The sequence below is a fragment of the Tissierella sp. P1 genome (assembly GCF_002266425.1).
Taxonomy (GTDB): Bacteria; Bacillota; Clostridia; order Tissierellales; family Tissierellaceae; genus Tissierella; species Tissierella carlieri.
In genome coordinates, this window is the sequence record NZ_NPMN01000003.1 from 57,672 (window position 1) to 173,014 (window position 115,343).

Below are 115,343 nucleotides of genomic sequence, written 5' to 3' on the forward strand. Positions count from 1 at the left end.
TAAGGAAAATCAAAACATGAAACTAGAGGAAATAAGTAATCAATTAGATAGAATTGAAACTCAATTAGAAGAATTCGTAAAAGTAAAATAAAATATGAAGTTAAATTCATAAAGACATAAGATAATGTCTTTTTTATTTTTTCATTGCGTATAGCAGAGAATTTAAATATAATTGAGGTGAGATGATGGAAAGAAAACTTAGCGAGATATTAAGCCCTTATGACGATTGGTCGAATACTAAAGGTGAGCAAAAAAATATAGAAGCTAAAGAAGCTCTATATCTTTTTTACAATGAATTTTCAAAACTCAAGCCTTCCAATAAATATAAAAAGAGAGATATTTGGCATATGTTATATATTACGCATTTATATAGAATTAAAAAGGCATTTGATGAAGAAAAATATATGAGAGTATGCAATGAAATAAGAAGTTTAATACATTATGAATCTTTCCTTCAAGGGAGAATTTATTATAATTTAATTCACTTATTGGAAGAATTCCTTAATGTTAAAGCGAGGTAATAATATGTTTAAAAGAGCTTTTAGAAATTATTTTAAATCAAATAAATGTCAAAAAGAAGATTTAGAAAAATATAGGAAACCATGCCCATCATTTGAGTTTAGAAATGCTATGGATTTTGCAAGGCAAACTCTAGAATATGAAGAAACTAATTATGATAAGATCCTTATTTTAGATTATATGATTAATGTAATTAAACTTGATCTTCAGTATGATTTGTTGACTACTATTTTATATAGTGAGGAATATTTTTCGAAACAAGTAGGGCTTGCCTTTCCAATATATTATTATGATGAACAAGGGAATCAATTTGAAACATATCCTGATGATGGGGAAAGGAGAAAAGTTGATTTGTCAAAAGATTGTGTATTAGTACTATCATGGAATAGAAATAGATTAAGAAATAGTATTAAGAATATTTATAAAAACAAATTTGAATACCATAGTTCAAATCATTTAGCATATTATTTTACTCGAATTGATGTGTGTTATGCATATAATGGTACACATTCGATATCTTCAGGTGTTGGTCATAAAAAGGGATTTATTGAAGCAGTTGAATGTGATGTAAGTAAGCTCTTTGATCATGTATATTCAGATGGAATAAGCTGGTATAACATCCATAATAATAGTGAATTAACAATTATATCTGACTTTAGAATAGCAATTCTATATGAATTAGCAAAAATTAAATATAATCTTGAAAATAGCAACTAAGTTGCTTTTTTTATTGCTTATTTTAGCCATATATTAGGTGTCATATGGCTTATATCGTTGCTTAAATCTCACTATAGAAGGTCATTTTAAGGGGGTGATTGAATAATAAAGTTGATTTATTCGGAAATGAGGGGAGGTGACAGAAAATGGAGAAATCAACTAAAGGTAAAATATTAATTGCTAGTTTTGAAGTAATTATAGGTACAATAATTAATATTTACTTCTCAACATATTTACACAATCTATTATCAAATACCAAGGTTCCATCAATACCTAAGTTTTCTCAATCAATAGTAAGTATTGTATCTATTAAGCAAAACTTACTATTATTTTTATGCTTTGAAATATTTGTTCTGTTAATTGCTGCCTATATAATTACTACAAAAGATAAGGCTTATCAATCTGATTTAATGAAAATTACTCCAAATATTTTTACACCAGTAGCAGCAGGACAAAAACAATTTGGATCAGCAAGATGGATGAAAAAGGAAGAGAAAGACAAGGCATTTCCAATATGTAAATTAGATAAATCTGATAAGTCAATTGAATATTTAATAAAGGTTGGTGATTCCGATATGAATCAGGAAGAAGGAGTTGATTAATATATTTGCTAAAGATTTTGCTATAGAAGAAACAATTAGTAAGCCATACTTTAAGGAAGGTGGAATAGTAGTAGGGTTAGAGAAAAGTAATAAAATTGAAAAGCTATATACAATTACTGATGATGTTCATGCACTCTGTATAGGATCTACTCGTTCAGGAAAAAGTAGAACAGTGGTATTACAGTCAATCTGCACATTGGGACTAGCAGGTGAGAATATGGTTCTTTCTGATCCTAAAGGAGAACTATATCAATATACTTATCCTTTCTTAGAAAGACTAGGATATGAGGTCATAGCAGTAGATTTTAGAAATCCTTTAAAGTCAAATCAATATAACTTTCTTCAGCAAGTAATAAATGCAGTTGATAACAATGATATACCTGGTGCAATAGAAGCTACATGGGACATAACTTCTTCATTAGTAGGAGAGGCAAAGGGAGAAAGAATTTGGACTGATGGTGAAGCTAGTACAATAGCAGCAGCCATCATGTCTGTAGTATTTGATAATAGAGATGAATATAACAGGCAATACCAAAACATGACTAACGTTTATTTCTTTATATCTCAAATGTGTAAAACTGTAGGTAAATCAATGCCTATTGTAGAATACATGAAAGCACTTGATGATAATCATCCTGCAAAGGGACTTATAGCGATTTCAGAGATAGCTCCATCTAAAACAAGAGGGAGCTTTTTTACTGCCGCTTTAACCACATTACGGTTATTTACTAATCCTTTAATTAATGCAATGACGTCTAAATCAGATTTCAATCTTACAGACTTAGGAAGTAAGAAAATGGCAGTATTTATTATTCTTCCAGATGAGAAAACAACTTACTATTCTTTAGCATCATTATTGACATCACAAATATATGAACAGCTTGTAAAATCGGCAGATGCTAGGGGCGGTAGATTGCAGAGAAGAGTAAACTACTTGTTGGATGAGTTTGGGAACTTCACGAAGATACCAGACTTTGCAAATAAGTTGACAGTAGGAGGCGGAAGGGGAATACGATTTAACTTATTTTTACAGTCATTTGCTCAACTTGAAGATAAATACGGAAAGGAGGTATCTAGAACCATAAGAGGTAATTGTCAAACTTGGATATATCTTCAAGCTGAAGACCAAGAAACTCTTGAAGAAATATCTAAAAAATTAGGAAATTACACAGTGTCAACATATTCCCTATCAGCTAATTCTAATCCAACGAGTACATCATCATCGCAAAGTGTTAATTTAACAGGAAGATCATTATTAACACCTGATGAAGTTAGAATGATTTGTAGACCTTACAGTTTAATTATTTCAAGAGATAACCCAGCTATAATGTATTGTCCTGATATATCAGAGATGAGTTTTAATAAGATGCTGGGCCTTGGTGATAAAGAACACAATAGAATTTTAAGAGAGAGAAGAGAGGCTAGAAGAAAGGTTAGGAAGATAGATATAAACGGAGATATGAATTTATGGGGAATATGGGAGTATTATCAAGAAGATTAATTGAGGAGGAGCTTTAAATGAAAAAATCTAATATTTTAAAAACAGTCTTAGTTGGGATAGTTTGCTTTACAGTTTTATTTATAACACAAAATTCTATAGCTTTTGCAGGAGCAGGAGGAATCCCTGCTGGCGGTGGTGATTTAGCAAACAGTTCATTAGCAGTAGGTTTCAAAAAGTTATTAGAAGATGCAGGTAAATACTTGATAATAATAGCAATACCAGCAGGTACAGCCGTGGTGGCATATTGTTTTATTAGAAAGGGAGCAGCAGATGAAATGGATCATAAAAAATGGTCTAATAGAATTACTATAGCAATAATTTCAACTATAGGAGCGGTTGTAGCAGGAGTTATTATAACTGTATTTGGATCTTACTTTGGTGCTTAGTAATGGGGCTAGATTATTAATTTAGCCTCATTATATTTTAGGAGGTTTTTAGATGGGAAAAATAATAATGCTCTTAATACAGGAGTTTCTAGAAGGATTATTTGATAATATAAGTAACACTTTGCTAACAAACTTAGCTGAAATATCTTTTTATCCTGAAAATACTCTCTCTAGTGTAGGATTTTCTGGCTTTAATTCTTTGTTTGATGTATTCTTAAGTGCTGGAATATCTCTAATTATAATAAAGTTTTTGAAAAAAGGATTTGAGATATATGTACTTTGGACTGATGGAGATGCAGATGCTGACCCCTTGTTACTACTTACAAATTTTGCTAGGGCTATAGTGGTAGCTTTAACATTTCCAATTATGTATGGATGGTTAGTAGAGGTAATAACTGATCTTATGAATAAAGCTATAGGGGCATTAGGGTTAGATGCAAATCCTAATGTTTCTTCTATCTTGACAAATTTAGCATCTGGGGGAATTTTTATAGGAATAGCACTCCTGGTATTCTTTATTATATATCTCTTATTGCTGATCCAATTTTATAAGAGAGGGTTTGAAATACTGATATTAAGAATAGGTATGCCAATGGCATGTGTAGGTTTAATGGATGCAGATAAAGGAGTTTTTAAGTCCTATATTCAAAAGTTCTTTCAATCTTCAATTACAGTTTTGGTTCAAGTTGTATTGGCAAAGTTAGGACTAGTTTTGATGATTGGAGGACATTATATCTGGGGATTTGCAGCATCCTATTTCGCTATAAAGACACCTAAGTTTCTACAAGAATTCCTGATAATGTCTAGTAGTGGAGGAAGCATGATGAATACAGTTTATTCTGGTGCTAGATTAGTAGAAATGGGCAGAAGATTTGCAAAGTAGGTGAATAAATGAATATATTAGAGCTTTTACCTAAGGTATTTATAGGAATAATTAGAGCTGGTGCTTTAACGAGAATTATATATTGTTTTGTAAAAGCAATATATGATCAGGATGAAATAGAAGTGTATAAAAAAAGAGGTAAAAATGCATTGATTTTCTATATCCTAGCTGAGGGTATATGGCAAATAAAAGATATATTATTCTTTTATTTTAGAAGCAGAGGAGGCGGAGGAAGAGATTTTTAAAGAAAGGGGATTATAGACATGGAAGAAAATGAAATGCTTTATATACCTATTGGATTAAAAGAAAACAACGAAATCTGGGATGGATTTGGAAAAAAAGAGTTAATAAAATCCTTAATTACTTTAACAATACTATTAACAATAAATTTGCTAATATTTCTAATTAAAAGGAGTGTTGTATTTGCTTCTGTATTTACTCTAGTATCCATTGGGGGTACGGGGTTAATTTTCACAAAAGATACTACAAATCTTTCTGTAGTAGATCAAGTTATAAATATGATTAGATTTGCAAAATCTCAGAAGAAATATAAATATGCTTATCTTGATGAATTTGATTAAAGTTTGAGGAGGGTTTGATAAATGAATAAAATCATTTTATTAGGAAGATTAACTAAAGATGTAGAATTAAAATATAGCACTACTGAAGAACCAGTAGCTAGAGCGAGGTATACTTTGGCAGTAAACAGACCGTACAAGAGGGAAGGAGAACAGGAAGCAGATTTTATAAATATTGTTGCGTTTGGAAAACTAGCTGAGTTTGCTAACAAATACTTTAAGAAAGGTCAGCAAGTTTGTATAGTTGGAAGATTACAGATCAGTCAATTTGATGATGATAATAACAAAAGACAATATTACACAGAAGTCATAGCTGAAGAACAACATTTTGCAGATAGTAAAAAAGAAATAGATTAAATTATATAAGAGCAGTTATAGATTAGGAAATTAACTTATTCTATAACTGCTTTTTTTAAAAAATAAAGTAAAAAAAGTAGATTTCAGTGAGGTGTTTTAATGAAGATTCTAAATAAAAACAAAATAAAAAAACCTAAGAAAATAAAATTAAGCAAAAGAGAAGAAACAGCACAAAGAATAGTGAATGTTAAGGATATAAGGGATAAGTTTTTATATACGATGGATGGAAAAATAATATCCTATATTCAAATATCACCAATTGATACAAACCTATTTAGTAAAAGAGAAAAAATATCTATAACTAGGATTTTGACATCAGAATTAACTAGTGAAAGAAAAATTCTCAAATTAATTGCAGTACCTAGACCGATTGATATTTCTTCTTTGTTGCTTGAATATCAGACAATACTCTCTGAAACGTCTAATCAGAAGCAAAAAGAATTATTAAGGCAAGAGATGCTATCTATTAGTAGCTTTGCATTGTCTGGAGAAGTCGTTGAAAGACAAATATATATTATGCTTTGGGAGGATTATGAAGACGGAATAGAAAGGGATTTAATTAAAAGAACTATGGACATGGTAGGTAAGTTTGAGGCATCTGGTATTAGGGCAACTGTAATGAATGAAAGTAAGATTGTAAGGCTTTGTAATTTAATTAATAATCCTGCTTATGCGAATGTAGAAAGTACATCATATGAATCAACGATACCATTTCTTATTCAATAGTTAATCTAAATTTATCGAAAGGAGCAAGAAATGAAAAAGGGAAGAAAAGAGAAAATACAATCAGAATTAAATAATACATTGTTAAATATCATAACCCCTGTAGGACTAGAGTTTTCTAGAAATCATTTAATATTAGGGGAGAATATAGGAAAAATTTATGGTATTACTAAATATCCTCAAGATATTGAATATGGCTGGTTATCAAAGATAACAAATATTTCAAATACAATATGTTCCATTACCTTTGAACCCATAGACAGTGGTCTTTTTATAGAAAATATTTCAAGGAGCATATCTAGAAATAGAGGGATAGCAAATTCTGCTAAAGATCCATTGACAAGATCAAGGGCAGAAAAGGCAGCTGAAAATGGTGAAAAAATAATGAAAAAGATAGATCAGCAAGGTGAAGCAATTGGCAAAATGGGAGTAACTTTAATGCCTATTTCTAAAGATGAGGAAATATATAAAAAGACCTGTAGGAAAATAGAATCCAGGGTAACATCATTAAGTTGTAAAGTAAGAGGTTTATCAAATCTTCAGGAGCAAGGTTTCAAACATATGTCACCATTTTACTCTACAGAAGAGGAAGTAGAAAATATGATTAGTAAAATAGTACCTTTATCATCGTTTATTGGAGGTTTTCCATTTGCATCAAGTGGATATAACGATGGTAAAGGTTATTATTTTGCAAAAGATAGCTCAGGAGGACTTGTAGTTATTGATCCTTGGAAAAGGGAAGAAGATAGAACAAATACTAACTTTGTAATAATGGGAGTACCTGGTGTCGGAAAGTCAACGGCTGTAAAACATATTGTTCTAAGTGAATATATGAGAGGAACTAAGCTTATATTTATAGACCACATAGGGAGTATTGGGAACTATGTAAAAATCTAGATGGAGATTGGATAAATGCTGGTGGAGGAAGTAAAGGAAGAATTAATCCACTTCAAATAAGAACAGCTCCGAAAGACGATGATAACGATACAGAGAAACTTTATCAGGATGAAGGAAATGGTATGGGAGACATGGCACTTTATATAAAAAATCTTGAGATATTTTTCTCCTTATATATTCCAAGTCTTTCAGATAGACAGAAGGCTATACTTAAATCAGAAATAATTGAGTTATACAATAGATTTGATATATTTTGGGATACAGATATATCTAAACTGTCAAATACAGATTTCCCTATCATTAGTGATTTATATAATCAGATAGCAGAAAAAGCTAAGGATAAAAAAGGTTCATATTATAAAGATTATGATGACTTAAGTCTATTTTTAAAAGATATTGCAATAGGATCGGATTCGTTTTTATGGAATGGACATACATCAATAAAAGCTAATTCAAGATGTATATGTCTTGATACAAAAGACCTTCAGAATTCTCCAGATAATATAATTTCAACTCAGTATTTTAATATGCTTCAATGGGCATGGGAAGAAATAGTGAAAAATCCAAATGAAAGAGTCCTTCTAATCTGTGATGAGGCTTATTTAATGATAGATCCAAAAGTACCGCAATCACTAGTATTTTTAAGGAATGCTGCTAAAGGAGTAAGAAAATATGAGGGTGGAATAGCTATAATATCTCACTCAGTAGTAGACTTCCTTGATCCAGCAATTAAAATGTATGGACAACCATTGTTAGATTTAGCTACATTTAAAATAATCATGGGTACAGACGGACAAAACCTTGCAGAAACTAAAAAACTTTATAACCTAACAGATGCAGAGGAAGATTTAATTCTGTCAAAGAGAAGGGGACAGGCATTAATGATGATAGGCTCTAAGAGATTACAAGTACAGTTCGAAATACCTGATTATAAGTTTAAGTATATGGGAAGTGCAGGAGGAAGATAAAGGGCTAAATTAGCCCTTTATCTTTTAACTTTGCTAGTCAGTATGTAAAGAGAGGAGAGAATAGTTTGGGAGCTGCATTAGTTGCGTTTTTAAAAAGATTAGCTTTACAAGCTGTTATAGATGAAGAAACAAGAGAGAATTTAGTAATGATAGTTATTGCAATATTAGTGTCAGTAGTTATAATAGTTGTAACATTAGGTAGTCTTCCCTCAATATTAATTAATACTTTTGTCCAGAATATGTCTCAAGACATTAATGTTTTAGAGGATAAGGCAAAGGTAGCTGTATATCAGGATACTATTTTTATCGTTGATGAGCTTAATAAAGAATGGATTGAAGCAATGAGATCCGAGTATGATTATTGTGACGAGTTTGAAATTATATATAACTATAGTCTCACCTGGCAGGATTTAATAGCAATAGATTCAGTGCTACTTAAACAAGATTTTAGTAATATGAATCAAAGGAAAATAATAAACGTAGCATTAAAATTTTTAGTTAGAACAGTAACAGTGGAAGAATTTGAGGTTGAAGAAGATGTAGGTCATAACAGATATTGTGATGATGATTGTGACGAAGAACATATAAGACTTGTAACAAAGAAGATAGCTATTATTAGAATCGACACTAGAAATTTTGAAGATGTATTACCAGAAGTAGGTATAGTTGATGAAGAAGATACTTTGTTAGCATTAAATATATATAGTATGATTTCAAATATAGATATAGAAGGTAATTTAAATATTTATGATGATATAGATTTAACTGATTTACAAGAGTACCCTGAAGGCCATGCAAATCTACCTTATTATAATCAAACTGATGCAAGGTGGGGAAACAATTCCTATGGAAATACTACAATTCTTGATGGCGGATGTGGGCCAACTTCCTTAGCAATGGTTGTATCTGGACTAACTGGACAAAGAATTACTCCCGATATAGTGGCAGATTGGAGTTATAGAAACGGACATAGAGCAGAAGGTTCAGGTAGCTATTGGTCTTTAATGACTAAAGGAGGTAAAAACTATGGACTTAATGTTGAAGCCGTTAGTAGAAAAGATCCAAATTCTATAATTAAAGCACTTAGCGAAGGATATCCAGTTGTAGTTAGTATGGGTAAAGGACATTTTACAAGTGGTGGGCATTTTATTGTTTTAAGAGGAATTACCGCTGATGGAAAGATTCTAGTACATGATTCTGCGAGTGTAGAAAGAAGTAATAAGGAGTGGGATTTAAGTATTATTATGAATGAAAGTAGTACAAATGGTGGAACAAGTGGCAGTCCATTTTGGATATTTAGACCTTGATAGCATATAAGTTTTAATAAGTTTGTAATTCATGGTATGAGAAACGTAGATTATTACTCTTAGTAAATATATTGTGAAGCATGGATAGGAAGGAGGCATTTTTAGTGAAGCTTGTATACATTACTTTTCCATTAGGTACTAGAAATATAGATGAAGTTAAAGTTGATAAATATTGTAAATATGCTGTTGATAGAGGATTTTTACCTATTACATTAACTTTAGTAATTAAACAACTTGAAAAAGTCTGTGGTAATAGAAATGAATATTTAAATAAGCGGTTAGAATTGGTAAAAAGATGTGATGAAGTATGGATTTTTCAAGATGAAATTCTATACAATATGGTAGATGAAATAAGGATAGCTAAGCTTTTTAATATCCCCATTAGATATATAGAGTTAAAAAGGAAGATAAACAAAGAAGAGAAACTATTTAAATACAAAAAAAGTTTAAAAAAGTAAATGATATTCTTTATTCAGGAGATATATATAGACTTAGAAATGATTTTATTAATAATCTAGAATTTGAAATTGAAGTAGAAGAAGATTTATCAGAGATACAGAAGGAATATTTAATAGGAAAATTAAATTCATATCCTTTGACTTTTGGATATTTAGATAATGGATATAGGTATATCTGGAATTTAAATAATAATTTAAGGAATTATAGTTTGTATATAAGAACAATGTATTATATTAAAAGTCTAGAAATGGGAAATAGAAAAATGTTTCTAATGGAAAAGATGTTTAAATCTATAAAGCATGACAAACTTATTATTGAACATAGAAAACAAGATATTATTGAAAAGCTCTATAGAGATTTAGAATTTAAAAATAATATAACTGCAATATAAAGAACAGCAAAAGTTTTGCTTAACACTTAGTATAATTGAGAGGAGGCTTAAATAATAAATGTTATTATATTTATCTAGTAATGAGAATATAGAATTATTTGATTTTCTTATAGAGGAAAATGGGATGCTAGTAGAAAAATTATCTGGAGAGTTCTTATTAAAGAAATTTGTTGTGCATGATATGAGAAATCTTAGCCATTTTTCATATATAGCTATAGACTTAGAAGCTATAAAAGATTCGATAGAAGATATTATTGAAGGCATAAAGGCTTTTAAAACTATGTATGATGCAAGAATTATATTATTTACGGAGAAAACTGATGTTGAATATTTAAATAAAATAATAGACGAAGCTAATATATATAATATTGTTTCAGGAAAAACAATAGATAAAATCCAAAAGGAAATTAGAATATGTCTTGGGGAGCAAGGAATGTCGAAACACTATGCAAAGATGGCTGTGAATTTAGGTTATGATGAAAATCAAGGCATAGATAATAACTCAAATTTGCCATTGGCTCGAGAAAAGCCGATAAAGCAATTTGATACTAAAAATATTAAGATAATTGTATCAGGAGTAATGAATAGAATAGGAACAACCACTACAGCTATGAATTTAGCTGTTTTTTTATCTGAGCTGGGGGCAAGAGCTTCTTATACTGAAGGCAATGGAAGTAATCATTTAAGTACCATACATTCACATTTCTTTTTCAATAACCCTATAACCAATGCTTATTTTACAGGCGGAAAAGTTGATTACTATTTCCAAGGTAATATTCCAATAGATAATTATAACTTTAATATTATTGATATTGGAGTTTTAACGTCTAAGAATTTAAAGGTAACAGAAATAGGAGACATAAATATCCTTTGTGCAGGATCTAAACCTTATGAATTATCATACATGAACGAGGCATTAAAAATGATAAAAGAAATAGACAAATTCAATATAATATTACCATTAGAATCAAAAGAATATATAGATAAAATAGATGGGCTTAAAGATTTAAATATTCATTTTGCTAGGTATTCACCATTATTATTTGACAAAATTATAAATGCTGAAGTTTGGGAGAGTATTTTATTTGATTATTCATAAAGGAATGGTAGAAAGTATGATACTTTGTATTATTAATTATTATTTTATAAATGTAATTTAGTTATTGAAAAAATAATAAGAGAAATGAATATTAGAAATTGAATAATAAGTATGTAAGCGAATGGAAAAAAACGGAAGAATGATATATAATATTTAAAAGATTTATAATAATACATTAAATTTGGATAAAGGTAATTTATAGTATTAGGATAATGTGGAATTTAGCCTATTTGTATTTTGCCTATAAAATTGAAAGAGGATTTATTATGGAAGAATTAAAAGTCATTTTAGAAAAATTTGTAGAATCTGGCTGGGATTTAATATCTATTACCTCAAAGGGATATCTTGACGGAAATGGAACAAAAGAAGATTTAATCAAAGCAATAGAACAAGCAGATAAAGAATGTGGAAATTGTGGTTGTGAATTCGATTCTTTGCATAAGAAATTTATTCAATTAAAATAGTTATTATAATATAGGAATTATGAGGATAACCTAGATTTACAATATTATTATGAAAAGGATTGTTAGAAAAAGTAAGCATTAGCGACATACGACGTGAAATGATTAATATTAGAATAATTAAGACAGTCGGAAATACAACCAATAAGTAAGATTAGGCGACGTATGTCGTGAAAGTAATAGTTAGGCATAATTCTGCATATTACAGGGGGGGACTATGGTTAAGAATGAAGATAAAAGCTTAAAAGAAAGAAGAATACTAAATTTAATTTATAAAGAATCAGATTATCAAGTAGTCGAAGAATCAGAAGATCCTGATTTTAAAATCAAATATAAATATGAGGATAGAAAGTTTGGAGTAGAAATAACCGAATTTTACTTAAATGGTTCAAATGCTCGAATACGTAATATACCTATCTACTTTGAAGAAATTATGAATAATAGAAGGTATAGACATAAGGAGGACAAAAAAGTTTTAGAAGTAAAAGAATTAGAACTAATATCTTCTGATGGAAGTGTGGAACCTATAGAAGGAATAATGCAGGAGCTGCCAAGTTATGAAGAGTATAGCGATTTATTGGCTGATATGATAAACAATAAAAGCAATAAATATATAAATTATGATAAACAGTTATCACATATTAATTTGATAATTTATGATACAGAAAGAAGACTTAATTATATTATTAAGGAAGAGTTTTGTTTGTATGTTATGAAGAATAAACTTATTAAGGAACTAATTAGAACAGAATTTAGAGAAATCTTTTTAATAACAGCAATAGATTCTAAAGAATATTATTTTCCATTGAAACTTATATTTGTTTTGACAGAGTTATATAAGCTAAATGCATATATTAACAGTAATCCTCAATTAGTAAAAAGTGAAGAACATGAACTTCTAGTATTTGCATCATACTTGCACTCTATTGGTATGAAAAACATTGCATATATTGACAAAGAGTCAATTGAAATAATATCTAGTGGGTATGGAATCATTGTAGATGAAAATAATAAACTCACTATTCGCAACTATAATGATTATTCTATACCGAAAAATAGTGTAATATTTAACCCTGAAATAGAAAGTAGTAGTAAGTTTTCAAGTGAAGTACTTAATCATATTAATGAATTTTCTAGTGATAGTTATTTAGGTACTAATATAGGTTTTGAGGTGCTAAATGACTAATGAACTACGCCTAAACCAGCTAATGGTTGTCAAGGTTTTTTAAAAAAGCAGAATATAGTAAAAATAGGTATAGCAAATAAACCTATAATAAAATAGGTTTAAAAGATGCTACTGCAAGGTAATAGTCTATACTAACTAGTAATTTAAATCGAAAAATTTACCACTTTTTAAGATGCTATAGATAATTCTTAATAGTTTATTTGAGGTAGTAATAGCTACTTTGGAAGGCTTTCCTTCAGCAATTTTTTATCATATCTAGCATAGGTTTGAACAGCTTATACGACGGGGGCTGGGCCCCAACAATATATATGTTCTTTACCTAGTTTATATCTAGATTATATACAAAAAGCTTATACCAAGATTAAACTGGTATAAGCTAATAATACGAACAATGTATTTGTGTAAAGGTGCACGGGGGTATAAGCTTAGGGCATTGTGTACCACATCCCTTCACCTAGAGTAAAAATCCGCCAAGAAGAAGGTCTTCGAGTGTCCAGTTTAGAGACATCGCAAACACGAACCGTTAGGTGACATATCGTAATAGCTTATTAGGAGGAGAGAAGTTTGAAAGATGGATACAAAGAATTTTTTGATTACTTTAATATAAAAGAAGATGAAATAATAAATTATGGTCTAAATTCAGTAATAACTATAGATGAAACTATTGCTAAGGAAAATTGGGAGTTATTAAAAGGAAATATATTAAGTAATAAGCAATCTTTTATTAGAGGATATGGAAGAGATGCTACAGGAACAAAATTATTTACTGATTTATATATAAGCTTATTTAACAATTATAATATTGTAAAGGATCCAACTAATAATGCTAATCCTCAGAAACTAATTTATGAATTGACGGGTTTTAAAAGAAATAGGGATATTTTTAACTATCAGGTATCTCACATATTTGGCAGAACTAAAAATCCATTTGCGTTTTGTGCACCATGGAACATTATCTATATACCTAAAATTTTAGATCCTTTTACGGGCCATGAAAGTAAGGGGAAATTAACTGAAAAATTTACAAATGCTCTTAAGAATGTGGTTTATAATAAGTTCTCAAATATGATAGTGGAGTTTAATGAGATAGTAACTGACAAAGAAATGTTACAACTTAAAGACAATCATATTATGAGACTAAAAAAAGATAGAATAATAGAATTTAAAAGAATAGAACAATTTGAAAAAGATGTTGAGAATGAATTTGCACCAATTCTGATATAGACTTTAGTGTCAAGTACTTTGGAGAGGAAAAAAGCTTTACAAAAAGTTATAGAAGAAAAATCGTAAAAGTTCATGATCGATACTTTCCTACGTTGATTATTGAGGTAGATAATTATAGACTTTTACATTCTTTTGAAGCTATTGGAAGAGGACTTTATTTTCATAATTATAATAAACAGTTTACAGGTATATGTAATATAGTTCCTGTTTTTATAAGAGACAAAGAAAAGAATACAGAGTGGAATAATTTCTGCGATCTGTGCGTGAAATTAACGGAATCTGAGCGTAAGAATTGGACAATAAAAGGAGATAATCCTGACATTTTTAAATATCAATTTGGTAAAGAAGATGAAGTAGGCTGTCAAATGTTAATTATGACATTCTATAACAATTTAGAAGTGTATATTTCTTTTGCAAACTCCAAAGCTATCGATATTCTCAGATTTTAAAAATAGTATTAGTATGGTTTTGAGGGCCACATCCTTTTATTATTATATATTATAATTACTAAAATCAAATATTTCATTGATATACCGTATTATTCACAAAAGGATTTTACGGTATTTTTATGTCTGATTTCAAATATTTTGTATACAGCTGACATTATTTCTATAGATCAAGGAGGTGATACTATTTTAAATCCAATAGACTTATTACAAACAGACAATAGAGGTATAGATGTATTTCATTGTTTTAGAGTTGCTGAATTAGCTTTTAAGTTATGTAGTCAATTGGAAATAAGTAATGAAGAAAAAGAGGAAATAGTTTTATCAGCTGCTATGCATGATATAGGGAAAAGTAAAATAGATATATCCATATTAAATAAACCAGGAAAGTTGAATAACAAAGAATGGAATGAGATAAAACTACATCCTAAATATGGTGCAGCTATTGCTTTAATGATGGGATATAGTGTAAACATATCACAAAATATCTTGTATCATCATGAGAATAGTGATGGAACAGGATATTCTAAAGGATTAAGGGATGAAAACATACCATTAGGAGCCGCTATAATAAGAATCTGCGACAGTTACGATGCTATGAGAAATAAGACCATATAATCGTATAATGACGCATACTGAGGCTCTAGAGGAGTTGATAAAAGATAAAAAAATATATAGAAATAATATATTAGATGAATTTACAAAATTAGATCTAAATATGTTTCAAAAATATTATAAGTAGCTCATAAAGGACATTAAAAAAATGTCTTTTTTATTTTGCAAAACTAAAGGAGATATATAGTTTCATTGTTTTTGTAAATATTAGTCATAATAAATCTTATCATATATGATAGAGTGAAAGGCACTCGTGTGAGTGTCTTTTTTATACATGAATTTAGATAAATAAAACCAGAGGGGGAAATACGGATGAGTAATAATACAGGTTTTTCTATTAAAGAAGGTAGAATTAGTAAACAATATATAAATACAAACTTTGATTTTATAGATGCTTTAAATCAATATGCTGATTGTGAAACCCTAGGATTTTACATTTCATTTAAAAGATACATAAATAGAAAAAATAATACGAAAGAAAATCAGATAACCTACTCTCAAGCATATTTAGAAAAACAGCTTAATGTAGGTAGGACAAAATATTATAGGCATTTAAAGACTCTTTTTAATGTAGGGTTATGTGATGTAGAAAAAATAGTGGAAGTAAAATTTTTTATAAATTACAACTTGGAAGGAAAGGAAAATCCATCAGTTCAAAAATCAATAGTTTATTTTAGTACTCTAGAAAATATAGATATTTCACTCAAGAATAATTTAGAAAATCTTATAAATGAATACTATCCAGAGATTCCCAAAGAATTAATAAAAATTATTGATGTTGTAAATAAGACGTTTTATATATTTCACGACTGTCCTCCAGTAGATGTATTAGAAGAAAACAATTATAAATTTGTAGCTTATAGGAATTGGGATATTGTTATGAATAGATTTTCTAGCAGTAAAAATGTTCAGAATGATAGTACTACCCCATCTTCACAAAATGAGAAGGTGGATAATTGTAAAGATGAAATAGACCCACCTTCACAAAATAAGAAGGAGGGTGCTTCTCAAAACAAGAAGGACCCACCTTCTCAAAACAGGAAGGTTAATAATATAATAGAATTAAATAATAATATAATTGAATCATCTAATAGTATAATTAATCAATCAATCATGGATATGGATGAAAAAAAAGAAATAGATAAGAACAATGAATTTGATAAAAAAGATGTATTGATTGATTTAGATAAGCAAATAAAAAAGAAAGGATTTATTCCTTTTGAAGATTTAGTCAATGATCTTGGACTTAATAACAAACAATGCTATAGTTACCCTTATGATGATTGGGTAGAGGTTGTTAAAAAAGCTATTTATGAAATGTACTATTTTGATGACACTAGAATTAGAGGTAGAAATGTAAGTAGATTTGATGCTATTAGCAAATTACAGAATCTTAATTATGACATGATTATTTCTACAATTGATAATGTTATAGAAAGTAGTAAAGAACAAGAAATCAGTTATCCATCCGCTTTTATCAAAAGCACTCTATACAATGAAATTAGTGAATATTCTGCGAAAATCCAAGCTATGGTTAATTATGATTTATCCCAAGAAAGAAGGACAAGGTTTCATAATTTTCAGCAAAGGTCAGATAAATATGCTGATGAAGAGCTGGAAGATATAGCAAGAGGGAAAAGAGAGACTTATCATGAAAGATTAGAAGGAAAAGCATAAGCAATAATATAAATTTTGATATTATAATTGAAGATGACATAGCATATTGTGCTTTAAACGAAAGTTGCATTTATAAGTCAAAAACTAAGATTAATAATAAGTATCCTTGTAATTATGCTGATACTGATATAGCTGCATATTATTTGTATCATACAGGAGAAGAACCTGTACCCATGTGTTTAATAAATGAGGGAGATGACAATTCTACAATATATTAGATAGAGATCTTTAATTTATTTTACCTGAAGGAGTAACTAGGTGTTTTATTTTTTCTATAAACAATATATATTCCACATCTATACTGTTACTCAAAATTAATATTTTATAATATTAATGGGTTGTGAAATAAGGTTGGAAGGTGGGGTATTATGAGATGGCGTTAAAATGAATTAATCTATACTTTAGGCTTATTAAAAGAGCATAAAACAAATAGCTCATATCTAACGATGCACTTATAAGATGTCATTTAACTGTTTTTTCACATAAAAATTCTTTGCTTTTAGCATAAATAATAACTTTTGATAATCTCCATCCTCCACCCAATTCACTAATATTGCCATATTGATTGAAAGGTAATACGTATGAACCTCTATAATTAATTTTTAAGTCTGATATATATGTTTATAGCTTGTATTGTTCAAAGGCAGAGAAACTCAAAATTCTTATATCTAATAGTATTTAATTATAGGCTATTCTTCTGTGGTTTTGCGGTTGGCTCTAATTCTTATAAATATAAAAAATCTCCAAGATAATATTCTTTCCTGAAGATTTTTTTATAAGAATCTAATAAACGAAGAGAATATTAAAAATCAATTAGATATCAGTCTTAATATATTACTTCTAGATAAATTATTAAGCTTTAAAACGATCTTATGTTGTAGCTCAAAATAGTATATTTAATAAGAAGATAAGCTAAACTTGATAAAGATCCATTTATAAATGTAACTTAACTTTTAAGATTGTCATTTAAAAACAAATAAATTGCTAATGCCACTAAAGCATATATAAATATATTTGTCGGTAACAAAGGTATTTCGAAACCTAAATTCTTACTATCTCTATAGATTTTTAAAAATCGTTCAGCAGTATAGATTATACTCGCTAACAAAAATGCAATAATTCCATATTTTTTATTATTCATTTTCTATTACCATCTTATATTTATCATTTATCTATTTACACCAACTGGATATTCAACTTTCTTAGGTCGATGTGCCAAAACATCAACATTTTTATCAAATACTTCTTCGGTTTGGAAACCCCAATTTCCTACTTTTACTTGATATACGTCGATTTTCTTTAGGACAACCTTGTATTTATCAAATCCTACTGCAAGATAGTAATCACAAACATTAAATCCCTTATTTAACAAAGAATCATGGAATGCATAAGTTTCAGATTGTTGGACAGTAACAGTTAATGAGCCTTGTGCATTTAATCCAAATGATTTATTTACAGCTTCTTTTTGGTTACTGTCAACTGAACCTTCAAAACTGATTGATCCAGAAGTTTGGACTGTTTTTGTTGTTGTAAAAGTTTTTCCTAAAGGAACAGAACAAATAAATTTATCGTTTATTTTTGATTTAGAGTTATGTTGTATTATTTGGCTATAATCATATCTATAAAGTGAATATAAATAAGTTCTATCGCCACTCATTACACTTTTTGAATTTAGTTTTTCTTCATCAAAAAATTTAACTTCTGCCGTTGTGTCAATTGGCGTTAAATATTCAATCATTGTATTTCCTTCCGCATCAACTGACTCTATACGCGTTGTTCGTTGGTTAGATGTTGGCGGGGCAGCAAATGCAGAAAGAGATGAAGAAAATAGTATTGCAATAATCATAGTTATAACCGAAAATTTTTTCATAAATAAATACCTCCATTTTAATTTTATAATATTAGGAACATAACTACTTACTTGATTCTAAACTCCACCTCCTTTATCTAGATATTAACCTAAAAATTTTCATAAATATGTCTCTCTAAGTTGTAAATAATTTTATTTAAACCTAATATAACATAAATGAAATGAAAATTTAGGATAAAGACATGTATCATTATTTGGCTTTAGAAGCTTACAAGTACTATAGCATAAATGAAATGTCGAAGTTCGCTGAATTGTGAAATGAATATGTTAAAGTTCTGAAATATATTTAAAAACGAAAATTGCTAGTGCCACTTCAAATAAATTCTAAACATCTTCCACTTTTAAGGATGGAGATTATATATTATACTATTTTTTTATTAGGAGCCTTTACTAGTAGAGAAAGAGAAATAAAAATACAGTGGCATATCTAAAGGCTTGCATATATAATTCTATTCATGAAATGAGCTTAGATATTGATAGTGAACTAAGGTATAAGGGATTAATATGATAAATTAAGGGGGATTGAAAATAAGTTAGTTTTATGCATATAATGGAGTGAGCTCTATTAAAATGGAAAAAAATTAGTATTAAGTATAGGATGGTGTCAAAATGAAAAAGTATTCAGAATTATTAAAAAAACTACAATCTAAAATAGATGAAGAAAATAACTTCAAATTAGCTGTTATAACACATTATTTACAAAATAGTAATAATAATGCTTCTTTCTACTATAGAGATAAGGCATTACAAATTTTAAAGGAAATGAATTTTAAGATAGATTTAGAAAACTTTAATTGGGATGTTCCTTTTCCACCTGTTGAAAATAGTAAATTTACTTTTATAGATTTATTTGCTGGGATAGGTGGCATGAGAATAGCTTTTCAAAACTTGGGAGGGAGATGTGTATTCTCAAGTGAATGGGAAAAACATGCAAAGATTACATATCAAATAAACTTCGGAGAAGTTCCATTTGGAGATATAACGAAAATAGAAGAAAAAAACATTCCTGATCATGATGTGTTGGTTGCAGGGTTCCCATGCCAAGCATTTTCAATAGCTGGTAAAAGAGGCGGGTTTGAAGATACAAGAGGTACACTCTTTTTTGATGTTGCAAGGATAATAAAAGAAAAAAAACCTAGAGCATTTTTATTAGAGAATGTAAAGGGGTTAATTAACCATAATGGTGGAAAAACATTAAATACGATTTTAAATACATTAAGAGAAGATTTAAATTATTATGTCCCTGAACCAAAGGTAATAAATGCAAAAAACTTTGGAGTTCCGCAAAATAGAGAAAGAATATTTATAGTCGGATTTAGAAAGGATATTGATGCTAATAATTTTGTATATCCCTCGCCTATTAATAAGAAAACAACTATTGCAGATATAAAAGAGGAATCTGTTGTTTCAGCGAAATATTATTTATCTACACAATATTTAAAAACATTAATTGAACATAAGAAAAGACATGAATCAAAGGGAAATGGTTTTGGTTATGAAATATTATCAGACGATGGAATTGCAAATGCTATTGTAGTAGGCGGTATGGGTAGAGAGCGGAACTTAATCATAGATAATAGATTAACTGATTTTACACCAGTAACACACATTAAAGGTGAAGTAAATAGGGAAGGTATAAGAAAAATGACACCAAGGGAATGGGCAAGATTACAAGGATTCCCAGACATATTTAAGATTGAAGTTGCGGATACTCATGCCTATAAGCAATTTGGTAATAGTGTAGCTATTCCGGCTGTACAAGCAACTGCGAAAGAAATATTAAAAATTTTAGAGGTGGAGAAATGCTAACAGGAAATAAAGGGGAATGGTCAGAGGTATATACATTTTTTAAGTTAATGGCAGAAGGTAGACTTTATGCCGCTGATGCAGATCTAAACAAGATTGAGAGTATTTATTATCCTATAATAAAAATATTAAGAAATCAATTAGATAACAATTTAGAGTATATTAGAAATGGTGTAATTAGATTGGTAAATGGGACAACAGGAGAGGAAGTTTTAAATATCGAAGTAGCAGAATTTGCTGAAAATGCAAATGTTTTGTTAAACAGAATTCGAAATTCAACTGGTGCTTTTTCTGTACCAGATATACAAGATTTTCTCGATAAAATAAACTGTGATAAACTTAAAGCATCTTCGTCAGATAAGAGTGATATAACTATTGTGGTACACGATTTTAATACTGGAATGAATCCAGAACTTAGATTTAGCATTAAATCAAGACTTGGAAATCCTTCTACACTACTTAATGCCTCTTCTGCAACAAATTTCATTTATAAAATAAAAGGAACGTTAACTGATGAAGAAATAAGTATGATAAACTCATTATCTTCTCATTCAAAGATTAGGGACAGGCTATTAAAAATTGAAGAAAAAGGGTGTACTTTTGAGTTTCTGAAGGTGGAGAAGGAAATCTTTAACTTAAATATGCAATTGATAGATAGCAATTTGCCTATTATCATTTCACATATATTACTTTATTACTATAAAGGAGTTGCTAATAAGCTTTCAGAATTAATAGATATAGTTCAAGCTGCTAATCCTTGTAACTATCAGCTTGAATATAATCACAGCTTCTATCATTATAAGTTCAAAGCATTTATTACGGATATTGCATTAGGTATGACACCAGCATCAGTATGGAATGGTGTATACGATGCTAACGGTGGATACATTGTAGTAAAAGAAAATGGTGATGTACTTTGTTATCATATTTATAATAGAAATGAATTTCAAGATTATCTTATTAAAAATACAAAACTAGAGACACCGAGTAGTACAAGACATAAATTTGGTGAAATTTATAAAGTAAATGATGAGCTTTATTTTAAGTTAAATCTTCAGATTAGATTTATAAATTAAAAACTATTCTTAGATATGATTACAACAGATGGTAGGCTTAAGAAAGATGTAAAGATATTGATAGGGAGAGAGAAATAAGAAAGAATTTAATATATCTAAATACTTATATGTTATTTTCTTAATAAGAAATAAGATTAATTAGATAAGTTTGTTTTTAAGATTTTAAAATTAAATTATTTATTCTTATTCATAGGCAAAAAAACAAATATTTATGATTATAAGTAGTGTATCATAATAAAATTACAAAATGCTAGAACAGAATATTAATAAGAAGTTGATACTTTGATACTTAATTATAAATTGTTGTAATAATTATGAATTCTAGAGGGGGATGCTTATGACAAAAAAGTATTATAAAAGTAATCCAGCAGTTAGATTTGCACTATGGAAAGTATATGATTGTAGAGAATACTATTATGGTGAACCGTTAGATTTTGCAGATTTAGAGGTTGATCATATAATTCCTGAATCCTTAGCAGAAAATCCGACTAAGTATAAAGAATATCTAAATTTAATTGGCTTAAATGAAGATTTTGAATTGAACAGTATTTTAAATTATGTGCCAACAAGAAAATATATAAATATTAGGAAAAGTAATAAATTGCTACCTCCGCATGCAGCTGCAATAGCATTAGGAGATGCAATGAAAAAGGCTGATAAAGTCGAGAAGATTATAAATCTTTTTAATAAGAATATTGAAATGAATGAGATTATAACACATATAAAAATTTCATTTAATAGTGAACAAGATATAGAATCCATTTATGATAAATTGACAGATGATATGGCAGAATTCGAAAATAGGAAATATGTAAATAAAGATGATATATTTAGACCTTATGAATATAGTGTAAAAAGAATTAGCTTAAGTGGATTTTTGCCATCCTTTAGGGATAGAGATGCAAGCTGTATGTTTTTATTTAGAACTATTTCAATTAGAGGATGTATGATAACTTTAGATAATATTCAAATAGTAGAACAGTTATTTAAAGGAATAAAAACTAATCCTCAATATAGTTTAAGAGGATTTATATGTCATCCTTCTAATAAAGGAGAGTATTATATTCAATTAGGTAACAGTAGATTTATTCTTAATAAAGAAGAAACGTATGAGTTATGTTCAATTGTAGATGATTTTACGGAAGAATATATAGATTCATTGGTCGAAGTTGAAGAAAAGTTAGAAACGAACTAATTTTAAAAAAACTAAAAAAGGAGGATATAAATTAATTAAGATCAGTATAGAATTATGGAGGAACATAGTTTATTTTATTTCAAATAATGATGAATGTAGTACTAAAGGGGAGTGGAGTATTTTTGAACCTAATGAATATATGATAAAAGTATACACTAAAAACCACCAAAGATATGAAAATGGTTATCATACTATATTGCATCTAGAGAGAGAAGATTATAGACTGTTTGACAATTACAGAACTCCAGATAATGAAGTATGGATAGTGTGGAAACCGCACTTTACCATACATAGTAATAATGATATTGATAATATAAGCGAAAATAAAAATTGGACTCCACGAGTAGCTTTTAAATGGTTAACAAAGGAACTTATACCAAAAGTTATCTATGAAAATACAGTACCATCTAATTTTTTAGGAAAACCAAGAATAACTTATTCAGAGTTTTTAAAGAATTTTGATATAAATCATTATATATATACAGATTTTGCTTATATAATCAATATTCAAGATATCTTAAATAAATCTGATCTTTTAGAATCTATAGAACATATGCAAAGCTTTTTCTCAGTATACGAAGATATATTTTTGAAAAAAGAAGATATTAATAATATTTATATCGCATTACTTAAAATTTTAAAAAACTGTGAAAATGTTAATTTAGGATATATAACTGGTAATCTAGGATTTACTAGAGCAAATAGTTATGATAAATTAATTGAAGATATTAAGAAATATGTTAATGAAATAAAAGATAGTGTAGTAGGAAGTTTTACTGTTGATACTACTTTAAGGTGCATTGTTGTGAGTTTAAGAGATTTTAAATGCTCTCTTTCAACTAATCAAATACAGGATATTTGTTATTTGCTTGAACCATTAATTGAAGTATATAATAGGGAGACTTTGCTTAAAAAAAATACTAGTTATTAAACTTAAATCAATAATATGTGAAAGAAGTATTTATATGCTTTACAATCAATACAAGGCTTACTAATTGTAGGTCTTATTTTTATATATAAAATTAGTTTTATTAATATATTTTATATTTAAGTTAGAGAGAAAAGTTTAAAGAGATTTATAAAAATCAACGTAAACACTAAGTAGTAACAAGGAGGACTTATATTAATTAAATCAAAAATATTGACAATACTAACAAAAAATGTTAACCTGGACAATGAGAGGTGATTTTGATATGAAAGCAATAGATTTATTTGCAGGTGCAGGTGGTTTATCAGAAGGATTTAGACGAGCAGGATTTGACATTGTTGCTCATGTCGAAAAAGATTTTACGGCATCTCTTACTTTAAAGACTAGGGAAGCTTATTATTATCTAAAGGATAATAGTAAAATGGATATATATATAAAATATTTGTCAGGCAAAATTAGTAGACAAGAACTATATGAAAATATTCCTGAGGAAGTTTTGAATAAAGTAATAAATCAAGAAATATCAGATGAAACTAACGATGAAATATTTAATAAAATCGATAAACTATTGAATGGAGAGCCTGTGCGGATAATTTTAGGTGGCCCTCCATGTCAAGCATATTCACTTGTTGGAAGAAGCAGAGATCCTAATAGAATGAAAAATGATCCTAGAAATTATCTTTACAAACAATATTTAAAATATATAAGTAGGTATAGACCAGAAGTCTTTGTTTTTGAAAATGTATCAGGATTATTATCTGCAAATAATGGAGTAATATTTGATAGTATTCAAAATGACATGAGAACCTTAGGTTATAATATAGATTATAGATTGTTAAATTCAAGAGACTTTGGGGTGCTTCAATCTAGAAGAAGAATTATTTTAATAGGGTGGATAGATGATTTGGATTTTCAGTATCCAGATTTTAATGTTATAGAAAATGAATATACTATAAAGGACCTATTTCTAGGTCTGCCTAATATAAATGCAGGTGATAAAATAGATTTTGAGGAAACTCAAATAGAAATAAATAATTGTCTAAAAGAACTTCACATAAATAATGACTTTAATTATATTACACAGCATATAGCAAGACCTAATAATAAACAGGACTTAGAAATATATAGACTGTGTGTAGATACTTGGGATAGAGAGAGCAGACAGTTAAAATATAATGAGTTGCCAGAAAATTTGATTAGTCATACTAATAAAAAGATATTTTTAGATAGATTCAAAGTTGTTCCGTATGAAGGGATCTCTCATACTGTAGTATCTCATATTTCTAAAGATGGTCATTATTATATTCATCCAGATATTAATCAAAATAGGTCTATTACTGTTAGAGAGGCAGCTAGAGTTCAGTCATTCCCAGATGATTATTATTTTGAGAGTTCTAGGACCGCCGCATTTAAGCAGATAGGTAATGCAGTTCCACCTTTAATGGCAGAGACTATTGCAGAATCAATAAAAGAGGTTTTAGATGAATAATATTAAGGATACTATATAGCCTCTGAAATTCAGAGGGCTATCATTATCTTTTGATCATATTCTATAAATTTATTATTCCTACTCTCGATATATAGGTTGATAATTTATGTTTGATTTCAGTTAGAAACAATTCCCTAAATGAAAAAAGTTTATTGGCTTCAGGTATGCGATCTTTAGACTCATAAGTAATATAATGAAAGTTAAATGCTATTTTCACAATTTTGCCATCTACATTTATTTCTGGTGTACAATAGATGTCATCAGTATTATTAATTTCAAAGTAATATGGATTTTCTATCATAATTCCAAATAATAGACGTACTTTTTTTAGCTTATTTTGGGCATAATCACAAGAAGAAGAAATATCTAAATTTATCAAGCTAAAATTATTAATATCTATATCCTTTACATTTTTAAACATGAATTTACTTAATTCTTCTAGCATTTCTCCATCTTCAACCTTGTATATGGAACCAGGCTTTTTAAGATCATTAGAAGCCGCTCTTTCACATAAAAATTTGAAATTGCTAGTTCCGAGATATCCTAAATATTCACTGTATAGTTCTTGACAGATTCTTTTGTATGGTTCTTCTTTTATCGCAGAAAAACTTCCAAAAATTTGGCATTCAGCATCGTTTCTTTTAACAATAAATTTTTTATTAGGTTTTGAAATCGAAAAGATATCGCCTTCTATATTTTTCATTATTGCGGGACTATTAATAAAACTAAATCTACTTTCATCTATATTTATTTTCATTAAATGATTTGATAGTTCATCAGGTAACATTAGATTTAAAGAGTACATAGCATTTATAATATATTCTTTAGCTGTTGGTTCTAAAGATTGTCCAGCATTAGCTGATGCTAAATGTTGGATTAATGTTTTTATGTTATTATCCCAAGTACCATCTATTTCTGAAACGTTAGCAATGTTGGTTACTAGCTTATGAGCAGATGTTTTTGCTATATTCTCCCACATGAGAAGAATACAAAGAGCATTGGCTTCTTTTAATTTTTCATCTATATCAAGTATTAGCTCTTCAACAGCATTTTCCTTTATCTGGATTGTGTCTATAGTATTATACATTCCTAAATTCTGGAGTATACTTAAAACCTCATCCTTAATTTTTTTACTAATTTTACTATTTAATTCAGTTGCTATTTCTTGATAATATTTGTTCTCCTCAGCAGTTACTTTTATATATTTGTTTTTTTCCATATTAACTATTAGATATGGTTGTGGAATATCAGTTAATTTTGAAAGTTCATTTTTGAAACTCTCCAAGTATTCATTATCGTGCTTACTCCATATAAACAGAATATAGGGTCCATTTTCTTTAGAAATTGAATATTTTAATAGTGTGAAAAGATTAGCATTTATAGTATGTGAATCAGTAACAGCTGAAAAACGCATATCTAGGATTACTAGCCTTATACCTTTTAGGGGATGTTCTGGTTTAGTATCTACATTTCCATTCCAATAAATTGTAAAAATTCCATTCTTAGAAAGTGCTTGGATAACAGGTAGTGCTTCATCGTAATTATCATCTATTATAAGTACCTTATCAACAATACTATTGTTCATTTTAATCCTCCTTAAATGAAAGTGCAATTATTGCCCCGTGTTTATATTCATCTGGTAGCTGTAAATCATTAAATTCTGGGAAAAAGAGCTGTCCACCGTGTTGTTTCATTATTTCGCTTGCTAGGTGAAGCCCTAAACCCATGCCGCCAGGCTTATCAGTTATAAAAGGACTAGTTGCTACATCCGTAGGAATTGTGAAACCTTTTCCATTATCAGCAATAATTATACTTATATATCCTGCAATATCTAAAGTAATATCGAAACAAATCTTTTTATTAGGTATATCAGCATAATGGAGCCACCATATTGAATTATCTATAATATTAATAATACTGCTCACAATAAGATTTTCATTGCCTTTTATTGTGTAATTATTTTCATTGTTTAAATACTGTTTGTCTACTGTGATTTCATGGGCAGATAATCTAAAATCGACCATGAATAATGACTGTTCTATTGTTTTTTTTAGGTTAAATAATCTTATTGATTTAGATTTAATCACTGAAGCATAACCATCAGTCAATGTACCTAAACGTTGGACTAAAAGCTTAATATGCTCTGATGTTTGCTCAGCAGCTACTGCATAATTAAGTTCAGAAATTATTTTATCTATCTCATGTAAAACTATACTCATACTTAAACCAGCACTTGAACTTTTTTGATATATCTCAGTAATATGCTTGTAATCTTTTTCAATATTATTTAAACATCCGAATATTTCATTTTTTAACTTTTCATCTGAAATATTTTTCTTTACCTTTTCTTTTAATAATTCAACTTGTGCAACTACAGGCTCTGACTTTGATGTAGATCCATAGTATTTTTTTAAATATTGCTTGTCTAAAGCACGGTCCCTTTCAAATTTTTGAACTGCAAAAAGAATGGCCTCTTTGAACGTATTGTAGGCTGAATCTTCAATGAAACCTTCTCGGTTTGTCTTTTCTCTTAAATCGTAGCTTTCTTTACGATTTAGATTAACACTTCCTAGAACTAAATTATTACTTATTTTATCTCCAGGAGCATTTACACGGCTTTTACCTAGACCTAGCCAATCATGATCCGTGGAGGAGTATATTTTTATATTATCTCTATAAACGAATATACCACCATTTTCAGTTAAATAAGACCTTAATCCTTTTATATCATTTACACCCATTTTTAAAATAGATGAATCTAAGTCAAAACTCAACAACTCTATTTCAACATCACCTATTTTATGATTATCCAAGTTTATGGGTTCAAGTTCCTTTCTAACTTTTCCGTTTTCAAGTTTTCTTCTAACTTCGTTAATCATATTAATTTCTTTAATAGGGTTTACTCTTTTATCAAGTCTATTCATTGAGTTCCAAGGCATGAATGTATATTCATAATTTTGGATTTTGTCCCCTGATAGCGACATTTTAGCTTTAAACAGCGCATAATCTTTTATATCATCAAATTCAATTAAATCTTTTAACCATTCTTTTTTATCAATATCAAAAATAATATTGAAAGAATCTATTGATTCAAATGGAGAATTTAAAGAAATAATTGAACGATATAAATCCCTTACTTTACCACGAGACCAGTTTGATTTTAATTTTTCTATAATAATTTTAGTACCTGTACAACTATTATTTAAAAAGTTTTGTGTAGGATTTCGTCCTACTATTTCAATAGGAACATCCTCTAAATATTTATTAGAATCAAAAGATGTCCAATCAATTTGCAAATAAACCTCATCATTATTTTCAGCACGAGTTATTAATGTGATTTTATTGCCTAATTTATGAACCCCAAATCTTCCAATTCCCTTTTCTCCCATAGGTAATCTATTTAATTTGCTGCGTATATTCTTTTCTATCATTTCTTTTAATTTTTTTTCTTTATTATCTGTGCCTGGTTCCATCCAACTGTTTTTGACTGTACTTAAGGACATTCCATCTCCGTTATCCTCTATAATGATGACACCAGATGACGGATTATCTAAATTTTTCATAGTTATTTTAACATCTTTAGCATCAGCATCATAAGAATTTTTGATAAGTTCTAAAACAGCAATATTTTCATCTTTTATTAACTGATCTCCTAATTGTGACATAAGTCTAGCCCTTGGTCTAAATACTACAGATTCAGTCATTTTAACCCTCCTTTAAACTAAAAAAATGTAATAAGCAAATTTTCCATTTCTACTTAATCTAGTTTTTCTACTTATAAAATAACACTTAAAAAACATCAATCCCTAGTATTTTTTATCTTCTAAATAACTTCTTGTATAGCATAATCTGAATAATGTGTATTTCACATTTTCCATGTAATTCCAAAACCTGTCATATGGATGCCAGATATTTCCATATAAATAAACAAAAAAATAATTAAAAAATACATTCTTAAAAAAGAATGACATTTTTTAATTATTATGTCATATTACCCATGATGTTTGTCTTGTTCACTTTCCTCTAAGTTTATCAATTAATTTTAACTTTAACTTTTCTTTTTCAATATCCTTATTTATTCGATATTAATTGATTCATCAGCGACCTCAGCATCTTTTTTCTGTATATCTCTGAGTTTTAGTAATTCTATGTAAGCTTCTAAGTCTTTCTGACTTTCAGGAGATAGTTTATCAATCTCCTCGACAAGTTTATTTAATGGGGAATATTGGTTTTGAATATTTTCATTAAATTCCTTCATAGAAAGTATAGTAGGCTTTGTAATATCAGTCTCTAAAAGATAATCAGTTGTAACATTATAGTATTTAGCTAATAATTTGAGAGTCTCAATATCAGGTTCTCTGCGACCAGTTTCATAATGAGCATAAGTTGCTCTATTTATTTTTAATTCTGTACTTACTTGGTCTTGTGTAAGATTCAAACTATTTCTTAATTTTCTTAGGTTATCAGATAAAGACACATACATCACCTCAAATATATGATACAAAATGTTGATACAAAAAGAAACTAATGATACAAAAAGTATACAAGAATTAAAAGGTCTTCACGATGATACAAAGTGTATATAAAAATCAAAATATGAGGTATATTAGTGGAGAAAATATACGAAGAACATAAATTAAATAAGTTAAAAAATAACAAGCAAGAGATTCAACTAAAAATTTACAATTCTATAAATAATAATAGATTATTTTATTCCCTTTTGAAGTTTTTATGTTACAATTAGGTAAAAAATGGAAATGGGGGTATAATCATTGATTTTATTATATTGGGAAAAATAGATTTTAATTTTATAACAGGGGATTATGTATAAAGAAGATGATGTGTATATTAGGGTTAAAAGGAGGTCTAATGTAAAGCTAGTCTTCTGAAGATTGATGAAGATGAGACTGAGGGTAATTAATAAATTCGAACAATTAAAGCGACAAAAGAGAATTAAGAATTATTTATTAATTATATATGGAGGTGCTTTAAATGTTTATAGTTTTTGGATTAATTCATGTAGCAATGTTTTCTATTTTTGCATATCTAGAATGGTTTGCTTATGCTGATATACTTAGGAGACCTAGGGAAGTCTCTACTTTCACGATTATAATGCTATTATATAGTTTTTTTATTTCTATACTATTCTTTTATATGCATTTTAAGGATAAGAAAGAGACTAGAGAGTATGATGAGGAACAATTAAAAACTAAAAAATGAGTATGATTCCATTAAACTTACATATCAAGATAAAAAGAAAAATATATTAATTCTAGGAAATGCATTAAATGTAACTTTCTTAGATCATACAAATGTTCTAGGAAATAATTTTGTTCCCATGGAATATTTAATTTGGGCTGATAAAAATATAATTAGTTTATTTCCAAGTGAACCGACGATAGAAAATATGCAATACTATAATGAAATTGAGATACTATCTATTCCCAGAGAATCTATACAATACTTCACTTTACAGGGTGAACTATTTAGAGAAACAAGAATCTCAGGTGGTGGTGGAGGAGGTTCATCAATAGGAGGAGCCATTATTGGTGGACTTCTTGGTGGGGAAACAGGTGCAATTATTGGTAGTAGGAAAGAGGTTGAAGGAGTTAGGTCTGAAATAATTGAACATGATTCAAGAAAAACCTTATTAGTATTAAATGAGAATAATCAAAGAAAAGAAGTTTTTTAAAATCATGAAAGTTTTGAAAAATTCAGGGAGATGATACCAGAAAAAAATTAGAATGTTGTAGAGTCTTTAATCGCAGGGAAGGTAGCCCAACAGAATTCATCAGAAGACAAAGTATTATTTCAGTCTAGGATGCTAAAGCAGATGTTAGATGAAGGAATAATAGATGAAAATATGTTTAAAGAAAAAATTCAAAGAATAATGGATAATTAACTTTAGTTCTAAAGAACATAGTTAATAATATTCCTTAAAATAAATATTATATAAATTCTTAACCTATGTTAAACTAAAGCGACTGATTTGAATTATAGATTTGATTTTATAAAATTACTGTTATTCTAAGCCTTTAGGGTGGTCATATAGATTATAATATGTTTAAAGTTTTATAATATATACTTAAGAAAAGAGGGGATTTTATGAGTATTGGGAATAAGGAGAAATTAAAATCAAATAAAAGTTCAATAGTAAGAGTTATAATTTCTAACTTCGATGATAAGCAGGTTAAAGAAATTAAAGTTTTATACACTAAACAAGGTGGAGTAGATGTTATAAGACTTAATGGTACAGAACCAGATGAGAAGGGCAGAATGAAGTTTAATTTCAACTATGCATATAATAGACTTGAAGATGAAGAAACTAATTCTCTTGAGGAAATGGATGAACAAAGTTTCTTTGTAGCTACGAATGAAGATGCAACAGAATTATATATAACTAAAAAGCATAAGATGACTGGTGAAATAATAAAAAAATACACATTACAGGGAAAATATATTTTTTTAGACTCAAATAAAACTAAAGTTATAGTATCAATAGTTGATGATATAGACCATTCTGTTACTAATGATTTAAGTGGCATGATTAGATCACCTAGAAGCTTAAAGCAAGATACTAATAGAGTTTTATTAGATGCTGGTGTTATGAAGAATTATAGACAAATAATTTGTAGTGATTTAGAAAGAATAGATGAAACAATAAATATAGATTCTCAAGAGATATATAAAATTAATAGATTTTTAAGCTATAGATCGGATATGATTATCTATTATCAAATGATTAATAATTTTTTTATTACATTATGATGGAGAAGAAGGTATAGACGACAAGGATAGTCAAGATAACGCATATAAAGATGGTAATAAAAATTTAATAAATGAGATATGGAAGTATGAAGGTAAAAAAGATGATGAGAAGAATAAAATTATTGAAAGATCTTATAGGAGCATTGAAAAAAGCATAAATCAGTTTATTTTAGATCATAAGTATAAAGTGGAAAAAGATAAAAAAGGTGAAAAGATAGATATTAGTCAGGAAATGATAGAAGAAGATTTAAGAAAAATATTGATATTATTTTCTAGGCTAAGACATTCTATGGTTCACTACGATTACGAATTCTATCAAGCTCTCTATTCGGGGAAGGACTTTGTCATTTCCGATAAAAATAATTTAGAAAATAGGATGATTAGTCAACTATTAGATTTAAATATTTTTAAAGAATTAAGTAAAGTAAAACTAATTAAAGATAAGGCTATTTCTAACTATTTAGATAAAAATACGACTATACATGTATTAGGACAAGATATAAAAGCAATAAGATTACTTGATATTTATAGAGATATATGTGGGAGTAAGAATGGATTTAATAAATTCATAAATACTATGATTACAATATCTGGAGAAGAAGATAGAGAATATAAAGAAAAAGTTATTGAACATTTTAATAAAAAGATGGAAAATTTATCTACTTATTTGGAAAAGCTTGAAAAGCAAGATAATGCCAAAAGAAATAATAAAAGAGTTTATAACTTATTAAAACAAAAGCTGATTGAACAACAAAAGTTAAAAGAATGGTTTGGTGGACCTTATGTTTATGATATACATAGTTCAAAAAGATATAAAGAACTATATATAGAGAGGAAAAAACTTGTGGATAGACATTCAAAACTTTTTGAAGAGGGACTAGATGAGAAAAATAAAAAAGAGCTTACTAAAATAAACGATGAATTATCTAAACTAAATAGTGAAATGAAAGAAATGACGAAATTAAATTCTAAATATAGATTACAATATAAATTACAGTTAGCTTTTGGTTTTATTTTGGAGGAATTTGATTTAAATATTGATACATTTATAAATAATTTTGATAAGGATAAGGATTTAATTATATCAAATTTTATGAAAAAGCGTGATATCTATCTTAATAGAGTCTTAGATAGAGGTGATAATAGATTAAAAAATATTATAAAAGAATATAAGTTTAGAGATACAGAAGACATATTTTGTAATGACAGAGATAATAATCTTGTTAAGTTATATATATTAATGTATATATTACTTCCAGTTGAAATAAGAGGTGATTTCTTAGGATTTGTTAAAAAGAATTATTACGATATGAAACATGTTGATTTCATAGATAAAAAGGATAAAGAAGATAAAGATACATTTTTCCATGATTTAAGACTTTTTGAAAAAAATATTAGAAAACTAGAAATAACAGATTATAGTTTAAGTAGTGGATTTTTAAGTAAAGAACATAAAGTAGATATTGAAAAAAAAATAAATGATTTTATTAATAGAAATGGAGCAATGAAATTACCTGAGGATATAACTATTGAGGAGTTTAACAAGTCTTTAATATTACCAATTATGAAAAACTATCAAATAAATTTTAAACTTTTAAATGATATAGAGATAAGTGCATTATTTAAAATTGCTAAAGATAGAAGCATTACTTTTAAACAAGCTATTGACGAGATTAAAAATGAAGACATTAAAAAGAACAGCAAAAAGAACGATAAAAATAACCATAAAGATAAAAATATTAATTTTACACAGCTCATGAAAAGGGCATTACATGAAAAAATACCATATAAAGCTGGTATGTACCAAATAAGAAATAATATATCACATATTGATATGGAACAATTGTATATAGATCCATTAAATAGCTATATGAATAGTAATAAAAATAATATTACAATAAGTGAACAAATAGAGAAAATTATAGATGTTTGTGTAACAGGGGGGGTAACTGGTAAAGAATTAAATAACAATATTATAAATGATTATTACATGAAGAAAGAAAAATTAGTATTTAATCTGAAGTTAAGGAAACAAAATGATATAGTGAGCATAGAATCACAAGAGAAAAATAAAAGAGAGGAATTTGTTTTTAAGAAATATGGTTTAGATTACAAAGACGGAGAAATAAACATAATAGAGGTAATACAAAAGGTGAATAGCTTACAAGAAGAATTAAGAAACATTAAGGAAACTTCAAAGGAAAAATTAAAAAATAAGGAAACTTTATTTAGAGACATATCATTAATTAATGGAACGATTAGAAAAAACATAAATTTTAAAATCAAGGAAATGGTATTAGATATAGTTCGAATGGATGAAATTAGACATATTAATATACATATATACTATAAAGGAGAAAATTATACTAGAAGCAATATAATTAAATTTAAGTATGCTATTGATGGAGAAAATAAAAAGTACTATTTGAAACAACATGAAATTAATGATATTAATTTAGAACTTAAAGACAAATTTGTTACTTTAATATGTAATATGGACAAGCATCCTAATAAAAATAAACAAACAATCAATTTAGAATCTAACTATATTCAAAACGTAAAATTCATCATACCTTAAGCTTTCAGTCGATGTTCAGTAATGTAAAAATATTAGAGTATCGACTGAAACTTTAAAGCTATTGAAAAGTACAGATATATAATATAAAATGAAATTATTAAATCATTAATTTGAATACAAAAAACTTAAATCAATGGAAATAGACAGAAACCTATAGTATGTATATTGAAACTAGTGGATTATAAAGGGAAGAGGACTATACTCACTAAGGTGAGAATAAAACTTTGGTGTAGAGTTTTCTTATTGGTTAGGTTATAGAGGACTATACTCACTAAGGTGAGAATAAAACATATACCAAGATGGAGGGATGTAAGAGATGTCACAATGGACTATACTCACTAAGGTGAGAATAAAACGACATAAGTGGTAAAATGGATACAGCGGGAGGTACTTGGACTATACTCACTAAGGTGAGAATAAAACTCAGCTGAAGAAGTTAGAAAAGCCGAGCAAACAATTGGACTATACTCACTAAGGTGAGAATAAAACCTAGCTGTTATATTGCCACTAGAGGATAATCCTATTGGACTATACTCACTAAGGTGAGAATAAAACCTCTTTCTGTAATAGACTATACTAGAGGAAATGATAGGACTATACTCACTAAGGTGAGAATAAAACTATTATGCGTTAATAAAAGCTGAATGCGAAAAAGAAGGACTATACTCACTAAGGTGAGAATAAAACTTAAAGCCCTTAAAAACGATTGTGGCGATTATTAGGGGACTATACTCACTAAGGTGAGAATAAAACTTGCAGAAGGTATGATGCCCAACTCTCCTTCTTTAAGGACTATACTCACTAAGGTGAGAATAAAACTTAATAACCTTAGGAGGTAGGGTATGGAGAGTGAAGGGACTATACTCACTAAGGTGAGAATAAAACTCATCAATCCTTTCTTCTACAATCAGAATTAACTCAGACTATACTCACTAAGGTGAAAATAACGAAAATGCTCTAGGATAAACTCCTAGAGCATTTCTATACATAAAAATATTTTCATAATTATCCTAACCTAGGATACTTTTCTTACTCATTTGCCTTTAAGCTCCTTAATTAAACATCTTTTCATGTCATCAATATATTTTCTTAGTCTAAAGTAGTCAATTCATCAGCGACCTCAGTATTTCTTTTCTGCATATCCCTAATCTTATAAAGTTCTATTAACTTCTTTAGTTCTTCCTGACTCTCAGGAGAAAGCTTTTCTATTTCATCTACTATTTTATTATGTATACCAAATTTGGTTTCATCCTCTTTTACTGAAAGTATAAAGGAATCCTTAATATCAGTTCTACCAAGAAGGTAATCTACGGAAACATTAAAAAAGTCAGCGATGCTTTGTAATATCTGATAATCTGGCTGCCTTTTTTCAGATTCGTAAAGACTTATCGTCTGCTGAGATAAATTTAACTGTTCTGCTAAATCTTTTTGTAATAAATTTCTTTCATTTCTAAGAGTCTTTATCCTTTTTCCTATCATAAAAATCACCTTCTTTTGATATTAACTATATTATACAACTCTATGTAATATTAAAAAGATGATATTGCAAAATGTAATTTATTTTCGCTTATAGCATTGACATACAACAAGATGCAATATATAATTAAGATAAGATATACAACAAAATGCAATATAAAGAGAGTTGATTATTACGAGAGAATTATTGATTAATAAAAGAATAGAAAATAAATTGACCCAAAAAAATCTAGCAGAAATAATAGGAATTTCTCAGCAAATGATATCTCTTATTGAAACAGAGAAAAGAAAACCTACCATAGAAATAGCAAAAAGATTAGAGATATTATTTAAAACTCCTATGGAAGAACTATTTCCTGATATTTTTTCAAATATCAATTAGGATATTGAAAAAGAAGAGGAAAATAACTTCTATACAATTTGTAAATAAAGACAAGTTTTGATTTATATATGCAGGACTATGAGTGTTTATATTTTAAACAAATAAAAGACTGCATATTTAAATATATAAATTTTATTTTCAATATCTGAACCTTGAAAACTAAATAAAGATATAACAGGTACGTTACTTCTGCGGCTTTAGAAGAGAAAAGCAAGATGGTGGACGGTTATAAACTATTTTAACACCAAAACTAGACTGGTAATCTAGATTGCCATGACCCGTGGGAGGAAAATAATGATACTTTCGTCTGGCTAACGTATGTCAAGGGACGACTCGCCATCAGCATGGGGAGAGTGCGATTATATTTGTTACTATAGGGTAACGGTATTATATAGCATTATGATGTATGCTAACCACATACAGCCTGGGATATTAATTGTACATATAAATTTTTTACATATTATTAAAAGAAGTAGCTACAACAATAGATGAAAACGTACATATAAATAACGAAAATCAAGAGGAGCTAGAATTATGGCTTCTTTTTTTATTATAAAAAATTACAGGAGGCTATGTTAATGGAATCTTATGTATTAGATGATTTAGCTAAATATCACTGTTTTGAGTGCGACAATGAATTTATTTTAAGTGAATATCAAGTTCAAAATACAACTAAACAGATAATATGTCCTTATTGCCATGGACAAGATGTTGAAGCTTGTGTATTCCTAGATGAGGATGATGATTTATTATATGAATTAGGGTGTATGGGAATGGGACATCATGAAAACCCAGAAGAAGCGGCAATAGCATATGAACAAACTTGGGGAATGATTAAAGAAATTAGAGAAGGATTAAGGAAATGAGACAAAAGATAAAATATAGTTTATTTAAGAGGAGCTAGAATTATAGCTTCTCTTTTATTATAAAAGGGGGGAATATATTTTGTTTCAAGAGTATCCAGATATTATGAATTTTAAGCAATTTAGAAAAGCATTAGGTTTAGGCAAAAACAAGGCATATTTCCTATTGCAATCAAATCAGGTTGAGCATTTTTTTATAGGTACAAATTATAAGATTCCTAAAATGTGTGTCGTGAATTATGTAAAACAACAAATTCAGGAGAATTCACAGTCCTAAGAATATTGTAATATCACGCTCTAATTTTGTTATAATATAGATGTGTAAAGCGATAAGGAGGGTGATGTTATGATGAAAAATAAGGAGAGATAGAAATGCAAGGCTATTTACACAAGCAAGGGAAATATTGGTATTTGCAAATAGATATAGGTAAAGATCCTAATGGAAAACGTATTAGAAGAAATATTAGCACTAAATGCGAAAAAAAGACAGATGCCAGAAAAGTGCAAGTTGAAATACTGACAGAGATAAACAAAGGTCACTTTATAGATATGAGTAAAATTACCTTTAGCGAATATATGTTAAAGTGGCTAGAGGACTATGCAAAGATTAACTGTGAAACGACCACATATGAAGGATATAAGGTAATTATTGAAAAACATATAAAACCTTATTTTAAAGATTTAAGATTACAAGAGCTTAAACCTGCACATATCCAACAATATTATGACTTTCTAATTAAAGAAGGAAGAAAAGATAAGAAGGGCGGATTATCAGCGAACACCGTTAAAAGACATCATGCTAATATAAGAAAAGCTCTTGATAGAGCCGTTATGCCCCTACAGTTGATACCTAGTAATCCGGCTATTAGTGTTGAATTACCTAGAGTTAATAAATTTAAGGGTAAAACTTATGATATAGGGCAATTAAAGAAATTGATTGAAGTATCTAAAGGTGAACCAATTAATATTGCCATTATGTTAGCTTCGGGATTGGGATTAAGACGTGGGGAAGTATGCGGATTAAAATGGTCACACATTGATTTTAAAATAGGGATTGTAAAGATTGAAAACACTAGGACGGCTAATCAAGGTGTAGAAGTAGAAAAAGAGGCTAAAACAGAGAAAAGTAACAGAATTCTACCAATGCCGAGCTATTTAAAGGTATATCTTCAGGAGCTGCAAAAGCATCAGCAAAAAATGAAACTAATATGTGGGCAAGGTTATGAGAATAATGGTTATGTATGTAGTTGGGATGATGGTAGACCAGTAAGACCAGATTATATATCTCAAAGGTTTAAAGATGTTTTAGATAGTAATAACTTACCATCAATTAGATTTCATGATTTGCGACATACTAATGCTACATTACTATTAGAGAAGAATGTTAATATAAAATGGTTAAGTGATTGGTTAGGTCATAGTACAATAAATACAACAGCAGATATATATGCTCATGTAACTCGTAAAATAAAAGAGGAAGTTGCAAATAAAATGGATGAAGTTTTTTCTATATATTAAGTAGATTTATAAGAAATAGAGGCAAGTCACTAAATCGTCACTAAAACAGTAAATTAACATCAATTCATAAAAAAATAAGCTTAGAAGAAATCTTCTAAACTCACTTATCAACTGTGGTGCCGGTGGCCGGACTCGAACCGGCACGGTGTCGCCACCGGTGGATTTTGAGTCCACTACGTCTGCCAATTCCATCACACCGGCAAAACTATTACAAAGAATATAATAGCACATAATCAATAATTAATCAATATTTTTATTTTGCTTTGTTTACTCAAACCATCTTTTGAGATATACTAGAAGAATGGAGTATAGAATGGAGTGATAAGATGGATAAGAAAAGAATAATAATTATAGATGGTAGCTCTTTGCTACACAGAGCATTTTATGCTTTGCCATTATTGTCCACCAAAGATGGAATATATACCAATGGCATATATGGATTTCTGACTATGTTATATAAAGTACAAGAAGAGAAAAAACCAGACTATATCTGTGTAGCTTTTGATAAAAAAGGCCCTACTTTTAGACATGAGGAGTACGATAAATATAAAGCTCATAGGCAATCTACACCTTCAGAATTAGTACAGCAATTTCCAATTATAAGGGAAATTCTAGATGCTATGAAGGTTCGTCATTTAGAGCTAACTGGTTTTGAGGCAGACGATATTGCAGGAACTTTAGCAAAAATGGGTGAAGAAAGTTTGTTAGAAGTTATTTTAGTTACTGGAGATAAGGATTATCTTCAATTAGCAACAGATAATACTAAAGTTTTAATTACAAGAAAAGGAATTACTGAATTAGAAGAGTTTGATAGGAATATAATAATAGAGAAATATGGAATTACTCCCGAACAACTTATAGATTTAAAGGTCTAATGGGAGATCAATCCGATAATATCCCAGGAGTACCAGGAATTGGAGAAAAAACGGGACTAAAATTATTAAAAGAATATGGTACAATTGAAAATATCTATGAAAATATAGAGAATATTAGTGGGAAAAAATTAAAGGAAAACCTAATTGAAAACAAACATCTTGCATTTTTAAGTAAAAAACTTGGCGAGATCATGACTGCTGTACCTATGGACATAAGTTTTGAGGAACTAAAGATTGCAGAGCCTGATTGGGAAAACTTAAAGAGGCTTTATAAAGAGTTAGAATTCAATAGTTTGCTTGGAAAGTTTTCTGATGATTTCACAGATAATAATGAGGAAACAAGTATAAACCTTGAATATAGTATGATAGGTGAATTAGATTATAATGAGTTAATCCATACAATTAAAAAGGAAGGAAAATTTGGATTTAAGTTTATTATATCTAATGATAATTATATTGAGGATAAAATAGTAGCATTAGGTATCAAAACTCAAGGTGTTCCAACTAAAATTGTTTATCTACAAGAAGATAAAAAGAACTTTATAGATAGCTTTAAATTAATTTTTGAAGATAAGTCTATTGAAAAAATAGGGCATAATTTAAAATCTGATATAGTAATATTATCAAGATTAGGAATTAAGATAGATAATATTACTTTTGACTCTATGATAGCTCAATATTTAATTAATCCTGCTCAATCTTCATATACTATAAATGAGATTAGCAAAGAATACTTGAATGTCTATGGTATGGATGAAGAATCTTTATTGGGGAAAGGTAAGAGTAAAAGAAGTTTTAGTGATTTATGTGAAGAAGAGATAGGAAATTGTCTTTCATTTACATTAGATACAATATTGAATGTAGAGTCTAAGATGAAAGAGATTATTAAAGAGCAAGAGATGTTAGACCTCTATTATAATGTTGAGCTACCTTTAGTAGAAGTCCTAGGAAGTATGGAATACTATGGATTTAAGATAGATACAGATGAACTAAAGAAGCTTGGCAAGGAATATGACGAAGAAATAAACTCCTTAACAACTGATATATATACCTTAGCTGATGTAGAATTCAATATCAATTCACCTAAGCAATTAGGAGAAATTTTATTTGATAAGTTATCTTTGCCAATTGTTAAAAAGACTAAAACTGGATATTCAACTGATGCAGAGGTTTTAGATAAACTAAAGGATCAACATCCTATCATTGATAAAGTTCTTAGATATAGACAGATAGTAAAGCTAAAATCAACTTATATAGATGGACTTTTAAATTTGATTAACAAAGATACCAATAGAGTTCATTCAAGTTTTAATCAGACTATAACTACTACTGGAAGAATAAGTAGTACAGAACCAAACCTACAGAATATACCAATTCGAACAGACGACGGTAGAAAAATTAGAAAAGCTTTTATTGCAGAGAATAATAACTATGTACTTGTAGATGCTGATTATTCTCAAATAGAACTTAGGGTATTAGCTCATATATCTAAGGATTCTAAATTAATGGAAGCTTTTATTAATAATGAGGATATTCATAGAAAGACTGCTTCAGAAGTATTTAACGTACCTAAGGAAGAGGTTAGCTCTATAATGAGAAGTAGAGCAAAGGCAGTAAATTTTGGAATAGTTTACGGAATTTCAGATTATGGTTTATCTAGAGATTTAAATATTTCAAGAAAAGAGGCTAAGGAATATATTGATAACTATTTAAAAAATTATAAGATGGTTAAAGAATATATGGAAAATATAGTTGAGGAAGGTAAAGAAAAAGGATATGTAGAAACCATTCTTCATAGAAGAAGATATATTCCAGAGCTTAAGGCGAAAAACTTTAATATTAAATCTTTTGGTGAGCGTATAGCTATGAATACACCTATACAAGGCTCAGCAGCAGATATAATAAAGATGGCTATGGTTAAAGTATATAATGAGCTAAAAATAAGGAATCTAAAATCAAGATTGATACTACAAATTCATGATGAGTTGATAATCGAAGCAGAAAAAGATGAAATTGAAGAAGTAAAAGATATAATGAAAAATATAATGGAAAATTCGATAAAGTTAAATGTACCTCTTATAGTAGATTTAGAGGTAGGTGATAGTTGGTATGACACTAAATAGTTGTATATTAATTGGATTGACAGGTGGAATATCTACTGGCAAATCTACAGTTTCTAAAATGATTATAGATAAGGGATATTCATTAATTGATGCAGATAAAGTTGCTAGAGAAGTTGTTGAAATTAATAAACCAGCGTATATAAAGATAGTTGAGGAATTTGGAGAAAAGATATTGCTGGATGATAAATCTATAGATAGAAAAGCACTAGGAAAAATTATCTTTAGCAATAGGGAGTATCGAGAAAGATTAAATACCATTATTCATCCATATATATTTGAAGCCATAAGACTAAAAATAGATGAGTTATCTTTGGAGAAAAGAATTGTATTTTTAGACATTCCTTTATTGTTTGAACAATATTATCTCTGGGAGAAATATAATATTACTTTCGATGAAATATGGTTGGTATATCTAGAGAAGGATATTCAAATAGAAAGATTGATGAAAAGAGATGGAATATCAAAAGAAGAGGCTTTAAAGAAAATGCAAGCACAGATGGATATAAACTATAAAAAAGCAAGGTCTTCCAAGACAATTGATAATAGTGGAGATGTTGAATATTTAAAAGAACAGGTAGATAAATTGTTAAAGGAATTAATCTAATCTTGGAGGGGTTCTTCTATTGTTTAAAACTATAAAAAAGATTAAAAAAATAATTATATTTATAGCTACTATATTTTTAATACTTACAATAGGGATTATTTTACTAACAACGAATTATCCCATAGGATATAAGAGTATGATAGTAGAATATTCTAAGGAATATGATTTGGATCCATATTTAGTAGCTTCTATAATAAATGTTGAGAGTAAATATGATAAGGATGCTATTTCTCAAAAAGGTGCTAGAGGATTAATGCAAATATCACCTTCAACGGGAAAGTGGGCTAGTGAAGTTTTGGGAATAGATAATTATAGTGAAGATATATTATTTGATCCTGAAACAAATATAAGAATTGGTACTTGGTATCTTGATACTTTGTTCAAGGAATTTGACTATAATTTAGAACTAGTTTTAGCTGCATATAATGCAGGAAGCGGGAATGTAAGTAAATGGCTGAAAGATGAAAAGTATAGTAATGATAGAACTAGCTTGTCTATTATTCCATTTAAGGAGACCGAGGATTATTTAGTAAGGGTAAATCAAAGTTATAAGGTTTATAGTACGTTGTATAAAAAATATATCATGAATCCTAGTGATAAAGATTCTGTTTATATTAATTTACTGCATAATATCAGAAAGATTATAAAAGAAATAATAAGAAACGTGTGATAAGGTGGGGGAAAGATGAAAAACAAAAAATACTTGTGCTTGATTCTTATGATTTTAATAACAGCCACAGCCGTGGGATGTGCACAAAATGAATTAAATGTAGGAAATGATGATATAACTGAAGATAAAAAAATCTCCATTGAATATGATCCTGTGGAAGGGGGTCAAGTAGTTGTCCCTTTAACTAATTTTAATACACTAAATCCATTAATGACAGAGAATAGTAGTTATTATTTTTTTTCCAAACTTATTTTTGAAGGCCTATTCGAGTTTGACAATGACTTAAATATAGTGAATCAATTAGCTGAATCTTATAATATTCTGGATGAGGGGAGAACTATTGAAATAAAATTAAAAGATAATATTTTTTGGCATGATGGTGAGGAATTCAAGCCCGAAGATGTAGTCTTTACAGTAAATACTATTAAATATGCAAGTGCAGATAGTACATACAGACAAATGTTTTTAAATGCAATGGGATCTACCAGCACATCGGATATAAAAAGAATTATGGATATTACTATTACAGGCAGTAATGATATAGTAATTACCTTTGATAGAGCTTTTAGCAATAATCTTGAAGTTCTAACTTTTCCTATAATACCAAAACATGCTTTTACTTCAGGAAAATCAGGTAATAGTGATTACATTAAGGCTTTACAATTAGATGATTATAAGCCAATAGGTACTGGTCCGTTTAAATTCCAAACATATGAAAAGATGAAGGAAATAAGGTTATCAGCAAGCGATAATTATAGAGGTGGTAGGCCGTATATTGATGAGATATTAGGCAGAGTGTTAGAAAGTGAAGAAGATATCTTAACTGCCTTTGAGACAGGACAGATAAATATAGCCACAACTGTAGGCGTTGATTGGGACAAGTATAGTCAAAATAGCAGAATTAAAGCGTTAGAGTTTGTATCCGCAAATTATGAATTTTTAGGATTTAACTTTGGAAAGGAATTATTTTCTGGAGAAAAAGGAGAAGGATTAAGACGAGCTATTGCTTATGGAATAGACAGACAGTCTATTATTCAAAAACTTTACCTAGGACATGGAACACAAACTGATGTGCCTATTCATCCAGATTCTTGGCTGTTATCCGAAAAAGCAAATACTTTTGGTTATAACTTAGATTTAGCAAAGGAAGAATTAAAAAAATTAGGGTGGAAGGATACAAATAACGATGGAATATTAGAAGATGAAAATGGTAAAGGTCTTTCGCTTAAGATTTTAACTAACTCATATAATCTAATGAGACTAAAAACTGCAGAGATGATAAAAGATGATTTGAAAAAATTGGGGATAGATGTTAGTATTTATCCTGAGAATAAGAAGGAAGAAGATATTACAGTAGAAGATATTCAGGGACAGTGGACAGAAGTAAATCAACTTTTAGGAGCTGGTGACTATGATATGGCTCTTCTTGGATGGCAATTATCTGTAATTCCAGATTTGTCTTTTGCATTCCATAGTTCACAAATTCCTTATAATACAAATTTTATTAAATACTCTAATCCAAATATGGATGAATTACTTCAAAATGTGTTTCTTAAATCTTCTAGAGATGAAAAAGTGAAGGCATATGATGAATTACAAAGCTTCATAGTAGAGGATTTACCATATATAAGTTTGTTTTTTAAAAACAAGGCTTTGCTAATAGATAGTAAAATAGTAGGAGAGTTAAATCCAGCATTCTTCAACCCATATAAAGGGATAGAAAAATGCTATATACCTAAGGATTTACAATAAATATTCAATAAAGGAAATATACATGGAAGAAATATGATATTGAAAAAGCTTTAAAAATGTAGTATTATAGTATAGGCAATTTGATTGCAGGAGTGGCGGAACGGCAGACGCGCTATCTTGAGGGGGTAGTAAGCAAAGCTTGTGAGGGTTCAAATCCCTTCTCCTGCACCATAATACATAATAAACTACATCTCCATCTCTGATGGAGTTTTTTTATTGAAATAAAAATTTATTTTAAGTATAAGGAGGTTTCTAAATGAAGAAAGACATAACTAATAAATTAGGAACAGAGAGTGTAGGTAGACTATTATTAAACTTAGCTCTACCAGCGATCATAGCCCAGCTTGTTAATATGCTTTATAATATTGTTGATCGTATATACATAGGTCATATTCCAGGAATAGGAGCAACTGCATTAACAGGTGTAGGCGTAACATTTCCAATTATAATGATTATTACAGCATTTAGTTCACTAATTGGGATGGGTGGTGCTCCAAGAGCTGCAATAAAAATGGGGGAACAAAGAGATGATTTGGCTGAAGAAATATTAGGTAATTGTTTCACGCTTCTAATAGGAATTGCAATTATCCTAACGATTTTCTTCTTAATTACTGGTGAAAGGTTATTAATGATGTTTGGTGCCAGCAGCGAAACAATTAGCTATGGACTTAGTTATTTAAATATATATGTGGCTGGAACCATATTTGTAATGATTACCTTAGGGCTAAATAGCTTTATATCAACTCAAGGATTTTCTAAAATCAGTATGTTAACAGTAGTTATAGGTGCAGTAATTAATATAATTCTAGATCCTATTTTAATATTTGGCTTTAATATGGGAGTACAAGGTGCTGCTATAGCAACAGTAATTTCACAAGCAGTTTCAGCTATCTGGGTTCTTAGATTTATGGTGGGGGAAAAGACAAAACTTAAAATTCATAAGAGATATTTAAAATTGAAAAAAGAAGCTATAATTCCAGTGCTTATGTTAGGAATTTCACCATTTATAATGAATAGTACGGAGAGTCTTTTAAATATCTCTTTAAATGCTTCTTTACAAAAATATGGGGGAGATATTGCAGTAGGAGCAATGACTATTCTTTCAAGTTTAATGCAGATAATGTTTTTACCCTTAGCAGGATTAACTCAAGGGGCTCAGCCAATAATTAGCTATAACTATGGGGCAAAAAATAATGAACGAGTAAAAGAAACCTTTAAATTACTTATTCTGTCCGCTATGATATTTTCACTTGTTTTATGGACTCTTATGATGATATTTCCAAAAGTTTTTGTATCTTTATTTACTAAGGATATAGAACTAATGAATATCACAGTATGGGCAATGAGAATTTATCTAGGAGCAGGAGTTGTACTTGGTGCACAAATTGCTTGCCAGCAAACTTTTATAGCAATAGGACAGGCTAAAATTTCCTTATTTTTGGCATTACTTAGAAAAATCATTTTATTAATTCCTTTAATATATGTTTTACCAATTTTCTTTAAGGATAAAGTATTTGCAGTATTTTTTGCGGAGCCTATAGCAGATATTATAGCAGTTACTGTGACAGTTGTTGTTTTCGCAATACAATTTAAAAAGCTATTACTTGAGAATATATAATATGGCCTTTAAAAAACAAATATATAGAGGGTTTCTTTAAGTAAGATTTATATATAAGTCATCGATCTATTAATATTTAACAAAATAATAGTTGTAGTGATAAGAATTTGATTAGAAAGAAATTTAAAACTATATAAAATATATATTGTTAAATATATAAAAATAGTCAAATAATTATAGAAAAGTAATTATTATTTGCTATTGTTTGAATATTCTTATACAATTATATTAAGAATAAAAGATTGCTCAATTATATTATTTGATATAACAAATTAAAGAGACCAGGAGGGAAAAATGAGAGAGATTCGTCAATTAAATGAAGAACATATAGATGCGTATACGGATATTGCTTTTAATGCATACCCAAGCTTCAAGAATTTAGAAAAGGATGCAGTAGAAAAATATAAAAAAATAGCTGTGGAAATTATGACAAATGATCCAGATGTAACTTTTTACGGGATGTTTGAAGGTGAAAAGTTAATTGCTGTAATGCGACTTTTTGATTTTAGAATGAATTGTTTTGGAAAGATATTACCTGTGTCAGGTGTTGGTTTTTTAGGTGTGCATTTAATGCATAAAAAAGAAAAGTGTGCTAAAGCTATGATAGAATTTTATGAAGAAATTTATAAGAAGAAAGGTACTCCTATTGGAATGTTATTGCCATTTAGACCAGATTTTTATAAAAGAATGGGCTATGGAATGGGTACAAAGATGAACCAATACAGATTGCCTCCAGATAGAATTCCAGCATACTTCGGAAAAAGCGACTTGAGATACGTAGAAAAAGAGGGCTTTGATAAATTGTTTGATTGTCACAGCAGGGTAGTTGCAAAAAAACATGGAATGATAATGAAAATTGGAGATGAAATAAGAGATCTAAAAAATGACCCATATAACAAAATTATAGCTAATTATGATGAAAAAGGAAATATTAATGGATATCTTGTATTTAAATTCCAAAATGCTAAGGATGGGAATTATACAATAAATAATATTTATATAAAAGAATTGATTTATGAAAATACAGATGTGCTTAAGAAACTTCTGGGCTTTCTTCGAAAGCAGGATGATCAGGTAAATTTAGTTGTGTTCAATACAGAGGATGAGAATTTCTACTATTTATTCGATAATCCTCTTAATGATTCCTTAAATTATATCCCATATGGATATATTGAAAGCAATACTCAGGCAGTAGGTGTAATGTATAAATTATTTGATATTAATCAAGCTTTTGAACAATGTTCCCATAGAAATTATAACAATTCGAATTTGAAGGTAAGGTTTTTGGTATATGATGAATTGAATAATAAAGAAATTGAAATAGTAGTAAACTTTATAGATGGAATTGTAAATACTGATTCGGAAAAGTTTGATGTAACTATGAGAACTAATATGGCAAACTTTTCATCTTTATTCTTAGGCTCTACATCTGTAATAGGAATGTATAATTTAGGACTTTTAGAGCTAGACAACGTAGAGTTTTTGGAGGATATTGATAGAACGTTTTACTGTAGTCAAAAACCAGTTTGTTATACTGATTTTTAAATAATAATGAAAAGTGAATGTTAAAATAAAGAAAAACCCATCTCTAAGTAATTGATTATACTTAAATCAAGGGGGATGCTTTTGTGAAAGTCACTATTTCAGATTTGATAAACTTAGAAAGACTTGGTGCTATGAGGTTTATTGAAGGGAAAAGTCGACTTAATAGGATAGTTATACATTATTGGTTTTAACTTTCGTAATTCAGAGTATTATAATTAGCTGTCCTTAGTTGTTAAAATTTATATCTATAATTAGCTTATAGATGTTTTTAATTAATTGAAGATAGCGATAATCTCTTTTTACAAACTAAAAAATAGATGTGATTATAAATATTTTAGGATTACAATTAAATCTATACTTAAGTAAATAGATGCTTCTATCTAGTAAGAATCAAAATAAGATTAAAACTAGAAAGAAGCATATTTTATTGAAACAATAATAAAAAATAATAGAAAAATTTTCTATATATGATAAACTAATAAGGTGATGATATTTAAAAGAATATGGAGGGATTTATTTGGATATTAAATCTAAAATAAGAGTAATAGAAGATTTCCCAGAGAAAGGTATTAGTTTTAAGGATATAACTACTTTAATAAAGGATGGAGAAGCATTTCAAGAAGTTGTAAATAGAATAGTAGATGATTTAAAAGGAAGGGAAGTTGATTATATAGCTGGACCAGAAGCAAGAGGATTTTTACTTGGTGCAGCTGTTGCCTATGCTCTGGGTATAGGATTTATTCCTATTAGAAAGCCGGGGAAATTACCAGCAGAAACAGTTAAACATGAATATGAACTAGAATATGGTAATAACACACTTGAAATACATTTTGATGCTATTGAGAAAGGTAAAAAGGTTGCTATAGTAGATGACTTGTTAGCTACAGGAGGGACAGTATTATCAGCAGTTAAATTAATAGAATCTATTGGTGGTGAAGTGGTTGCATTAGAGTTTTTAATTGAGTTAGAATTTTTAAAGGGTAGAGATAAATTATCAAATTACCATACGAATTCATTAGTTAAATATGATAGATAGTAAATCTATTATTAATATATATTAATAATTAATAAAATATATAATATAAAAAATCTCCATGAAGATGATATGATACTTCCAAAGTAGACAGTCTAATTAATTAAAATTAGAATATCTACTTGGAGGTATTTTTTGTGGGAAGAAAACCAAAATTTAGTTTAGAGAATTATTATAGATTTAGAAATTTAATAGTATTACTTCAATTTCATAACTCTTTAGTATTTTACTATTATTATTTTATATTATTTTAGGAAATTTTATAGATAGCATTTTTGCCTATGAAGAATTTGTAAATTTATTGCCCGGGGAAAGTACTATCTTAAGCGATTAGGGTTTATATTAAAAATAAATGAACTTTATTTAAGGTTTAGGGAAAATATGGTCAACAGAACGATATTACATTAAATTAAAAAAGTTCAAAATGGACAGGAAGCAAAAACAAAGAAGATTTGGATAAAGAATCCTTTAATTAGAAAGGTTTCAATTTTTATCAATCAAGCTTTGGGTCGATAAATAGTATTATAATAAAAGATAAAAGAAGGAAATATATTAGACAATAAAAGTCTTAAAAATAACGAACATTATTTTTATCAGTATAAACATTTAACAATCTATCTTTATGGATTTTATCCTATTTTGGAATTGACCAAATAAGTTAACTGCATACAATCTATAACCTTTGGATATTTGATGTTTATATTAGTTATTGTTAAAGATATGATTTAGGTAAAGTCTGTTTGGTCAAGATATTGGGGATAGGATCTAAAAGAAACTTGGTCATTTACTACTTAGAATATATTCTATGTATTGACATCTAAGATATAACAAAGGATGGAAAGGGAAAATCTCAGCCTGGTTCTCTATAATAGGTTTTATTTGTGCAATATTTATCTTTATTAGAGGGAATATTTTATTACTAGAACCCATAATTATAGATGGATAAATATAAAATTTTTGTAACAATTACAAAAATGTATAAAAAGTAGCAAAAACTTGACAATTGTTAAACAATAATAAAACCTAGTAAAATCAACGGAATTACAAATTTGATAAAAATTATATTATGATTGCAGACATGGATACAATACATGGTAACCATGTTGTCTTATTTGTGGAGACAATTGTATATAAATTATAATATAATTATAGGCTACAAAAAATGCAAGAGGTAAATTTTATTGTTTATAGAAATAAATGGGCAATTTTCAATTAAAATTACAGAAAAATTAACAATGATTGTGTAAGAATTGACAGTCTTTTACAGAGGCCTTTTATGTACAAGAAAAGTGTTTAATGTTATAATATAGAAGGAAAATTATAGACCTAGGTAAATTAGGACTAATTATTTAATGGGGAATTTTAAAATATTAATAGAGAGGTGGAAGCGAATGAAACTTGACAATCTCACTTTCAAAGGTGGGGTACATGTACCACATAGCAAAGAGTTGACAGAAAAGAAGGCTCTGGAATATGCAAAGGAACCAAGCATAGTATATATACCTTTACATCAGCATACAGGTGCACCTTGCGAACCTATAGTTAACGTAGGTGACAGAGTTAAGGTAGGACAAAAAATTGGACAATCCCAAGCATTTGTATCGGCGCCTGTTCACTCTAGCGTTACTGGAACAGTAAAGAGTATAACAACAATAACTACACCTACTGGTATCAATGCAACTTGTGTAGTTATTGAGTCAGATGGTACTAATGAAATGGATGAAACAATTAAACCTAAGGGAGGTCTAGAACAACTTTCTTCAAAGGAAATAATTGATATCATCAAAGAAGCAGGAATAACAGGCATGGGTGGAGCAGGATTTCCTACTCACGTAAAATTATCACCGCCGCCTGAGAAAAAAATTGATACAGTTATTATAAATGGTGCAGAATGTGAGCCATTTCTAACCTCAGACCATAGGTTAATGCTAGAAATGCCAGAAAAGATTATATTTGGATTAAAGGCGATAATGAAAGCATTAAACGTGGAAAAAGGCTTTATAGGTATTGAGAATAATAAGATGGATGCAGTAGATGCCCTAAAAGCAGTAATTAAACCTCAAGATAATATTCAAATAGTTACTTTAAAAGCAAAGTACCCACAAGGTGATGAAAAAAGGCTTATTAATGCTACGACTGGTAGAAAGGTACCCTCTGGTGGACTACCAATGGATGTCAGTTGTGTAGTAAACAATGTGAGTACAGCTAAAGCTGTAGCTGAAGCTATATTGGAAGGTAAACCTTTATATGAAAGAGTTGTAACTGTTACGGGCAATGGCGTCAATGAACCTAGAAACCTTATAGTGAAGATAGGGACACCATTCCAAGAAGTAATAAATCAAGCTGGTGGCTTCAATGGAGTACCAGGTAAAGTAATTATGGGCGGACCTATGATGGGACTAAGTCAATTCTCAACAGAGGTACCAGTAATTAAAGGTTCAGGAGGAATTCTTGTTCTTACTGAAAAAGAAGCTGCGGCTCAGAAGGTTTCACCATGTATAAAATGTGGCAAATGTATAGAGGCCTGTCCAGTACATTTACAACCTCTATTTATCTCAGCATATGCTCTAAAGAATGATTTCCAAGGTGCTGAGAAACACGGAGCTTTAGATTGTGTTGAATGTGGATCGTGTTCTTTTATATGCCCTGCAAAGAGGCCATTAGTAGAATCAATAAGATTTGCAAAGAGAGAAGTTCTTGCAAAGAGGAAAAAATCATAGTAGCTAGGAGGAAATTTAATGGAAGGTAAAGTGTTAAACACTACAATGACAGATTCAGCTATTCCAGATATGCTAATAGTATCTTCTTCACCTCATATTAGATCAAATGAATCTGTTAGAAGAATAATGTTAGATGTAATAATAGCTTTAATACCAGCCATAATTGGCTCAGTTTATTTCTTTGGACTTAATGCTTTAAAATTAATATTAATATCTGTAGCATCAGCTTTATTTTTTGAGGCAGCAATACAGAAATTATTTAAAAAAGAAATTACTATAAATGATTATAGTGCAGTGATAACAGGCATTTTGATAGCATTTAATCTACCAGCTAATGCACCTTGGTGGATTCCAGTGTTTGGTTCTGGATTTGCTATTATCATAGTTAAGCAATGCTTCGGTGGAATAGGTTCTAACTTTATGAATCCAGCATTAGCAGCTAGAGCAGTATTACTTGCTTCATGGCCAAATATCATGTCGAATTTTGTGTTGCCGGGAGCAGATGCTGTTGCAGGTGCAACACCACTAGCCATAATGAAGTACGGTGCAGCAGATGCAGGGGCTTCTGCTACAGTTGCTCAAGCAGCTGCAGAATTACCATCATTAATGGATATGTTTATTGGGAACGTAGGAGGAGCGATTGGTGAAACCTCAGCATTATTATTACTTATAGGTGCCCTATATTTAATAATTAGAAAAGTTATAAACTGGAAGACTCCTGTTGTTTATATAGGAACAACTGCTATACTGTTACTTCTATTAGGAGTTGAAGCAGATCAACTTATGTATCATATATTAGGTGGAGGATTAATACTAGGAGCATTTTTTATGGCTACAGATTACTCAACTACACCTGTTACACCTCTTGGTCAAATAATATTTGGATTAGGTGCAGGAGCTTTAACTGCTCTTATTAGGGTAAAGGGTGGATTCCCTGAAGGTGTTTCATATTCTATTCTTTTAATGAATGTTGCAAGCCCACTAATAGAGAAGTTTACTGCACCAAAAATATTTGGGAGGGCGAAATAGATGAAAGAAACTATAAAACTAGGATTAATTTTATTTATTATTACAGCAATATCAGCAGGAGTTCTAGCTGTATCAAATAATTTAACTAAAGGAAAAATTGCTGAGTTAGAAATGGCAGGCAGCATGGAAGCCTTAAAGGAAATATTTGGTGAAGACAGTAAATTTAAGCCTTTAGATGAAGGAAAATTTAGCGAGATAAAAGGAAACAACGAATCAGTTGTAGAAATATTTGAAGCATATAGTGGTGAAAATCTAAATGGATATGCTATAAAAATGGTGTCTAAAGGATTTGGTGGAGACCTTGTTACATTAACTGGTTTTTCAATAGATGGAAATGTAAAAGGCATGAGATTAGTAGAACACTCTGAAACAAAAGGACTAGGTTCAAAGGCTGCTGAGCCAGAATTTTATAGTAAATTTGCAGATAAGAGTACAGCAGAGGAAATAACTGTTGAAACTATATCAGGTGCTACAGTAACTTCTAAAGGTGTTATGGCTGGTGTAAATGCAGCTAGAGAAGTATTTAATACACAACTTTCAAACTAATGTAAGTGGAGGTGGAAAGAGTGAAATTATCAAAAGTATTTAAAAATGGCATTATTAATGATAATCCTATATTTGTACAATTAATAGGTATGTGCTCAACATTAGCTGTTACTACTAATGTCTCAAATAGTTTAGCAATGGGGCTAGCAGTAGTTGCAGTATTAGTAGGTTCAAACCTAGTAATATCTTTACTTCGAAATATAATTCCAGATAAAATTCGTATCCCAGCATTTGTTGTTGTAATAGCAACTTTTGTTACTATAATTGAAATGTTTATGAAGGCTTATGCTCAACCTATTTATCAAGCATTGGGTATATTCCTTCCATTAATAGTAGTAAATTGTATAATACTTGCCCGTGCAGAAGCTTTTGCATTTAAAAATGGTATCATACCTTCAATAGTAGATGGACTTGGAATGGGACTTGGTTATACTATTGCACTTGTGGTTCTAGGGAGTATAAGAGAAATATTTGGAGCAGGAACTTTCTTAGGAAAATCATTATTTGGAGCTAGTTTCCAACCTGCAGGAATCCTTGTAGCACCTCCAGGAGCATTTATTGTACTTGGACTATTGATAGGAATTTTCAATGTAGTTAGAAGAAGAAAAGCTTCTAGCGAAATTTAAATAAGGAGGAAAGCTAAATGAGTATAGCAGCAATATTGATTAGTACAATTTTTGTAAACAACTATGTATTAGCTCAATTCCTAGGGATTTGCCCATTTCTTGGAGTATCAAATAAGATGGAAACTGCAACCGGGATGGGTGTTGCAGTAACTTTCGTAGTTACATTATCATCTATAATTACTTATTTTATTCAGCATTTAATTTTGGACAAAATGGGAATAGGGTATTTACAAACAATTGTTTTTATATTAGTTATAGCAGCATTGGTTCAATTTGTTGAAATAGTTCTTAAAAAAATGTCTCCTACATTATATAATGCATTGGGAGTTTATTTACCACTTATCACTACAAACTGTGTAGTATTAGGTGTTGCGATTTTAAATATAAAAGAAGGATATAATTTAGTTCAAACGACTTTTAATGCTATAGGGGCTTCCGTAGGCTTTACACTAGCCTTGGTACTTATATCAGGTATTAGAGAAAAACTTGAAATAGCAGATATACCTGAAGCTTTGAAAGGATTTCCTATAGCCTTAATTACTGCAGGATTGATGTCCATAGCCTTTTTAGGCTTTAATGGGCTTGTATAGGAGGTAAAGACATGACTGATATATTAAATCCAATGTTAGTAGTAGGTGCAATGGGGTTAATTTCTGCAGTTCTTCTAGCCATAGCATCTAATGTATTTGCAGTAGAAATTGACCCAAAGGTAGAAAAAGTTAGATCAGTATTACCTGGGGCCAATTGTGGTGCTTGTGGATTCCCAGGATGTGACGGTTTAGCAAATGCTATAGCAGAAGGTAGGGCTCCTGTTAATGCTTGTAATGTTGGTGGAAAACCAGTTGCTGAACAAATAGCAGATATTATGGGAGTTAATGCAGCAAATGTAGAGAGAAAGGTAGCTACAGTTCTTTGTCAAGGTGATTGCAATAAGGCAAAAGAAAAATATAAATATGAAGGTATTAAAGATTGTAGAGCTGCTAATATATTACAAGGTGGTAGCAAAACTTGTTCCTTTGGATGTTTAGGCTGTGGAACTTGTAAAGATGTTTGCGCTTTTGATGCCATAGAGATAATTGATGGAGTAGCTTTTATAGATAAAGAAAAATGTACTTCTTGTATGAAATGTATAGAAGTCTGTCCTAAATCTATTATTGAGTTAGTGCCATACGATAATCAATTCGTTGTAAAATGTAAGAGTAAAGATACTGGTAAGGAAGTAAGAAGCAAATGTAGTATAGGATGTATAGGATGTCAAATCTGTGTTAAAAATTGTCCAGAGAATGCGTTTAGTTTCGAAAATAATTTAGCAAAAATTAACTATGAGAAATGTATAAATTGTGGAGTTTGTGCTGAAAAATGTCCTACTAAAGCTATATACTCTAATTCAGCTAAGGATATAGCAGTTTAATATTAAGAGCCTATAAAGGCTCTTTTCTTTTTATTAAAATGTAACTTGTAAATAAAAAATATAAATGGTAAACTAATAATGTATGAAAATTAGCTTGACCATTTGGATAAAGGATGATTTATATGACAAAAGCTGATAAAATTTTAATAATCGTTATTATAGCAATTAGTTTGGTTTCTTTAGGATTTATTAAGAACAGTGCTACTGGGTATAAAGAAAAGTATATTAGCATTCAAGTGGATGGTAAAGAATATAAAAAGATAATATTTGATAAATCAGTGATTGGAAAAACTATACCTATTGAAACTGAATTTGGATATAATTTAATTGAAATTGGAGATGGTGAGGTAAAAGTTATAGATGCAGATTGTCCTGATAAATTAGATGTATTGCAAGGAACAATATCTAAAGCTGGTGAGATAATAGTATGTTTACCAAATAAGTTAGTTGTAGAGATAAAAGGAGCAGAAGAAATAAGAGACGTGGATTATATAAGCAATTAAGGATGATAGAAACTATGAAAAGATTGAACAAAATAATATTTTTATCACTGCTGGTGTCAATAGGACTTGCATTATCAGTTTTGGAGTCAGCAATCCCATTGCCAATTACAGTGCCAGGTGCTAAGCTGGGGCTTTCTAATATGGTTATTTTAGTTACATTGATTATATTTGGCTTCAAGGAAGCTTTTATAGTAGGTATACTAAAGAGCATAGTACTTGTACTTATAACTGGCAGTATATCTAGTCTTATTTATAGTCTTGCGGGATCTATATTATCCTGCATTACAATGTTCATTGTATATAAATATTTTACTAGGATTTTTAGTCTTATAGGTGTGAGTATTTTTGGGGCAGTAGCTCATAATGTTGCTCAAGTTAGTGTAGCTGCAGCTATGATGTATAATTCTAGAATATATTCGTATCTTCCTATTCTTTTACTTACCAGTTTGTTTACTGGATATTTTGTAGGGCTTTCGTCAATCTTTATATCTAGAAACTTGAAGAAAAGTTTAAGTTCATATTTTGGATAGTTAAGGAGATAGCATGGAAAAGATAATATTAGCATCTTCTTCTCCAAGAAGAAAAGAAATACTAAATAGATATCATCTAAACCCAATAATATTCGGTGCTGAAATTGAGGAGAAACAGATAAAAGGAGAATTACCAGAGCAGGTAGCGATGTCTTTGGCATTTGAGAAATCATATTGGGTAAGTAATTATTTTAGTAATGGTGAGATAATTATTGGAGCCGATACCATAGTAGTTTCGGAGGATATGATACTAGGTAAGCCAAAGGATGAAAAAGATGCATTTAGAATTTTATCTTTATTAAATGGAAAGGAACATAGTGTAATTACTGGGATTTGCATTATTAGAGCAAATACTAATATTAAAATCATAGATTATGAAAATACGGCAGTTAGATTCAGACATTTATCAGAAGAACAAATAATGAGATATATTCATACAAATGAGCCTATGGATAAAGCAGGAGCATATGGAATCCAAGGATATGGTCAAATTTTAGTTGAGAAAATAAATGGTTGTTATTCTAATGTGGTAGGCTTGCCTCTTGGAAAGCTTGACTACTTATTAAATAAATTTTTTAACGTAAAAATATTATAGATAAGTAGGTGGATTATGGATAATAGTCTAGATTTTGAAAAAAATTACACGATTAAGGAACTTCCGATGACAGAAAGACCAAGGGAGAAACTTTATAGTCATGGCCCTGGAGCTTTATCAAATGAAGAATTATTGGCGATTATAATCAGAACAGGTAATAAAAACGATACAGCAATTGATTTGGCTAGAAAAGTTTTAAGCAGTGATGGCAGAGGACTGGTACACCTTAGAGATACTTCCTTACAGAATTTAATGAGGATTAAAGGTGTAGGTGAGTGTAAAGCAGCCCAAATTTTAGCAGCTATAGAAATAGGAAAGAGAATAAATTATCATCATGCTTTAAGTAAGGTTAGAATAAATGATCCTAGTACTATTGCAAATTTATATATGGATGAAATGAGATATTTACAGAAGGAACACTTTAAAATTATATTGTTAGATACAAAAAATCAAATTATTGTAACTGAAGAAATTTCAATAGGTACTTTAAATGCTTCTATTGTGCATCCACGAGATGTATTTAGAGCTGCTATAAAGAGAAATTCTAACTCTATGATTTTAATACATAATCATCCTAGTGGTGATCCTACTCCAAGCAATGAAGATATAAATATAACCAATCGTTTAATGGATGCTGGGAATTTAATTGGAATAAAAGTGTTAGATCACATAATAATTGGTGATAATAAATATATAAGTTTTAAAGAAAAAAATCTAATTTAAGTTTTATTTAAGGAAGGAGCAAGTAATATGGGACTATTTAATGGATTTGTAAAAGATATGGGAATAGACTTGGGAACAGCTAATACTTTAGTTTATATAAAGGGTAGAGGAATCGTAGCTAGGGAGCCTTCAGTTGTGGCTATACAAACTAATACTAAGCAGGTGTTGGCAGTAGGTGAAGAGGCTAAGAAGATGATAGGCAGAACACCAGGAAATATTGTGGCTATTAGACCATTAAAGGATGGTGTAATTGCAGATTTTGATGTCACTAAGAGTATGTTAAAGTACTTTATAAGAAAAGCTACAAAAAAAAGAACATTTTTTCAACCAAGAGTGGTAGTATGTGTACCTAGTGGAGTTACAGAAGTAGAAAAAGGGCAGTCGAAGAAGCTGCAATACATGCAGGAGCAAGAGACGCTTATTTAATTGAAGAACCTATGGCGGCAGCTATTGGTGCTGGGTTACCTGTTCAAGAACCAACAGGGTCTATGATAGTAGATATTGGAGGAGGTACTACAGAAGTAGCAATAATATCCTTAGGTGGAATTGTTACGTCTAAATCCATTAGAGTAGGCGGAGACGAGTTAGATGAGTCAATAGTTAACTTTATTAAGAAAGAGTATAGCTTAATGATTGGTGAGCGTACAGCTGAAGAGGTTAAAATAACTATTGGATCAGCTGATGGGAACTCTGAAATATCTACAATGGAGATTAGAGGAAGAGATATGATTAGTGGTCTACCAAAGACTATAAATGTAAGCTCTAGAGAAATATATGATGCTATGAAAGAGCCGATTCACAGTATTTTAGAGGCAATAAAATCTACTTTAGAGAAAACTCCACCAGAGTTGGCTTCTGATGTGATGGAACAAGGCATAATGTTAACTGGAGGAGGAGCACTTTTAGACGGCTTAGATAGATTAATTATTGAGGAAACAGGTATGCCTGTACATATTGCAGAACAACCTTTAGATTGTGTTGCAATAGGTACAGGGAAGGCATTAGATAGTATTGAAATACTTAAAAAAACCTTATCAAATAATAAAAGAATAGGTTAAGTGGTGATTTTATGTCTTTTTTCAATAAGAATAAGGAAAGAATGATGGTGACGGCAGTTGCTATCATTCTAATTGTTATGATAGGTATTACTAGTACTGAAAGAATGGCTTTGAATAAGTTCGAAAAATTAGTTGGTAATATTCTTACACCTATTGGAAAAATATCTAATTCTATAGGTAAGAATATATCCGACTTTTTTGGCAATCTTAAAAATATTGCTAAATTAAAGGAAGAAAACGAAAGCTTAAAAAAACAAATAGCACAATTGGAAGAAGAAAACAGAAATTATTTAGAGATAATAGGTAGAACAGATTATTTAAAAAATGAAGCTAAACTTTTAGATAAGACAAGCTTTAATTTGATTTCTGCACAAATTGCAGGAAAAGAACCAGGTAATTGGTTCGATAGATTTACAATTGATAAGGGATTAAAAGATGGGATAAAAAAGGGAAGTACTGTTGTTCAAGGAATTGAGATTGAACAAAATACTGTAATAGAAGGAATCGTAGGACGTGTTGTAGATGTGGGACCTAATTGGTCAAAGGTAGTCACCGTTGTAGATGAAATTAGTAGTATTTCTTTTAAAGTTTTAAGGACACAAGATGGTGGAATAATGTCAGGTAGTATAGATGGAGAAATATCAGGTTATCTTTTTGATAATAAAGCAGATATAATCAAGGGAGATAAGCTATTTACCTCAGGTCTTGGTGGTGCTTTTGTTAAAGATATATATATTGGAGAAGTAGATGAAGTAGTTAGTGATGATGAGGATTTGATGAAAAAAATACGGGTTAAGCCTGCAATAAATTTTAAAAAAATATACAAGGTTTTTGTAATATCTGATTGAGATTGAGGGATGAATATGATTGTGCTTATACTGACAATAGTGGTTTTGTTGAATTTCTTTCTACAAAGTTCTATATTACCATATATTAGCATACTTGGAGTTGTACCAAATACAGCTCTTCTTATAGTAATTTCCATTGCATTATATAAAGGAAGATTCTATGGAGGATTTGTAGGTCTTATAATAGGAGCGGTCCAAGATATAGTTTTTAGTCCCGTAATAGGAGTAAATGCATTTATTTATTTCTTTGCAGGATACTTAGTAGGGCTAGTTGAAAATAAATTGACAAAAGAAAATATTTTTATACCTATATTATTTTCTATTTTAGGAACTATATATTATAATTTCTTTTATTATGTATTTATGTTTTTCCTTTCTAGAAACATTCCATTTTTATCATTTGCAAAGGATATATTAGTAACTGAAACAATATATAATTGTGTATTATCTATTCCAATATACAAGATTTTTTCAAAAAATTTTTGTTGTGCCAACAATAAGGTTTGGCAATAGATAGAGGTGAAACAATTGAAATGGTTAGAAAAAATTTTCAATAGATATAACATTCTTACATACGTTGTTATCTTGCTAATGCTTATATTATCCTTTAGATTGGCAACATTAACTATTGTTGAAGGTGACACATATAGGGATATATCTGATAATAAAAGACTAAAGGAGATATATACTACTGCACCAAGAGGTGAGATAAGGGATAGGTATGGAAGACTTTTAGCAGGAAATAAACCTAGCTTTACTGTACAAATCTTAAAGGATGAATTAAATATAAAAGATATAGAGAAAAAAAATAACGCATTACTATCTTTAGTTAGGCTGCTAGAAGAAGATGGTGTTACTTATGTGGACGAGTTTCCAATTAATTTAAACGTGTTTAAGTATAAAAATGAGAGAGATTATTTTGATGAAGAACAAACTCCAAACGATAAAGTTATTGACATTATAATCAATCAAAATCTTTTACCAGAGTTATTAAATACTACTTATATCCATTTAGGATATAAGGAACATTATAAATTTGTAACAGCAGAGAGGGTTATTAACGCTTTAATAGATAAAGGAAAGGAAGTATCTGAGGGAGCCGTTGATGTTGAGCAATTGGTTAAATTAATCAATAATGATAAGAATATTATAAGAAGAATAGTAGACCATCCAATTTTAAGAAAACTATTATATGATATAATGGTAGAGAAAAATTTAACAGGTAACATTATTATGGAAGAATATTCACTGTCATATGATGAAGAATATAAAGAACAAAAAAGGATTTTGATGAATTCTTATGATGGAGTAACGGAAAAGACAACAGCTAGAGATGATTTTATCACAATCGTGTCTCATTCATCAATTAATAATCTTTTAGACAAAGTAATTATCAAAGAAAATGATAAGGGTAAAAAGGAAATTTTAATACCTGGTAAAATATTATTAGATATGGTATTGCAAAAAGATCCAAATATACCCATTAAGGTAGAATTAAGTGAAGATAATACTACTGTAATATATAAGTATACAGGAGGCGACAATATAGGAGAGAAATCGCCTATAGATATTTTATTAGAATATAGTAAAAATACTAACACATTGGAAGAATTTATTACAAATGATAATATAAAATCTCTAGCTCAAGAACAACTTTTAAATGATGGGATAAATACTAGGATTTCAATTGCGCAAGATTTTGAATATGTATTTATTAACAATAAGAAAAGATGGTATAATGAAAATAAAATAGATGAAGACAGTACTACTGAGGAAGCTTTTAAGAAATTGAAGGAAAGACATAAAATACCTGAGTATTTAAGTAACTATGAATCTAGATCTATTCTATTGTTGTACGAGCTACTTAGTAAACAAGGGCATTTGGCTTATCAGCCAATAAATATTGCCTATGGCATAAAGGATTCTACAGTAGCGAAAATTGAAGAGGGGTTGATGGATTTCCCTGGAATACAAGTATCTATAGAGCCGGTGAGGTATTATCCAGAAGGAACTACTGCCGCTCATATGCTAGGTTATTTAGGTAAGATTAGTCAGCCAAATGAGATTAAGAAATATGTAGATGAGAAAAAGTATTCCCCAAATGATATCATTGGAAAAACGGGAGTTGAAGAAAGTTTTGAAGATATTTTAAAAGGACAAAATGGAATTAAAAGGGTTGAGGTAGATGTACTGGGGAATACAACCAAAATCCTTGATGAAAAGAAACCAATTCCTGGAGATAATATTTATTTAACAATGGATTTAAATTTACAAAAATTTTCAGAACAGGCTTTAAAACAGACCTTAGAAAAAATCCAAGTTGGTGGCACATATGAAAGTCCCTGGGGTAATTACCAATTTGGTATTAACAAGAAAAAGGGTAAACCTTATAATAATGCTACATCTGGTGCAGTAGTGGTTTTAAATGTAAAAACAGGTGAGGTTTTGTCTAGTGTAAGCTATCCTGCCTATGACCCAAATTTATTTGCAACAGGAATATCTAATACTGACTGGAAGAGTTTATTTCCAGAAAATGATAAGGACCCATTAGCACCAAGGCCATTATATAATGTTGCTACACAAACAGCAGTACAACCTGGCTCAACATTTAAGATGGTAACAGCATTAGCAGCCCTAGATAAGGGCTTAAGTCCTACTAAGAAAATAAGGGATATGGGTTATGTTGAATTAGGTGTAGGTACTAAGCCATTTGGCTGTTGGATTTGGAATCAAAGTAGGGGAACCCATGGATATGAAAATATGTATGAAGCCATTAGGGATTCTTGTAACTATTATTTCTATTCATTGGCATTTGGTAGAAATCCAAGAACTGGAGAAAATATAGGAGTTAAGCTTGAAATTGAAGATATAGTAAATTTATCTAAGCAATTGGGATTAAATGATAAAACAGGTATAGAAATAAATATACCAGCTGAAACTTCAGGAGGAGTACCTGATCCCCAAAGGAAAATAATAAACACTAAATACCTATTAAAATCAGATCTTCAAAAAAGCATACGAAACTATCTAAAAGAAGGTATAGTGTTAGATGATTATGAAATTGCAGATATAATAGAGGATATAGTTAGTTGGACAGAATTAGAAGAACCTTTGACTAGAGGTGAAGTTATTAGGAGATTAAATGCCTTTGGTATAGAACCAGAAAAAAAACTACCTAATAAAAAAGAAGGATTAGCTGATAAAATAAAATATAGCTATTTAAACCAAGCTGGTTGGAATATTTCAGATACATTGAATGTAACTATTGGTCAAGGTCAGAACTCCTATACTCCTATGCAGATGGCAAACTATATAGCAACTATATCCAACGGTGGATATAGACATACGGTAACTTTAATTGATAATATCAAAAACTATAATAATTCTAAAACGATATTTGAAAATGCTAGGGAAGCTGAGAGAATAGAATTAAATGATTATAAAAGTTTAGACCATATAAAGAAAGGTATGCTAGATGTATCCAATGATGGTTCAATGAGAAAAGTATTTGGAAATTTTCCTGTTAAAGTAGGATCTAAAACAGGTACTGCACAAAAATCTGGTGAAAACCCCTCTACTGGAGAAACTTTTGATGACTTTGCATGGTTTGTTGCTTTTGCACCCTATGATGACCCTGAAATTGCAGTAGTCTCTGTAATTTTTCAAGGAGGTAGTGGAGGTTATGCAGGACCTATGACAAGGGATATTATAGCAGAATATTTAGGTTTAAATGCAGTTGGTACTAAAGAATCATTACCTTTTAAAAGCAGTTTGGTAGAATGATAATAGAGTATAAATACAGATTATTGTGGAGGTAGTTTTGAAGGTGAAAGAAGATTTACTAAGCTTTAAGGGTGTAAAAGAAGGCATTTTTTTAAATATAAATGGTGATAATTTTCTATCAGTTAAAGAAGAATTAGATACAAAGATGAAAAATGCTTCTAATTTTTATCATGGAACAAAACTTTTAGGAATTAAATCTGAAAAATTATCTATTGAGGATTTACTAGAATTAAAGTTAATTTTAAAATACAAATATGATTTGGTAGTTTCTGAGGAGGAATTACCAAAGCATATTTTTCATCCTTCTTTAACTAACAATACGGAAAACAATTTAGAGAATGATTTTGAAGATAATACTGTGTTTAAAGGTATCCATTGTGGTATGACGAAGTTTGTAAATGGGACATTAAGGTCAGGACAAATTGTTGAGTATGATGGTAATATAGTTATAATAGGAGATGTAAATCCTGGAGCACTCATACAGGCTAAGGGTAATATAATAGTCCTAGGTACTCTTAGAGGAGTTGCCCATGCTGGAGTTGATGGCAATCTTGAGGCTATAGTTGCCTCTTATAATTTACAGCCCATGCAGTTAAGAATAGGAGACAAGATTGCTAGGCCACCAGATGAATATATAGAAACATGTGGATTACCAGAGATTGCTAAAGTGAAAGATGGAGAAGTAACAATAGAGCCTTATCTGCCAAATAAATAATTAAAGGGAGGGTAATAAATGGATAAAGAAAAACTAGGAACTGCTATAGTTATCACTTCGGGTAAGGGTGGAGTTGGTAAAACAACTACATCAGCAAATATTGGGACGGGCTTAGCTATTTTAGGAAAATCTGTAGTTGTTGTTGATGCAGATATTGGATTAAGAAACTTGGATGTAGTTATGGGACTAGAAAATAGAATAGTTTATGATATAGTAGATGTTGTAGAGAAAAATTGTAGGCTAAAGCAGGCTTTAATAAGAGATAAAAGATATGAAAAACTATATCTTTTACCCGCAGCTCAAACTAAGGACAAGTCTGCTGTTAGTCCAGAACAAATGCTAGATTTAGTTAATGATTTAAAGAAAGATTTTGATTATATTATAATAGATTCGCCTGCAGGAATAGAGCAAGGTTTTCAAAATTCTATAGCTGGAGCAGATATAGCATTAATAGTAACAACTCCAGAGATATCTGCTGTCAGAGATGCTGATAGAGTTATCGGATTACTTGAATCAAAGGGATTACATAATCCTAAATTGATAATTAATAGAATTAGGCAGGAAATGGTTAAGAGAGGAGATATGATGAATATGGATGATATCATAGATATCCTAGCTATCGATCTTTTAGGAATCGTACCAGATGATGAAGCCATAGTTATATCTACAAACAAGGGGGAACCAGTAGTAATTGATGAAAAGGCATTATCAGGAAAAGCCTATAGAAATATAACCAGAAGAATAATAGGGGATGAAGTAGAATTATTAGACTTAGATATAAATGAAGAAGGAAAGCTAAGTAAAATCCTGAAATTATTATTTGGTAAATAGGAGGGGAGATTCTTGGATCTATTTAAATTGTTTGGTAAAAAAGAGGAGAAGAGCAAAAATGTAGCTAAGGAAAGATTAAAATTAGTATTAGTTCACGATAGAGCAGATCTCTCACCTAAATTTTTAGATATGATTAAAGGTGATATTATTAGGGTAATATCTGAATATGCTGATATAGATGAAGAGGGATTAGATATCAAATTAACAAGAATGAAAAGGGACATAGACAGTTCTACGATTTCTGCTCTAGTAGCAAATATTCCTATATTAAAGGTAAAAGACAACCAATAAATGATAAATTAAATTTAGTATTGATAAATTTTATACTATACAGTATAATAAGTAAGTGTAAAATACAAAAGAAAAAAATTTTTAATTTACAGGAGGAAGAAAATGAAAAAAAGAATTTTAGCTTTAATGTTAGCATTAGCATTAATGACAGTTGTATTTACTGGATGCGCTAAAAAGGAAGCTACACCACCGGTTGATGAAAGTAAACCAGTTGATAGTACTACACCAGAAAATGAAGCAAAAGGCGATTTAGTAGATGGTACTTACTTAGTTAAAATGCCAGTTAGTGATCATGGAAATTATCCTATGGCAAAACTAGAAGTAAAAGATGGACAAGTAGCATCTTTAGACTATAATGAATATTTAGCAGCTTCAGGAGAAGCTAAAAATGAATCTAACTATCCTTACGCTGAAGGTCTTGCTGTAATCAAAGATTTAAACACTCAATTCAATGAAAAGAAAGACCTTAATGCAGTAGATTTTGATGCAGTTACTGGAGCAACTCATACTAAGGGTAGCTTTAAAGAAGTAGCTCAAATGTTATTAGATAAGGCTGCTAAAGGTGAAACATATGAGGCAGTTTACAAAGATGGAGTTTATGAAGCTAAAGCTGCAGAAGCTAGCCATGGTTGGTTAGCAGAAGTTAAAGTAAGAGTTCAAGATGGCCAAATCGTAGGAGTTGACTATGTTGAAGTAGCTGTGGAAGATGCAGAAGGAGTTAAAAAAGGAGATTTAAAATCAGCTGATAATTACTCATATGCAACTCCATTTGAAGTAATCCCAGCAGTTCAAAAATTAATAATCGATAATAATGGAACAGAAAATCTTAACGTAGATGGTATTGCAGGAGCAACAAATACAAGAGATGGTATGATAGAACTAGTAAATCAAGCATTAAGTTCAGCAAAATAAGAAAAATTTCTATCTAAGATTAGGTAACTTTTCTTGGAACTCATATACGGAAAGTTGAATATATGAAGCTTTAAGGTATAACTTTCCTATTTGTTATAAGAATAAATAAAACCCTAACTAAAAGTTAGGGTTTTTTCAAATGATATGGAGTGATTAAATGAGAAGGAAAAGACATATTGGATTAGTTATCTTTCTGGCTTTAATATTTACTACTACGGGATGCATAAAGAGACAGGATTCAAAGGGTGCTAAACTCCCAAAGGGATCAGAGCCCATATCTAGAACAGAATTTTTAATGGATACTGTAATGACTATTAAGTTATATGATAAAACTGATGAGAAAATTTTAGATAAGGTGTTTTCTAGATTGGAAGAGATAGAAAGCAGAATGAGTGTTACACTAAAAGATAGTGATGTAAGTAAAATAAATGATAATGCAGGAATAAAACCTATTACAGTTAGTGAAGACACGTATTTTGTAATAAAGGAAGCAAAGCACTATGCAGAGATTTCAAATGGTGCTTATGATCCTACAATTGGCCCTCTAGTAGATTTATGGAATATAGTGTCTGGTGAAAAGGAGAGGGAATTCATTCCATCAGATAAAGAAATAGAAGAAAAAAAAGCACTTGTTAACTATAAAAATTTAGAATTACTAGATAATAACCAAATATTTCTTAAAGAGAAGAACATGAAAATAAATCTAGGAGGTATAGTAAAAGGTTATGCTGCTGATGAAGTTAAGAGAATATTAACGGAAAATGGAGCGAATACCGCTATCATTGATTTAGGTGGCAATGTTTTTGCACATGGGGAAAAACTAGATGGTTCCTCTTGGAATATTGGGATACAAAATCCATTTGAATTTACTGGGAATTACTTAGGGATAATTCAAGTAAAAGATAAATCAATAGTTACTTCTGGTGATTATGAAAGATTCTTTGAATATAAAGGAAAAAGATATCATCATATTTTAGATGCTAAGACAGGATATCCTTCAGAAAATGAAATAACAGGAGTAAGTATTATTTCCAGCAAATCAATAGATGGAGATGCTTTATCTACAACATTATTTGTACTTGGACTTGATCGTGGAATGGAATTAGTAAATTCACTAGAGAGCGTAGAAGCTATCTTCGTTACAAAGGATAAGTCTGTTTATCTAACTGAAAATTTAAAAGGAAAATTTACTTTAAAGGATGGTAATACATCTTTTACTATAAAGGAATATTAAATTTGGTATAAAATCCACTTCAGATAAATAAAATATTATTAATTGAGGTGGGTGATAATATGGATAAAAGAAATTATAAGTTGAATAAAAATTTATTTAAATATAGCAATGGTTACTATAATAAATTGATAAGTAGAATGATTTTTGTTTTAGTTACTTTGTTAATTATTTTAGCAATAAGGATGATGAATACTAAAGCAACAAATAATATTATTAAGATTATTGAAAAAAATATATCTTATGATTTTAGTTTAAAAGAAGATGGAAAAAAGGTAAAAGATTATTTAGTAAAAGTAGTAGCTGATTCTAAAGACACAATAGAAGAATTTACAGATCAATTTAACAAGAATAATAAATCAGATTAATACCTCGAAATTTCCCGAGGTATTAATCTGATAAGAAAATGCTACTACTAATATCAATGAAAAAGTGATAAGATAATATTTATAGTATTAATGAAAGGTGGAAACAAATGATAGACAAAAAAGTTCTAGATAGGATTCTAAATAAAGTTGAAAAACCAGCTAGATATATAGGAATGGAACAAAACTCTGTGATAAAAGACTTAAATAAAGTGAAGGTGAAATTTGCATTTTCCTTTCCAGATGTATACGATGTAGGAATGTCCCATTTAGGGCTTCATATATTATATAATCTAATAAATGAAGAAGATGAATTTGTATGTGAAAGAGTATTTGCACCTTGGATAGATATGGAAAATGAAATGAGAAAAGAAAATCTTCCTCTTTTTACTTTAGAGAATAAAGAAGAAGTAAGAAATTTTGATTTTTTAGGATTTACATTGCAATATGAGATGAGTTATACAAATATATTAAATATTTTAGATTTATCTAATATTCCCTTATTATCAAAGGATAGAAGTGATGAGGACCCATTCGTTATAGCAGGAGGACCATGTGCTTACAATCCAGAGCCCATAGCAGAATTTATAGATTTCTTTGTAATCGGTGAAGGGGAAGAAGTTACATTGGAAATCCTTAAATTATATAGAGAACAAAAGGAAAAAGAATGGAATAGAGAACAATTTTTAAAAGAAGTGGCTAAATTAGAAGGAATATATGTACCAAAGTTCTATGACATAATATACAATGATGATGGAACTATTAAAGAAAGGGTAGCCTTAGATGAAGTAGTTCCAAAGGTAATAAAGAAAAGGATGATAAAGGATCTTGACTCAATGTTTGTGCCGGAGAAAATGATTGTACCGTTTATTGAAACAGTTCATGATAGAGTTGTTATGGAAATATTTAGAGGTTGTACTCGTGGATGTAGATTTTGTCAAGCAGGTATGATTTATAGACCTATAAGAGAAAAGTCAGTAGATAAGATAGTGGAGTTAGCAGATAAATTGGTTGAAAGCACAGGATATGAAAATGTTTCACTGTCATCCCTTAGCTCTTGTGATTATTCTGAATTATATTTATTAATCTCAAAATTAATGGATAGATTTGAGGAGAAAAAAGTAGGAGTTTCTTTACCATCATTAAGGCTAGATTCATTTAGTATAGATATATTAAAAGAAATTGAGAAAGTTAGAAAATCAGGATTGACTTTTGCACCTGAAGCTGGCAGCCAAAGGCTCAGAGACGTAATTAATAAAGGAATTACTGAAGAAGATTTAATTAATACAGTTTCTTATGTGTTTAAGGAAGGATGGTCTACTATTAAATTATATTTTATGATTGGATTGCCTACTGAAACTGATGAAGATGTAATGGGTATAAAGGAATTAGCCTATAAAGTTAAAGATATATTTTTTGATTTGCCAAAGGAAGAGAGAAAAGGTAATTTAAAGGTAACAGCCAGTGCATCTTGTTTCGTACCTAAGCCTTTTACACCTTTTCAATGGATGGGGCAGGATTCAATAGATGAATTCTATAGAAAAATTTATTTGGTGAAGAATAGCATAAAAGACAGCAAGGTAGTATTTAACTACCATGATCCTAAATTAAGTTTCTTAGAGGCGGTAATTGCTCGTGGAGATAGAAAAATATCAAAATTAATATTAAAAGCATGGGAAAAAGGATGTAAATTTGATGGTTGGTCAGAGCATTTTAAATATGATACTTGGATTGAGGCTATGAGTGAAGAAGATATAGATAGTGATTTCTATGCTTTAAGAAATAGAAGCCTTGAAGAAATTTTGCCTTGGGATTTCATAAACCCAGGAGTATCTAAAGATTATCTAATAAGAGAGTACAATAAATCCCTTGAGGAACAGATTACAGGAGATTGTAGATTACAATGTAGAGGTTGTGGAATAAAGGGATGTACGATGACTGGTGGTGGAAATAATTGATTTTAAGAGTTGCATTTAATAAGAAGAATTATCTAAAATATATTGGACATTTAGATTTGATGAGATTATTCCATAGATCATTTAATAGAGCAGGTGTTCCTATAAAATATTCTGAGGGATTTAATCCTCATCCAAAGTTTTCAATAGGAAATCCCCTATCCCTTGGTATCGAATCTGAAGAGGAATATATGGATATAGATATTGATTACATCCCAGTAGATGAGTTTATAAAAAAGGTGAACGCTGTATTGCCTAATGATATTCAAATAATAAGGGGTGAATATCTTGAAAAAGAAGAATCCATAGCATCTTTAATAGCTTGGGCTTTTTACGAAATAAACTTCAATATAGATAAGAAGAAAGAAAAAGAAAACTTAGAAGGCATATTTACAAAATGGTTGTCTCAAGAAGAAATAATTATTACTAGATTGAGAAAAAAAGGAAAGAAGAAAGTTGAAAAAGAAGAGAATATTAAAAGCTTTATAGGAAATCTTGTTATTAAAGAAATTAGGGATACAAGTATAACAATAGATACTTTATTAAGGTCTGGAGGTAATGGGAATTTAAAGCCGCTAGACTTTATAGAAGCTCTAAATAGAGATACTTTCCTTAATATAGATATGGATTCTGTAACTACAAAAAGATTGGCTCTGTATGCAGAAAAGGATAATAATATATATAAGCCGTTATAAGATGGGAGAATTGTGATGAGGTATATTTTTATTGATTCTCTAGGTGGAGTTAATAGAGTGGGTATTGTGGAAGACAATAGACTTATAGAATTTCATTTAGAAGAACAAGATAGTAAGATAGTTGGAAATATTTATAGAGGAAGAGTAACTAATGTGTTACAAGGTATGGAGGCGGCCTTTGTAGATATTGGTGAGTCTAAAAATGCCTACTTATATGTAAAGGATGCTCTGTCTAGGGAACTTTTATATGATGGAAGGATATATAAGATATCTGAAGTCATTAAATCTGGTCAAGAAGTAATAGTACAGGTCATAAAGGAACCATCGGGTAACAAAGGAGCAAAGGTAACAACTCATATTGAAATACCAGGTAGATATTTAGTATTCACGCCATTTTCTAATAAAATAAATATATCTAAAAAAATTACATGTTCTAAGGAAGCAGAAAGCCTGAGGGATATAGGAAAAAGAATTATAAAGGATGGCATGGGAGTAATTTTTAGAACAGCTTCAGAGGCAATAGAGGAATCTGTACTAAAGGAAGAATATGATATTCTATATAATATCTATGCCAAGATTCAAAAAGAAAAGAACTTTTTGCCTTGTCCCAAGCTTCTCTATAAAGAACCTAGCTTAGACTATCAGATAATAAGAGATAGCTATGATGATGCTATGGAAAAGATCATCGTAAACAATAAGAAAGTATATGATAATTTAGTTTTAATGGAGGAAATTTATCCATTTAAATTTTCCAATAAAATAGAATTAAATACAGATTTTTCAATAGCTTATGATACTGGAATTCAATTAGATTTAAAAATGGCACTACAAAGAATGGTTCCCCTCAAATCTGGGGGATATATAGTTATAGATGAGACTGAGGCCTTGACTGCAATAGATGTTAATACTGGAAAATTTGTTGGCACCAACTCTTTAGGAGATACTATATTAAAAACTAATATAGAAGCCGCTGAAGAGATAGCAAGACAAATTAGACTACGAGATATTGGAGGCATTATAATAGTAGATTTTATAGATATGAAGAGTAAAAATGATATTTCAACAGTGCTATCTACCTTTAAGAAGTATTTAAAAAAGGATAAAATAAAGACAAATATTATAGGGATTACAAAACTTGGTCTTGTTGAGCTAACAAGAAAGAAAATAAGAAGATCACTATCTAAAGATTTCTATAAAAAATGTCCGAAATGTGAAGGCAGGGGAAACATTACTAAATAGAATTAGGTATTGACAATCCTAGATATATTTGTTAAAATACTTTGGTGTAGAGCCGCTCAATCTGGGTTTAAGTCCTAACGGCACCCTGTATTGGCGAGACTGGGTTAGAGGAGGTGCAATTTTACATGTATGCTGTAATAGAAACTGGTGGTAAACAATATAGAGTTCAACAAGGCGATGTTGTTTTCGTAGAGAAAATAAATGCAGAAGAAGGCACAAATGTAAACTTTGATAAAGTTCTTTTAGTGTCTAAAGAAGGCGAGATAGTTGCTGGTAAGCCTTATGTTGATGGTGCTAAAGTTGAAGCTGTTGTTTTAGAACAAGGAAAGGCTAAAAAAATCGTTGTTTTCAAATATAAGCCTAAGAAAAACATTAGAAAGAAACAAGGACATCGTCAACCATTTACTAAAGTAAGAATCGAAAATATTGTTGGCTAATCTTATGATAATAGCCAAAATATATAGGGATAAAAATAATTACATTAAAAAATATACCATAGAAGGACATGCAGATTATGACTCATATGGTAAAGATATAGTATGTGCTGCTATATCAGTGCTCTCTCAAACGACTCTATTATCTTTAGTGGAGGTTTGTGAAATAGAGGAAAATACTATTAAGTATTCCATAGATGAAAAAACAGGGTTTCTTGACGTAGAATTACCTAAGAATATAGAAAAACTTAAATTAGATAAAGCACAGATCCTATTAGAATCGTTAGTAGTAGGGATTAATTCAGTAATAGAAAGTTACCCAGAGTATGTAGCACTCAAGAATGGGGAGGTGTAATTGATGATTAAATTGAATTTACAATTATTTGCTTCTAAAAAAGGAGTAGGTAGTTCCAGAAATGGTAGAGATAGTGAAGCTAAAAGATTAGGTGTTAAGAGAGGCGATGGACAATTCGTTTTAGCTGGAAATATCCTAGTTAGACAAAGAGGTACTAAAATACACCCTGGAAATAATGTAGGTAAAGGTGGAGACGATACTTTATTTGCAACTGTTGATGGTGTAGTTAGATTTGAAAGAAAAGGTAGAGATAAAAAACAAGTTAGTGTTTATCCTGCAGAGGAATTAGCGTAAATTTTAAGCTTACCATCATGGTAAGCTTATATTTTTTATAGCAGGATAATTCTACTTCATTTTAGATTAAATTTGACCTAAGAGATTTTATAAAGGACTTCCTTAATCTGCTGATATTTCAATGATAAATTTTTTTATTTGAACTTTTTATATAACACTGTTTTAGTATAAAATCCTTATATTAGAATAAAATAATCAGGACGATTTAGAATTAAAATTAATTTAAATTCAATATAATAATTGACAGACTTAGTAAAATTGGTATAATAAATTTATCGATTTGTAAAAATAAAAAATACAGAGAAAAGTAACTAATAAGGATGATGAGATTATGTTTATAGACGTGGCCAAAATACATGTCAAAGCTGGCAAAGGTGGAGATGGTATTGTAGCTGGAGACGGGAAAAATATGAACCGGCTGGAGGACCTTATGGAGGAGACGGCGGTAATGGAGGCAGTATAATCCTAAAAGCTGATGAGGGGATTAGGACACTGATGGATTTCAGGTATAAGCGTTCTTATACTGGACAGAATGGTGAAGATGGAAGAACCAAGAAACAATTTGGAAAAGCTGGAGAAGATATTATACTAAAGGTACCTGTTGGAACCTTAGTGAAAGATGCAAATACTGAAGGTGTAATAGTAGATCTTAAAGAAAAGGATCAGATATTTGTCATAGCAAGAGGAGGTAGAGGAGGTAGAGGAAACGCTAAGTTTGCCACTGCCACACGTCAAGCACCTGGGTTTGCGGAGCCAGGTACGAAAGGGCAAGAAAGAGATATAACATTAGAATTGAAACTTCTTGCAGATGTAGGACTTATAGGATTTCCTAATGTGGGAAAATCAACTATACTTTCAATTGTTTCAGCAGCAAAACCTAAAATAGCAAATTATCACTTTACAACTCTAAAACCAAATCTTGGGGTTGTTAGGGTGGGTGAAGAAAAATCTTTTGTTATAGCAGATATTCCTGGATTAATTGAGGGGGCTCACCAAGGGGCTGGTCTAGGTCATGATTTCTTAAGGCATATTGAAAGGACTAGGGTCCTTGTACATGTCTTAGACACATCTGGTAGCGAAGGCAGAGATCCTGTGGAGGACTTTTATAAGATAAATGAGGAGTTAGGTCAATATAATATTAAACTAATAGATAAGCCACAAATCATAGTGGCAAATAAGATGGATATACTAGGGGCAGAGGAAGGTTTAGCGAAGATTAAAAAAGAATTTGAACCTAAGGGTTATAAAATATATCCTGTTTCTGCTGCAACATCAGGAGGAATAGATGAACTTAAATATGCTATATGGGACTTGCTCTCTAATACTGAAATTATCTATGAAACTTTTGATGAACAATTTATGCACGAAGAAGATATTGATACCTCAATAATTGTGAAGAAAGAAGATGGTAATTATATTGTAGAAGGAGCATTTATTGAAAGACTTTTAGGTTCAACTTATTTTGACGATGTAGATTCTTTAAGATATTTCCAAGACATGTTGAGAAAAAAAGGAGTAATAGATGAACTTAAAGAATTAGGAATACAGGAGTATGAATCTGTATTTATCTGTGGATATGAATTTGAATTCTTTGATTAAATGGAGGGTAAGTTATCAAAATGGACTGCTTAAGCTGTGGAAACTGTAAAGAAAATCAACCAACATATTATTGCTTAATGAAAAATGAGGTAGTAATAAATGAAAATTATAGGCCAGGAGAAAAGTCAAGAACAGGTTGGAAGAAAGGTAATACAGACTACGAAAAGCATAGAAGACAAAGAAAAGAAATAGAAGTTTAGATTAGAGGAGTGGATCAGTTGTTAACAGGAAAACAAAGATCTTATTTGAAAAGTATTGCAAATACTATGGATCCAATATTTCAAGTGGGAAAAAATGGAATAACAGAGAACTTTATTAAACAAGTTGAAGATGCTTTAGAGGCAAGAGAATTAGTAAAGATAAAGGTACTAAATAATAGTTTATTAGATGCAACTGAAGTTGCAAGTCAAATTGCTGAAGAAATAGATGCAGAGTTTGTCCAAAGTATCGGAAATAAATTTGTTTTGTATAAAGAATCTAGAGAAAATAAAAAAATCGAATTACCAAATTAAAGGAAATTATAAACTTCAGAATCTTACATATTTCTGAAGTTTAATTATTACTTGAGGAGGAAATCAATGAAAATTGGAGTAATGGGAGGCACTTTTGATCCTATTCATAATGGACATTTAATAGGGGCAGAATATGTCAGAACTTCCTTAAACCTAGATAAGCTAATTTTTGTGCCATCAGGTGTACATCCTTTTAAAGATAATAAAGGCATTAGCGAATCAAGGAAAAGAACAGATATGATTTCATTAGCTATAGATTCAAATGAATATTTTGAAATATCATTTATAGAAATTAATAGGGTTGGTATTACCTATACTATTGATACTATAATGAAAATAAAAGAAGAATATAGAGATGATGAAATATATTTTATAATTGGTTCCGATATTCTTTTCGAAATAAATAAATGGAGGAACTTTGAAGAGCTTATATGTTTATGTAAATTTATTTTACTCTATAGACCAGGAAAAGAAGATGAAAGTATAGATAATAAAATTAAGGAATTAAATTTACTTTATGGAGTTAAGTTTGAAAAGGTTAATTCGCCACTTATTGAAATTTCTTCTACTGAAATTAGAAATAGAGTTAGAAATAGATTAAGCATAAAATATCTTGTACCTGAATTAGTTGAAAATTATATTTTAGAACACAATCTATATAATAGGGAGAATATAGATGGATAAATCTTTGGAAGATAAATTAATAAAAAGCATAGGAGAAAAAAGATATAACCATTCAATAAGAGTTATGCAGACTGCTATAGAACTTGCCCAAACTTATAATATTGATATAGAAAAAACTAAAACAGCTGCAATCTTACACGATTGTGCTAAGATAATTGATGAAACATATTTGTTGAAAAGGGCATCTGACTTTGATATAATTTTAGATGCTTGTATGGAATACAATCATGAACTTATCCATGGACCTCTTGGAGCTAAAATAGCAAAAGAAGAATATGGAATAAAAGATAGTGAAATATTAGATGCAATTTATTATCATACTATTGGTAAAGAAAAAATGAGTATATTAGATAAGATAATTTATATGGCTGACTATATAGAACCATATAGAAATTTTCCAGGTGTTGAGGAAGTGAGAAGATTAGCCTCCGATAATTTAGATAAAGCTCTTTTATTAGCTATGGAAAAAACAATAATCTTTTTAATTGAAAGAAATAAAGTGATTCATCCTGATACTATAAGAGCAAGAAACTATTTAATAATAGAATCTAGATTAGATAAATAAAAGATATATTCTATTAATATAAGGTGGTTAAAAGGACTAAGACTTTGAGTGATTGCGTAAAGATAAGATTAAGGTAAGAAAAATTGATTGGAGGGGGTAAATTATGCTGGATTTAGAAAACAAATTATCCATTATTACTAAAGCATGTGAAGATAAGAAAGCACTTGATATTAAGGTGCTAAATATATCAAAATTAACACCTATTGCAGATTATTTTATAATTGCAAGTGGAAATTCATCTACTCAGGTAATGGCAATAGCTGATGAGGTGGAGGATAAGATGATTGAGGCAGGGACTGGTGAAGTTGTAAAAGAAGGATATCAAAGTGGAAGATGGATATTATTGGATTTTAATGATATAATAGTTCATATATTCCATAAAGAAGAAAGAGAATTTTATAACCTAGAAAGACTATGGTCTGATGAAAAGGAAAGAAATAATCTAAACTAAAGGAGGACAAATAATGACTTTAAGATTTTTATCAACAGAAAAGGCACCATCAGCAGTTGGTCCATATTCACAAGGAGTAAAATCTGAGAATATAATTTATTCATCTGGACAACTGCCAATAGACCCTGAGACTGGGGAGTTATCTAAGGGTGATATACAAAAAGAAACTAGATTATGCTTGGAGAATGTAAAAGCTGTTTTAGAAGCTGGTCATGCAAATATTGAAAATATAGTTAAGGTAACAGTATTTGTTACTGATATGAATGATTTTTCTAAAATAAATGAAGTTTATGCAGAATTTTTTGGAGATCATAAGCCGGCAAGATCCTTAGTACAAGTAGCAGCTTTACCTAAGGGTGCAGATATCGAAATTGAAGCTATAGCAATAATATAAATAAAAACCTAGCTTAGTTGAGTTTATATGTTCTTATTAAGTAGACAGATAAGGAATAAAAATCTGTTTATGAGGTAGGAACATTTTTTATTATAAAATTTTGTAATTCTAATCACCTCTATTAAGAGATTTTACTAGATATTATTCATATTATTTTTAGAAAGTATATTACCAAATGATATAAAAAACATACTATATACTATGAATTCAAATCTTATCTTATTAGAAGCAGGGATTATCACTTGAATAAGTAAAAAGTATTATAAGAAATTGGATTTAATCTAACAAAGAACTAATCTATTAGGCATAATAAGACGTATTTTAATATATATTAGAAAAGTATAATAAGGATGTAAAGCAAAGTTAAATTTATTATATTTTACAATAACATAATAGGTCTAAATGAAATAGTATATAAATATATAAAAAACATCTTGATTTTTTATATATAAAGTATTATTATATATAAAACATAGTAATTTAATAGGAATTAAACATGGCGATTAGGGAAAGTAAATTATGTAGACCAGACAGAGAGGAGCTTCTAGGCTGAGAAAGCTCTATGCATAAACTTAATTGAAGTGCCCCTATGAATGTTAGGTCGAATAATAGTAGACTTTTACGGAATCTCCCGTTATCGAGATACAGCATGTTAGTGTTGGAAATGAGATAGACATTATTACTATTATTTTGTCTAAACAGAGTGGGATCGCGGAGTTAAACTCCTGCCTCTGAGTTATCAGAGGCAGGAGTTTTTTTATTTCTAAAAGTAGAAATTTAGAGGAGGCGATATTGGATATAAAATTAGAAGATTAGGGACGTTTAAAGTTAATTTAAGTTTACAAAATATTAATAAATAAAGGAGTGTAGTTATGAATACGAATTTAGTAGTAATAATAAACATTATAGTTATGTTAGTCGCTATTTACAGTTTAGTATTTTTGAAGAAAAAAAGATTTTCTTTTACGGTTAGGGTTCTCTTGGCAATGGGATCAGGGATTATCTTTGGTGCAGTGCTTCAGTTAATTTTTGGAGCATCATCTGAGGTAGTAAATCAGTCTAATACTTGGTTTTCTGTTATAGGAACAGGTTATGTAAGACTTCTTAGAATGATTGTTATTCCGCTGATTTTTGTTTCAATAACATCTGCCATAATAAATCAGAATTCTAAGAATTTAGGTAAAATGGCGACTCAAATAATTGTCATTTTGCTAATAACTACAGCTGTATCAGCCTTTATTGGCGCAAGTACAGCTAATATATTTAAACTTTCTGCTGAAGGCCTTCAATCTGGGGAGAATGAGCAAAAGGCAGTTGTAAATCTAGAGACTCGTTTAGAAGATTTTAAATCAAAACCAATTCAAGAGCAGATAGTTGAGATAATACCAACTAATCCTTTTTATTCAATGACAGGTCAAGGTAGTTCTGCTACTTTATCTGTTGTAGTATTTGCAGCATTCATAGGTTTAGCTACTATAGGTATAAGAAAAAATAAACCAGATTCAGCTGAAAATTTTACTAAACTTATAAGGTCTCTTCATGATGTAGTAATGCGTATGGTTACTATGATTCTTAGATTAACACCTTATGGAGTACTGGCACTTATGACAAAAATAGTTTCTACAAGTAATTTTACTGAAATATTGAGACTTCTTAACCTCGTAATGGCCTCGTATGTGGCTTTATTGATAGTTTTCATTATACATTTAGTGATTTTAGCAGTATTTAGGATAAATCCAATCATTTATTTAAAGAAAGCTGCAGCACCTTTAATGTTTGCTTTTACCTCTAGATCATCTGCTGGCGCTCTACCAATAAATATAGAAACTCAAGTAGAAAAAATGGGGGTATCTCAAGGTCATGCCAATCTGTCTGCTTCATTAGGTACTAGTATTGGGCAAAATGGATGTGCAGGTGTTTATCCTGCAATGCTTGCGGTAATGATAGCACCTACAGTTGGTATAAATCCATTAGCTCCAGCTTTCCTAATTAAGCTAGTTATAGTTACAACATTATCCTCTTTTGGTATAGCTGGTGTAGGAGGGGGAGCAACATTTGCTGCTTTAACAGTTCTATCAGCTATGGGTTTACCAGTAGGATTGGTAGGATTATTAATAGCTATAGAGCCATTAATCGATATGGGTAGAACCATGGTTAATGTAAGTGATTCAATTGTAGCAGGGCTTATTTCAAGCAAGCTCATGGGAGAATTAAATACTGAGGTATATAATGGTGAATTAAGTATAGAAAGGTAATAGGAAAGTAGATATAGGAAGTAGGATAATTATGCTATAACTATGACTTTTAGTTAAATATCAGTATTGTTGAATGATTTAAGATTGAAGAGATTTAAATTTGATTATAAATAATGGAGTTAATGATAGTAATAAAATAAAGAAACCTAGTTAAATTTAATTAGGTTTCTTTATATCTTATACTCTGTATAAACTTGTCCTTCTTCTTCTTTGTCTTTTTCTTTTTTTATTTAAAGCTACTATTCTTCCAAACACTAAAACCATTAAAACTAATATATACCATTTACTTAAAATATTTTTAAATATACTAGGAGCAGGTATCTTCTCTATATCCATGGTAGAGACAATATCTGTTTCGGCTACAACTTTGCCATTTAAAAGATATTCTAGCTTGCCAATTACTTGCCCTTTTGATATTGGAGCTTCTAAGGTTTCATCTACTATAATTCTTTCTTCTACCTTATCTTTCTGATCTTTCCTAACTATAAAATGAGAATCAGATTTACTAACTCCAGCTACAAAAGGAATGACACCATTATTCACATTAAAATTATTAATAAATTTATTAGCAAAACCAATTTTTACTTTCTCAAAATTTTCAATTCCATAATTTAATAATTTATGAATGTCGGAGTAAATATTTTTACCATTAGATTTTAATACTACAGCTATGAGTCTATGTCCATCTTTTTCTAGAGATGTAACAAGACATTGCTGAGCTGCAACTGTATAGCCCGACTTCACACCATTTACCCCATCATATTTAATGGGTGTTAGTTTACCATCTACATCAATCTTTTCTGTACTATATAGAAGCCTATTAGCTGATTTTAGAGGTCTAGGTTCAGTTTTTTTATTTGTTATAGGTATAGTGTAAGTATAATTTTTAACTATAGACCTAAACTTTTCATTTTCCATTGCATATCTACCAATCAATGCTAAATCATATGCTGTTGTTAAATGTTCCTCATTAGGTAATCCATTAGGATTAATAAAATTAGTATTCAAAGCACCTATTGATTTTGCCTTTTCGTTCATTAATTTACTAAAATTTTCTACACTACCAGAAATATGTTTTGCTATGGCAACGGCCGCATCATTGGCGGATTCTATAAGTAAAGCATTTAATAAATGCTCTAATGACAATTGTTCACCAGGTTCTAAGGCTATATGAGATCCATCAGTTAAATCTACAACTTCTTGATCTATGGTAACTATATCCTCCATATTACCATGTTCGATTGCTAATATAGCAGTCATAATCTTAGTAGTACTAGCAGGATAAAATTGAGAGTGTGAATTTTTTTCATATAAAATTTCCGATGTATCCATATCAATTAAAATAGCTCCTTCTCCAGATAGGGTTAAATCATCAGCATATGAAAAGGAATATGTACTAAATAGAAATACAAAAATAAATAAAACTAAAATTTTTTTCAAATTATCCACCACCTCATCTTGATATTAAGATTATACCAGAAAAGTCATAAATAATTAAGTATAAATATTTTAAAAAAAGAAGGGAAAACAAAAAATAGGTCGAATATTAACAAATAAGAACATATTTCGGGGGGATGTATATGGTTTCCTTTACAAAGAGAGAGCAAATAGTTATACTATTAATAGTTTTTACAATTATTCTTACTTTAGGTTTTAAATTTTTCATAAGGGATATAATTGAATCAAGAGGTAATGCTATACAAATCATTAGTTCTAGGGATGAAAAAGATATAGAAGAAGTAGCAGATAGTAGTATAATAGACAATAAAGATAAAACTATCATGGTGCATATAAGTGGACAAGTTTATAATCCTGGTATAGTAGAGTTAGAATTAGGCAATAGACTAATTGATGCAGTAAAATTAGCTGGGGGATTGAAAAAAGATGCTGATATAGATAGAATAAATTTAGCAAAGAAATTAGTAGATGAGGAAAAAATATATATACCTAAAATAGGAGAAGATACTTCAGAAGAAATAGAGATATTGGCTACAACAGGTTCTAGTGAAAAAGAATCTGGTAAAATAAACATAAATACCTGTAGTAAAGAGGATTTAATATCATTACCTGGTATAGGAGAAACAATTGCAGGAAGAATAATTGAATATAGGTCTATGAATCCATTTAAAAGCATTGAAGATATTAAGAACGTATCAGGTATAGGAGATAAAAAATTTGAAGGAATAAAGGAATTAATTATAGTAAACTAAAGAGGTGTACTCATGGAAAAGAAATTAACTCAATTAACAAAAAGCTCTGGTTGAGCGGCTAAAATCGGTCCCGATATATTGGCACAAGTTTTGTGTCATTTACCAAAAACTTATGATGAAAACTTATTAGTCGGATTAGAAACGTCTGATGATGCAGCTGTATATAAAATAAATGATGATTTAGCGATGATTCAAACATTAGATTTTTTTACCCCAGTAGTAGATGATCCATATACATTTGGACAAATAGCGGCAACAAATTCATTATCGGATGTTTATGCCATGGGTGGCGAACCAAAGCTAGCCATGAATATTGTATGTTTTCCAAATTGTTTAAGTCCAAATATATTAGCTGAAATATTAAAGGGAGGATATGATAAAGTAAAAGAGGCAGGAGCTATTACGGTAGGTGGGCATACTGTAGAAGATGATGAACCAAAGTATGGCTTATCAGTTGCAGGATTTGTACATCCAGATAAAGTTCTTACAAATAGTAATGCTAAACCAGGAGATATACTTATATTGACTAAGCCTTTAGGGTTAGGTATTATAAATACTGCTATAAAAGGTGAGATAGCAGATAAAGATACCTATGATGAAGCAGTGATGGTAATGTCCACTCTAAATAAGTATGCTAAGGAGGCTATGGAACGTGTAGGAGGCGTTAATAGCCTTACAGATATAACAGGGTTTGGATTACTCGGTCATGCCCTAGAAATGGGTATGGGAAGTTCTGTGACCATAAAGATAAATCACAAGAATATTCCTATAGTTTCTAATGCATTAGAATATGCTCGCATGGGATTAGTTCCTGCAGGTGCATATGCAAATAGAACTCATACAGGAGAGAATGTCTATATTAATGAATATATACCAAAGGATATAGAAGATATTTTATTTGATCCTCAGACGTCTGGTGGACTTCTAATATCTATTCCCAAGGAAAGACAAGGCAAACTTTTAGAAGAATTAAAATCAACACCTACTAAATATGCAGTGGTAGGAGAGGTATGTGAGAAGCAGGAGTATTATGTAATAGTAGAATAGAAATAAGGAAGGGATTATATGGCAGAGAAAAATCTATTTACTTTAATACCTAAAGTAGATGAAATATTAGACAAAAATAGTATAAAAGAACTATTAAATTATATACCAAGAAAGACTGTGTTGGATAGTATAAGAACGGAAATAGAAGAAATTAGAGGAAAGATTAAAGGAAAAATACTTTCAGAAGAAGAAATAATTAACGAAATTGAAAATATTGATTTTAAAATAAAAAAGAGAGCAGATGAAAAAAACACATATAGATTAAAAAGAGTAGTAAATGCTACTGGAGTTGTAATCCATACTAATTTAGGAAGGTCATTAATCAATGAAAAGATTATGGACAATGTTAAGGAAATTGCGATTAATTATTCCAATCTAGAATATGATTTAGAAACTGGATCTAGAGGCTCTAGATATAGTCATTTGGAGGAAATAATAGCTGAGATAACAGGTGGGGAAGCAGCTATGGTTGTTAATAACAATGCAGCTGCAGTGATACTTGTATTAAGTACTATGGCTAAGGATAAGGAAGTAATAGTATCACGTGGTGAATTAGTTGAGATAGGTGGTTCCTTTAGGATACCTGATGTAATGGAACAAAGTGGAGCATCTTTAGTATCAGTTGGTACAACAAATAAGACTCATCTATGGGATTTTGAAAATGCTATAAATGAAAATACAGGAGCTTTATTAAAAGTTCATACTAGTAATTATAGAATATTAGGATTTACATCAAATGTTGATTCTGAGGAATTGATTCCATTAAAGGAGAAATACAATTTACCTCTTATTGAGGATTTAGGTAGTGGTGTGCTTATAGATCTATCTAAATATGGTATAGAGTATGAGCCAACAGTTCAAGAATCTTTAAGAAAAGGTGTAGATATAGTTACATTTAGCGGTGATAAACTTTTAGGGGGACCGCAGGTAGGGGTTATAGTTGGTAAGAGAGAATATATTCAGGCCATGAAAAAAAATCCATTTACAAGGGCGTTTAGAGTGGATAAATTTACTATTTCTGCACTTGAGGCAACTTTAAGATATTATCTTGATGAAGGAACAGCAGTTAAAGAAATTCCAACTTTAGCTATGCTTGTTATGTGTTTAGAGGAAATAGAGAAAAAGGCAATAGAACTTAAATCAAGAATGGATGAGAAAAGTTTTGATGATTCTTTGGAGATAAATATAGAAGATAATTTTTCAGAAGTTGGTGGAGGTTCTTTACCTTTAGAAAAATTACCTACTAAATGCATAGTACTTACTCTGAATAATTTTAGTACTCAAGAATTTGAAAATAATTTGAGAAAATTCCATATACCAATTATTACTCGATTGTATAAGGATAGAGTATACCTAGATTTAAGAACTATTAAAGAAGAAGAATTTGATGTTATCGTGGAAGGAATAAGTTTTGCTTTAAATAAGGTTAAAGGAGTTTAATAAATGAAACATGTAATTATAGGAACAGCGGGTCATATAGACCATGGTAAAACAACTTTAATTAGAGCTATTACCGGAAGAAACACAGATAGACTAAAGGAAGAACAGGAAAGAGGAATATCAATTGAACTAGGTTTCACTTACTTTGATTTACCTTCAGGGCAAAGAGCTGGAATAATAGATGTGCCAGGCCATGAAAAATTCGTAAAGAATATGCTTGCAGGGGTTATAGGTATAGATATTGTTCTATTAGTTGTGGCAGCAGATGAAGGTATAATGCCTCAGACATTGGAACATCTGCATATTTTAGACTTATTAGGAATAAAAAAGGGATTTGTTGTTCTTACAAAGTCTGATTTAGTAGATAGTGAATGGATAGATATGGTTGAAGAGGAAGTAAGGGAGGAAATAAAGGGGACATTTCTTGAAGATACTCCTATAATAAGAGCTTCCTCTACTACTAAAATGGGGATTGAAAAGATTATCAATCTTATAGATGGATATGCAGCTGAGCTAAAGGATAGAGATGTAGATGATATGCCTAGGCTTCCAGTTGATAGAGTGTTTTCTATATCAGGTTTTGGAACTGTAGTAACAGGTACTTTATTATCTGGACAACTTAAGATAGGAGATGAAGTTCAAGTATTTCCAGGAGATAAAAAAGCCAGAATAAGAACATTACAAGTTCATGACCAAGATGCTAGTATTGCCTATGGAGGACAAAGGGTGGCTGCTAATTTAGCAGGACTAAAAAAGGAAGATATTGATAGAGGAGATACTATAGCACCAGTTAATTCCATGAATGATACTATGATGCTTGATGTAAAGATTAAGCTTCTTAAAGATATAGATAGATATATTGATAATAGAACAAGACTAAGGCTGTATATAGCACAAAGGAAGTATTATGCCGTGTTGTTTTACTAGATAAAGAAGAAATAGGGCCTGGTGATGAAGCTTATGCGCAGCTTAGACTGGAAGAAGAGGTAGTAGCTAAGAGGGGAGATAAGTTTATCATTAGATTTTATTCACCTATGTTTACAATAGGTGGTGGAGAGATATTAGAACCTAATCCAAAAAAGAAAAAAAGATTTGATGACAAAGCAATAAAAGAATTAGAGATTAAAGAGATGGGTTCGTCAACAGATATTATTGAAAATATTATCGAGGATAAATCAAAGGAATTTCCAACAACGAAAGAAATAGCAGTTTTTACTGCAATGTTAGAAGAAAGTATAAAGAATGAGATAAATAAACTTATAGAAAATAAAAAAGTTATATCATTTTCCCTTACTAAGGATTTGCATATAATTCATATAAATTATTTTAATAAGGTTAAAGATAAAATCTTAGAGGAACTTAAGAATTTCCATTCTAAATATCCTTTAAGAGCAGGCATGCAAAAGGAAGAAATACGTAGTAGATTTTTAAAGAATGCAAAGCCAAAAGTAGCTGAAGCATTTATAGATTTGTTAATTGAGAAAGGATATTTAGAACAGAAACTTGAAAATATTTCAATCAATGGATTTGAAATAAAATTCAATGATAATCAATTAAAAGTTAGCCAAGAGATTTTGAGAGGTTTCAAAGAAAATCCATATCAGCCACCAAGAAGAGAGGATTTAGAATCTATAATTGGTGAGAAGAAAGATGAAATAGAAGAAGTATTTATTTCTCTGTTGAATAATGGAGATATTATCAAATTAAATGAAGAGGTATATATCTCTAAAGAAGCTTACGACTTAGGTTTAGATAAATTGAAAGAACACTTTACAAACAAAGATTCAATATCGATAGGTGAGTATAGAGATTTGTTAAATACAAATAGGAAGGTAGCCCTTGCTCTTCTTGAATATTTTGATCAAATCAAAATAACAAAAAGAGATAAAGATATTAGAATTTTAAACAAATGATTAATGCTCAAGTACAGGGGTGAGGAGATGGAGAAAAAAGTACTAATCTTAGACAATGATAAATCCTTTGTGAAGGGCTTAAAATATAGCCTTGAGCAAGACGGATATAGTATAGATATAATGCATCATGGAAAGGATGCTATAGAGAGAGTAAGTATAAATGATTATAGTTTAGTATTACTTGATCTAATATTACCAGATTCTAATGGCTTGAATATCTGTCAAGCCATTAGAAATGTTTCTCAAGTGCCAATTATAGTAATAACTGAAAAAGATGAGGATATTAATAAGATTTTGGCACTTGAATATGGAGCAGATGATTATATTGTTAAACCTTTTAATATCCTTGAATTAAAGGCAAGAATTAAGGCAATATTAAGAAGAGTAAACTATAAATCTGTAGAACTTAATAATCAAGCGATAAAAATACAGGACTTCACAATAAATACTGTAGGTAGAAAAGTAAATATAAAAGATAGGAATATAAATTTAACTGGAAAAGAGTTTGATTTATTTTTTGTTCTGATTTCAAATCCCGGAAAAGTTTTTAAAAGAGAAGAACTGTTGGAACTAGTATGGGGTTATGCATACTATGGTGATCTAAGGACGGTCGATGTTCATATAAGACGAATAAGAGAAAAGATTGAAAAAGATTCATCGGATGCTGAGTATATTATGACTAAATGGGGAGTAGGCTATTATTTTAATAATTCTAAATTATAAATTGTAAAAAATGCTTGAAAAAGGTCAAAATTTGTTGTATAATGGATTTTGTTCCTAATTTGGGGGTAGATGAGTCCTGGTGGGCTCTCTGGTCTTCAAAACCAGCGTGAGGGGTTAGTAGCTTCTTAGGTGGGTTCGATTCCCACATACTCCCGCCATAGTAGATTAGCGACTTAGGTCGCTTTTTTTATTTTTTGTTTTTGTTTAACCGATGAGTCAATATTAGAGCCATCATCATTGCAGAAAATAAATCTTTCATTTTGACATAGACTTCCTTGTTTTGTAATCAATTCATTTTGTTCTTCTTGATGTTTCTTTAATAATTCAATAACACTATCAGATAAAGCTAGGATTCTCGTACTATTCTCTGTCTTAGGATATTTTAAATATAATCTAATTCCAATATCTCCATTATCTCCATCTTTAATTAAGTTTATTTGTATATTGATAGTTTGTCCATAAGCCCTAAGAGTTTGTCATTTATGTATAATTGAACATTAAAAACTGAATAATACGATATTCTAAAATAGAAACTTTCTATAAAGCTATAAAAAAAATATGGTATAATTTTCTTGTTATACAGATTTGATCAGTATAATAAAATGAGTTAAGAAGGTGAAGTTATGATAAGACATAGGAGAATAGATATTGTTAAAGATAGAGAAATATTGCTTGAGTTCCATTGCGAAATAAACTATGAATGTGAATCGGATTTTGCTAAAAAAACACCATATGAAATATACTACCAAAAATGGTTGAATACTGAAAATCAGGTTGAAGAGTTTATTTCTACTCTATATAAGAGCATGGGTGACAATCGAACAATTGCAGATATATTAGAGGATGAAAATGGAATAGTACTGGGCTATATTTGGGTAACTTTCTCTGATATAAGAGATTATAATTTATCAATTGCAGAAATTAATGAAATAGCAGTCACAAAACAGTTTAGAAAATCTGGAGTTGGAACATATGCTATAGAATATTCAGAGAAAATTGCTAAAATGAGAGGTGCAAATATTCTTCGCTCAGGTACAGGTTATGGAAATATTCCATCAAGGGAAATTCATGAACGCTGCGGATTTAAGCCATGTAGGATTGAATATGAAAAGATACTAGACTAACACTTAAATCATTTCATAATATTTATATTAAATGTTATCCTTGGTAAAACTAAAAATTCTATTGAAATATCGTATTATTCAGAAAAGAATTTTACGGTATTTTATTGTTTATAAATACCACTTTCTAATGAAGTATACTCCAAAAGTTTAAATTATAGCCTAACTTTTGGAGTACACTTCATTTACAGATGGTCATGATTTCAATATTATCTAGATAAAATAGCCAAAGTGACATCATTGTCCTTATTAAAAAGAAATATCATTATCTCTTTATTCTCTTTTGTTGCTTCTATGAGAAGTGGCTTATTAACAAATGTTATATTCCAAGAATCATTTTCAAGTATTTTTATATATTCTTCTGTAACTTGTTCTTGAGTTGAATTCTTTACTGTGTAAAGTGTAGTGGTATATTCATTTTCTTCTTTAGCTTGATGAACGATTTCAACAAATTCCATATTAGGGTGAGTAGGTAGCGTAACTTCATTAGTATTAGGATTGTTGTTACAAGCTGTTAAAGTAAGAATACAGATAAATATTACAAAAATAAATTTTTTCATATTAACACCTCCAGTGTTAGTATTAGCAAAAAACTAATATTGTATGATTAAAAAGTAGATTAATGTAAAAAAATAGATATTTTTGGAGATGTAGAACGGAAAAGTTTAGCAGATATAAACACAAGTATATTTACAGCAGTAGAGGTAATAGGGAGTGTAATAATAAGATTATTTTGAAGGGGAGGTAAAAATGACAGAAGTTATTGTACATGAAATGAAATATTATGGTGGAAAAGTAAATTCAGACATAGATGTAGTTAATTATAGTAATGAATATTATAATGATTATCGAAGAATTTGTTGTGATTGTTTTCGGAATCTGAGTATAGCTACAAATCAAAACCCAGATTCATTTTATACACAGGAGGAAATGAATGAAAAGAAATCTAATGTTTTTATTATGTTTATAGATAAAGAAATGGTAGGTTCTGTTGAAATACATGAGAACATAATAGATCATTTGTTTGTTAACCCTAAATATCAAAATAAGGGATATGGAAAGAAACTCTTATTTTTTGCTATTAACCGTCTTCAGGAGGCAGGAACTGATGAAATTACTTTATTTGTTGCAGATTTGAATAAAGAAGCTGTTAAGTTATATTTGAATAACGGATTTGAATGTATAAATACAACAATAGAAAATTGGGAGTAATAAAAATAATCTGTAGCAAATTTTCTTTGCAATGTCTTTTAATTTAAAAATTTTCGGAAAAAGAGGGAATTTTAATTTGAATATTGAACTATATATAAGTAAAGAGTAGTAAATAATAGTAGAGACCCTATTATTTATAGCTAGAGATTTATTACGTTCTTTAGGAATTATAGAATTTACGGAAGATAGAAGGGATTATATAGTTTATGTAGTAGCAAAAATTATGGCTGTTTGTCAATTGAGTTGGAGAAAGATATAACAATAGAGAAGGATCTTATTGGTCCTATTTTTGTTTTAGATGCATCTATACTGTTTATCACAAAAGTTTCATTTTTTGAATATATTGTATGAGTAGGAAGAAACTATATTGGGAGGTTTTGTTATGGCGAAAATTAGAAGGATATTTCCAGGAGGGAATACAGCAAGTGGATTCTACTCCTTACATGATAATATAATATCTAAAGATAGGAATAGACTATATATATTTAAAGGAATGCCTGGTGGTGGTAAGTCTTCTTTAATGAGAGATTTAGGAGAAAGAATGATAAGTGAAGGCTATGATATTGAATATCATCACTGTCCATCTGATCCTAAGTCTATAGATGCTATAGTTATAGATAAGCTAAAAATATGTTTGCTAGACGGAACTGCGCCTCATACCATGGACCCAACTTATCCAGGATTAACAGATAAAATAATAGATCTAGCACAATTTATAGATGCTAATATATTAGAAAATAATAAAAAAGAAATAATTGAAGCGAAAGCAAATAATAAATATGCATATAGGAAAGCTTTTAACTATTTTAAAGCAGCAAAAATTATACTTGAAGAAATAACAGAAGATAATAGATTGAAGTTAGATATTGAAGAAGTGAACAAAGAAAGTAAGAGATTTATAGAAAAGATTTTTCTAAAAGAAGCAAGTCAAATAGTTTCAAATGGATTTAAAGAAAGACATTTATTTTCTACAGCTTATACACCTCATGGATTTGTGGATTATACAAATACCATATTAGAATGGGTTACAGATATATATTATATCAATGGTGATATAGGTACAGGGAAATCCACTTTACTAAATAGAATATTAGAAGAGGGAAGATTAAGAAATTATGCAATAGAGATATACCATAATTCTTTGATACCAGAGAAGATTGAATCTGTATTTATTAAAGAATTAGATACAATAATAACATCAAATAAACATGGAGAACATTTTGCAAAAACTAAAATAGATTTAAATAAGTTTTTTGATAGCAGCAAAATAAATATAGAAGAATATAAAATGTTTAATTCTTTAGTAGATAAAGGGGTTAAAAGTTTAAATGGAGCAAAAGAAAATCATTTCATCTTGGAAAAGTGCTATAGACCATCTGTTGATTTTGCAGGAGTGACTAAAGTCAGAGAAGAAATATTTGATGAAATTTTAAGCTATATAAATTAATAAGATAAGGCAGACATAAGAGTCTGCCTTATCTTATTAATTTAGGGATATAGAATTTTTAATCCTTTCGAGGAATTTGTTTAGTAACTTATCCAAATCTTCTAATGAGCATCCACCTTGAACTGTTTGAGAGCTGCCTCCACCTTTTATCTCGAATTCTCCAGATATTTCTTTGAGAATATCTTTAAGATTTATATTTAAATCTTTTGATGCACTAATTAAAAATTGACCTTTATTTTCATATTTAGATCCATAAGCTTGAACAGAATCACATATATTATTTAAGTGATTTGCTATTACATTGATTTCTTTTAAGTCTGTATCATCAAATACTTTGGTAATAAAAGGAGTATTATTTATATGAATAGAATTTCTTAGTAGTTCATCTCCTTTATACCTAAAAAGTTCACCTCGTAAGTCTTTATTCTTTTTTTCCAGTTCTTCTTTTTGATTATATAATATTTGTACTTTCTCGAAGACATCTGTATCTTTTGAAGATAGTAGAAGTCCAATATCTTTAATGATCTTATTTTTCCATCTATAATCAAATAGAGCTCTACTTCCACAAACAAATTCAATTCTGACATTGCCTTTATATTTTTCCCATTTTCGTATCTTGATAAGGCCTATTTCTCCAGTGTTTCCCAAATGAGTACCTGCACAAGGGGAAAAATCAATATTATCAATTTCTACAATACGAATATCAGAATTCACAGTAGGTTGTTTACGAACAGGGATTTTATTTATGTCATTTTTTTCAATATAATAAGATTTAATTTCAAAATTTGAAGATATTATTCTATTAGCATATACTTCAATTTTTTCTGCCTCTTCTTCCGACAGTTCTGGTAGAGTAACATCAATGTATACATAATCTTGCCCTATATGAAATCCAACTGTTTCACCATTATATAATTTATAAAATGCAGCCGATAGAAGATGCTGCCCAGTATGTTGTTGCATGTTGTCTAGTCTATTTTCCCAATCTATATTTAATATCACTTTATCACTATGAATATTTTCTTTAACTACGTGAATTATATTTGAGTCTTCTTCGTACACTTCTAATACTTGAACACCATTTATAGTTCCTTTGTCTCCTGGCTGTCCTCCAGATAGATGAGGATAAAAAATTGTTCTATTAAGCTTTATATAATACTTGCCATCTTTATAAATTTTATCAATTATCCTTGAATCAATTTCTCGTAAATAAGGATTATCCAAATAAAGTTTATGAGTCATTTTGCCATCATTCCCTTCGATATTATATATAATATATTATCATAAAAAAATAAAAACAATAATAAAATATTAAATTATTATGTTATAATGAGGGAAATAAGGTTTGAGGTGATATTATGCCTGATGGTAGTATGTTAGTTCTTTTAGGATTAATACTTATGATTTGGAGTTTAAATAGAATGCATAGAAAAAAGTAAATTGGAGGGTCCTATGGATAGACCTTTTGTATTTATAACAATTCCGTTAGTTATAGGAATAATTCTTTCCTATTATTTTAACTTTAGTATATTTACTATTTTTATGCTAATTGTTTTAGGGTTGGGGACCTATTTTGTAAATCTTATGAGAAATAGTTCAAACGCTATCATATTATTTTTTATCATGGTCATACTAGGAGTTAGCCTTGGAACTTATAATTTAAATAGCAGTATACTTGCTTCAAGGGTAGATAGAGATATTATCCTTAGGGGTACTGTTAATGATATACTTTGGAAAGAAGATGGGCAAGGGAAATACATTGTTCGTATCAATGGGATAGAAGATAAATCAATTCATTCTAAAATAAATGAAAAATTGGTTTTAAAGGTAATAGGAGATAAAGATATTGAATTAGGTGATGAGATAAATTTTACAGGTAAATTAAAAAAACCTCTGGAAAATACAAATCCAATGCTTTTTAATTATAGACTTAATTTATTATCAAATAGAATACATACAACTATGACGATAAAAGATTATTCCATAATAGGAATTAACAATATGAATAAATCTTTTATATATAGGACAAAAGCTAATTTTAGAAAAACCATTGGAGCTATATTTGATAATAACTTAAATACTGAGAACAGCTCTTTGATGAAAAGTATAGTATTAGGAGAGTATTCCTATCTAGAAGAGGAAAATGTTGAAAAATATAGAAATTTAGGACTAGCCCATATATTAGCTGTATCAGGACTACATATAGGAATAATAGCAGGAGCTTTGATTTATATATTGTCTCATTTAGGTGTAAATAGGAAATTAGATATAATTATAACTCTAATTATTATTTGGCTTTATGGCTATCTTATAGGATTCCCGCCTTCTTTACTTAGGGCAAATATAATGTTTAGTATATTTTTTTATGCTCAAACCCTAGCAGAGCCTTATGATTCTATCAATGCTTTATTTCTTGCAATGTTTATCCTGTTAATCATAAATCCAATGTGGATATTTAATCTTGGATTCCAGCTTTCTTTTATTGCAACATTTTCAATAATTTATTTTACTCCTAAAATACAGAAGGTTTTTTATCCATATAATAATAAAATAATATATACCTTATGCGGGCTTCTAGGAGTCCAGATAGGATTATTGCCCATACAAGCATATTATTTCAATAGATTATCTATTTTAAGTATATTTTCTAATCTAGTTATAGCTCCTATATTATCGTTATCTTTAATTATAGGAACAATTATGATAGGATTTTATTATTCAGTACCTATATTGATTCCATTGATAGGTAATTTGCTAGACTTGATTTTGTCAATACAATTTAATTTAGTCAATATTTTATATAAGTTTCCATTTGGAATAATAAAATCTTATTCTCCAGGAATTGCAGATATTATATTGTATTACATTTTAATGTTAGTAATATTTGAGGTTATAAAAATAGATAAAGTCGGTTTAAGCATTAAAAAAGTCATTATATACTATTTATCTATCTTATTGTTATTTAATTCTATAATATTACTTATAGATAAATCCATTGAAATACAATTTATAGACGTAGGGCAAGGAGATTCAATTCTTATCAATACTAAAAAAGGGAGTTATTTAGTAGATACTGGCGGAAATATAATGGACTCTTTTGATGTCGGAAAAGATATTACACTTCCATATCTAGAGAAAATGGGGATAAATAGACTTAAAGGAGTCTTTATAACTCATTTTGATGATGATCATTGTAAATCATTACCTCTTTTAATAGAGAATATAGAGATTAACAATATTTTAATATCCTATGAGGATAATACATCCAAAATTTATAATGAAATTAAGAATAAAACTATACCATTAATTATATTAAAAGAAAATGATTTAATGTGGCTAGATAATAATACATCTATAAAGGTTTTAAGTCCTAATGAAGAACTGATAAAAAGAGGATTTGAGGGAAATAATCTTTCTTTAGTATTTTTGCTTTCTTATTATGATAGAAAGATACTCTTTACGGGAGATATGGAAAAAGAAGTAGAGCTGGGATTGATAGATAAGTTTGAAAGGCAAGTAGATATAATAAAAGTACCCCATCATGGAAGTAACACCTCTTCTACCGAGGAATTGCTAAGCAAAATAAAGCCGTCCGTAGGTATTATTTCTGTAGGAAGAAATAACTTCTATGGACATCCTAGGAAAGAAATAATAGATAGATATGAGGAATTAGGTACTAAGTTATATAGGACAGATACCATGGGAATGATTAAAGTAAAATTAGATAAAGAAGATATAGATATAATTCCTTTCATACAGAATGATTCAGACTTAATAAATATATTAAATGAAAACTTATTAATTCTTTCTTTTTATGCAATATATTATTTACTATCCTATATTTTAATAAAGAACTATTTATATTTTGAAACGGAGTTGACAATTAATGAATTACAGTGAACTTATTAATAGTATAAAAAAAGATAATCTATTTCCAGTATATTTCTTTACTGGAGTTGAGGAATATCTTATGAATGAAGCAATAGAAAACTTAAAGAATAAATTTATCGATTCTTCCTTTGAGGCATTAAATTATGTGGTAATAGATGGGAAGGAAATAAAATTTGATAATATATTAAATGCATGTGAAACTCTTCCATTTATGTCATCAAAAAAGATAGTCATTGTGAGAGATATTAGCGAAGTTATGGAGAATGAAACAAATGACATAGATGGGATAATGAGTTCATATATAGAAAAATTAGATAATTATCTTTGCTTGATTATAATGGATAGATCAAATAATCTAAAGAAAACAAGTAAACTATACAAAACCATTAATAAGTTAGGTGGGGTAGTGGAGTTCTCCAAATTAAAAGGCAAGGATTTAAATATATGGCTAGAAAATAAATTAAGGAAGTATAACAAAAACATATCAAATGTAAATCTAAATTACTTTATTGGAGAGTCTGCTTATAGTGATTATAATAGTACTAAAACCCTTTATGATTTGGAAAACGAGTTGTTAAAGGTAATTAACTATAGCTCAAGTAAAGAAATCATGAAAGAAGATATAGATATAGTTTTAACAAAAACGTTAGATACTAACATATTTAATTTACTGGCTAGCATAAACAAAAAAGATAGTGACTCAGCATTAAAAATATTTAATGAAATGCATATATCTAATGAACCTGTGCAGAGAATACTTGTTATGATTATTAGACAATTAAGATTAATGCTAGGGTATAAACTATATAGAGAAAAGGGATATTCTGAAGGAGAAACTCAAGAGAAATTACAGATAAAACCTTACGAATTTAAAAAAATATCCAAAGAATCTTATAATTTTACTGAAGAGCAACTCAAAGTATCATTAAATTACATCTTAGAATTAGATATAAAACAAAAGACTAGTTCCCATGATGAAAAGCTAGCCCTTGAAATGTTGATTATTAATTTAGTTTACTCAATATAAAAAAACTTCGGCCTCCCGAAGTTTTATCTACTTTTTTATATTACATTGCACTATTTAATTTCTTCGTTAAGCGGCTAACTTTTCTAGATGCGTTGTTCATATGAATAACATTTTTATGAGCAGCTCTTTTTAATTTCTTATCAATAGTCCTAAGTAATGTCTTTGCTTCATCAAAATTTCCGTTATCGATAGCTTTATCAAATTTCTTAATATATGTTTTAATTTCAGATTTTCTAGCTTTATTTATAGCTGTTCTTTTTTCTGTAATAAGAATTCTTTTTTCAGCAGATTTAATATTTGCCAATAGTTTCACCTCCTCTAATCTAACAAAAAACATTTTATCACGAAGAACCATAAAATGCAAGGATATTTAACATTATAATGGATAAAATTATAAAATGAAAGAAAAATTTATTATTTTAGGAGGAGAATTTAATTGTATCAAATTCGTACTGATTTAGCCTTAGAAAATAGAGAATTATATAAACAAGCAAGCAATGAGGATTCTAAGGGGGTTGATATAGAAAAAGAAGAGAAAGAATCCTATATAGTTACAAGAATAAAAGTATTAAACAAGGAGGGGAGTGAAAATATACACAAGCCCATTGGTACTTATATAACTATTGATGTGCCTAGGTTAAATAAATCAGATGAAGATCTAAAAGATGAAATTTCTCAAGTGGTGGCCAAAGAAATAAAAGGTCTAGGGAAGAATAAAGAAAATAGTAAGATTTTAATTGTAGGACTAGGGAATTGGAATATTACGCCTGATGCATTAGGACCAAAAGTTGTAGAACGAGTTTTAGTTACCAGACAATTTTTTATTAACTATAATAAAGAAATTGATGAGACTGTTGCAAATGTAGCAGCTTTATCCCCAGGAGTAATGGGAATAACAGGCATAGAAACAGGAGAAATAATAAAAGGCGTAGTAGAAAAAGTGAAACCAGACTTAGTAATAGCTGTAGATGCATTAGCTTCAAGAAAGATGGACAGAGTATCCACCACAATACAAATATCTGATACAGGTATAAATCCTGGAGCAGGTGTGGGAAACAATAGAATGGAATTTAATGAAAGCACCATAGGAGTTCCAGTAATTGCAATAGGAATACCTACTGTTGTTGATGCAGCTACTATTGTAAACGATACACTGGATTTAATCATAGATTCATTGAAAAGTGAAGCCAATGTAGGGTCAGAATTTTATAATTTGCTATCCCAAATATCATCAGAAGAGAAATATTCTTTAATTCAAGAGGTTTTAAATCCTTACATGAAAAATGTTGTGGTTACACCGACAGACATAGATATATTAATTGATGATTTGTCTATAATAGTAGCTAATGGCTTAAACATGGCATTACATCCTGGAATAGATTTAAAAGATGTAAATCGATATATAAGATAATTAAATTTTAGTATATTCGAGCCCCGATAAGAATATAATTTTTGTATTGAAAGTATATTGGGGAGTGTTTAACATGAGAAAAACCAGAAAGTCTGATTATATTATTTTGGCATTGATGTGTTTAATAACCTTAAATATTGGTGCTATAGCTATTGGATTATATTCATCAAAGCAGCCTCATGATCTAGATGGAAATGAGTTTAAGATAGTTAATATATCCTTTGATAAAATAAAAGAAGCATTAAATATAAATGAAACCATTAAAAAAGCTATCAACTCTTTATTTCCAGTAGCTAAGGTATTGGACAATACAGATGTAGTTGAAGTAGGATCTATAAATACAGAACATAAAGATGGCGATGAATTAGATGAGGAATATGATACTCAAAATGATATAATAATAGAAAATCTAGATGAGTATGAATCTTTAATAATTGTTAAGGATTCTGATGGTATAAATACAATAGAAAATGTTCCAGAGCCTTTGATGTTAAAGAAAGTTAAAATTGATAGAGAAAAACCATATGTATTGATTTATCATACACATGCAACGGAATCCTACCTAATCTCAAAGGATACTAATTATCGTAGTTCTGATAAAAAATATAATATGATAGGTATAGGCAGCATTATGTCAACTGTTCTAGAAGCCAATGGACATAAAGTGGATCATGTTGAGACCTCTCATGATCTACCATCATATAATCAGTCTTATTCACGAAGTTTAAATACAATCAAGAATAAAAAAGAGGGATCTGATAATCTAAAAATTTTGTTAGACATACATAGAGATGCTGTACTAGACACTAATCCAAATATAGAAAGTATAAAAGCAAGATCTAAAATAGATATAGGAGGAAAATCCGTTGCTACTTTTTCTTTAGTAGTAGGTCCAGATTCACCTAATAAGGAACAAGTCCTTAGCTTTGCTAAGTATGTTAAGGCTGTTTCTGATGCACTATATCCCGGATTATGTAAAGGAATAACCATAAAACCAGCAGGGAAATATAATCAACATTTATCAGACTATTCGGCTTTAATAGAGGTAGGGTATCATATTAATACATTGGAGGAAGCAAATGAAGGGGCAAAATTAGTAGGAGAAGTGCTGACTTTAGTACTAAATAGCATATTGGAAGAATAGTCTTTTCTAAATTCTGCAAATCTGATATAATGTAAATTACTTGAAATAGTATTAGGAGGTAATACTTATGGAAGAAAAAAATAAAGATGTAAAGAACGAAACTATGGAATGGATAAAAAGTATTGCAACAGCCGTAGTTATTGCAATCTTGATTAAAACTTTTGTTTTTAATACTACTTATGTATTGGGGAACTCTATGTACCCTACTTTGCATGAGAAAGATAGACTTTTCGCTAATAAGATTTCCTTATATTTTGGCGGACCATCAAGAGGTGACGTGATAGTTCTTAAGGCCCCAGATGCTCCAGATAAGGATTATATAAAAAGAGTAATAGGTATAGAAGGAGACGTAGTAGAGATTAAAGATGGAAAGGTATATGTTAATGGTTCTATGCTAGAAGAAGAATATTTAATTAACGATTCATACACTCATGTTTATGATGAGAGTATTTGGGAAGTTCCAAAGGGACATGTATTCGTACTAGGAGATAATAGAGAAGAAGGTGCATCTAAAGATAGCCGTTATTTTGGATGTATATCAGCTAAAACTATTAAAGGGATTACAGGATTTAGATATTTTCCTATAGATGATAGATTTGGAAAAATTCAATAAGACTTAGTATAATATATACAAAAATTGGATAATCTAATCTGGGTGATGGTATGGAAACTAGATTAGAGAAAAATAAGAGATTAAAGAAACAAAGACGAATAAATAGAGTAAAAAAATTCTATATTTTGATTTTATTCTTACTTTTGATATTAGGATTAGAAATTGTAAATCAAAATATTGTAGAATTGGACTGTTTGGACAATCCAAATATTTTAAGATTTGATATTAAGACGAAGAAATTAGATCTCTTTGGCAAATCTTATATAATAGACTTATCTTTTATAAGAAAGGTTTTTAAAGAAGCATTATAAGGAAGCCTTTTTGTCATTGCATAAGTAACTTGCATAAAATCAAAGGTTTAGGCAATCATGGAAAGTTCATTATTTAAAATAGATTAAAGTTGGACTTTCTATTCGTTATAAAAAATTATTAAAAGACCAGTTTCTGGTCTTTTAGTTTTACATAGTATGAAATTTCTGCTATAATTGTCTAGAGTTATCTTGAAACTTCATGAGGAGGAAAAATATGCAAAGAAATAAACAAAAAAATATTAGAAATTTCTCAATTATTGCCCATATCGACCATGGAAAATCTACTTTGGCAGATAGATTAATAGAAAGAACAGGAATGTTAACTTCAAGAGAGATGCAAAATCAAGTTCTAGACAATATGGATTTAGAACGAGAAAGAGGTATAACAATAAAACTAAAGGCTGTAAGATTAGTTTACAATGCTAAAGATGGAGAAGAATATATATTAAATCTTATAGATACCCCTGGACATGTGGACTTTACCTATGAAGTCTCAAGGTCCTTGGCAGCTTGTGAAGGAGCAATTTTGGTAATAGATGCTACTCAAGGAATAGAAGCACAAACATTAGCTAATGTCTATCTAGCACTAGATCAAGATTTGGAGATAGTACCTGTAATAAATAAAATAGATTTGCCAAGTGCAAGACCGGATGAAGTAAAAAAGGAAGTAGAAGACATTATTGGAATAGATTGTGAAGAGGCACCACTTATATCAGCAAAAGAAGGTTTAAACATTGAAGATGTATTAGAAAGTATAGTGAAAAATGTACCTGCACCGAAAGGAGATCCAAATGCGCCTTTAAAGGCATTGATATTTGATTCATATTATGATAGCTATAAGGGTGTTGTTTGCTATATAAGAGTATATGAAGGTACAATAAAACCTGGCATGAATATAAGGATGATGTCCACAGGAAAATTCTATGAGGTAGTAGAAGTTGGTGTAAACACTTCAAAACATATATCTTTAGATAAATTAGAACCAGGAGATGTAGGCTTTGTCACAGCTAGTATTAAAAATGTAAAGGATGCAAGAGTAGGGGACACAATAACAGATCACGATAATCCAACTACAGAGGTCCTGCCAGGATATAAAAAGGTTATTCCTATGGTTTACTGTGGCATTTATCCTGCAGAGGGAGAAGATTTTAATACAGTAAGAGAAGCCTTAGAGAAATTGCAAGTAAACGATGCGGCCCTAGATTTTGAACCTGAATCTTCTGCTGCATTAGGCTTTGGATTTAGATGTGGATTTTTAGGACTTTTACACATGGAAATTATCCAAGAAAGATTAGAAAGAGAATTTGATTTAAATATAATAACTACAGCTCCTTCAGTTATATATAAAGTTACAAAAACTACAGGAGAGGTACTTCAGATACAAAATCCATCTAACCTTCCACCTACTACAGAGATAGAATATATGGAAGAACCAATTGTAAAAGCTAATATAATGACACCTACAGACTATGTTGGTGCAATTATGGAACTTTGTCAAAATAAGAGAGGTACTTTCTTAAATATGGAGTACTTAGAAGAAAAAAGAGTTGTATTACATTATGAGTTGCCTTTAAATGAGGTTATTTATGATTTCTTTGATGCCCTTAAATCAAAGACTAGAGGATATGCATCTTTAGACTACGATTTAAAAGGATATCAGCAGTCAGAGCTTGTGAAAATGGATATACTTATCAATGGAGAATTAGTAGACGCATTTTCACTAATAGTTCATGAGGAAAAAGCATATGAGAGAGGAAGAAATATTGCGGAGAGACTTACTGATGTAATCCCAAGACATCAATTTGCAGTGCCTATACAGGCAGCTATAGGTTCTAAGATAATAGCTAGAGAAACCATAAGAGCTCTTAGAAAAGATGTACTTGCTAAATGTTATGGTGGAGATATATCAAGAAAGAAAAAACTATTAGAAAAACAAAAAGAAGGTAAAAAGCGAATGAGACAAATCGGTTCAGTTGAGGTTCCGCAGGAAGCTTTCCTAACAGTGTTAAAATATGACGAAAAATAGAATGATGTAGGGAACGACGCTTCTGTCGTTCCTATTTTTATAACTAATATGAAAGTTTGGTTTTTAATTATATATAGGAACTTGACCTTAATGAGTTTTAAGCAGATTACGAAATATTTGATTTCGTGCAAGTTTCTTATGCATTAGCCAATAAAAGTTTCCTTGATATGCTGCCATAGAAGATTTTATTATTATTGGAGGAGAAGAATGAAAGAATTATCCTTATACATCCATATACCTTTCTGCATAAGTAAATGTTATTATTGTGATTTTTCATCTTTTGTCAATATAAATCACAAAATTGATGATTATATAGATAGCTTGATTCATGAATTAAGCTTATATAAAGAAAGAATAAGTGAATATAATATAAAAACTATATTTATAGGTGGAGGAACACCATCATGTATAAATCCAAAATATATCAATAGGATACTAGAATTTATATATAAGAATTTTAGAACTACTGGATTAGTTGAAGTTACAATAGAAGCTAATCCTGGTACATTAGATAGAGAAAAGGTACGAATATATAAAAAATCTGGAATAAATAGGGTAAGTATAGGAGTGCAGACATTAGATGATAAATTGTTAGAATCCATAGGAAGAGTTCATAAGGCCAAGGATTTTTATAGAAGCTATGAAATTCTAAGAGAAGAGAATATAAACAATATCAACGTAGACCTAATATTTGGATTGCCAAATCAAACTATAGATAATGTAATAGACTCATTAAAGAAAGTAATTGAACTAGGAGTAGAACATATCTCATACTATGGACTTATACTAGAAGAGGGAACGAGACTTTATAAATCCTATATCGAAGGAAAGATTTTATTACCTGATGAAGATATGGAAAGATTAATGTATCATAAGGCTACGGAATACTTGATTGAACATGGCTACGACCACTACGAAATATCTAACTATGCATTACCAAGCTATGAATGCAAACATAATTTAGTCTATTGGGATGTAAAACCTTATCTTGGGATAGGGTTAAGCAGTCATTCAAATATGGAGGGAAAAAGATTTTCAAACACATCTGATATAAATATTTATATTGAAAACTTGAAAAAGAAAATCCTTCCTATAGAAGATGAAGAAATAATAGATAAGAATACAGAAATAGAAGAATTTTGTATACTAGGTCTAAGAAAAATATCTGGTATAGGTAAGACCCAATTTAAGAACAGATTTAGTATAGAAATAGAAGAATTATATAAAGATATAATAAATAAACATATAAAAAATGGTTTAATATTAAATGATGATAATTGTATCCGACTAACAAAACGAGGATTAGACTTGTCTAATTTAGTTGAAATAGATTTTTTAATGTAATAAAATATTTTGATAAAAACTATTGACAAAATTTAGAGATAGTGGTAACTTTAAATCGTGAGCATTAGCACTCAATGACATAGAGTGCTAATAAAACTATCTAGTATGTGAAAGAATACTGAGGTGATTAAATATGCTAGATGATAGAAAACTTAAAGTTCTTTATGCGATTATCAACTCTTATATAAATAGTGCAGAACCTATAGGTTCTAGAACAATAACTAAGCAATATGATTTAGGAGTAAGTTCAGCAACTATAAGAAATGAGATGTCAGATCTAGAAGAGTTAGGATATTTAAATAAACCACATTCTTCTGCAGGAAGAATTCCATCAGATAAAGCTTATAGATTATATGTAGATGAAATTTTAAAGAGTAAAAAGCCTAGGTTAGATTTAATAAAAAAAGATGAGATAAAAAAAATATTAGCTAGTGAATCTAGAGAGATAGAACAACTGCTTCAAAATTCAGCAAAAGTCCTATCGGCAATAACTAGTTATACGGCTCTTGCAATATCTCCACAGTTAATGGGTTCAAAAATAAAACATATTCAATTAATACCAATTGATAATCAACAAGTATTGATGGTTTTAGTTACTAATACTGGAGTAGTTAAAAATTCAATTTTTAGGCTAAATAAAGAGATTCCTGAAGAACAAATTAATATAATGTCTAATTTTTTGAATGATAGATTAAAGGGACTATCAGTAGATGAAATAAATGAAGAAGTTTCCAATGGAATTATTAAGGAGATATATGATTATAAGGTTATCATAGACGGGATTATACCTATTATAAATCAATCTATGGAAGATATAGATAATGTTGATTTATATGCTGATGGGATAACCAAAATACTCAATTTCCCAGAGTACAGAGACTTAGAGAAAGCTAAATCTTTTATATCTTTTATAGAAGATAAAGATTTGGTACTAAATCTTTTACTGAATGATTCTCTATCTCAAGATATTGAAATAACAATTGGTAATGAAAACATTTATGATCCTATAAAGGACTGTAGCTTGATTACAACTACCTACAGGTTAGGAGAAAGAACTATAGGTAAAATTGGAATAATTGGTCCTACGAGGATGGATTATTTAAAGCTAGTAAATACTTTGCATTTATTTTCTGTAAATATTACAGAGATTATAAATATGTTGATGAGTAAACATATATCAAAATAATCATAACATTATAAGAGGTGATGTAATGAAGAACAAGGATCAGGATAAAAAAGAAAACTCAGAGGTAATAGAAGAGGATATCTGTAAGGAGGAAATTGAAGAAACTAGTAAAGACTTAGAAGAAGCTTTAGAATCAAAGGATAAAGAACTAGAGGAATTAAATAATAAGTTATTAAGACTTCAGGCCGATTTTATTAACTTTAGGAAAAGAGCTGAAAAAGAGAAGGAGAGTACTATATCTTATGCTTTAGAATCCTTCGTATGTAATCTATTGCCTATAATAGATAATTTCCAAAGAGCCATGGAATCAGAAAATGATAAGGAAAATAATTTCTATAAAGGGATAGAAATGATATATCAGCAATTAATGAAGGTTCTTAATGAGAATGGAGTTGAACAGATTAAATCTCTAGGAGAAAGTTTCGATCCAAATTTCCATCATGCAGTATTCATGGAAGAGTCTAATGATTATGAGGAAGGTAAGATAACAGAAGTTCTACAAAATGGATATATACTAAAAGATAGAGTTATAAGACCATCTATGGTTAAAGTAGCAAAATAACATTTATTTAAGGAGGAGTTTTTATGGGAAAAATAATTGGGATTGACTTAGGTACTACAAATTCATGTGTCGCTGTTATGGAAGGTGGAGAGCCTATTATTATACCTAATTTAGAGGGAAATAGAACAACACCATCTATAGTAGCATTTACAAAAGATGGAGAAAGACTTGTTGGGGAGACTGCAAAAAGACAAGCTATTACAAATCCAGATAGAACTATAGCATCGATTAAGAGAAAAATGGGTTCTGACCATAAAGTAAATATAGATAGTAAAAATTATTCACCAGAAGAGATATCAGCTATGATTTTACAAAAAATTAAAATGGATGTTGAAAACTACTTAGGGGAGACAGTTTCTGAGGCAGTAATCACAGTACCAGCATATTTTACAGATAGCCAAAGACAGGCAACAAAGGATGCAGGGAAAATTGCTGGATTAGAAGTAAAGAGAATCATTAATGAGCCAACAGCAGCTGCATTAGCTTATGGAATGGATAAGGAACATGGTCAGCATAAGATAATGGTATTTGACCTTGGGGGTGGTACTTTTGACGTATCCATACTAGAGCTTGGAGATGGAGTATTTGAGGTATTAGCTACTCGTGGAAACAACCACCTAGGTGGAGATGACTTTGACGAAGCTTTGGTAAATTATATAGCAGAACAGTTTAAGAAAGAAAATGGCATTGATTTAAAACAAGATAAGATGTCATTACAAAGATTAAAAGAGGCGGCAGAAAAGGCAAAGAAAGAATTATCTTCCACCATGTCAACAAATGTAAATTTACCATTTATCACCGCGACTCAGGCAGGACCATTACACTTAAATATGGATATCACAAGAGCTAAATTCAATGAATTAACTTCATCCTTAGTGGATAATACATTAGAACCGGTTAGAGAAGCCCTAAAGGATGCTGGACTACAAGCATCTGATATAGAAAAAGTACTTTTAGTTGGAGGCTCCACAAGAATACCAGCTGTGCAAGAAGCGGTTAAAAAATTAATTGGCAAAGATCCGCAAAAAGATATTAATCCAGATGAATGTGTTGCATTAGGTGCAGCTATTCAAGGTGGAGTACTTGCAGGTGAAGTTAAAGATATATTATTATTAGATGTTACGCCTTTATCCCTTGGTATTGAAACTCTGGGTGGAGTAACTACTAGATTAATTGAAAGAAATACTACAATACCAACTAAGAAGAGTCAAGTATTCTCAACTGCAGCAGACAATCAAACATCAGTAGATATTCATGTTCTGCAAGGTGAGCGTCAAATGGCAAACGATAATACTACTTTAGGTAGATTCCAACTAACAGGAATACCACCAGCACAAAGAGGTATTCCACAAATAGAAGTAACTTTTGATATAGATGCTAATGGTATTGTAAATGTAAGTGCTAAGGATTTGGGAACAGGAAAAGAACAAAGAATAACTATTACAGCATCAACTAAACTTTCAGATGAGGAAATAGAAAGAAAAGTAAAAGAGTCAGAAAGATTTGCAGAAGAAGATAAGAAGAAGAAAGAAACAATTGAAATAAGAAATAATGGAGATAATTTAGTTTATCAAACTGAAAAAACTCTAAAAGAATTAGAAGGAAAGATTTCTGCAGATGAAAAGTCAAAGGTTGAATCTAAGTTGGAAGAGCTTAAAAAATCATTAGAAGGTGATAATTATGATGAAATTAAGCAAAAAACTGAAGAATTGACAGAAGCTTTCTATTCCATATCTCAAAAAATGTATGAGCAAGCTGGAGCACAAGGTAATCCAGAAGAAGGTGCAGGACCTAAGGATGATGTAGTAGATGCGGATTATGAAGTGGTAGATGAAGAATAAATAACCCATGAAAGATATGAGCTAAATCATTTGATTTAGCTCATAAATTTGATATAATTGTATAAGCAAATTAAAGGTTGGTGAAAAGATGAGGGATTACTATGAAATCTTAGGTTTAAATAAAGATGCATCAGAAGATGAAATAAAGAAAGCATATAGATCTTTAGCAAAGAAATATCATCCTGATTTGAACCCAGATAATAAAGAGGCAGAAGCAAAATTTAAAGAAGCTAATGCAGCCTATGAAATATTAAGTGACCCAGAGAAAAGATCTAGATATGATAGATTTGGGCATGCAGGGGTAGATCCACAAGCAGGAGGTTTTGGAGAGGGCTTTGGAGGTTTCGGTGATATCTTTGAAGATATATTTGACATATTCGGTGGAGGAGGATTTAGCAGAGGCTCAAGAAGAACAGGCCCAGTAAGGGGAGCAGACCTAAGATATAACTTAAATCTAGAATTTAAAGAGGCTGTTTTTGGAGTAGAGAGAGAAATACAAATTAGAAGAACAGAAAACTGTGAAACTTGTGGTGGAACAGGAGCCAAATCAGGTACAGGAAAAGAAACTTGTTCAACCTGTAAAGGTAGGGGAGAAGTGAGATATGCCCAGCAAACTCCTTTTGGTCAATTTGTTAGGACATCTACCTGCGATGCATGTAATGGAACTGGTGAGATAATTAAAGATAAATGTAATACCTGCGGAGGCACTGGTAAAGAAATAAAAACTAAGAAAATGAAAGTGAAGATACCAGCGGGTGTAGATACTGGCTCCATAATTTCTATGAGAGAAGAGGGAGAAGCGGGAGACAGAGGAGGACCTAATGGAGATTTATATATTTATATAAATGTGGTGGAAGACCCAATATTTAAACGTTCAGGCAATGATATCTATTTAACAGTACCTATTTCTTTTACCGAGGCAGCACTGGGTGCAGAGATACAGGTACCAACTTTAGAAGGTATAACAAGTCATAATATTCAAGAAGGAACTCAGACAGGAACAGAATTTAGACTCAAGAACATGGGAGTGCCAAATCTTAAAGGATATGGAAGAGGAGACCTTTTCTTTACTGTAGAAGTTAAGGTTCCAACTAAGCTAACTGATAGACAAAAAGAACTATTAAGGGATTTTGCCAATGAAACAGGGGAAAATATCAAGGAGCATAAAAAAGGTTTCTTTGATAAAGTAAAGGATGCTTTCAACTAACAATCACTCCAGGAGTGATTGTTCTTTATAACTAATAGGAAAGTTCTACCTTTATATTTTTTATTTAGAAATTTTATGACAATGAATTTTAAGCAGATTGCCGAATCTTTGATTTCGTGCAAGTCGCTTATGCAGTGGCTAAGAAAAGTTATCTCTAATATAACCTTAGAAGCTTTTCTTAAAATCATGGTAGTTTTTCCATGGCTCTTAGGGTATAATTATTTTAGATTTTAAAAAAGGATGTGTATTTATGAAGTGGACAGAGGTTCAGATAAAAACTACTGCAGAATTAGAAGATTTAGTATCAAATGTTCTATATGATGTAGGTGCTGCAGGACTTGCCATAGAAGACCCAAGGGACATAATAGAACTATCTCAATCAAAAGAAAAATGGGATTTTGTGGATCCAAGTTTAATAAATCAAGACTTTGATGGAATAATAATTAAGGCATATTTTTCTGAGGCAGATGATTTAGAAAATAAAATTGAAGAAATTAAAAATAGAATAAAAAATGATCCAATACTAAATACTGGAGAGAGTGAAATTATAATAGGCATGGTAGACGATAATGATTGGGCAGAATCTTGGAAAAAGTATTATAAGCCAATTAAGATAGGTGAAAGAATCCTAATAAAACCTTCTTGGGAAGAATATGTTTTAGAAGAAAATGATATATTAATCGAATTAGATCCAGGTATGGCTTTTGGAACAGGTACCCACGAGACAACTATGATGTGCACGGAAGCTTTAGAGAAATATGTAAAGCAAGGAGATATAGTGTATGATATTGGATGTGGAAGTGGAATACTTAGCATAGTTGCAGCAAAACTAGGAGCTGAAAAGGTAGTGGCAGTAGATCTTGATGAGCTGTGTGTAAAAGTATCCAATGAAAATATAAGGCTAAACGATGTAGATAAGATTATCGAAATAAAGGAAGGAAATTTATTAGACGTGGTTGAAGGCAAAGCAATATAATAGTTTCAAATATAATAGCGGAAATAATTGCAAAAATGACAAAGGATTTAAAAGCTTATTTAAAGGAAGATGGCATATTTATTACATCTGGCATTATTGTAGAAAAAATTGAATTAGTGGAAAATGCTTTAGTGGAAAATGGATTTAAAATATTAGATATCAAGAAGCTAAATGGCTGGGCTTGTATTATAGCTATTAATAGTTAGGTGAATAGATTATGCATAGATTTTTTGTTGAGAAAGAACAAGTTATTGATGAGATAATAGAGATAAATGGAACTGATGTAAAACATATAAAGGATGTATTAAGGCTCAAACCTAAGGAAAGAATTGAAATTGCATCAGATGGAATTACTTATACCTGTGAAATTGAATCTTTATTTAAGGAAAAAATTATTACAAGAATAATAGATGAAGTTAAGGGAGTTAATGAATCGTCAGTTGATATTATTTTATATCAAGGACTTGCTAAAGGTAGCAAGATGGATTTAATTATACAAAAGTGCACGGAAATAGGAGTAAAGGAATTTTATCCTGTAGCAACCCATAGATCAGTTGTAAAAATAAAAGATATAAAAAAGGAACAATCTAAGGTAGAACGATGGAATAGTATAGCTGATGAAGCTGCAAAACAAAGCAAAAGAGATATTCTTCCTAAAGTAAAAAATATTATTTCTTTTGATGAAATGGTGGGTATATTAAAAGACGAGGACAATATAATAGTCCCTTATGAAGATGAAAAAGGAAATACAATAAAAGGAAGTTTGGAAAGCAGCGGAATAAAAAAAATGCATTTAATAATAGGACCTGAAGGAGGATTTGAGCCTAAGGAAATAGAAAAATTAAAATTAATAGGGGCAAGAATTGTAACACTAGGACCTAGAATATTAAGGACCGAAACTGCCGGGATTGTTGCATCTACCATAATACTTTATGAGTTGGGAGATATGGGAGTTATTTAGTGAATAAAGTAGCTTTCTATATTCTGGGGTTTGGGAAAGTAAACCTAAATATGGCTACTTTTAATTCTTGTACACCCCTTATATAATTACTTGTATAATAGAATTGAATTTAGCAGACCAAAGACCACTTTTAATAAAAAAGGTGGTTTCTTTATTTTTTCAAAACATATTTAGTTGATATAGATTCGCCTTTTCCTTCTATGATTTCTCTATCCATAAATTCCTGTAAATAAAATATGCATTTGACCTACTTATGCCTGCTGGACTTTCTAAATCCTTTTTAGTAACATATATATACTCATTTAAGTATTCTAGTAGCATAGGTTGAAATGATAAATACTTTTATATTTATCATTTCAACCAAATGTGATTATTATATATGCTATAATATACACATAAGCAATTTATAAGAGTATGAATATATTCTATAAAAATTAAGTGGAGAGATTCTATGAAAAATAAACTTAAACAGGATCGAAAGAGATGGTTGTTTAGTGGGGTTGTGTGGTCATTTATCTTCTTGGTAAAATTATCCAAGGAAGGACTAACTTTATATCCTATTATAAATGGAATTACAGGTGTTCTATGTTTTGCTAATGCTTATATTCGTCATAAAGAAATTATAAAAAATGATGAAGATTAGCTTAATGAACATAGGGGATATAGAATCTCAATTTTTATAATTTATCTTAAAAATATCATGATTACTAAAATTAAATATTTTATTGAAATACGGTATTATTTAGAAAAGAATTATACCGTATTTTTAGATTACATTTTCACCAACTATATATTAATTTAACTTATATTGATATATAAATACAAGTTTTGATCTTAATCTAATGAAAATCAGTTTTTTGTAAATATAATACATACTCTATAATGTCCACATAAGTAATTCGTAATAGTAAAAAATGTGAAATAAGTTTATAGTATCTATAACACTAGCTTAACACGTGAGCTACTTTAATTTAGGAGAGATTAAATTATGAGAAAATTTAATGAGCTGGAATTTAAATCATATTTATGGAAGGGACAATTACATGAAGCTGTGAGTTATCTCAGTAAATTTCATGATAAGAAAGATTGGTTTCAGAAGTACATTAATATTTTTGAAAATGGACAATATTATAAAAGAACAGATAATAAGGTTATTGGAGATATAGACAAAATCTATCAAAATTATTATAGAAATGTATTTTGGATGAATATACCAAACGAAGACGCAAAAAAATTGCTCTTACAAGAATTAACGATTTTTTGTGGAATAAAATCAGATTTGCTAAAGGATGATAATATTGAAAATGAGAATTGAAAAGATAGTGAAAGCAGAAGGTTATGAATATTTAGGTGGATATACATCAGGATTTTTCGGACCATATATTTGGAAAAACTCCACAAAAGTAACTTATGAAGTAGAACTGCCAAGTGGTATAGAACCATATACAATCATAATGATGGATGGATTTATATCACGAAGTTGGTTGGATTTTATTTCTTTTGGGAAAACAGGAACTGGCGGTTGGGTTGGTAAAGATGGGACTTTATGTTGTGTCAGAAGTTCATATGATATAGAAAGTGAGAAATTCAATATTTCATTTTTGAAGCATGAGGCACAACATGCTTATGATAAGAAAAGATATTTAGATATAACAACCGTTGATTTGGAGTATCGAGCCAAGCTAGTGGAATTGATCTATTGGCCTGATATTGAAAAAATAAAGACAATATCTAGTGAGGCAGATAATACTAATCCTGATAATGGACATTCAGTAGCAGCGTATAGGATTATTAATGAGATGTCACGAAAAATATTTGAGTGTGAATATGTAAATGATGAAAAGGTTTGGGAGGATAAAGTAGATAATGTTAAGAAGTATGCTTCAGAACTTTTAGAGGAAAGTAGTAAAGTTTTGAGATTAGCAAATGTTGTCTAGCTCAGAAGTACTAATTTCTAACAATAATAATACACGGTATTCTATATATAAGATAAAGCTCTAGATTACTCTAGAGCTTTATCTTAACCATGGAGGGATTTCATAACTTTTAATGTGTTCAAAGCCTTCTACTTTGGCTTCTTCACTTGATATTCTGATGGTAATATTATCAATACCAACAGTATTATGAGCACCTGTATAAGGAATTATTTGAATTTTTACTATAAAACATGCTGTGCTCTGACGTTCAATATTTAAAATCTTAATATCCCATGGATCACAACAATATGGTTTACCATAATACTCTTCTATTGCTTCTTTTATATAGGGATAAATAAGGGTAGTAAAAATATCCTGATATAATTCTTCATTTGATCCAGTAGATGAATTGCATTTTGATTCATTAGCTAGTGTGAGTGTAGAATTTAGAGAAAATATGCATACAATTAGTCCAACTATAAGAATTATTAAAATAGAATTCTTTTTCAATGTTGTCACCTCCACGATAACTTCGTTATTATTATATGCAAAAATAAATATTATTTATTGGAAAATAAATGCATAAATGTTATTAAAAATGTTGGTACTTGCTTAAATATATACATTATATTAAAATAAATGCTATAATTAAATGTAGATAGTTTATTAGGCAAGATACATGTAAGAAAAAATATTTGAAAAGATTTTTGTTTATGTATATAATTGAAGACATTATTTACAAATAATAGAAAAGTTATATTTAACTTATACTAGAAACAGAGAGGGATAAAATGAATAATATAGATATAACATTTAGTGGTGAAGAATTTTTTCATCGCTATGGAAGGAAAAAGACCGTAAGTATGTTCACCTTGGGATGCAAGGTAAATCAATATGAAACCGAGGCCATGGAAGAAATATTTGAAAAGAATGGTTATATTATCGTAAATAGTGATGAAATAGCTGATATATATGTAATAAATACTTGTACAGTTACAAATTTGTCTGATAGAAAATCTAGACAATTTATATCTAGGGCAAAGAAATTAAATAAGGATGCTGTAATAGCAGTTGTAGGATGTTATTCTCAAGTATCTCCTGATGAAGTATCTAAAATAGAAGGAGTAGATGTTGTAATTGGCACTACTGATAGAAGTAGAATTTTAGAATTATGCGAAAAAGCAAAAAAAGAGAATGGGAAAATTAATATTGTTAGAAATGTAAAGACACAAAAGAAATTCGAGACAATAAATATAGATGATATAAAATCTAAAACAAGAGCTTATATAAAGATACAGGATGGATGTAATCAATTTTGCTCCTATTGTATAATTCCATATGCAAGAGGTCCTATTAGAAGCAGAGAACTAGATGAGATTATTAAAGAAACTAAAAAATTAGCTGATGCAGGATTTAAAGAAGTAGTTTTGACAGGAATTCATGTAGCGTCCTATGGAAAAGATATAGATAAGACTTCTCTAAACAAGGTTTTAGAAGAAGTAGGAGAAGTAAATGGGATAGAAAGGATTAGGCTTAGCTCTTTAGAACCGACATTAATTGATGAAGATTTTATGAAGAACATAGTAAAAATAGGAAAAGTGTGTGATCATTTTCATCTATCCTTACAGTCTGGTTCTGATACAGTATTAAAAAGAATGAATAGAAAATATACAACTAATGAGTATAGAGATATTGTAGATCTCATAAGAAAATATATGCCTAATGCAGGAATTACAACAGATATAATAGTGGGATTCCCAGGGGAAACAGAAGAAGAATTTAATGAAACATTAGAATTTGTTAATGAAATACGTTTTTCTAGAATTCATGTTTTTAAATATTCTCCTAGAAAGGGAACTCCAGCAGCTAAATATGAAAATCAGATAGATGGAAATATAAAAAATATTAGGTCAGAAAAATTAATAGCTTTAGGAGAGGAGTTAATGTTAGAGTTTAACTCAAAACTTATTAATTCTACACTGTCAGTCCTGTTTGAAGAGGAAAGTAAAAAAGAAGATGGCTATATAGAAGGGTATACTACAAATTATGTTAGAGTTAAATCTAATAAAGATACTAGTATGATTGGTAAAATAGTAGATGTGACAATTAACGAAAAGAAAGATGATTTTTTATTGGGAAAATAGATGATTTTAATATAGAAATGTAATAAGATAGTATATAAGAAGGGGGTGGATAAATTGACTGATTGCTTATTTTGCAAGATAGTTAAGGGGGAAATACCTAGTACTTTAATATATGAAGATGAGAAGGTAGCGGCTTTTGAAGATATCAATCCTCAAGCTCCTGTTCATTTCTTAGTAATTCCTAAAGAACATATACAGTCGGCAGCTCATATAGATGAGTATAATAAAGAACTTATAGGTCATGTTTTCTTTATAGCATCTAGGATAGCAAAAGATAAAGGGTTAGATACAGGATATAGGATAGTTAACAACTGTGGTATAGACGGAGGTCAAACAGTAGAACACATTCATTTTCATATACTAGGAAAAAGAAAAATGTTATGGCCGCCGGGTTAAATACTAGTTGAAATATTTTAGATTATAATGTATAATAGTCTAGTGCAAAGCCCTTGATGGGGATAGTATGAAGTACTCTTGCAGTAGAGAGAGGAGGGAGAAGTCGATGTCAGAAATTAAGGTAGGAGAAAACGAATCTCTTGATAATGCGTTAAAAAGATTTAAAAGACAATGTGCACGTGCTGGCATTTTAGGTGAAGCTAGAAAGAGAGAACACTATGAAAAGCCAAGTGTAAAGCGTAAAAAGAAATCTGAAGAAGCTAGAAGAAAGAAATATTCAAGATTTTAATTGAGAAGGTGAACAAATGTCCCTTAAAGAAAAACTTATGGAGGATTTAAAAGACTCCATGAAATCCAAGGATACAATTAGAAAAAATACTATCACTATGGTAAGGGCAGCAATAAAGCAAAAAGAAGTTGACGAAAGAATAGAAGTATCTGAAGAGGCCATACTAGACATTATATCGAAGCAATTGAAGGAAAAAAGAATGGCTATCGAGGAATTTAAAAAAGGACAACGACAGGATTTAGTTGAACTAACAGAAAAAGAAATAGAAATTCTATTACAATACCTACCGAAACAACTTTCTGAAGAGGAAGTAGAAGAAATTGTAATTGAAACTATAAAAGAAATAAATGCTACGTCTATGAAAGATATAGCATTATTATGAAAGCTGTAATGCCAAAGGTAAAAGGTAGAACTGACGGCAATATTGTAAATAAAATAATAAAAAAAGTTTTTAATTAACCTGGGTTTATTCCCAGGTTTTTTGACATAATTAATATCTTACTACAAACTTAACTTTTTAGGGATATGCCAGTGTTGAGAAAGCCTTGGAATTTATAAATTTGTTAGTTATTTTACAAATTTATGGGTAATAGTATAGATAAAGAGATATAAATATAATTATTTATGGTCTCTTAAGTACATATTATGGGAGGTGCTTAAATGAAAAAAAGTAGGGCAGTAATTATACTAATATCTTTAATAGTCTTAATTTTATCAAACATAGGCTATGCAGATGCTGGGGGAGATGTATATGTTGTTCCCATTAAGGGTGAAATCAATAAGGCGACTTATAATTTCTTAAACAATACCATGTCTAAATTGATTAAAGAAAATCCAGCAGCAATTATATTTGAAATAGATACCTATGGTGGACTAATTAATGAGGCAGAAAAAATTAAATCTCTAATCATGTCCTCATCTATACCAACTATTTCCTATGTAAATAACAAGGCAGAATCTGCGGGAGTATTGATAACCATTGCATCAGAAAAAGTTGTTATGGCTAATTCAGCTACAATTGGGTCTGCTGAAACAATACCAAATACCGAAAAAGTACTTTCTATGTGGAGAGGTCTCTTAAGAGATACGGCTCAATATAGAAATAGAAATCCTGAAGTTATAGAGGCTATGGCAGATAAAGATATTGAAATTGAAGGTTTAGTAACTAGGGGTAAATTAGTTAATTTAACTTCATCAGAAGCTGTCGAGTATGGAATAGCTGATTTGTCTACAGATAGCTATAGGGAGATATTAGATTATTTTAATCTTGATAATGCAAATATACAAAGGATAGATGAAGGTCTTCAAATAAAACTGGCTAAATATATATCAAATCCTTATATAAGTAGTTTATTGTTGACTTTAGGATTTGTTGGGTTAGTAATTGAAATATTAACACCTGGATTCGGAATCGGAGGCACAATTAGTATAATAGGCTTTGGATTATACTTTGGAGGAAATATCTTAGCAGGGAACTCCCATTGGACATCTTTAGTATTGTTTGTGACAGGTCTGATACTATTAGTCATAGAGGCAATAATGCCAGGCTTTGGACTTCCTGGAATTAGTGGTATAATACTAGTAATAGTAGGTACAGTCCTTGCTATGGATTCATTGGGAGTGGCATTATTTTCTTTAAGTATAGCTATAATAATAACTACTATAGTGACT

At 29.7% G+C, this 115,343-nt stretch carries 115 protein-coding genes, 3 tRNA genes, 4 pseudogenes, 1 CRISPR repeat array and 1 other annotated feature (2 of these 124 cut by a window edge); of the genes and pseudogenes, 111 read left to right on the plus strand and 11 right to left on the minus strand.

Annotated features, from left to right (window positions below; all coding sequences use genetic code 11):
- The 23 genes from CIW83_RS02950 to CIW83_RS03050 form a co-directional block, all read left to right on the plus strand.
- On the plus strand, positions 1-91 hold the final stretch of the coding sequence (locus CIW83_RS02950) for a hypothetical protein (RefSeq protein ID WP_094899293.1). It extends 122 nt beyond the left edge of the window; only the last 91 of its 213 coding nucleotides appear in the window; the start codon falls outside the window, past its left edge; the stop codon is at positions 89-91.
- 94 nt (positions 92-185) lie between these two features.
- A complete protein-coding gene (locus CIW83_RS02955; protein ID WP_094899294.1) occupies positions 186-521 on the plus strand; it encodes a hypothetical protein in 336 nt (111 codons plus the stop codon).
- 4 nt (positions 522-525) lie between these two features.
- Positions 526-1,236 (plus strand): DUF6710 family protein, encoded by a 711-nt coding sequence (locus CIW83_RS02960; RefSeq protein ID WP_201259644.1) that lies wholly within the window; start codon positions 526-528, stop codon positions 1,234-1,236.
- 146 nt (positions 1,237-1,382) lie between these two features.
- Positions 1,383-1,838: a hypothetical protein gene (locus tag CIW83_RS22590; RefSeq protein ID WP_201259645.1), complete on the plus strand. Its 456-nt coding sequence runs from the start codon at positions 1,383-1,385 to the stop codon at positions 1,836-1,838.
- A complete protein-coding gene (locus CIW83_RS02965) occupies positions 1,831-3,339 on the plus strand; it encodes a VirD4-like conjugal transfer protein, CD1115 family (protein WP_201259646.1) in 1,509 nt (502 codons plus the stop codon). Before CIW83_RS22590 ends, CIW83_RS02965 begins: the two co-directional genes overlap by 8 nt.
- 17 nt (positions 3,340-3,356) lie before the next feature.
- Positions 3,357-3,725 carry a hypothetical protein gene (locus tag CIW83_RS02970; RefSeq protein ID WP_094899296.1) on the plus strand — a complete coding sequence of 123 codons (369 nt, stop codon included), beginning with the start codon at positions 3,357-3,359 and terminating at the stop codon, positions 3,723-3,725.
- A gap of 52 nt (positions 3,726-3,777) precedes the next feature.
- A complete protein-coding gene (locus CIW83_RS02975) occupies positions 3,778-4,608 on the plus strand; it encodes a conjugal transfer protein TrbL family protein (RefSeq protein ID WP_094899297.1) in 831 nt (276 codons plus the stop codon).
- 8 nt (positions 4,609-4,616) lie between these two features.
- Complete coding sequence (locus tag CIW83_RS02980) at positions 4,617-4,853, plus strand: mercury transporter (protein ID WP_094899299.1); 237 nt, start codon at positions 4,617-4,619, stop codon at positions 4,851-4,853.
- Between the two features lie 18 nt (positions 4,854-4,871).
- Positions 4,872-5,189 carry a hypothetical protein gene (locus CIW83_RS02985; protein ID WP_201259647.1) on the plus strand — a complete coding sequence of 106 codons (318 nt, stop codon included), beginning with the start codon at positions 4,872-4,874 and terminating at the stop codon, positions 5,187-5,189.
- Positions 5,190-5,210: 21 nt separating this feature from the next.
- The gene (locus tag CIW83_RS02990) at positions 5,211-5,543 is read left to right on the plus strand and encodes a single-stranded DNA-binding protein (RefSeq protein ID WP_094899303.1); all 333 of its coding nucleotides are present in this window, start codon (positions 5,211-5,213) and stop codon (positions 5,541-5,543) included.
- A 99-nt stretch (positions 5,544-5,642) separates the two neighbouring features.
- Positions 5,643-6,269 (plus strand): hypothetical protein, encoded by a 627-nt coding sequence (locus tag CIW83_RS02995; RefSeq protein ID WP_094899304.1) that lies wholly within the window; start codon positions 5,643-5,645, stop codon positions 6,267-6,269.
- Between the two features lie 30 nt (positions 6,270-6,299).
- Positions 6,300-7,163, plus strand: a complete 864-nt coding sequence (locus tag CIW83_RS22595) for a type IV secretory system conjugative DNA transfer family protein (protein ID WP_201259648.1) — start codon at positions 6,300-6,302, stop codon at positions 7,161-7,163.
- A 122-nt stretch (positions 7,164-7,285) separates the two neighbouring features.
- Positions 7,286-8,131, plus strand: coding sequence for a type IV secretory system conjugative DNA transfer family protein (locus CIW83_RS22600; protein WP_201259649.1), 846 nt, complete (start codon positions 7,286-7,288; stop codon positions 8,129-8,131).
- Positions 8,132-8,196: 65 nt separating this feature from the next.
- A complete protein-coding gene (locus tag CIW83_RS03005; protein ID WP_094899306.1) occupies positions 8,197-9,438 on the plus strand; it encodes a C39 family peptidase in 1,242 nt (413 codons plus the stop codon).
- Between the two features lie 104 nt (positions 9,439-9,542).
- Entirely contained in the window at positions 9,543-9,896 is a 354-nt protein-coding gene (locus tag CIW83_RS03010; RefSeq protein ID WP_094899307.1) for a hypothetical protein, read from the plus strand.
- 209 nt (positions 9,897-10,105) lie between these two features.
- Positions 10,106-10,288, plus strand: a complete 183-nt coding sequence (locus tag CIW83_RS03015) for a hypothetical protein (RefSeq protein WP_143598507.1) — start codon at positions 10,106-10,108, stop codon at positions 10,286-10,288.
- 58 nt (positions 10,289-10,346) lie between these two features.
- On the plus strand, positions 10,347-11,387 hold the full coding sequence (locus tag CIW83_RS03020; RefSeq protein WP_094899310.1) for a hypothetical protein: 1,041 nt from the start codon (positions 10,347-10,349) through the stop codon (positions 11,385-11,387).
- 266 nt (positions 11,388-11,653) lie between these two features.
- Positions 11,654-11,851, plus strand: coding sequence for a hypothetical protein (locus tag CIW83_RS03025; protein WP_094899312.1), 198 nt, complete (start codon positions 11,654-11,656; stop codon positions 11,849-11,851).
- A 214-nt stretch (positions 11,852-12,065) separates the two neighbouring features.
- Positions 12,066-13,034 carry a hypothetical protein gene (locus tag CIW83_RS03030; protein WP_094899313.1) on the plus strand — a complete coding sequence of 323 codons (969 nt, stop codon included), beginning with the start codon at positions 12,066-12,068 and terminating at the stop codon, positions 13,032-13,034.
- A 564-nt stretch (positions 13,035-13,598) separates the two neighbouring features.
- Positions 13,599-14,258: a hypothetical protein gene (locus tag CIW83_RS03035; RefSeq protein WP_094899315.1), complete on the plus strand. Its 660-nt coding sequence runs from the start codon at positions 13,599-13,601 to the stop codon at positions 14,256-14,258.
- 92 nt (positions 14,259-14,350) lie between these two features.
- On the plus strand, positions 14,351-14,707 hold the full coding sequence (locus CIW83_RS03040; protein ID WP_094899316.1) for a hypothetical protein: 357 nt from the start codon (positions 14,351-14,353) through the stop codon (positions 14,705-14,707).
- Positions 14,708-14,845: 138 nt separating this feature from the next.
- Complete coding sequence (locus CIW83_RS03045; RefSeq protein ID WP_158219997.1) at positions 14,846-15,322, plus strand: HD-GYP domain-containing protein; 477 nt, start codon at positions 14,846-14,848, stop codon at positions 15,320-15,322.
- A 309-nt stretch (positions 15,323-15,631) separates the two neighbouring features.
- Complete coding sequence (locus CIW83_RS03050) at positions 15,632-16,996, plus strand: hypothetical protein (protein WP_094899319.1); 1,365 nt, start codon at positions 15,632-15,634, stop codon at positions 16,994-16,996.
- 1,168 nt (positions 16,997-18,164) lie between these two features.
- On the opposite strand, the gene CIW83_RS03060 is transcribed toward CIW83_RS03050, so the two are convergent.
- The gene (locus tag CIW83_RS03060) at positions 18,165-18,866 is read right to left on the minus strand and encodes a hypothetical protein (RefSeq protein WP_094899323.1); all 702 of its coding nucleotides are present in this window, start codon (positions 18,864-18,866) and stop codon (positions 18,165-18,167) included.
- 609 nt (positions 18,867-19,475) lie between these two features.
- Between CIW83_RS03060 and CIW83_RS03065 the strand changes: the two genes are divergently transcribed.
- The 5 genes from CIW83_RS03065 (at position 19,476) to CIW83_RS03085 (ending at position 25,360) form a co-directional block, all read left to right on the plus strand.
- Positions 19,476-20,675 carry a DNA cytosine methyltransferase gene (locus CIW83_RS03065; protein WP_094899325.1) on the plus strand — a complete coding sequence of 400 codons (1,200 nt, stop codon included), beginning with the start codon at positions 19,476-19,478 and terminating at the stop codon, positions 20,673-20,675.
- Positions 20,669-21,748, plus strand: a complete 1,080-nt coding sequence (locus CIW83_RS03070; RefSeq protein ID WP_094899326.1) for an HpaII family restriction endonuclease — start codon at positions 20,669-20,671, stop codon at positions 21,746-21,748. The genes CIW83_RS03065 and CIW83_RS03070 overlap by 7 nt, the downstream gene beginning before the upstream one ends.
- A 337-nt stretch (positions 21,749-22,085) precedes the next feature.
- Complete coding sequence (locus CIW83_RS03075; RefSeq protein ID WP_094899327.1) at positions 22,086-22,943, plus strand: HNH endonuclease; 858 nt, start codon at positions 22,086-22,088, stop codon at positions 22,941-22,943.
- A 139-nt stretch (positions 22,944-23,082) separates the two neighbouring features.
- Positions 23,083-23,874: a hypothetical protein gene (locus CIW83_RS03080; RefSeq protein ID WP_094899328.1), complete on the plus strand. Its 792-nt coding sequence runs from the start codon at positions 23,083-23,085 to the stop codon at positions 23,872-23,874.
- Positions 23,875-24,136: 262 nt separating this feature from the next.
- A complete protein-coding gene (locus CIW83_RS03085; RefSeq protein ID WP_094899329.1) occupies positions 24,137-25,360 on the plus strand; it encodes a DNA cytosine methyltransferase in 1,224 nt (407 codons plus the stop codon).
- 61 nt (positions 25,361-25,421) lie between these two features.
- On the opposite strand, the gene CIW83_RS03090 is transcribed toward CIW83_RS03085, so the two are convergent.
- The 3 genes from CIW83_RS03090 to CIW83_RS03100 form a co-directional block, all read right to left on the minus strand.
- A complete protein-coding gene (locus tag CIW83_RS03090; RefSeq protein WP_094899330.1) occupies positions 25,422-26,945 on the minus strand; it encodes a hypothetical protein in 1,524 nt (507 codons plus the stop codon).
- A gap of 1 nt (position 26,946) precedes the next feature.
- Positions 26,947-29,064, minus strand: a complete 2,118-nt coding sequence (locus CIW83_RS03095; RefSeq protein ID WP_094899331.1) for an ATP-binding protein — start codon at positions 29,062-29,064, stop codon at positions 26,947-26,949.
- 371 nt (positions 29,065-29,435) lie between these two features.
- Positions 29,436-29,837, minus strand: a complete 402-nt coding sequence (locus tag CIW83_RS03100; protein ID WP_201259650.1) for a helix-turn-helix domain-containing protein — start codon at positions 29,835-29,837, stop codon at positions 29,436-29,438.
- Positions 29,838-30,352: 515 nt separating this feature from the next.
- Here CIW83_RS03100 and CIW83_RS03105 point away from each other — a divergent pair.
- The 4 genes from CIW83_RS03105 (at position 30,353) to cas13c (CIW83_RS03120) (ending at position 34,706) form a co-directional block, all read left to right on the plus strand.
- Positions 30,353-30,580 (plus strand): hypothetical protein, encoded by a 228-nt coding sequence (locus CIW83_RS03105; protein ID WP_094899333.1) that lies wholly within the window; start codon positions 30,353-30,355, stop codon positions 30,578-30,580.
- Positions 30,581-30,698: 118 nt separating this feature from the next.
- Positions 30,699-31,052, plus strand: coding sequence for a hypothetical protein (locus tag CIW83_RS03110; RefSeq protein ID WP_094899334.1), 354 nt, complete (start codon positions 30,699-30,701; stop codon positions 31,050-31,052).
- A 413-nt stretch (positions 31,053-31,465) separates the two neighbouring features.
- Positions 31,466-32,128, plus strand: coding sequence for a type VI-C CRISPR-associated RNA-guided ribonuclease Cas13c (cas13c, locus tag CIW83_RS24180; RefSeq protein ID WP_094899335.1), 663 nt, complete (start codon positions 31,466-31,468; stop codon positions 32,126-32,128).
- Positions 32,129-32,141: 13 nt separating this feature from the next.
- Positions 32,142-34,706, plus strand: coding sequence for a type VI-C CRISPR-associated RNA-guided ribonuclease Cas13c (gene cas13c / locus CIW83_RS03120; protein ID WP_255374260.1), 2,565 nt, complete (start codon positions 32,142-32,144; stop codon positions 34,704-34,706).
- A 193-nt stretch (positions 34,707-34,899) separates the two neighbouring features.
- A CRISPR array of direct repeats spans positions 34,900-35,656; the repeat unit is 30 nt; unit sequence GGACTATACTCACTAAGGTGAGAATAAAAC.
- Positions 35,657-35,795: 139 nt separating this feature from the next.
- Here cas13c (CIW83_RS03120) and CIW83_RS03125 read toward each other — a convergent pair.
- The gene (locus tag CIW83_RS03125; protein WP_094899337.1) at positions 35,796-36,185 is read right to left on the minus strand and encodes a helix-turn-helix domain-containing protein; all 390 of its coding nucleotides are present in this window, start codon (positions 36,183-36,185) and stop codon (positions 35,796-35,798) included.
- Between the two features lie 184 nt (positions 36,186-36,369).
- On the opposite strand from CIW83_RS03125, the gene CIW83_RS03130 reads away from it, so the two are divergent.
- From CIW83_RS03130 to CIW83_RS03145, 4 genes are all read left to right on the plus strand, one after another.
- Positions 36,370-36,564, plus strand: a complete 195-nt coding sequence (locus tag CIW83_RS03130) for a helix-turn-helix transcriptional regulator (protein ID WP_158219998.1) — start codon at positions 36,370-36,372, stop codon at positions 36,562-36,564.
- A 578-nt stretch (positions 36,565-37,142) separates the two neighbouring features.
- Entirely contained in the window at positions 37,143-37,430 is a 288-nt protein-coding gene (locus tag CIW83_RS03135) for a hypothetical protein (RefSeq protein ID WP_094899339.1), read from the plus strand.
- Between the two features lie 79 nt (positions 37,431-37,509).
- Positions 37,510-37,704: a hypothetical protein gene (locus CIW83_RS03140; RefSeq protein WP_094899341.1), complete on the plus strand. Its 195-nt coding sequence runs from the start codon at positions 37,510-37,512 to the stop codon at positions 37,702-37,704.
- Between the two features lie 95 nt (positions 37,705-37,799).
- The gene (locus CIW83_RS03145) at positions 37,800-38,945 is read left to right on the plus strand and encodes a site-specific integrase (RefSeq protein ID WP_094899344.1); all 1,146 of its coding nucleotides are present in this window, start codon (positions 37,800-37,802) and stop codon (positions 38,943-38,945) included.
- 114 nt (positions 38,946-39,059) lie between these two features.
- Here CIW83_RS03145 and CIW83_RS03150 read toward each other — a convergent pair.
- Positions 39,060-39,146 (minus strand) — tRNA-Leu (locus CIW83_RS03150).
- A 125-nt stretch (positions 39,147-39,271) separates the two neighbouring features.
- On the opposite strand from CIW83_RS03150, the pseudogene polA reads away from it, so the two are divergent.
- From polA to CIW83_RS03360, 42 genes and pseudogenes are all read left to right on the plus strand, one after another.
- Positions 39,272-41,943, plus strand: a pseudogene (gene polA / locus CIW83_RS03155) (DNA polymerase I).
- On the plus strand, positions 41,930-42,547 hold the full coding sequence (gene coaE, locus CIW83_RS03160; RefSeq protein WP_094899347.1) for a dephospho-CoA kinase: 618 nt from the start codon (positions 41,930-41,932) through the stop codon (positions 42,545-42,547). The pseudogene polA and the gene coaE overlap by 14 nt, the downstream one beginning before the upstream one ends.
- Before the next feature lie 19 nt (positions 42,548-42,566).
- Entirely contained in the window at positions 42,567-43,217 is a 651-nt protein-coding gene (locus CIW83_RS03165) for a lytic transglycosylase domain-containing protein (protein ID WP_094899349.1), read from the plus strand.
- Between the two features lie 15 nt (positions 43,218-43,232).
- The gene (locus CIW83_RS03170; protein WP_094899351.1) at positions 43,233-44,969 is read left to right on the plus strand and encodes a peptide ABC transporter substrate-binding protein; all 1,737 of its coding nucleotides are present in this window, start codon (positions 43,233-43,235) and stop codon (positions 44,967-44,969) included.
- A gap of 86 nt (positions 44,970-45,055) precedes the next feature.
- Positions 45,056-45,140, plus strand: a tRNA-Leu gene (locus tag CIW83_RS03175).
- Positions 45,141-45,225: 85 nt separating this feature from the next.
- On the plus strand, positions 45,226-46,587 hold the full coding sequence (locus CIW83_RS03180; RefSeq protein ID WP_094899355.1) for an MATE family efflux transporter: 1,362 nt from the start codon (positions 45,226-45,228) through the stop codon (positions 46,585-46,587).
- A 294-nt stretch (positions 46,588-46,881) separates the two neighbouring features.
- Entirely contained in the window at positions 46,882-48,132 is a 1,251-nt protein-coding gene (gene eis, locus CIW83_RS03185) for an enhanced intracellular survival protein Eis (RefSeq protein WP_094899357.1), read from the plus strand.
- A 517-nt stretch (positions 48,133-48,649) separates the two neighbouring features.
- On the plus strand, positions 48,650-49,168 hold the full coding sequence (locus CIW83_RS03190; RefSeq protein WP_094899359.1) for an adenine phosphoribosyltransferase: 519 nt from the start codon (positions 48,650-48,652) through the stop codon (positions 49,166-49,168).
- A gap of 1,388 nt (positions 49,169-50,556) precedes the next feature.
- On the plus strand, positions 50,557-51,885 hold the full coding sequence (rsxC, locus tag CIW83_RS03195; protein ID WP_094899360.1) for an electron transport complex subunit RsxC: 1,329 nt from the start codon (positions 50,557-50,559) through the stop codon (positions 51,883-51,885).
- A gap of 18 nt (positions 51,886-51,903) precedes the next feature.
- Positions 51,904-52,914: an RnfABCDGE type electron transport complex subunit D gene (locus CIW83_RS03200; protein WP_094899362.1), complete on the plus strand. Its 1,011-nt coding sequence runs from the start codon at positions 51,904-51,906 to the stop codon at positions 52,912-52,914.
- Entirely contained in the window at positions 52,915-53,460 is a 546-nt protein-coding gene (locus CIW83_RS03205) for an FMN-binding protein (protein WP_094899363.1), read from the plus strand.
- A gap of 20 nt (positions 53,461-53,480) precedes the next feature.
- Complete coding sequence (rsxE, locus tag CIW83_RS03210; protein ID WP_094899365.1) at positions 53,481-54,086, plus strand: electron transport complex subunit RsxE; 606 nt, start codon at positions 53,481-53,483, stop codon at positions 54,084-54,086.
- 17 nt (positions 54,087-54,103) lie between these two features.
- Positions 54,104-54,676, plus strand: a complete 573-nt coding sequence (gene rsxA, locus CIW83_RS03215; RefSeq protein WP_094899368.1) for an electron transport complex subunit RsxA — start codon at positions 54,104-54,106, stop codon at positions 54,674-54,676.
- A gap of 11 nt (positions 54,677-54,687) precedes the next feature.
- A complete protein-coding gene (rnfB, locus tag CIW83_RS03220) occupies positions 54,688-55,497 on the plus strand; it encodes an RnfABCDGE type electron transport complex subunit B (RefSeq protein WP_094899370.1) in 810 nt (269 codons plus the stop codon).
- 122 nt (positions 55,498-55,619) lie between these two features.
- Entirely contained in the window at positions 55,620-56,000 is a 381-nt protein-coding gene (locus tag CIW83_RS03225; RefSeq protein WP_094899372.1) for a NusG domain II-containing protein, read from the plus strand.
- A gap of 14 nt (positions 56,001-56,014) precedes the next feature.
- Entirely contained in the window at positions 56,015-56,530 is a 516-nt protein-coding gene (locus tag CIW83_RS03230; protein WP_094899374.1) for a Gx transporter family protein, read from the plus strand.
- 13 nt (positions 56,531-56,543) lie between these two features.
- On the plus strand, positions 56,544-57,125 hold the full coding sequence (locus CIW83_RS03235) for a nucleoside triphosphate pyrophosphatase (protein WP_094899376.1): 582 nt from the start codon (positions 56,544-56,546) through the stop codon (positions 57,123-57,125).
- A 15-nt stretch (positions 57,126-57,140) separates the two neighbouring features.
- Complete coding sequence (gene radC / locus CIW83_RS03240; RefSeq protein ID WP_094899377.1) at positions 57,141-57,848, plus strand: DNA repair protein RadC; 708 nt, start codon at positions 57,141-57,143, stop codon at positions 57,846-57,848.
- A 27-nt stretch (positions 57,849-57,875) separates the two neighbouring features.
- Positions 57,876-58,906, plus strand: a pseudogene (locus tag CIW83_RS03245) (rod shape-determining protein).
- A gap of 11 nt (positions 58,907-58,917) precedes the next feature.
- Entirely contained in the window at positions 58,918-59,754 is an 837-nt protein-coding gene (mreC, locus tag CIW83_RS03250; protein ID WP_094899379.1) for a rod shape-determining protein MreC, read from the plus strand.
- Between the two features lie 15 nt (positions 59,755-59,769).
- Positions 59,770-60,267 (plus strand): rod shape-determining protein MreD, encoded by a 498-nt coding sequence (gene mreD / locus CIW83_RS03255; RefSeq protein ID WP_158219999.1) that lies wholly within the window; start codon positions 59,770-59,772, stop codon positions 60,265-60,267.
- A 15-nt stretch (positions 60,268-60,282) separates the two neighbouring features.
- A complete protein-coding gene (locus CIW83_RS03260; protein WP_094899382.1) occupies positions 60,283-63,537 on the plus strand; it encodes a penicillin-binding transpeptidase domain-containing protein in 3,255 nt (1,084 codons plus the stop codon).
- 43 nt (positions 63,538-63,580) lie between these two features.
- Positions 63,581-64,252 (plus strand): septum site-determining protein MinC, encoded by a 672-nt coding sequence (locus tag CIW83_RS03265; protein ID WP_235601214.1) that lies wholly within the window; start codon positions 63,581-63,583, stop codon positions 64,250-64,252.
- Between the two features lie 18 nt (positions 64,253-64,270).
- Positions 64,271-65,083 (plus strand): septum site-determining protein MinD, encoded by an 813-nt coding sequence (minD, locus tag CIW83_RS03270; protein ID WP_094899386.1) that lies wholly within the window; start codon positions 64,271-64,273, stop codon positions 65,081-65,083.
- Positions 65,084-65,095: 12 nt separating this feature from the next.
- The gene (gene minE / locus CIW83_RS03275; protein WP_094899388.1) at positions 65,096-65,374 is read left to right on the plus strand and encodes a cell division topological specificity factor MinE; all 279 of its coding nucleotides are present in this window, start codon (positions 65,096-65,098) and stop codon (positions 65,372-65,374) included.
- Positions 65,375-65,476: 102 nt separating this feature from the next.
- The gene (locus CIW83_RS03280; RefSeq protein ID WP_094899390.1) at positions 65,477-66,286 is read left to right on the plus strand and encodes an FMN-binding protein; all 810 of its coding nucleotides are present in this window, start codon (positions 65,477-65,479) and stop codon (positions 66,284-66,286) included.
- 157 nt (positions 66,287-66,443) lie between these two features.
- Complete coding sequence (locus CIW83_RS03285) at positions 66,444-67,520, plus strand: FAD:protein FMN transferase (RefSeq protein ID WP_094899392.1); 1,077 nt, start codon at positions 66,444-66,446, stop codon at positions 67,518-67,520.
- A 59-nt stretch (positions 67,521-67,579) separates the two neighbouring features.
- A complete protein-coding gene (locus CIW83_RS03290; RefSeq protein ID WP_094899394.1) occupies positions 67,580-67,885 on the plus strand; it encodes a hypothetical protein in 306 nt (101 codons plus the stop codon).
- Between the two features lie 107 nt (positions 67,886-67,992).
- Positions 67,993-69,840, plus strand: coding sequence for a TIGR03960 family B12-binding radical SAM protein (locus CIW83_RS03295; protein WP_201259651.1), 1,848 nt, complete (start codon positions 67,993-67,995; stop codon positions 69,838-69,840).
- A complete protein-coding gene (locus tag CIW83_RS03300; protein ID WP_094899396.1) occupies positions 69,837-70,532 on the plus strand; it encodes a TIGR03936 family radical SAM-associated protein in 696 nt (231 codons plus the stop codon). Before CIW83_RS03295 ends, CIW83_RS03300 begins: the two co-directional genes overlap by 4 nt.
- A gap of 15 nt (positions 70,533-70,547) precedes the next feature.
- Positions 70,548-71,771 (plus strand): Rne/Rng family ribonuclease, encoded by a 1,224-nt coding sequence (locus tag CIW83_RS03305; RefSeq protein ID WP_094899398.1) that lies wholly within the window; start codon positions 70,548-70,550, stop codon positions 71,769-71,771.
- 125 nt (positions 71,772-71,896) lie between these two features.
- Positions 71,897-72,208, plus strand: a complete 312-nt coding sequence (gene rplU / locus CIW83_RS03310; protein WP_094899400.1) for a 50S ribosomal protein L21 — start codon at positions 71,897-71,899, stop codon at positions 72,206-72,208.
- A gap of 4 nt (positions 72,209-72,212) precedes the next feature.
- On the plus strand, positions 72,213-72,560 hold the full coding sequence (locus tag CIW83_RS03315) for a ribosomal-processing cysteine protease Prp (protein WP_094899402.1): 348 nt from the start codon (positions 72,213-72,215) through the stop codon (positions 72,558-72,560).
- Positions 72,561-72,563: 3 nt separating this feature from the next.
- A complete protein-coding gene (rpmA, locus tag CIW83_RS03320) occupies positions 72,564-72,854 on the plus strand; it encodes a 50S ribosomal protein L27 (RefSeq protein ID WP_094899405.1) in 291 nt (96 codons plus the stop codon).
- A 331-nt stretch (positions 72,855-73,185) separates the two neighbouring features.
- Positions 73,186-74,453 (plus strand): annotated as a pseudogene (gene obgE, locus CIW83_RS03325) (GTPase ObgE).
- 20 nt (positions 74,454-74,473) lie between these two features.
- Positions 74,474-74,653: a hypothetical protein gene (locus CIW83_RS03330; protein WP_094899407.1), complete on the plus strand. Its 180-nt coding sequence runs from the start codon at positions 74,474-74,476 to the stop codon at positions 74,651-74,653.
- Positions 74,654-74,671: 18 nt separating this feature from the next.
- Complete coding sequence (gene yhbY / locus CIW83_RS03335; RefSeq protein WP_094899410.1) at positions 74,672-74,965, plus strand: ribosome assembly RNA-binding protein YhbY; 294 nt, start codon at positions 74,672-74,674, stop codon at positions 74,963-74,965.
- Positions 74,966-75,031: 66 nt separating this feature from the next.
- Positions 75,032-75,649 carry a nicotinate-nucleotide adenylyltransferase gene (gene nadD, locus CIW83_RS03340; RefSeq protein WP_094899412.1) on the plus strand — a complete coding sequence of 206 codons (618 nt, stop codon included), beginning with the start codon at positions 75,032-75,034 and terminating at the stop codon, positions 75,647-75,649.
- Positions 75,642-76,214 carry a bis(5'-nucleosyl)-tetraphosphatase (symmetrical) YqeK gene (gene yqeK / locus CIW83_RS03345; protein WP_094899414.1) on the plus strand — a complete coding sequence of 191 codons (573 nt, stop codon included), beginning with the start codon at positions 75,642-75,644 and terminating at the stop codon, positions 76,212-76,214. Before nadD ends, yqeK begins: the two co-directional genes overlap by 8 nt.
- A 103-nt stretch (positions 76,215-76,317) precedes the next feature.
- Positions 76,318-76,665, plus strand: coding sequence for a ribosome silencing factor (rsfS, locus tag CIW83_RS03350; protein ID WP_094899416.1), 348 nt, complete (start codon positions 76,318-76,320; stop codon positions 76,663-76,665).
- A gap of 13 nt (positions 76,666-76,678) precedes the next feature.
- Positions 76,679-77,059 carry a RidA family protein gene (locus CIW83_RS03355; RefSeq protein WP_094899418.1) on the plus strand — a complete coding sequence of 127 codons (381 nt, stop codon included), beginning with the start codon at positions 76,679-76,681 and terminating at the stop codon, positions 77,057-77,059.
- A gap of 490 nt (positions 77,060-77,549) precedes the next feature.
- Positions 77,550-77,795, plus strand: a binding site (T-box leader).
- A gap of 136 nt (positions 77,796-77,931) precedes the next feature.
- Entirely contained in the window at positions 77,932-79,314 is a 1,383-nt protein-coding gene (locus tag CIW83_RS03360) for an L-cystine transporter (RefSeq protein WP_094899420.1), read from the plus strand.
- Between the two features lie 177 nt (positions 79,315-79,491).
- Here CIW83_RS03360 and CIW83_RS03365 read toward each other — a convergent pair whose 3' ends face one another.
- The gene (locus CIW83_RS03365; protein WP_235601209.1) at positions 79,492-80,763 is read right to left on the minus strand and encodes a D-alanyl-D-alanine carboxypeptidase family protein; all 1,272 of its coding nucleotides are present in this window, start codon (positions 80,761-80,763) and stop codon (positions 79,492-79,494) included.
- A 131-nt stretch (positions 80,764-80,894) separates the two neighbouring features.
- On the opposite strand from CIW83_RS03365, the gene CIW83_RS03370 reads away from it, so the two are divergent.
- The 8 genes from CIW83_RS03370 (at position 80,895) to CIW83_RS03400 (ending at position 87,771) form a co-directional block, all read left to right on the plus strand.
- Positions 80,895-81,524, plus strand: a complete 630-nt coding sequence (locus tag CIW83_RS03370) for a helix-hairpin-helix domain-containing protein (protein WP_158220000.1) — start codon at positions 80,895-80,897, stop codon at positions 81,522-81,524.
- Between the two features lie 12 nt (positions 81,525-81,536).
- Positions 81,537-82,571, plus strand: coding sequence for a selenide, water dikinase SelD (selD, locus tag CIW83_RS03375; protein WP_094899426.1), 1,035 nt, complete (start codon positions 81,537-81,539; stop codon positions 82,569-82,571).
- A gap of 18 nt (positions 82,572-82,589) precedes the next feature.
- On the plus strand, positions 82,590-84,011 hold the full coding sequence (gene selA / locus CIW83_RS03380) for an L-seryl-tRNA(Sec) selenium transferase (RefSeq protein ID WP_094899428.1): 1,422 nt from the start codon (positions 82,590-82,592) through the stop codon (positions 84,009-84,011).
- Between the two features lie 3 nt (positions 84,012-84,014).
- Positions 84,015-84,938 carry a selenocysteine-specific translation elongation factor gene (selB, locus tag CIW83_RS23535; protein WP_235601211.1) on the plus strand — a complete coding sequence of 308 codons (924 nt, stop codon included), beginning with the start codon at positions 84,015-84,017 and terminating at the stop codon, positions 84,936-84,938.
- 107 nt (positions 84,939-85,045) lie between these two features.
- Positions 85,046-85,924, plus strand: coding sequence for a SelB C-terminal domain-containing protein (locus CIW83_RS23540; protein WP_235601212.1), 879 nt, complete (start codon positions 85,046-85,048; stop codon positions 85,922-85,924).
- Positions 85,925-85,951: 27 nt separating this feature from the next.
- Positions 85,952-86,647 (plus strand): response regulator transcription factor, encoded by a 696-nt coding sequence (locus CIW83_RS03390; RefSeq protein ID WP_094899430.1) that lies wholly within the window; start codon positions 85,952-85,954, stop codon positions 86,645-86,647.
- Between the two features lie 61 nt (positions 86,648-86,708).
- A tRNA-Sec gene (locus CIW83_RS03395) sits at positions 86,709-86,805 on the plus strand.
- A 465-nt stretch (positions 86,806-87,270) separates the two neighbouring features.
- On the plus strand, positions 87,271-87,771 hold the full coding sequence (locus CIW83_RS03400) for a GNAT family N-acetyltransferase (protein WP_094899432.1): 501 nt from the start codon (positions 87,271-87,273) through the stop codon (positions 87,769-87,771).
- 206 nt (positions 87,772-87,977) lie between these two features.
- Here CIW83_RS03400 and CIW83_RS03405 read toward each other — a convergent pair whose 3' ends face one another.
- Positions 87,978-88,328, minus strand: coding sequence for a hypothetical protein (locus tag CIW83_RS03405; RefSeq protein ID WP_094899434.1), 351 nt, complete (start codon positions 88,326-88,328; stop codon positions 87,978-87,980).
- 190 nt (positions 88,329-88,518) lie between these two features.
- On the opposite strand from CIW83_RS03405, the gene CIW83_RS03410 reads away from it, so the two are divergent.
- A complete protein-coding gene (locus CIW83_RS03410) occupies positions 88,519-88,980 on the plus strand; it encodes an N-acetyltransferase (protein WP_094899436.1) in 462 nt (153 codons plus the stop codon).
- Positions 88,981-89,362: 382 nt separating this feature from the next.
- On the plus strand, positions 89,363-90,427 hold the full coding sequence (locus CIW83_RS03415; protein WP_094899438.1) for a hypothetical protein: 1,065 nt from the start codon (positions 89,363-89,365) through the stop codon (positions 90,425-90,427).
- 36 nt (positions 90,428-90,463) lie between these two features.
- Here CIW83_RS03415 and CIW83_RS03420 read toward each other — a convergent pair whose 3' ends face one another.
- Positions 90,464-91,669, minus strand: coding sequence for a DHHA1 domain-containing protein (locus tag CIW83_RS03420; protein ID WP_094899440.1), 1,206 nt, complete (start codon positions 91,667-91,669; stop codon positions 90,464-90,466).
- Between the two features lie 210 nt (positions 91,670-91,879).
- Between CIW83_RS03420 and CIW83_RS03425 the strand changes: the two genes are divergently transcribed.
- Together CIW83_RS03425 and holA are read left to right on the plus strand one after the other, a co-directional pair.
- Positions 91,880-94,327, plus strand: a complete 2,448-nt coding sequence (locus CIW83_RS03425) for a DNA internalization-related competence protein ComEC/Rec2 (protein WP_094899443.1) — start codon at positions 91,880-91,882, stop codon at positions 94,325-94,327.
- Positions 94,314-95,345, plus strand: coding sequence for a DNA polymerase III subunit delta (gene holA / locus CIW83_RS03430; protein WP_094899445.1), 1,032 nt, complete (start codon positions 94,314-94,316; stop codon positions 95,343-95,345). The genes CIW83_RS03425 and holA overlap by 14 nt, the downstream gene beginning before the upstream one ends.
- Before the next feature lie 40 nt (positions 95,346-95,385).
- Here holA and rpsT read toward each other — a convergent pair whose 3' ends face one another.
- On the minus strand, positions 95,386-95,649 hold the full coding sequence (gene rpsT / locus CIW83_RS03435; RefSeq protein ID WP_094899449.1) for a 30S ribosomal protein S20: 264 nt from the start codon (positions 95,647-95,649) through the stop codon (positions 95,386-95,388).
- A 132-nt stretch (positions 95,650-95,781) separates the two neighbouring features.
- On the opposite strand from rpsT, the gene gpr reads away from it, so the two are divergent.
- From gpr to CIW83_RS03510, 16 genes are all read left to right on the plus strand, one after another.
- Complete coding sequence (gene gpr, locus CIW83_RS03440) at positions 95,782-96,756, plus strand: GPR endopeptidase (protein ID WP_094899451.1); 975 nt, start codon at positions 95,782-95,784, stop codon at positions 96,754-96,756.
- Between the two features lie 73 nt (positions 96,757-96,829).
- Positions 96,830-97,900 (plus strand): stage II sporulation protein P, encoded by a 1,071-nt coding sequence (spoIIP, locus tag CIW83_RS03445; RefSeq protein ID WP_094899453.1) that lies wholly within the window; start codon positions 96,830-96,832, stop codon positions 97,898-97,900.
- A gap of 67 nt (positions 97,901-97,967) precedes the next feature.
- Positions 97,968-98,513 (plus strand): signal peptidase I, encoded by a 546-nt coding sequence (lepB, locus tag CIW83_RS03450; RefSeq protein WP_094899455.1) that lies wholly within the window; start codon positions 97,968-97,970, stop codon positions 98,511-98,513.
- 50 nt (positions 98,514-98,563) lie between these two features.
- Positions 98,564-98,824, plus strand: coding sequence for a hypothetical protein (locus CIW83_RS03455; RefSeq protein ID WP_094899457.1), 261 nt, complete (start codon positions 98,564-98,566; stop codon positions 98,822-98,824).
- 214 nt (positions 98,825-99,038) lie between these two features.
- Entirely contained in the window at positions 99,039-100,850 is a 1,812-nt protein-coding gene (gene lepA, locus CIW83_RS03460; protein WP_094899459.1) for a translation elongation factor 4, read from the plus strand.
- A gap of 207 nt (positions 100,851-101,057) precedes the next feature.
- Complete coding sequence (hemW, locus tag CIW83_RS03465; protein ID WP_094899461.1) at positions 101,058-102,194, plus strand: radical SAM family heme chaperone HemW; 1,137 nt, start codon at positions 101,058-101,060, stop codon at positions 102,192-102,194.
- 133 nt (positions 102,195-102,327) lie between these two features.
- Positions 102,328-103,380 (plus strand): heat-inducible transcriptional repressor HrcA, encoded by a 1,053-nt coding sequence (gene hrcA / locus CIW83_RS03470; protein WP_094899463.1) that lies wholly within the window; start codon positions 102,328-102,330, stop codon positions 103,378-103,380.
- Positions 103,381-103,405: 25 nt separating this feature from the next.
- Positions 103,406-103,942, plus strand: a complete 537-nt coding sequence (gene grpE / locus CIW83_RS03475; RefSeq protein ID WP_094899464.1) for a nucleotide exchange factor GrpE — start codon at positions 103,406-103,408, stop codon at positions 103,940-103,942.
- Positions 103,943-103,965: 23 nt separating this feature from the next.
- A complete protein-coding gene (dnaK, locus tag CIW83_RS03480; RefSeq protein ID WP_094899466.1) occupies positions 103,966-105,783 on the plus strand; it encodes a molecular chaperone DnaK in 1,818 nt (605 codons plus the stop codon).
- Positions 105,784-105,871: 88 nt separating this feature from the next.
- Positions 105,872-106,990 (plus strand): molecular chaperone DnaJ, encoded by a 1,119-nt coding sequence (gene dnaJ, locus CIW83_RS03485; RefSeq protein ID WP_094899468.1) that lies wholly within the window; start codon positions 105,872-105,874, stop codon positions 106,988-106,990.
- A 250-nt stretch (positions 106,991-107,240) separates the two neighbouring features.
- A complete protein-coding gene (gene prmA / locus CIW83_RS03490; protein WP_369819350.1) occupies positions 107,241-107,966 on the plus strand; it encodes a 50S ribosomal protein L11 methyltransferase in 726 nt (241 codons plus the stop codon).
- 35 nt (positions 107,967-108,001) lie between these two features.
- A complete protein-coding gene (locus CIW83_RS24765; RefSeq protein WP_369819351.1) occupies positions 108,002-108,172 on the plus strand; it encodes a 50S ribosomal protein L11 methyltransferase in 171 nt (56 codons plus the stop codon).
- Between the two features lie 11 nt (positions 108,173-108,183).
- The gene (locus CIW83_RS03495) at positions 108,184-108,927 is read left to right on the plus strand and encodes a 16S rRNA (uracil(1498)-N(3))-methyltransferase (RefSeq protein WP_094899470.1); all 744 of its coding nucleotides are present in this window, start codon (positions 108,184-108,186) and stop codon (positions 108,925-108,927) included.
- A 451-nt stretch (positions 108,928-109,378) separates the two neighbouring features.
- Positions 109,379-109,570 carry a hypothetical protein gene (locus tag CIW83_RS03500; protein ID WP_094899472.1) on the plus strand — a complete coding sequence of 64 codons (192 nt, stop codon included), beginning with the start codon at positions 109,379-109,381 and terminating at the stop codon, positions 109,568-109,570.
- 345 nt (positions 109,571-109,915) lie between these two features.
- Entirely contained in the window at positions 109,916-110,242 is a 327-nt protein-coding gene (locus tag CIW83_RS03505) for a hypothetical protein (protein WP_094899474.1), read from the plus strand.
- The gene (locus CIW83_RS03510) at positions 110,226-110,864 is read left to right on the plus strand and encodes a hypothetical protein (protein WP_094899476.1); all 639 of its coding nucleotides are present in this window, start codon (positions 110,226-110,228) and stop codon (positions 110,862-110,864) included. Before CIW83_RS03505 ends, CIW83_RS03510 begins: the two co-directional genes overlap by 17 nt.
- Positions 110,865-110,942: 78 nt before the next feature.
- Here the strand turns inward: CIW83_RS03510 and CIW83_RS03515 are convergent, their stop codons facing one another.
- Positions 110,943-111,353, minus strand: coding sequence for a DUF3888 domain-containing protein (locus CIW83_RS03515; RefSeq protein ID WP_158220001.1), 411 nt, complete (start codon positions 111,351-111,353; stop codon positions 110,943-110,945).
- 281 nt (positions 111,354-111,634) lie between these two features.
- Between CIW83_RS03515 and mtaB the strand changes: the two genes are divergently transcribed.
- The 5 genes and pseudogenes from mtaB to CIW83_RS03540 all read left to right on the plus strand — a co-directional run.
- Positions 111,635-112,987, plus strand: coding sequence for a tRNA (N(6)-L-threonylcarbamoyladenosine(37)-C(2))-methylthiotransferase MtaB (gene mtaB / locus CIW83_RS03520; protein WP_094899479.1), 1,353 nt, complete (start codon positions 111,635-111,637; stop codon positions 112,985-112,987).
- 54 nt (positions 112,988-113,041) lie between these two features.
- The gene (locus CIW83_RS03525) at positions 113,042-113,383 is read left to right on the plus strand and encodes a histidine triad nucleotide-binding protein (protein ID WP_094899481.1); all 342 of its coding nucleotides are present in this window, start codon (positions 113,042-113,044) and stop codon (positions 113,381-113,383) included.
- 106 nt (positions 113,384-113,489) lie between these two features.
- Complete coding sequence (gene rpsU, locus CIW83_RS03530; RefSeq protein WP_094899483.1) at positions 113,490-113,672, plus strand: 30S ribosomal protein S21; 183 nt, start codon at positions 113,490-113,492, stop codon at positions 113,670-113,672.
- Positions 113,673-113,688: 16 nt separating this feature from the next.
- Positions 113,689-114,131, plus strand: a pseudogene (locus CIW83_RS03535) (GatB/YqeY domain-containing protein).
- Positions 114,132-114,332: 201 nt separating this feature from the next.
- Positions 114,333-115,343, plus strand: the 5' portion of a protein-coding gene (locus CIW83_RS03540) for a nodulation protein NfeD (RefSeq protein ID WP_094899485.1). Its footprint extends 276 nt past the window's final position; the window shows 1,011 of its 1,287 coding nt (coding positions 1-1,011); it begins with the start codon at positions 114,333-114,335; its stop codon lies off the right edge, out of view.

Excerpts from the sequence above, each read along its gene's own strand:
- CIW83_RS02955 (WP_094899294.1), top strand. The coding sequence starts at position 186 with ATGGAAAGAAAACTTAGCGAGATATTAAGCCCTTATGACGATTGGTCG.
- CIW83_RS02960 (WP_201259644.1), top strand. The coding sequence starts at position 526 with ATGTTTAAAAGAGCTTTTAGAAATTATTTTAAATCAAATAAATGTCAA.
- CIW83_RS22590 (WP_201259645.1), top strand. The coding sequence starts at position 1,383 with ATGGAGAAATCAACTAAAGGTAAAATATTAATTGCTAGTTTTGAAGTA.
- CIW83_RS02970 (WP_094899296.1), top strand. The coding sequence starts at position 3,357 with ATGAAAAAATCTAATATTTTAAAAACAGTCTTAGTTGGGATAGTTTGC.
- CIW83_RS02975 (WP_094899297.1), top strand. The coding sequence starts at position 3,778 with ATGGGAAAAATAATAATGCTCTTAATACAGGAGTTTCTAGAAGGATTA.
- CIW83_RS02980 (WP_094899299.1), top strand. The coding sequence starts at position 4,617 with ATGAATATATTAGAGCTTTTACCTAAGGTATTTATAGGAATAATTAGA.
- CIW83_RS02985 (WP_201259647.1), top strand. The coding sequence starts at position 4,872 with ATGGAAGAAAATGAAATGCTTTATATACCTATTGGATTAAAAGAAAAC.
- CIW83_RS02990 (WP_094899303.1), top strand. The coding sequence starts at position 5,211 with ATGAATAAAATCATTTTATTAGGAAGATTAACTAAAGATGTAGAATTA.
- CIW83_RS02995 (WP_094899304.1), top strand. The coding sequence starts at position 5,643 with ATGAAGATTCTAAATAAAAACAAAATAAAAAAACCTAAGAAAATAAAA.
- CIW83_RS22595 (WP_201259648.1), top strand. The coding sequence starts at position 6,300 with ATGAAAAAGGGAAGAAAAGAGAAAATACAATCAGAATTAAATAATACA.
- CIW83_RS22600 (WP_201259649.1), top strand. The coding sequence starts at position 7,286 with ATGGGAGACATGGCACTTTATATAAAAAATCTTGAGATATTTTTCTCC.
- CIW83_RS03020 (WP_094899310.1), top strand. The coding sequence starts at position 10,347 with ATGTTATTATATTTATCTAGTAATGAGAATATAGAATTATTTGATTTT.
- CIW83_RS03025 (WP_094899312.1), top strand. The coding sequence starts at position 11,654 with ATGGAAGAATTAAAAGTCATTTTAGAAAAATTTGTAGAATCTGGCTGG.
- CIW83_RS03030 (WP_094899313.1), top strand. The coding sequence starts at position 12,066 with ATGGTTAAGAATGAAGATAAAAGCTTAAAAGAAAGAAGAATACTAAAT.
- CIW83_RS03050 (WP_094899319.1), top strand. The coding sequence starts at position 15,632 with ATGAGTAATAATACAGGTTTTTCTATTAAAGAAGGTAGAATTAGTAAA.
- CIW83_RS03060 (WP_094899323.1), bottom strand. The coding sequence starts at position 18,866 with ATGAAAAAATTTTCGGTTATAACTATGATTATTGCAATACTATTTTCT.
- CIW83_RS03065 (WP_094899325.1), top strand. The coding sequence starts at position 19,476 with ATGAAAAAGTATTCAGAATTATTAAAAAAACTACAATCTAAAATAGAT.
- CIW83_RS03070 (WP_094899326.1), top strand. The coding sequence starts at position 20,669 with ATGCTAACAGGAAATAAAGGGGAATGGTCAGAGGTATATACATTTTTT.
- CIW83_RS03075 (WP_094899327.1), top strand. The coding sequence starts at position 22,086 with ATGACAAAAAAGTATTATAAAAGTAATCCAGCAGTTAGATTTGCACTA.
- CIW83_RS03080 (WP_094899328.1), top strand. The coding sequence starts at position 23,083 with ATGATAAAAGTATACACTAAAAACCACCAAAGATATGAAAATGGTTAT.
- CIW83_RS03085 (WP_094899329.1), top strand. The coding sequence starts at position 24,137 with ATGAAAGCAATAGATTTATTTGCAGGTGCAGGTGGTTTATCAGAAGGA.
- CIW83_RS03090 (WP_094899330.1), bottom strand. The coding sequence starts at position 26,945 with ATGAACAATAGTATTGTTGATAAGGTACTTATAATAGATGATAATTAC.
- CIW83_RS03095 (WP_094899331.1), bottom strand. The coding sequence starts at position 29,064 with ATGACTGAATCTGTAGTATTTAGACCAAGGGCTAGACTTATGTCACAA.
- CIW83_RS03105 (WP_094899333.1), top strand. The coding sequence starts at position 30,353 with ATGTTTATAGTTTTTGGATTAATTCATGTAGCAATGTTTTCTATTTTT.
- CIW83_RS03110 (WP_094899334.1), top strand. The coding sequence starts at position 30,699 with ATGGAATATTTAATTTGGGCTGATAAAAATATAATTAGTTTATTTCCA.
- cas13c (WP_094899335.1), top strand. The coding sequence starts at position 31,466 with ATGAGTATTGGGAATAAGGAGAAATTAAAATCAAATAAAAGTTCAATA.
- CIW83_RS03125 (WP_094899337.1), bottom strand. The coding sequence starts at position 36,185 with ATGATAGGAAAAAGGATAAAGACTCTTAGAAATGAAAGAAATTTATTA.
- CIW83_RS03135 (WP_094899339.1), top strand. The coding sequence starts at position 37,143 with ATGGAATCTTATGTATTAGATGATTTAGCTAAATATCACTGTTTTGAG.
- CIW83_RS03145 (WP_094899344.1), top strand. The coding sequence starts at position 37,800 with ATGCAAGGCTATTTACACAAGCAAGGGAAATATTGGTATTTGCAAATA.
- coaE (WP_094899347.1), top strand. The coding sequence starts at position 41,930 with ATGACACTAAATAGTTGTATATTAATTGGATTGACAGGTGGAATATCT.
- CIW83_RS03170 (WP_094899351.1), top strand. The coding sequence starts at position 43,233 with ATGAAAAACAAAAAATACTTGTGCTTGATTCTTATGATTTTAATAACA.
- CIW83_RS03180 (WP_094899355.1), top strand. The coding sequence starts at position 45,226 with ATGAAGAAAGACATAACTAATAAATTAGGAACAGAGAGTGTAGGTAGA.
- eis (WP_094899357.1), top strand. The coding sequence starts at position 46,882 with ATGAGAGAGATTCGTCAATTAAATGAAGAACATATAGATGCGTATACG.
- rsxC (WP_094899360.1), top strand. The coding sequence starts at position 50,557 with ATGAAACTTGACAATCTCACTTTCAAAGGTGGGGTACATGTACCACAT.
- CIW83_RS03200 (WP_094899362.1), top strand. The coding sequence starts at position 51,904 with ATGGAAGGTAAAGTGTTAAACACTACAATGACAGATTCAGCTATTCCA.
- CIW83_RS03205 (WP_094899363.1), top strand. The coding sequence starts at position 52,915 with ATGAAAGAAACTATAAAACTAGGATTAATTTTATTTATTATTACAGCA.
- rsxA (WP_094899368.1), top strand. The coding sequence starts at position 54,104 with ATGAGTATAGCAGCAATATTGATTAGTACAATTTTTGTAAACAACTAT.
- rnfB (WP_094899370.1), top strand. The coding sequence starts at position 54,688 with ATGACTGATATATTAAATCCAATGTTAGTAGTAGGTGCAATGGGGTTA.
- CIW83_RS03225 (WP_094899372.1), top strand. The coding sequence starts at position 55,620 with ATGACAAAAGCTGATAAAATTTTAATAATCGTTATTATAGCAATTAGT.
- CIW83_RS03230 (WP_094899374.1), top strand. The coding sequence starts at position 56,015 with ATGAAAAGATTGAACAAAATAATATTTTTATCACTGCTGGTGTCAATA.
- CIW83_RS03235 (WP_094899376.1), top strand. The coding sequence starts at position 56,544 with ATGGAAAAGATAATATTAGCATCTTCTTCTCCAAGAAGAAAAGAAATA.
- radC (WP_094899377.1), top strand. The coding sequence starts at position 57,141 with ATGGATAATAGTCTAGATTTTGAAAAAAATTACACGATTAAGGAACTT.
- mreC (WP_094899379.1), top strand. The coding sequence starts at position 58,918 with ATGTCTTTTTTCAATAAGAATAAGGAAAGAATGATGGTGACGGCAGTT.
- mreD (WP_158219999.1), top strand. The coding sequence starts at position 59,770 with ATGATTGTGCTTATACTGACAATAGTGGTTTTGTTGAATTTCTTTCTA.
- minD (WP_094899386.1), top strand. The coding sequence starts at position 64,271 with ATGGATAAAGAAAAACTAGGAACTGCTATAGTTATCACTTCGGGTAAG.
- CIW83_RS03280 (WP_094899390.1), top strand. The coding sequence starts at position 65,477 with ATGAAAAAAAGAATTTTAGCTTTAATGTTAGCATTAGCATTAATGACA.
- CIW83_RS03285 (WP_094899392.1), top strand. The coding sequence starts at position 66,444 with ATGAGAAGGAAAAGACATATTGGATTAGTTATCTTTCTGGCTTTAATA.
- CIW83_RS03290 (WP_094899394.1), top strand. The coding sequence starts at position 67,580 with ATGGATAAAAGAAATTATAAGTTGAATAAAAATTTATTTAAATATAGC.
- CIW83_RS03295 (WP_201259651.1), top strand. The coding sequence starts at position 67,993 with ATGATAGACAAAAAAGTTCTAGATAGGATTCTAAATAAAGTTGAAAAA.
- CIW83_RS03305 (WP_094899398.1), top strand. The coding sequence starts at position 70,548 with ATGAGGTATATTTTTATTGATTCTCTAGGTGGAGTTAATAGAGTGGGT.
- rplU (WP_094899400.1), top strand. The coding sequence starts at position 71,897 with ATGTATGCTGTAATAGAAACTGGTGGTAAACAATATAGAGTTCAACAA.
- CIW83_RS03315 (WP_094899402.1), top strand. The coding sequence starts at position 72,213 with ATGATAATAGCCAAAATATATAGGGATAAAAATAATTACATTAAAAAA.
- rpmA (WP_094899405.1), top strand. The coding sequence starts at position 72,564 with ATGATTAAATTGAATTTACAATTATTTGCTTCTAAAAAAGGAGTAGGT.
- CIW83_RS03330 (WP_094899407.1), top strand. The coding sequence starts at position 74,474 with ATGGACTGCTTAAGCTGTGGAAACTGTAAAGAAAATCAACCAACATAT.
- nadD (WP_094899412.1), top strand. The coding sequence starts at position 75,032 with ATGAAAATTGGAGTAATGGGAGGCACTTTTGATCCTATTCATAATGGA.
- yqeK (WP_094899414.1), top strand. The coding sequence starts at position 75,642 with ATGGATAAATCTTTGGAAGATAAATTAATAAAAAGCATAGGAGAAAAA.
- rsfS (WP_094899416.1), top strand. The coding sequence starts at position 76,318 with ATGCTGGATTTAGAAAACAAATTATCCATTATTACTAAAGCATGTGAA.
- CIW83_RS03355 (WP_094899418.1), top strand. The coding sequence starts at position 76,679 with ATGACTTTAAGATTTTTATCAACAGAAAAGGCACCATCAGCAGTTGGT.
- CIW83_RS03360 (WP_094899420.1), top strand. The coding sequence starts at position 77,932 with ATGAATACGAATTTAGTAGTAATAATAAACATTATAGTTATGTTAGTC.
- CIW83_RS03370 (WP_158220000.1), top strand. The coding sequence starts at position 80,895 with ATGGTTTCCTTTACAAAGAGAGAGCAAATAGTTATACTATTAATAGTT.
- selA (WP_094899428.1), top strand. The coding sequence starts at position 82,590 with ATGGCAGAGAAAAATCTATTTACTTTAATACCTAAAGTAGATGAAATA.
- selB (WP_235601211.1), top strand. The coding sequence starts at position 84,015 with ATGAAACATGTAATTATAGGAACAGCGGGTCATATAGACCATGGTAAA.
- CIW83_RS23540 (WP_235601212.1), top strand. The coding sequence starts at position 85,046 with ATGTTTACAATAGGTGGTGGAGAGATATTAGAACCTAATCCAAAAAAG.
- CIW83_RS03390 (WP_094899430.1), top strand. The coding sequence starts at position 85,952 with ATGGAGAAAAAAGTACTAATCTTAGACAATGATAAATCCTTTGTGAAG.
- CIW83_RS03400 (WP_094899432.1), top strand. The coding sequence starts at position 87,271 with ATGATAAGACATAGGAGAATAGATATTGTTAAAGATAGAGAAATATTG.
- CIW83_RS03405 (WP_094899434.1), bottom strand. The coding sequence starts at position 88,328 with ATGAAAAAATTTATTTTTGTAATATTTATCTGTATTCTTACTTTAACA.
- CIW83_RS03410 (WP_094899436.1), top strand. The coding sequence starts at position 88,519 with ATGACAGAAGTTATTGTACATGAAATGAAATATTATGGTGGAAAAGTA.
- CIW83_RS03415 (WP_094899438.1), top strand. The coding sequence starts at position 89,363 with ATGGCGAAAATTAGAAGGATATTTCCAGGAGGGAATACAGCAAGTGGA.
- CIW83_RS03420 (WP_094899440.1), bottom strand. The coding sequence starts at position 91,669 with ATGACTCATAAACTTTATTTGGATAATCCTTATTTACGAGAAATTGAT.
- CIW83_RS03425 (WP_094899443.1), top strand. The coding sequence starts at position 91,880 with ATGGATAGACCTTTTGTATTTATAACAATTCCGTTAGTTATAGGAATA.
- holA (WP_094899445.1), top strand. The coding sequence starts at position 94,314 with ATGAATTACAGTGAACTTATTAATAGTATAAAAAAAGATAATCTATTT.
- spoIIP (WP_094899453.1), top strand. The coding sequence starts at position 96,830 with ATGAGAAAAACCAGAAAGTCTGATTATATTATTTTGGCATTGATGTGT.
- lepB (WP_094899455.1), top strand. The coding sequence starts at position 97,968 with ATGGAAGAAAAAAATAAAGATGTAAAGAACGAAACTATGGAATGGATA.
- CIW83_RS03455 (WP_094899457.1), top strand. The coding sequence starts at position 98,564 with ATGGAAACTAGATTAGAGAAAAATAAGAGATTAAAGAAACAAAGACGA.
- lepA (WP_094899459.1), top strand. The coding sequence starts at position 99,039 with ATGCAAAGAAATAAACAAAAAAATATTAGAAATTTCTCAATTATTGCC.
- hemW (WP_094899461.1), top strand. The coding sequence starts at position 101,058 with ATGAAAGAATTATCCTTATACATCCATATACCTTTCTGCATAAGTAAA.
- hrcA (WP_094899463.1), top strand. The coding sequence starts at position 102,328 with ATGCTAGATGATAGAAAACTTAAAGTTCTTTATGCGATTATCAACTCT.
- grpE (WP_094899464.1), top strand. The coding sequence starts at position 103,406 with ATGAAGAACAAGGATCAGGATAAAAAAGAAAACTCAGAGGTAATAGAA.
- dnaK (WP_094899466.1), top strand. The coding sequence starts at position 103,966 with ATGGGAAAAATAATTGGGATTGACTTAGGTACTACAAATTCATGTGTC.
- dnaJ (WP_094899468.1), top strand. The coding sequence starts at position 105,872 with ATGAGGGATTACTATGAAATCTTAGGTTTAAATAAAGATGCATCAGAA.
- prmA (WP_369819350.1), top strand. The coding sequence starts at position 107,241 with ATGAAGTGGACAGAGGTTCAGATAAAAACTACTGCAGAATTAGAAGAT.
- CIW83_RS24765 (WP_369819351.1), top strand. The coding sequence starts at position 108,002 with ATGACAAAGGATTTAAAAGCTTATTTAAAGGAAGATGGCATATTTATT.
- CIW83_RS03495 (WP_094899470.1), top strand. The coding sequence starts at position 108,184 with ATGCATAGATTTTTTGTTGAGAAAGAACAAGTTATTGATGAGATAATA.
- CIW83_RS03500 (WP_094899472.1), top strand. The coding sequence starts at position 109,379 with ATGAAAAATAAACTTAAACAGGATCGAAAGAGATGGTTGTTTAGTGGG.
- CIW83_RS03505 (WP_094899474.1), top strand. The coding sequence starts at position 109,916 with ATGAGAAAATTTAATGAGCTGGAATTTAAATCATATTTATGGAAGGGA.
- mtaB (WP_094899479.1), top strand. The coding sequence starts at position 111,635 with ATGAATAATATAGATATAACATTTAGTGGTGAAGAATTTTTTCATCGC.
- rpsU (WP_094899483.1), top strand. The coding sequence starts at position 113,490 with ATGTCAGAAATTAAGGTAGGAGAAAACGAATCTCTTGATAATGCGTTA.